The 101,857-nt window shown below is 68.4% G+C and carries 91 protein-coding genes, 10 pseudogenes and 1 riboswitch; of the genes and pseudogenes, 53 read left to right on the plus strand and 48 right to left on the minus strand.

All coding sequences use genetic code 11. The features are described 5' to 3' along the window. Positions 1-179: 179 nt before the first annotated feature. Complete coding sequence (locus AC067M_RS40815; protein WP_478702066.1) at positions 180-662, minus strand: aminotransferase class III-fold pyridoxal phosphate-dependent enzyme; 483 nt, start codon at positions 660-662, stop codon at positions 180-182. Positions 663-709: 47 nt separating this feature from the next. Here AC067M_RS40815 and AC067M_RS40820 point away from each other — a divergent pair. The 7 genes and pseudogenes from AC067M_RS40820 to AC067M_RS40850 all read left to right on the plus strand — a co-directional run. Next, positions 710-1,282, plus strand: a pseudogene (locus AC067M_RS40820) (IS630 family transposase); the annotation flags it as partial. Between the two features lie 69 nt (positions 1,283-1,351). Then, positions 1,352-1,807, plus strand: coding sequence for a VOC family protein (locus tag AC067M_RS40825; protein ID WP_478702067.1), 456 nt, complete (start codon positions 1,352-1,354; stop codon positions 1,805-1,807). A 290-nt stretch (positions 1,808-2,097) separates the two neighbouring features. Next, positions 2,098-2,232: a hypothetical protein gene (locus AC067M_RS40830; protein WP_478702068.1), complete on the plus strand. Its 135-nt coding sequence runs from the start codon at positions 2,098-2,100 to the stop codon at positions 2,230-2,232. Then, positions 2,229-2,882 carry a hypothetical protein gene (locus AC067M_RS40835; protein WP_478702069.1) on the plus strand — a complete coding sequence of 218 codons (654 nt, stop codon included), beginning with the start codon at positions 2,229-2,231 and terminating at the stop codon, positions 2,880-2,882. The genes AC067M_RS40830 and AC067M_RS40835 overlap by 4 nt, the downstream gene beginning before the upstream one ends. Positions 2,883-3,178: 296 nt before the next feature. Further along, positions 3,179-3,835, plus strand: a complete 657-nt coding sequence (locus AC067M_RS40840) for an MSMEG_1061 family FMN-dependent PPOX-type flavoprotein (protein WP_478702070.1) — start codon at positions 3,179-3,181, stop codon at positions 3,833-3,835. A gap of 398 nt (positions 3,836-4,233) precedes the next feature. Next, the gene (locus AC067M_RS40845; RefSeq protein WP_478702071.1) at positions 4,234-5,583 is read left to right on the plus strand and encodes a serine/threonine-protein kinase; all 1,350 of its coding nucleotides are present in this window, start codon (positions 4,234-4,236) and stop codon (positions 5,581-5,583) included. A 165-nt stretch (positions 5,584-5,748) separates the two neighbouring features. Beyond that, the gene (locus AC067M_RS40850) at positions 5,749-7,299 is read left to right on the plus strand and encodes an MFS transporter (RefSeq protein WP_478702143.1); all 1,551 of its coding nucleotides are present in this window, start codon (positions 5,749-5,751) and stop codon (positions 7,297-7,299) included. Here the strand turns inward: AC067M_RS40850 and AC067M_RS40855 are convergent. Then, positions 7,235-7,675 carry a 2-oxo acid dehydrogenase subunit E2 gene (locus AC067M_RS40855; protein WP_478702072.1) on the minus strand — a complete coding sequence of 147 codons (441 nt, stop codon included), beginning with the start codon at positions 7,673-7,675 and terminating at the stop codon, positions 7,235-7,237. The two genes, AC067M_RS40850 and AC067M_RS40855, sit on opposite strands and share 65 nt — an antisense overlap. A gap of 34 nt (positions 7,676-7,709) precedes the next feature. Between AC067M_RS40855 and AC067M_RS40860 the strand changes: the two genes are divergently transcribed. The 3 genes from AC067M_RS40860 (at position 7,710) to AC067M_RS40870 (ending at position 9,869) form a co-directional block, all read left to right on the plus strand. After that, on the plus strand, positions 7,710-7,997 hold the full coding sequence (locus AC067M_RS40860; protein ID WP_478702073.1) for a hypothetical protein: 288 nt from the start codon (positions 7,710-7,712) through the stop codon (positions 7,995-7,997). 47 nt (positions 7,998-8,044) lie between these two features. Beyond that, positions 8,045-8,500 (plus strand): RpiB/LacA/LacB family sugar-phosphate isomerase, encoded by a 456-nt coding sequence (locus tag AC067M_RS40865; RefSeq protein ID WP_478702074.1) that lies wholly within the window; start codon positions 8,045-8,047, stop codon positions 8,498-8,500. Positions 8,501-8,855: 355 nt separating this feature from the next. After that, a complete protein-coding gene (locus tag AC067M_RS40870; RefSeq protein WP_478702075.1) occupies positions 8,856-9,869 on the plus strand; it encodes an ATP-grasp domain-containing protein in 1,014 nt (337 codons plus the stop codon). Positions 9,870-10,241: 372 nt separating this feature from the next. On the opposite strand, the gene AC067M_RS40875 is transcribed toward AC067M_RS40870, so the two are convergent. Continuing rightward, positions 10,242-10,607, minus strand: coding sequence for a DUF6479 family protein (locus AC067M_RS40875; RefSeq protein WP_478702076.1), 366 nt, complete (start codon positions 10,605-10,607; stop codon positions 10,242-10,244). A gap of 127 nt (positions 10,608-10,734) precedes the next feature. Between AC067M_RS40875 and AC067M_RS40880 the strand changes: the two genes are divergently transcribed. After that, entirely contained in the window at positions 10,735-11,106 is a 372-nt protein-coding gene (locus AC067M_RS40880; RefSeq protein ID WP_393628188.1) for a four-helix bundle copper-binding protein, read from the plus strand. Between the two features lie 471 nt (positions 11,107-11,577). Here the strand turns inward: AC067M_RS40880 and AC067M_RS40885 are convergent, their stop codons facing one another. Next, the gene (locus AC067M_RS40885; RefSeq protein ID WP_478702077.1) at positions 11,578-12,144 is read right to left on the minus strand and encodes a histidine phosphatase family protein; all 567 of its coding nucleotides are present in this window, start codon (positions 12,142-12,144) and stop codon (positions 11,578-11,580) included. Positions 12,145-12,256: 112 nt separating this feature from the next. After that, a riboswitch (cobalamin riboswitch) is annotated at positions 12,257-12,405 on the plus strand. A gap of 37 nt (positions 12,406-12,442) precedes the next feature. Between AC067M_RS40885 and AC067M_RS40890 the strand changes: the two genes are divergently transcribed. The 3 genes from AC067M_RS40890 (at position 12,443) to AC067M_RS40900 (ending at position 14,778) form a co-directional block, all read left to right on the plus strand. After that, a complete protein-coding gene (locus AC067M_RS40890; protein WP_037679945.1) occupies positions 12,443-12,664 on the plus strand; it encodes a CbtB domain-containing protein in 222 nt (73 codons plus the stop codon). A 25-nt stretch (positions 12,665-12,689) separates the two neighbouring features. Continuing rightward, the gene (locus tag AC067M_RS40895; RefSeq protein ID WP_478702078.1) at positions 12,690-13,454 is read left to right on the plus strand and encodes a CbtA family protein; all 765 of its coding nucleotides are present in this window, start codon (positions 12,690-12,692) and stop codon (positions 13,452-13,454) included. A 145-nt stretch (positions 13,455-13,599) separates the two neighbouring features. Beyond that, positions 13,600-14,778 (plus strand): acyl-CoA dehydrogenase family protein, encoded by a 1,179-nt coding sequence (locus AC067M_RS40900; RefSeq protein ID WP_478702079.1) that lies wholly within the window; start codon positions 13,600-13,602, stop codon positions 14,776-14,778. Between the two features lie 319 nt (positions 14,779-15,097). Here the strand turns inward: AC067M_RS40900 and AC067M_RS40905 are convergent, their stop codons facing one another. Both AC067M_RS40905 and AC067M_RS40910 read right to left on the minus strand, forming a co-directional pair. Continuing rightward, on the minus strand, positions 15,098-16,993 hold the full coding sequence (locus AC067M_RS40905; RefSeq protein WP_478702080.1) for a TniQ family protein: 1,896 nt from the start codon (positions 16,991-16,993) through the stop codon (positions 15,098-15,100). Then, positions 16,990-17,256, minus strand: coding sequence for a hypothetical protein (locus tag AC067M_RS40910; protein WP_478702081.1), 267 nt, complete (start codon positions 17,254-17,256; stop codon positions 16,990-16,992). Before AC067M_RS40910 ends, AC067M_RS40905 begins: the two co-directional genes overlap by 4 nt. 6 nt (positions 17,257-17,262) lie before the next feature. On the opposite strand from AC067M_RS40910, the gene AC067M_RS40915 reads away from it, so the two are divergent. Genes AC067M_RS40915 through AC067M_RS40925 form a run of 3 tightly spaced genes read left to right on the plus strand, consistent with a single transcriptional unit; the run spans position 17,263 to position 20,982 of the window. Next, positions 17,263-17,577 carry a hypothetical protein gene (locus AC067M_RS40915; protein WP_478702082.1) on the plus strand — a complete coding sequence of 105 codons (315 nt, stop codon included), beginning with the start codon at positions 17,263-17,265 and terminating at the stop codon, positions 17,575-17,577. Further along, positions 17,574-20,477: an AAA domain-containing protein gene (locus AC067M_RS40920; RefSeq protein ID WP_478702083.1), complete on the plus strand. Its 2,904-nt coding sequence runs from the start codon at positions 17,574-17,576 to the stop codon at positions 20,475-20,477. The genes AC067M_RS40915 and AC067M_RS40920 overlap by 4 nt, the downstream gene beginning before the upstream one ends. Before the next feature lies 1 nt (position 20,478). Next, complete coding sequence (locus AC067M_RS40925; protein ID WP_478702084.1) at positions 20,479-20,982, plus strand: LuxR C-terminal-related transcriptional regulator; 504 nt, start codon at positions 20,479-20,481, stop codon at positions 20,980-20,982. Between the two features lie 177 nt (positions 20,983-21,159). Here AC067M_RS40925 and AC067M_RS40930 read toward each other — a convergent pair whose 3' ends face one another. Continuing rightward, a complete protein-coding gene (locus AC067M_RS40930; RefSeq protein ID WP_478702085.1) occupies positions 21,160-21,465 on the minus strand; it encodes a hypothetical protein in 306 nt (101 codons plus the stop codon). A 22-nt stretch (positions 21,466-21,487) separates the two neighbouring features. On the opposite strand from AC067M_RS40930, the gene AC067M_RS40935 reads away from it, so the two are divergent. Beyond that, positions 21,488-21,655, plus strand: coding sequence for a flavin reductase family protein (locus AC067M_RS40935; protein WP_478702086.1), 168 nt, complete (start codon positions 21,488-21,490; stop codon positions 21,653-21,655). A gap of 218 nt (positions 21,656-21,873) precedes the next feature. On the opposite strand, the gene AC067M_RS40940 is transcribed toward AC067M_RS40935, so the two are convergent. From AC067M_RS40940 to AC067M_RS40960, 5 genes are all read right to left on the minus strand, one after another. Continuing rightward, positions 21,874-23,352, minus strand: a complete 1,479-nt coding sequence (locus AC067M_RS40940; RefSeq protein WP_478702087.1) for an aldehyde dehydrogenase family protein — start codon at positions 23,350-23,352, stop codon at positions 21,874-21,876. Positions 23,353-23,392: 40 nt separating this feature from the next. Then, positions 23,393-24,919, minus strand: coding sequence for a carotenoid oxygenase family protein (locus AC067M_RS40945; RefSeq protein WP_478702088.1), 1,527 nt, complete (start codon positions 24,917-24,919; stop codon positions 23,393-23,395). A 202-nt stretch (positions 24,920-25,121) separates the two neighbouring features. Next, positions 25,122-26,453 (minus strand): PucR family transcriptional regulator, encoded by a 1,332-nt coding sequence (locus tag AC067M_RS40950; RefSeq protein ID WP_478702089.1) that lies wholly within the window; start codon positions 26,451-26,453, stop codon positions 25,122-25,124. Positions 26,454-26,501: 48 nt separating this feature from the next. Then, positions 26,502-27,107 carry a hypothetical protein gene (locus AC067M_RS40955; RefSeq protein ID WP_478702090.1) on the minus strand — a complete coding sequence of 202 codons (606 nt, stop codon included), beginning with the start codon at positions 27,105-27,107 and terminating at the stop codon, positions 26,502-26,504. A 25-nt stretch (positions 27,108-27,132) separates the two neighbouring features. Beyond that, the gene (locus AC067M_RS40960) at positions 27,133-27,918 is read right to left on the minus strand and encodes an SDR family NAD(P)-dependent oxidoreductase (protein WP_478702091.1); all 786 of its coding nucleotides are present in this window, start codon (positions 27,916-27,918) and stop codon (positions 27,133-27,135) included. 123 nt (positions 27,919-28,041) lie between these two features. On the opposite strand from AC067M_RS40960, the gene AC067M_RS40965 reads away from it, so the two are divergent. From AC067M_RS40965 to AC067M_RS41010, 10 genes are all read left to right on the plus strand, one after another. After that, positions 28,042-29,646: an ATP-binding cassette domain-containing protein gene (locus tag AC067M_RS40965; protein ID WP_478702092.1), complete on the plus strand. Its 1,605-nt coding sequence runs from the start codon at positions 28,042-28,044 to the stop codon at positions 29,644-29,646. Further along, complete coding sequence (locus AC067M_RS40970; protein WP_478702093.1) at positions 29,643-30,842, plus strand: ABC transporter substrate-binding protein; 1,200 nt, start codon at positions 29,643-29,645, stop codon at positions 30,840-30,842. The genes AC067M_RS40965 and AC067M_RS40970 overlap by 4 nt, the downstream gene beginning before the upstream one ends. A gap of 34 nt (positions 30,843-30,876) precedes the next feature. Beyond that, a complete protein-coding gene (locus AC067M_RS40975; RefSeq protein ID WP_478702094.1) occupies positions 30,877-31,740 on the plus strand; it encodes a branched-chain amino acid ABC transporter permease in 864 nt (287 codons plus the stop codon). Beyond that, complete coding sequence (locus AC067M_RS40980; protein WP_478702095.1) at positions 31,737-32,771, plus strand: branched-chain amino acid ABC transporter permease; 1,035 nt, start codon at positions 31,737-31,739, stop codon at positions 32,769-32,771. Before AC067M_RS40975 ends, AC067M_RS40980 begins: the two co-directional genes overlap by 4 nt. After that, positions 32,768-33,568: an SDR family NAD(P)-dependent oxidoreductase gene (locus AC067M_RS40985; protein WP_478702096.1), complete on the plus strand. Its 801-nt coding sequence runs from the start codon at positions 32,768-32,770 to the stop codon at positions 33,566-33,568. The genes AC067M_RS40980 and AC067M_RS40985 overlap by 4 nt, the downstream gene beginning before the upstream one ends. A gap of 37 nt (positions 33,569-33,605) precedes the next feature. Next, positions 33,606-34,097 (plus strand): VOC family protein, encoded by a 492-nt coding sequence (locus AC067M_RS40990; RefSeq protein ID WP_128378984.1) that lies wholly within the window; start codon positions 33,606-33,608, stop codon positions 34,095-34,097. A 41-nt stretch (positions 34,098-34,138) separates the two neighbouring features. After that, positions 34,139-35,821 (plus strand): FAD-dependent monooxygenase, encoded by a 1,683-nt coding sequence (locus AC067M_RS40995; protein ID WP_478702097.1) that lies wholly within the window; start codon positions 34,139-34,141, stop codon positions 35,819-35,821. Continuing rightward, on the plus strand, positions 35,818-36,660 hold the full coding sequence (locus AC067M_RS41000) for a fumarylacetoacetate hydrolase family protein (protein ID WP_478702098.1): 843 nt from the start codon (positions 35,818-35,820) through the stop codon (positions 36,658-36,660). Before AC067M_RS40995 ends, AC067M_RS41000 begins: the two co-directional genes overlap by 4 nt. Before the next feature lie 43 nt (positions 36,661-36,703). After that, complete coding sequence (locus AC067M_RS41005) at positions 36,704-37,492, plus strand: IclR family transcriptional regulator (RefSeq protein WP_478702099.1); 789 nt, start codon at positions 36,704-36,706, stop codon at positions 37,490-37,492. A 315-nt stretch (positions 37,493-37,807) separates the two neighbouring features. Beyond that, a complete protein-coding gene (locus tag AC067M_RS41010) occupies positions 37,808-38,164 on the plus strand; it encodes a S8 family serine peptidase (protein WP_478702100.1) in 357 nt (118 codons plus the stop codon). A gap of 134 nt (positions 38,165-38,298) precedes the next feature. Here the strand turns inward: AC067M_RS41010 and AC067M_RS41015 are convergent, their stop codons facing one another. The 5 genes from AC067M_RS41015 to AC067M_RS41035 form a co-directional block, all read right to left on the minus strand. After that, a complete protein-coding gene (locus AC067M_RS41015; protein ID WP_478702101.1) occupies positions 38,299-39,165 on the minus strand; it encodes a fumarylacetoacetate hydrolase family protein in 867 nt (288 codons plus the stop codon). Continuing rightward, positions 39,162-40,337 (minus strand): FAD-dependent monooxygenase, encoded by a 1,176-nt coding sequence (locus tag AC067M_RS41020; RefSeq protein WP_478702102.1) that lies wholly within the window; start codon positions 40,335-40,337, stop codon positions 39,162-39,164. The genes AC067M_RS41015 and AC067M_RS41020 overlap by 4 nt, the downstream gene beginning before the upstream one ends. After that, the gene (locus AC067M_RS41025; protein WP_478702103.1) at positions 40,334-41,155 is read right to left on the minus strand and encodes a cupin domain-containing protein; all 822 of its coding nucleotides are present in this window, start codon (positions 41,153-41,155) and stop codon (positions 40,334-40,336) included. Before AC067M_RS41025 ends, AC067M_RS41020 begins: the two co-directional genes overlap by 4 nt. A 333-nt stretch (positions 41,156-41,488) precedes the next feature. Next, positions 41,489-42,355 carry a MarR family winged helix-turn-helix transcriptional regulator gene (locus AC067M_RS41030; protein WP_478702104.1) on the minus strand — a complete coding sequence of 289 codons (867 nt, stop codon included), beginning with the start codon at positions 42,353-42,355 and terminating at the stop codon, positions 41,489-41,491. Between the two features lie 708 nt (positions 42,356-43,063). Further along, a complete protein-coding gene (locus tag AC067M_RS41035) occupies positions 43,064-44,311 on the minus strand; it encodes an MFS transporter (protein ID WP_478702105.1) in 1,248 nt (415 codons plus the stop codon). A gap of 204 nt (positions 44,312-44,515) precedes the next feature. Here AC067M_RS41035 and AC067M_RS41040 point away from each other — a divergent pair, with 204 nt between their 5' ends. Continuing rightward, on the plus strand, positions 44,516-45,598 hold the full coding sequence (locus AC067M_RS41040; RefSeq protein WP_478702106.1) for an AraC family transcriptional regulator: 1,083 nt from the start codon (positions 44,516-44,518) through the stop codon (positions 45,596-45,598). Between the two features lie 12 nt (positions 45,599-45,610). Here the strand turns inward: AC067M_RS41040 and AC067M_RS41045 are convergent, their stop codons facing one another. Genes AC067M_RS41045 through AC067M_RS41055 form a run of 3 tightly spaced genes read right to left on the minus strand, consistent with a single transcriptional unit; the run spans position 45,611 to position 49,247 of the window. Continuing rightward, entirely contained in the window at positions 45,611-47,023 is a 1,413-nt protein-coding gene (locus AC067M_RS41045) for an aldehyde dehydrogenase family protein (protein WP_478702107.1), read from the minus strand. Beyond that, the gene (locus tag AC067M_RS41050) at positions 47,020-47,898 is read right to left on the minus strand and encodes an SDR family NAD(P)-dependent oxidoreductase (protein ID WP_478702108.1); all 879 of its coding nucleotides are present in this window, start codon (positions 47,896-47,898) and stop codon (positions 47,020-47,022) included. The genes AC067M_RS41045 and AC067M_RS41050 overlap by 4 nt, the downstream gene beginning before the upstream one ends. After that, complete coding sequence (locus AC067M_RS41055; RefSeq protein WP_478702109.1) at positions 47,895-49,247, minus strand: flavin-containing monooxygenase; 1,353 nt, start codon at positions 49,245-49,247, stop codon at positions 47,895-47,897. The genes AC067M_RS41050 and AC067M_RS41055 overlap by 4 nt, the downstream gene beginning before the upstream one ends. 185 nt (positions 49,248-49,432) lie before the next feature. Here AC067M_RS41055 and AC067M_RS41060 point away from each other — a divergent pair, with 185 nt between their 5' ends. Next, positions 49,433-50,056, plus strand: coding sequence for a TetR/AcrR family transcriptional regulator (locus AC067M_RS41060; protein ID WP_478702110.1), 624 nt, complete (start codon positions 49,433-49,435; stop codon positions 50,054-50,056). A 25-nt stretch (positions 50,057-50,081) separates the two neighbouring features. Here the strand turns inward: AC067M_RS41060 and AC067M_RS41065 are convergent, their stop codons facing one another. From AC067M_RS41065 to AC067M_RS41075, 3 genes are all read right to left on the minus strand, one after another. Continuing rightward, positions 50,082-50,573: an SRPBCC family protein gene (locus AC067M_RS41065; RefSeq protein WP_478702144.1), complete on the minus strand. Its 492-nt coding sequence runs from the start codon at positions 50,571-50,573 to the stop codon at positions 50,082-50,084. A 40-nt stretch (positions 50,574-50,613) separates the two neighbouring features. Then, positions 50,614-50,991 (minus strand): FAD-dependent oxidoreductase, encoded by a 378-nt coding sequence (locus AC067M_RS41070; protein ID WP_478702111.1) that lies wholly within the window; start codon positions 50,989-50,991, stop codon positions 50,614-50,616. Between the two features lie 155 nt (positions 50,992-51,146). Then, positions 51,147-52,139, minus strand: a complete 993-nt coding sequence (locus AC067M_RS41075) for an IS481 family transposase (RefSeq protein WP_478702112.1) — start codon at positions 52,137-52,139, stop codon at positions 51,147-51,149. 649 nt (positions 52,140-52,788) lie between these two features. Between AC067M_RS41075 and AC067M_RS41080 the strand changes: the two genes are divergently transcribed. From AC067M_RS41080 to AC067M_RS41095, 4 genes and pseudogenes are all read left to right on the plus strand, one after another. Then, positions 52,789-55,125 carry an MMPL family transporter gene (locus tag AC067M_RS41080; protein WP_478702113.1) on the plus strand — a complete coding sequence of 779 codons (2,337 nt, stop codon included), beginning with the start codon at positions 52,789-52,791 and terminating at the stop codon, positions 55,123-55,125. Positions 55,126-55,970: 845 nt separating this feature from the next. Beyond that, positions 55,971-56,195 (plus strand): hypothetical protein, encoded by a 225-nt coding sequence (locus AC067M_RS41085; RefSeq protein ID WP_478702114.1) that lies wholly within the window; start codon positions 55,971-55,973, stop codon positions 56,193-56,195. Positions 56,196-56,451: 256 nt separating this feature from the next. Beyond that, the gene (locus tag AC067M_RS41090) at positions 56,452-56,850 is read left to right on the plus strand and encodes a hypothetical protein (protein WP_143688290.1); all 399 of its coding nucleotides are present in this window, start codon (positions 56,452-56,454) and stop codon (positions 56,848-56,850) included. Positions 56,851-57,065: 215 nt separating this feature from the next. Beyond that, a pseudogene (locus tag AC067M_RS41095) lies at positions 57,066-57,621 on the plus strand (GNAT family N-acetyltransferase); the annotation flags it as partial. A gap of 168 nt (positions 57,622-57,789) precedes the next feature. Here AC067M_RS41095 and AC067M_RS41100 read toward each other — a convergent pair. Both AC067M_RS41100 and AC067M_RS41105 read right to left on the minus strand, forming a co-directional pair. Continuing rightward, positions 57,790-58,227 (minus strand): OsmC family protein, encoded by a 438-nt coding sequence (locus tag AC067M_RS41100; protein WP_478702115.1) that lies wholly within the window; start codon positions 58,225-58,227, stop codon positions 57,790-57,792. A 256-nt stretch (positions 58,228-58,483) separates the two neighbouring features. Beyond that, positions 58,484-58,789, minus strand: a complete 306-nt coding sequence (locus AC067M_RS41105) for an SsgA family sporulation/cell division regulator (RefSeq protein WP_478702116.1) — start codon at positions 58,787-58,789, stop codon at positions 58,484-58,486. A 123-nt stretch (positions 58,790-58,912) separates the two neighbouring features. On the opposite strand from AC067M_RS41105, the gene AC067M_RS41110 reads away from it, so the two are divergent. Both AC067M_RS41110 and AC067M_RS41115 read left to right on the plus strand, forming a co-directional pair. Further along, positions 58,913-59,071 carry a hypothetical protein gene (locus tag AC067M_RS41110; protein WP_478702117.1) on the plus strand — a complete coding sequence of 53 codons (159 nt, stop codon included), beginning with the start codon at positions 58,913-58,915 and terminating at the stop codon, positions 59,069-59,071. A 253-nt stretch (positions 59,072-59,324) separates the two neighbouring features. Beyond that, positions 59,325-60,670, plus strand: a pseudogene (locus AC067M_RS41115) (NAD(P)/FAD-dependent oxidoreductase). A gap of 325 nt (positions 60,671-60,995) precedes the next feature. Here the strand turns inward: AC067M_RS41115 and AC067M_RS41120 are convergent. Next, the gene (locus AC067M_RS41120; RefSeq protein ID WP_478702118.1) at positions 60,996-61,631 is read right to left on the minus strand and encodes a hypothetical protein; all 636 of its coding nucleotides are present in this window, start codon (positions 61,629-61,631) and stop codon (positions 60,996-60,998) included. 274 nt (positions 61,632-61,905) lie between these two features. After that, complete coding sequence (locus AC067M_RS41125) at positions 61,906-62,772, minus strand: sigma-70 family RNA polymerase sigma factor family protein (RefSeq protein WP_478702119.1); 867 nt, start codon at positions 62,770-62,772, stop codon at positions 61,906-61,908. 473 nt (positions 62,773-63,245) lie between these two features. On the opposite strand from AC067M_RS41125, the gene AC067M_RS41130 reads away from it, so the two are divergent. Together AC067M_RS41130 and qcrB are read left to right on the plus strand one after the other, a co-directional pair. Continuing rightward, a complete protein-coding gene (locus AC067M_RS41130) occupies positions 63,246-63,518 on the plus strand; it encodes a WhiB family transcriptional regulator (protein ID WP_079664444.1) in 273 nt (90 codons plus the stop codon). 225 nt (positions 63,519-63,743) lie between these two features. Continuing rightward, positions 63,744-65,360 (plus strand): cytochrome bc1 complex cytochrome b subunit, encoded by a 1,617-nt coding sequence (qcrB, locus tag AC067M_RS41135; RefSeq protein ID WP_478702120.1) that lies wholly within the window; start codon positions 63,744-63,746, stop codon positions 65,358-65,360. 169 nt (positions 65,361-65,529) lie between these two features. Here qcrB and AC067M_RS41140 read toward each other — a convergent pair whose 3' ends face one another. The 3 genes from AC067M_RS41140 to AC067M_RS41150 all read right to left on the minus strand — a co-directional run bounded on the left by AC067M_RS41140 (position 65,530) and on the right by AC067M_RS41150 (position 68,041). Continuing rightward, positions 65,530-66,027, minus strand: a complete 498-nt coding sequence (locus AC067M_RS41140) for an Ohr family peroxiredoxin (protein WP_079664446.1) — start codon at positions 66,025-66,027, stop codon at positions 65,530-65,532. A gap of 230 nt (positions 66,028-66,257) precedes the next feature. Then, positions 66,258-67,154 carry an RNA polymerase sigma-70 factor gene (locus AC067M_RS41145; protein WP_099938060.1) on the minus strand — a complete coding sequence of 299 codons (897 nt, stop codon included), beginning with the start codon at positions 67,152-67,154 and terminating at the stop codon, positions 66,258-66,260. A gap of 101 nt (positions 67,155-67,255) precedes the next feature. Next, complete coding sequence (locus AC067M_RS41150; protein WP_478702121.1) at positions 67,256-68,041, minus strand: methyltransferase; 786 nt, start codon at positions 68,039-68,041, stop codon at positions 67,256-67,258. Between the two features lie 691 nt (positions 68,042-68,732). Between AC067M_RS41150 and AC067M_RS41155 the strand changes: the two genes are divergently transcribed. Then, on the plus strand, positions 68,733-69,362 hold the full coding sequence (locus AC067M_RS41155; protein ID WP_478702122.1) for a DUF5134 domain-containing protein: 630 nt from the start codon (positions 68,733-68,735) through the stop codon (positions 69,360-69,362). Between the two features lie 23 nt (positions 69,363-69,385). Here the strand turns inward: AC067M_RS41155 and AC067M_RS41160 are convergent, their stop codons facing one another. From AC067M_RS41160 to AC067M_RS41170, 3 genes are all read right to left on the minus strand, one after another. After that, entirely contained in the window at positions 69,386-70,777 is a 1,392-nt protein-coding gene (locus tag AC067M_RS41160) for an aldehyde dehydrogenase family protein (protein ID WP_478702123.1), read from the minus strand. Then, on the minus strand, positions 70,777-71,877 hold the full coding sequence (locus AC067M_RS41165; RefSeq protein ID WP_478702124.1) for a phenazine antibiotic biosynthesis protein: 1,101 nt from the start codon (positions 71,875-71,877) through the stop codon (positions 70,777-70,779). The genes AC067M_RS41160 and AC067M_RS41165 overlap by 1 nt, the downstream gene beginning before the upstream one ends. A gap of 383 nt (positions 71,878-72,260) precedes the next feature. Beyond that, positions 72,261-73,193, minus strand: a complete 933-nt coding sequence (locus AC067M_RS41170; RefSeq protein WP_478702125.1) for an SDR family oxidoreductase — start codon at positions 73,191-73,193, stop codon at positions 72,261-72,263. Between the two features lie 267 nt (positions 73,194-73,460). On the opposite strand from AC067M_RS41170, the gene AC067M_RS41175 reads away from it, so the two are divergent. Then, a complete protein-coding gene (locus tag AC067M_RS41175) occupies positions 73,461-74,195 on the plus strand; it encodes an alpha/beta fold hydrolase (protein WP_478702126.1) in 735 nt (244 codons plus the stop codon). Between the two features lie 216 nt (positions 74,196-74,411). Here the strand turns inward: AC067M_RS41175 and AC067M_RS41180 are convergent, their stop codons facing one another. Then, positions 74,412-74,699, minus strand: a complete 288-nt coding sequence (locus AC067M_RS41180; RefSeq protein WP_478702127.1) for a hypothetical protein — start codon at positions 74,697-74,699, stop codon at positions 74,412-74,414. A gap of 799 nt (positions 74,700-75,498) precedes the next feature. Here AC067M_RS41180 and AC067M_RS41185 point away from each other — a divergent pair. Continuing rightward, positions 75,499-76,167 (plus strand): ATP-binding protein, encoded by a 669-nt coding sequence (locus AC067M_RS41185; RefSeq protein ID WP_478702128.1) that lies wholly within the window; start codon positions 75,499-75,501, stop codon positions 76,165-76,167. Positions 76,168-76,366: 199 nt separating this feature from the next. Here AC067M_RS41185 and AC067M_RS41190 read toward each other — a convergent pair. Together AC067M_RS41190 and AC067M_RS41195 are read right to left on the minus strand one after the other, a co-directional pair. Next, positions 76,367-77,077 (minus strand): annotated as a pseudogene (locus AC067M_RS41190) (IS110 family transposase); the annotation flags it as partial. A gap of 624 nt (positions 77,078-77,701) precedes the next feature. Continuing rightward, positions 77,702-79,675, minus strand: a complete 1,974-nt coding sequence (locus tag AC067M_RS41195; protein ID WP_478702129.1) for a S9 family peptidase — start codon at positions 79,673-79,675, stop codon at positions 77,702-77,704. A 239-nt stretch (positions 79,676-79,914) separates the two neighbouring features. Here AC067M_RS41195 and ilvC point away from each other — a divergent pair, with 239 nt between their 5' ends. The 5 genes and pseudogenes from ilvC (at position 79,915) to AC067M_RS41220 (ending at position 84,228) form a co-directional block, all read left to right on the plus strand. Continuing rightward, positions 79,915-80,913 (plus strand): ketol-acid reductoisomerase, encoded by a 999-nt coding sequence (gene ilvC / locus AC067M_RS41200; RefSeq protein WP_478702130.1) that lies wholly within the window; start codon positions 79,915-79,917, stop codon positions 80,911-80,913. 55 nt (positions 80,914-80,968) lie between these two features. Continuing rightward, positions 80,969-81,712 (plus strand): annotated as a pseudogene (locus AC067M_RS41205) (PIG-L deacetylase family protein). Positions 81,713-81,881: 169 nt separating this feature from the next. After that, entirely contained in the window at positions 81,882-82,706 is an 825-nt protein-coding gene (locus AC067M_RS41210; protein WP_478702131.1) for a hypothetical protein, read from the plus strand. Between the two features lie 41 nt (positions 82,707-82,747). Further along, positions 82,748-83,734, plus strand: a complete 987-nt coding sequence (locus tag AC067M_RS41215; RefSeq protein ID WP_478702132.1) for a Dyp-type peroxidase — start codon at positions 82,748-82,750, stop codon at positions 83,732-83,734. A 65-nt stretch (positions 83,735-83,799) separates the two neighbouring features. Continuing rightward, on the plus strand, positions 83,800-84,228 hold the full coding sequence (locus AC067M_RS41220) for a VOC family protein (RefSeq protein WP_478702145.1): 429 nt from the start codon (positions 83,800-83,802) through the stop codon (positions 84,226-84,228). 220 nt (positions 84,229-84,448) lie between these two features. Here AC067M_RS41220 and AC067M_RS41225 read toward each other — a convergent pair whose 3' ends face one another. The 6 genes and pseudogenes from AC067M_RS41225 to AC067M_RS41250 form a co-directional block, all read right to left on the minus strand. Further along, the gene (locus AC067M_RS41225) at positions 84,449-84,667 is read right to left on the minus strand and encodes a hypothetical protein (RefSeq protein ID WP_478702133.1); all 219 of its coding nucleotides are present in this window, start codon (positions 84,665-84,667) and stop codon (positions 84,449-84,451) included. Positions 84,668-84,905: 238 nt separating this feature from the next. Then, positions 84,906-85,340, minus strand: coding sequence for a cupin domain-containing protein (locus tag AC067M_RS41230; RefSeq protein WP_478702134.1), 435 nt, complete (start codon positions 85,338-85,340; stop codon positions 84,906-84,908). A gap of 120 nt (positions 85,341-85,460) precedes the next feature. After that, the gene (locus AC067M_RS41235; protein WP_478702146.1) at positions 85,461-86,594 is read right to left on the minus strand and encodes a low temperature requirement protein A; all 1,134 of its coding nucleotides are present in this window, start codon (positions 86,592-86,594) and stop codon (positions 85,461-85,463) included. Between the two features lie 68 nt (positions 86,595-86,662). Then, the gene (locus AC067M_RS41240) at positions 86,663-87,262 is read right to left on the minus strand and encodes a YceI family protein (RefSeq protein WP_478702135.1); all 600 of its coding nucleotides are present in this window, start codon (positions 87,260-87,262) and stop codon (positions 86,663-86,665) included. Between the two features lie 82 nt (positions 87,263-87,344). Continuing rightward, positions 87,345-89,045: an L-aspartate oxidase gene (locus AC067M_RS41245; RefSeq protein ID WP_478702147.1), complete on the minus strand. Its 1,701-nt coding sequence runs from the start codon at positions 89,043-89,045 to the stop codon at positions 87,345-87,347. Positions 89,046-89,251: 206 nt separating this feature from the next. After that, positions 89,252-89,881: pseudogene (locus tag AC067M_RS41250) on the minus strand (sigma-70 family RNA polymerase sigma factor); the annotation flags it as partial. A gap of 429 nt (positions 89,882-90,310) precedes the next feature. Here AC067M_RS41250 and AC067M_RS41255 point away from each other — a divergent pair. After that, positions 90,311-90,583: a hypothetical protein gene (locus tag AC067M_RS41255; protein ID WP_478702136.1), complete on the plus strand. Its 273-nt coding sequence runs from the start codon at positions 90,311-90,313 to the stop codon at positions 90,581-90,583. Positions 90,584-90,793: 210 nt separating this feature from the next. Here the strand turns inward: AC067M_RS41255 and AC067M_RS41260 are convergent. After that, positions 90,794-91,105: pseudogene (locus tag AC067M_RS41260) on the minus strand (transposase); the annotation flags it as partial. Here AC067M_RS41260 and AC067M_RS41265 point away from each other — a divergent pair. The 3 genes and pseudogenes from AC067M_RS41265 to AC067M_RS41275 all read left to right on the plus strand — a co-directional run. Then, positions 91,102-91,839 (plus strand): annotated as a pseudogene (locus AC067M_RS41265) (FAD-binding protein); the annotation flags it as partial. The pseudogenes AC067M_RS41260 and AC067M_RS41265 overlap by 4 nt on opposite strands. A 74-nt stretch (positions 91,840-91,913) precedes the next feature. Beyond that, positions 91,914-92,660 carry an SDR family oxidoreductase gene (locus AC067M_RS41270; RefSeq protein WP_478702137.1) on the plus strand — a complete coding sequence of 249 codons (747 nt, stop codon included), beginning with the start codon at positions 91,914-91,916 and terminating at the stop codon, positions 92,658-92,660. Between the two features lie 118 nt (positions 92,661-92,778). Beyond that, positions 92,779-92,952, plus strand: a complete 174-nt coding sequence (locus tag AC067M_RS41275; RefSeq protein ID WP_307679627.1) for a hypothetical protein — start codon at positions 92,779-92,781, stop codon at positions 92,950-92,952. Positions 92,953-93,463: 511 nt separating this feature from the next. Here AC067M_RS41275 and AC067M_RS41280 read toward each other — a convergent pair. Beyond that, positions 93,464-94,132 (minus strand): sigma-70 family RNA polymerase sigma factor, encoded by a 669-nt coding sequence (locus tag AC067M_RS41280; RefSeq protein WP_478702138.1) that lies wholly within the window; start codon positions 94,130-94,132, stop codon positions 93,464-93,466. A gap of 349 nt (positions 94,133-94,481) precedes the next feature. On the opposite strand from AC067M_RS41280, the pseudogene AC067M_RS41285 reads away from it, so the two are divergent. After that, positions 94,482-94,910 (plus strand): annotated as a pseudogene (locus tag AC067M_RS41285) (ATP-binding protein); the annotation flags it as partial. A 599-nt stretch (positions 94,911-95,509) separates the two neighbouring features. Here the strand turns inward: AC067M_RS41285 and AC067M_RS41290 are convergent. Then, a pseudogene (locus AC067M_RS41290) lies at positions 95,510-95,611 on the minus strand (sigma factor); the annotation flags it as partial. A 157-nt stretch (positions 95,612-95,768) separates the two neighbouring features. Between AC067M_RS41290 and AC067M_RS41295 the strand changes: the two are divergent. Next, entirely contained in the window at positions 95,769-96,188 is a 420-nt protein-coding gene (locus AC067M_RS41295; RefSeq protein WP_307679629.1) for a hypothetical protein, read from the plus strand. Between the two features lie 10 nt (positions 96,189-96,198). On the opposite strand, the gene AC067M_RS41300 is transcribed toward AC067M_RS41295, so the two are convergent. From AC067M_RS41300 to AC067M_RS41310, 3 genes are all read right to left on the minus strand, one after another. Next, the gene (locus AC067M_RS41300) at positions 96,199-96,450 is read right to left on the minus strand and encodes a hypothetical protein (RefSeq protein WP_478702139.1); all 252 of its coding nucleotides are present in this window, start codon (positions 96,448-96,450) and stop codon (positions 96,199-96,201) included. Positions 96,451-96,575: 125 nt separating this feature from the next. Then, the gene (locus tag AC067M_RS41305; protein WP_478702140.1) at positions 96,576-97,931 is read right to left on the minus strand and encodes an NAD(P)/FAD-dependent oxidoreductase; all 1,356 of its coding nucleotides are present in this window, start codon (positions 97,929-97,931) and stop codon (positions 96,576-96,578) included. Between the two features lie 374 nt (positions 97,932-98,305). After that, positions 98,306-98,755, minus strand: coding sequence for an SsgA family sporulation/cell division regulator (locus AC067M_RS41310; RefSeq protein ID WP_478702141.1), 450 nt, complete (start codon positions 98,753-98,755; stop codon positions 98,306-98,308). 254 nt (positions 98,756-99,009) lie between these two features. Between AC067M_RS41310 and AC067M_RS41315 the strand changes: the two genes are divergently transcribed. After that, positions 99,010-101,766 (plus strand): AAA family ATPase, encoded by a 2,757-nt coding sequence (locus AC067M_RS41315; protein ID WP_478702142.1) that lies wholly within the window; start codon positions 99,010-99,012, stop codon positions 101,764-101,766. Positions 101,767-101,857: the final 91 nt, after the last annotated feature.

The following is a 101,857-nucleotide window of genomic DNA, read 5'->3' on the forward strand; positions in this document are numbered from 1 at the left end:
TGGAAGGCGGGGACACCGCTCCGCCTGTCGATGCGGTACTCCACGGCCACCACTCCCCTCCACCATCATTCCACTACTCGATTAGTGGAATGATGATGAGAGGAAGTGGTGGCCGTTGTCAACGGGATCCGGGAATTGGTGCTGTCGAGGCCGTCTCAGGACTGAACGGCCGAGCTCAGCTAGGGCAGGGACAGGACCTCGTCCAGCACCTCGACGTAGAGGTCCACGTGCTCGCGGCGGAAGGTCATGGGCGGTTTGATCTTCAGCACGTTGTCGTGCACTCCGTTGGGGAAGACGATGACGCCTCGCTCCTTCATGAGTTCGGTGACCATGAAGGCCTGCGCAGTGGCCGGCATCTTGGTGGTGCGGTTGCGGACCAGTTCGACGCCGAGGTGGAGCCCTTCTGCCCGCACGTCACCGATGAGCGGTTGGCGCTGCTGGAGCTCGCGCAGCGACTGGGCGAAGTACCCGCCCACGCTCACGGCGTTCTCCCTCAGCCCATCCCGCTCGACGATGTCGAGCACGGCCTCGCCGATCGCGCAGGAGACGGGGTTGCCGCCGAAGGTGTTGAAGTACTTCATGCCGGTGTCGAACGCGTCGGCGATCTCCCGAGTCGTGACCACCGCCGCGAGGGGATGCCCGTTCCCGAGCGGCTTGCCCATCGTGACGATGTCCGGGACCACCCCCTGGAGCTCGAAACCCCACCAGGGCCCGACTCTGCTTCGAGGACGAAGCCGGGTTCACCCGACGGCCGCCGAAAGGACGCACCTGGGGCCGGCGCGGCCGCACCCCGGTCGTGACCGTCAGCGGCCGCCGCTCGGGGCGCCTGTCAGTGGCCGGGCTGATCGCGATGCGGCCAGGCTCCCGCACCCGGCTGTGCCACCGCCTGCGCACTCACCCCGCGGGCAAGGGCAAGCGCCGCAGCATGGGCGAGCGCGACTTCACCGCGCTGATCGACGGCGTCCACCACCTCGTCAAGGCACCGATCGTGCTGGTGTGGGACCGGCTGAACACCCACGTCTCCCACGCCATGCGTGAACTGATCGCCGAGCGTGAATGGCTGACGGTGTTCCTGCTGCCCGCGTACTCGCCCGACCTCAATCCCGTCGAGGGGGTATGGGCGCACGTCAAGCGCAGCCTGGCCAACCTCGCCGTAGTCGCCCTGGACCGACTCGAAGCCCTCGTACGCAACCGGCTCAAGCGCCTGCAGTACCGGCCCGACACCCTCGACGGCTTCATAGCCGGCACCGGCCTGGCCCTCGACGATCCAGAGTCACCCTGACGAGCCGAAGTCAGTAAAGCGTGTTGCGAAAGTGGATCGCCTGTCAGACCTGCCTGGGATGCTCCGAGCATGGAGATGACAGTGCAGCTGACGATCGACTGCTCCGATCCGCAGAGAATGGTGACTTTCTGGGCCGAGGCCCTGGGTTACGTGCCTGAGCCTCCGCCGGGCGGGCACGCCACGTGGCGTGCTTACTGGGTGGCGATGGGGGTGCCCGAGGCAGAGTTGCCGGCCGGTGCTGGGGATATTCCGGAGTCGATCATCGATCCCGCAGGACGTGGACCGAGGGTGTGGTTCCAGCAGGTTCCGGAGTCGAAGGTCGCCAAGAACCGGTGGCACTTCGACCTGAAGGTCGGTGGGGGCCGTGACGTCCCACTGGACGTCCGCACACAGCTGGTCAAGGCTACGGTGGAACGGCTGGTCAAAGCTGGTGCCACCGTGCTGCGGATCAAGGATGAGCCGGACATGGGGTTCTACGCCGCCGCCATGCAGGACCCCGAGGGCAACGAATTCGACGTCGTCTGAGGGCCGTTGCGACGGTGCTGGTCCACTCGTTCACGGCTGCGACCCGCACAGTCGCCTCGTAGCGGACGGAGAGCTTGTCGTACCTTGTGGCCACCGCCTTGTGCCCTTTGAGTCGGTTGATCCCGCACTCGACCGCATGGCGCTCGCGGTGATCCACCGCATCGAAACGCGGCGGTCGGCCACCACGGGAGCCGAGCTTCCTGCGGTTTCGGGCCTGGTCAGCCTTGTATGGGATGGTGCAGTGGATGCCACGGCGGCGCAGGTAGGCGCGATTCCAGCTCGCCACCGACATGCCCGCCGCGATCCTCGCCCGAACGCTCGGCATCCACACCGACGTCGCCGTTGCCTGGCAACGTCTCTGCGCGGGCGACTGGACCACCTACGCCAACGAAGTCAGCCGCCGCACCGCAACGGAGAACAGATGAAGCTGCCGGTCGCAATCCACCAGGCCCGCTTGGGAGCGGACGAGTTCAGAGTCATCCGACCTGCCCAGCCTCTGAACCATGCAGTACTCATCGACCACGATCGGCACCTGGATGTCTATCTCGACCAAGACGCCGCCCGCCGAATCGCCGGATTGTGGATGCTCGCGGCACGCTCACCGCGTTCGCTGATTCACCTGCCGATGCGGGCAAACCGCCCGCCGGCCCGGGAAGTACCGTACGACGTCGGCTTCCAGCTGGACCTGGTGCTGTTGCACCATTCGCTGCAGTTCACCCCCTCCCGCTGGAAACAGGTGAGGAGTCGCCTCGGCGCCGGTCGTCCCCAGACCGTGAACTTGCCCGACACAGATTCTGTCGACAGCGCCGCAGTCGACTGGGCAGCACGTCACTACCGAGAGAACCGCGACCTGTTTCACCAGCACCTTCATGCCGAGACGCTGTTCATGACCGGCAGCGCGAAGGTGTTCCGGGAGACCGCTCGACACTTCCTCGATGTCGCCCGCAACGGACCGGGCTACGTGCCGGTCCACCCCAGCTATCCGTACTTCTGCACCGAGCTCCACTCGAACGACGGCATCCTCGGTGACGCCCGCGAGATCCACATCGAGTACTGCGACCAGTGGAACCCGTGATCGACAGCTGCCGAGCACGTGCTGGCTATGGCTGGCGAGGCAGGCATTCGGACAGTTCCAATACCCCACGTCACCATTAGTCGGCGCCGAACGCCGTCGCGAGGCCGTCGACCGGGTGACCGCCTTGCAGTTCGGGCTGACCCGGGATTGATCTCGGGGCGTGTTCGCCCGGATGTTCGGCTGGGTCGTGGTTCGGCAGGCTTCACACACCAGACAACTCGCGCGGGTGTCTCTATGTCGTCGCCGCACTCGCCGACCAAGATCAAAACTGCAGGTCGGCCCATTAAGGTCGGGGCATGACACCCTTTGCCAGCAGTGCCTTCGACTCGCTCCGCCTCGACGCCGTGCCCGACCAGGAGGCGCTGCGCCGGGTCTACGAACTCCCCAAAGACACGGCCGTGCGCAAGCAGATGACCGAACTCACCGAACAGGCCCGGCGGTTGATCGGCTGCTCATCGCTGGTCCTGGTCGCCAGCGCGGACGCCGAGGGCAACTGTGACGTCTCCCCGCGCGGCGGCCCCGCCGGGTTCGTCGCCGTCCTGGACGCACGGACGGTGGCGATACCGGACGCGACCGGCAACAAGCGTCTGGACACCCTGCAGAACGTCGTCGCCACCGGACGGGCCGGGCTGCTGTTCGTCATCCCGGGGCGCACCACGACGCTCAGGGTGAACGGCCGGGCCTGTGTCTCCACCCGCCCGGAGCTGTTGTCGCAGCTGACCGCCGTGGGCAAGCCGCCGGCCAGTGCGCTGGTGGTGGGGATCGAGGAGGTCTACCCGCACTGCCCCAAGTCGCTGCTGCGCAGCGGTGCGTGGAAGCCGGAGCAGTGGCTGCCGGCGGACGCCCAGCCGACCTCGGCCGAGGTGACGCTGGCCCAGCTGCGGATGCCGGAGCTGACGATCGCTGACATCGAGCAGGCGGAGGCGGATTCGCTGAAGTACCGGTACGAGTAACGGGCCGACCGGCGATTGCTGAACCGCCAGCCCGCCGAACCCTCAGACCAGGACGCCCCGAGATCAATCGCTGGGCATCCCGTAAGGCAGTCGGCAGCACTGTCTTCCGCCTGCTTGCTGCTGGTCGGGAAGACGTCCCCCCCCACGGCAAGGCGCCATCGCTCGATTCAGCGATGGCGCCGCACCTGTGGTGCCGGATACCGTCAGCGACACCGGCGTTGAGCTGCAGGAGTCATCTAACTCCACCTCGCGCCACACCTTTTGCCCCAGAGAACCCTCTGTGTCAGTGGTGCATGGCACCGGTGATGGAGCAGAGGGACCCGACGGTGCGCTACGTCAGCACCCGCGTCTGACCGTTCACTCAGCCTGCCCGCCGCATACCCGCTCGGCTGAACGTGGTGACGGTCCATCACATCGTCGACGGGGGTGAGGGCGCCTTCCCGTGGATCGTCATGGAGTTGGTCGACGGCGGTTCGCTCGCCGACCGTCTCGCCCGCGGACCGATGACCCCGGCGGCAGCCGCCGAGCTGGGCCGCGGAGTGCTGGACGCCCTGCGTGCCGCGCACGGCGCCGGCGTCGAGCACCGTGACGTGAAACCGGCCAACGTCCTGCTGCGCGCCGACGGCCGGCCGGTGCTCACGGACTTCGGGATCGCCGCGATCCGCGAGGCCACGACCCTGACCGCGACGGGGTCGATCATCGGAACCCCCGGCTACATGGCTCCCGAGCGGGTCTCCGGCCACCCGGGCGGGCCCGCGGCGGACCTGTGGTCCCTGGCGATGATGCTGTATGTGGCCGTAGAAGGGCGCCACCCCCTGCGCCGGGGAACCACCCTCGCCACCCTGGCCGCCGTCCTGCACGACGACGTGGACCCACCGACCAGGGCCGGCGCTCTGACGCCCCTGCTCACAGCGGTGCTGGTACGGGATCCCGCGGCACGTCCGGATGCCGGGACGGCGGCCCGGATGCTGGCAGCGGCGCAGCACGACACGGACCCGCAGGCGGCGTGTCTCAGGCTGCCGCGGACCAGGAGCCCACGTCCTACCCGCTCGCGCCACCGGCGTGGGCGCCCCCACGGCAGGCACCGGTATGGTCCGCCCCTCACCCAGGGCCCAACGACGCCCGGCAGCGGCAACCGGCGTGGTCCGCCCCGACGCACGCCCGCGGGCGCCCTCCGGGAAACCAGGAGCAACTCGCCCACGCCCTCGGACGGGAGGGGGACGCCCCTCAGAGAAGGGCACCGCGAGCCCGTCCGGGAAGAACACCAAAACGCCCTCACCGGACAGCGCCAAACCGGTCACCAACCTGCTGACCCCGCCGGAATCCGGAAGGTCGTCGAAGCCTTCGACAAGGAGACGGGGAGCAGCAACTACGGCTATCTCAGCGTCTACCCGGAGCACGCCACGGCCAAGGTGATGGTCAGTGGCAGTCAGACTCGCTACGACCCCTTCGCCTACTGGATCGATCGGGGCGTGGAGGCGAGCATCATCAAGGGCACCCTGATCGGCGGTGACAAGCCGATGCGCGCGGAGGACTTCGACTGGGACGCCGTCCCCGCCCTGCTGGCGCGGGCCGAGAAGGAGTTGAAAGTCGACAAGCCGTCAAGTCGTTACCTGTTGTTGCAGTCGGCGAACGATCGACGGGACGCGACAGAGGGCATGGCTGTGTACATCAGCAACGACTACGGCGAAGGTGGCTACCTGTTGGCCGACCCGCAGGGAAACGTGATCAGGGTCGTTTCCGGCTGATGCGAGTCGGCTGATGTGAGTCGGCTTACAGCCGAGAGTGTGAGTGCTGAGACCCGTATGTCCCGAGTAAACCCGGGCAGGAGCTTGGGGTGCGCGGGTCGATCGAGCCTGTGGAGGATTCGCGTAGGCGAAGATCGAGAGAAGGGGTTGACAGTGGTGAACGCCATGCCCGGCGGACAGCCCAGGTCCGGAGTGGCGAAGGCGATCGTGGACATGCCTCGTCAGGTCCGGGACGACCTGACCCGGAGGCTGCGCCGCAGCAAGCGGGCCTTCCGCGAGGAGGACGTCCAGGTCGTCGAACCGCCGCTGCTGAAACGCGCGGTGGGAGCCTCGGCGCTCGGGAACTGTATGGAGTGGTTCGACTTCGGGGTCTACAGCTATCTCGCCGCGACCATCGGCAAGGTCTTCTTCCCGGGCGCCTCCCCGGCCGCCCAGGTGATCTCCTCCTTCGCGACCTTCGCCGCGGCCTTCGTCGTACGCCCGCTCGGCGGTCTCGTGTTCGGACCGCTCGGTGACCGGCTCGGCCGGCAGAAGGTGCTGGCCACCACCATGATCATGATGGCGGCGGGCACGTTCGCCATCGGCCTGATCCCCAGCTACGCCACCATCGGCATCGCCGCCCCGATCCTGCTGCTCCTCGCCCGTATGGTCCAGGGCTTCTCGACGGGCGGCGAGTACGGCGGCGCCACCACCTTCGTCGCCGAGTACTCACCGGACCGCCGCCGGGGCTTCCTGTCCAGCTGGCTCGACTTCGGCACCTTCGTGGGCTACGCGCTCGGCTCGGCCCTGGTCACGCTGCTGAACCTGCTCCTCACCGACGCCGAGATGCTCTCCTGGGGCTGGCGTGTGCCGTTCCTGATCGCCGGGCCGCTCGGCGTGATCGGTCTGTACATGCGGCTGAAGCTGGAGGAGTCCCCGGCCTTCCAACAGCAGCTCGACGAGCACGAGAAGAGCCTCGCCCAGGAGTCGGCGGGCAGCGAGCTCAAGAGCATCGTCAGGAACCATTGGAAGCCGCTGCTCATCTGCATGGGCCTGGTGCTGCTCTACAACGTCACCAACTACATGGTGACCGGCTTCCTGCCGACCTACCAGACGGAGAACCTGAACCGCTCCAGCAGCTCTGCCGACGTGCTGGTGCTCATCGGCATGCTGTGGATCGTGGTGCTGATCACGTTCATCGGACGGCTCAGCGACCGGGTCGGCAGGCGCCCGGTCTACGGCTTCGCCGCGGCTGCGATGATCCTCCTCGCCGTGCCCTCCTTCATGCTGATCAAGATGCAGGGCACCTGGCCGCCGATTTTCGGCGTGCTGATCCTTTCCACCCTGCTGGCCTGCTTCGCCGCGCCGAGCGCAGCCACCCTGCCCGCGCTCTTCCCGACCGCTGTCCGGTACGCGGCCATGGGCATCGGCTTCAACTTCGCGGTCGCCGCGTTCGGCGGGACCACGCCGCTGGTCACCGAGGCGCTGATCAGCGTCACCGGGGACGACATGATGCCCGCGTACTACCTGATCCTGGCCGGTGTCATCGGCCTGGTCACCGTGCGGTTCCTGCCGGAGAGCGCCCAGGTGCCGCTCCGCGGGTCGCAGCCCATGGTCGGCTCGCAGGAGGAGCAGCGGGAACTGATCAGCACGTCCCAGGAGTTGTACCGCGTCACTCGGAAGCCGTCCGGGGACCGGGAAGAGTCGTCCTCGGGTCCGGCCCGCCGGGAGCGGTGACGCGGGCGACGACGTGACGGAGGAAGCCCGCCGCGGTCGCGCCGGCGCAGACGCGGTGGTCGAAGGTCAGGGAGAGGTGCACGACCTTGCGCACCTCCACCCTGCCGCCCACCGCCCCGGGGCGGTCGGTGACACGGCCGACGCCGAGCATCGCCGTCTGAGGGTGGTTCATGATCGGCGTGGCGCCGTCGGCGTCGAAGACCCCGTAGTTGTTCAGGGTGAACGTGCCGCCGGTGCGCAGGCCCGACGGGAGCGCGTCCCGGCGGGCCAGGTCGGTCAGGGGGCGCAACTCCTTCGCCAGGGCGTCGAGGGGGAGCCGGTCGGCGTCCCGCACGACCGGGACGACGAGACCGGTCAGCGCCGGTGACGTCGTCACCGTCTGGAACGCCTCCGCCAACGGCGACGAGCGCGTGTTCGACGAGCTCGATCGACTGCGCCTGGACCGGACCCCCAACCAACACGTCACCTTCGCCTACGGGCCCCGCTTCCGCCTCGGTGCCTACTTGGCCCGGGCCGAGATCGGGGCCGTCCTGGCGGGGCTGCGCGACACGGTGGCGGGGCTGGAGCGGACGGGGCCGGCGCGGCCGGTGTACTCCGACTTCCTCAGTGGCCTCAGTGCACTGCCGCTGGCACTGAGGGGAGAGCGAGACGAGGGGAGCGGGGGGAGCGGCAGGGGAGAGAGGCGGGAGGGAGCGTGAGACGGAAGGGAGCGTGAGAGGGGGTTCGCCCGAGTAGGCTCCGAGGCATGCGCATCTCCGTTTCCTCCGACATGGACGAACCCGTCGCCCGTTCCCTCGTCGAGCAACTGCGGGCCCGGGGCCACGAGGTGCGTGAGCACGGGGCGCTGCGGGACGGCGACGACCCGCAGTGGGCGGTGTGCTCGGAGGCCGCCGCCCGTGAGGTGACCGCCGGGACGGCGGACCAGGCGGTGGTGTGCTGCTGGACCGGAACGGGCGCGTCCATCGCCGCGAACAAGGTGCCCGGGGTACGGGCGGCGCTGTGCACGGACGCGTACACCGCGGACGGCGCCCGCCGCTGGAACGACGCCAACGTACTCGCGCTGAGCCTGCGACTGACCTCCGAGCCGCTGCTCAAGGAGATCCTGGACGCCTGGTTCGCCGCCGACGCCAGCGAGGACGCCGAGGACCGGGAGAACGTGGCCCGCGTCGGGCGGCTGGATCGCGTCCGCGCCGACTCCTGACCCATTCCCCGTCCCACGGCCTGCCGCAGGGCGCACACATCGGGGCGAACGGCGCAGAGGCGGGAGCAGGAGACCGGCGTGCGTGCGCCCTGTTACGGGGTCCCGCCGGGCACTTACAGTGTGGCGCCCAGCCCTGCGCCGTCCGTCGGCAGGGCGAAGCCCCACCCTTGTGGTCACCGGCCGCCCCGCCCGGCCGTCGCGACCTCCCGACGCGCCCCGCACACGGACGCGGCGGCCGGAGCGACGTGTCCCGAGGACCACTGGCGCGACAGGCACCACCCCCGTGAAACCGCTCGGACCCCGCAGCCGAGTGTCCGCGGTCCGAGCGCGTGTCCTTGAGCCCTTGGAGGCCGCTGTGTCCCGACCGTGCATCGCCCTCATCGCCGACCCCACCTCTTCCGAAGGCTGCCGCGAGTACCTGGCCACAGCCGTCGAACTGCTCACCGGCGCACCCCCCGTCCGTATCGACGCCCGGCACTTCGCCCCCGACGGATCCGGCCGCGCAGTCGGCGACGGCGAGCGCTTACGGCTGCGGGTCCCCGAGGAGGGGCTGGACTTCGTGCCCGACGTCGTCGTGGTCTACGAGATCCAGCCGCACCACCGCCGGGAACTCGCCGCCTTCCAGCAGCTCCTCGAACACCATCAGGCGATCACCCTCGCCACCGGCACGGACGCCTGGCGCACGGCGACCGAGAAGAATCTCACCGTGGAACGCTTCGCCCGGGACGGCGTCGCCCAGATGGAGACCGTCGTCCTGTCCCGGCCCGGCCCACGCGAGGCGGAGGCCGCCTTCGACCGGCTCGGCGGGGACACCTGGGCCCGGCCCGTGATCGGCACGGGAGGCAACGACACCTTCCACGTCACCACGCCGGACCGACTCAAGGACGCCGCGGCCTTCTACGCGGAGCGCGAGACCGACTGGCTGCTCTCCCGGGACGCGGAGAACATCCTGCCCGACGGCGCCCGTCACCAGTTCCGCGTCTTCGTCCTCGGGGGCCGGGTCATCCACGCCCGGGAGCACATCCAGCCCCGGACCGACATCCCGTGCAACACCTGCCAGGGCGCCACCGCCGTCCACATCGCCCCGAAGGACCTGCCCGCGCGCCTCACCGAACTCGCCGTCGCGGCCACCGCCTCCGTCGGCCTGCCCTTCGCGGGCGTCGACCTGGCCGTCGAGAACGGTGGGGTGGTGTTCGAGGTCAACGTCCACCCGGCCTTCGTGGACGGGAAGCTCGAACTGGAGAGGGTGGCCATGCCGTACATCCAGGCCCATCTGGACGCCCTCACCCTCGCCCGGGGCGACCGGCCCATGGTCGCGCCCCGGACGAGGGCGCCTCTCGGCCGGGGCGGCCGCCTGTCATCACGCTGAGCGATGACGCACCGGGACCGGGCGGGCGCGCCGGGCATCCCATCAGATCCGGTCGCCCTTCGGCCTGCCCCGCTGGTCCGGGATGCCGTGCGGGGTGGGCTGAAGGGCGCTGGAGGGCTGGGACGAGGTCGCGGGTCGCAGGGGGACTGGGGGGGAGCACGGACGTCGGTTCCGCGCCCGCGTGCAGCTGCTCCAGGCGGGCGGCCGGCACCGTCGTCACCGGGCGGCGGTCGGCGTGCTGGTGCTCGTACGCGCGATCAGAACCTCACCTCGACTTCGCCGCCCGTCAGCGACCGTACGCGGCTCTCCCCAGGCTGCCGATCGACAGATGGGGGAACCGCGACGGCGGCCCGTCTCACGGGACGGCCCCTCTCAGTGGGCTCCCAGGCCGCCCCCGCCGAAGGAACCGCTGCTGCCGCGGCCCCAGCGCGGCCGCTGTTTGGAGGAGCTCGGGCGGGTCTGCATGTTGGTCAGCTCGTACGGGGTGAGCGCACGGCCGTCCTTGGAGATCTGGGGGATCTCGTCGGGTTCCCGGTTCTGCTGGACCTCGTGGACGGGTCCCTCCGGGGGAAGGTGTGGCTGCTCGTCCGGCCGCGGTCGGGGCGACTCGTTGAGCTTGATGCGGTAGCCCAGCCAGAGGCCGCCGGCCAGTATGGCCACGACCGCCACCCCGACCACGAAGAGCGCGATGCTGAGCAGCCCGCTCGCTTGGGCCAGCTGCATGGTTGCGGTACTCATACCAGCCGAATACCCCTCGAAGGGGGAGTGAACCGGCCGATCCGGTTCCGTGAACGCGCGATGACCTTCTGTAGGGGGCTGCCGCACGGGTTTGACGGGCTCCGCACCGGCTACCCGCCCTTACGTGATACCGACGACATCCCAGCAGGAGCTCTTCCGGTTCCTGGAGGACCGTTTCGCATGTGCGCAGGCGTGTACCGAGTGCGCCCGCGCGTGTGCGCTGCGCGCGAGCCTCGTGGATCCGGACGGGACCGAACAGCAGGAACTCGTACGACGCAAGGGCATCATGTGCGCGGAGGTGTGTGACGCCACCTGCCGTGTGCTGTCCGAGCAGAACCATCTGGACGAGGCGGGCATCCGCGTCCAGCTGGAGTGGTGCCGGACCGTCTGCCTGGAGTCCGCACATGTCTTCGACGGACAACCGGGTGCCGAGGAGAGCGCGGAGGCGTGCCGCGCCTGTGCGAAGGCCTGCACGGAGTTCATCGCCACCCTGGTCTGACCGCTTCACCGCGACGCCCGGCACCCGGACCGCCGGGGCGCCACGGCAACTGTCGGCGAGGCGCCTTGCCACCAGCCGACATCCGTGGCTGCTGCTGCCAGGCCACCGGTACGCCCGGGCGCCCACCGTCCGCGCACTTCGGCGCGGGCCGTTGGCCTTCGCGAGGCCGCGCGACCGCTTTGGCCGCGGCCGGCCGGCAGACCCCGACGTGTCGACAGGCCCGGGCCGGTGTTCCGTGGCCGCTGCGAGGCTGGGCGGGTCAGTGGGCCTCCGCCGAGCCGGTGCCCGACCGTCCCGGCGCCCCGACCGTCCGGCACGGCAGCCGCCACCGGGACACCCGCGCGCCGCAGGGCCGCTTTGAGCCTGATCGCCTGCTTGCGATCGGCCGCTGGGGGTGGGCCCCGAAGCGTCGACAGGCCCGCGAAACCGTGATCCGCGGTGCCCTCCGCGCTGAGCGGCTCATCGCCGTGCTCAGCCGAGCGGGTGCCCGACCGTGACGTTCCAGCGGCCCGATCTGCCGCTGAGCTCGACGGCTGTCAGGGGTGGGACGTCTGTGCGCCACAGGGCCTGGTCCGGTGCGCCGAGGGTGCGGACGATCGCGGCGCGGGACACCTCCGGCTCGACGACGGCGACGGTCCGGCCCGATCTGTCGGCGGCCGTTTCCAGCCAGGCGGCCACTCGGTCGCACAGGGCTCGCACCGACTCCCCGCCGTGCGGGGCGGAGCCGGGATCCGCCAGCCACTCGGCAAGAGCCGCGGGTTCGGTCGCGCTCACCTCCGCCAGCGTCGCCCCGCGCCAGCGGCCCGCGTCCAGTCCCGCGAGTTCCGGCACGGCCACGGCGTCGAGTCCCAGTGCCTCGGCCGTCTCGCGGCACCGCACGGTGGGGGAGGACCAAGCCGCCTCCCAGGCAGGCAGGGTGCCCGCGACGGCCCGGGCCCGGCGCAGGCCTGCCGGGTCGAGGGGGCAGCCGTCGTCGAAGCGGGCCTCCCGCAGCGCCACGCTGATCGCCGGTGAGATCAACATCACTCGGCTTGTCATGCCCACTCCGCCACGCTCGTCACTCCCGCCCTCAACGCCCCTACCAGTACAGTGACTTGACGGGTGACCAGGCCCGTCCGGGCGCACGCGGCTGAGCACGCGCCCTTGGCCGATTCCCTGCGTCGCGGTACGGTCACGTCGAAATCGACGACGGTACGTGGAAGCCGGTGGGATTCCGGCACGGTCGCGCCACTGTATGCCGGGCACGCACTTCGGTGCGGGCCGGGTGAGTCAGACCCGCGTCCGTCGTCATGTGCACCACCGATACGGGACGCGAGTTCCCCAGGGAGGTCCTGCCATGGCGCAGTCCGCCGTCCAGCCGAGCGCTGCCCCCACTGCCGTACCCGAGAAGCTGCCGATCGGCGCGATCGTCCCCTGGGCGGTCTTCTTCGGCATCCTGATGTTGGTCCTGCTCTACTTCGTCGGCGCCGAACAGGGTGCCACCTCCGTGATGTCCGGCGAGGACGTCCACGAGTGGGTGCACGACGCGCGCCACCTGCTCGGTTTCCCCTGCCACTGACAGCCGGGGAAGGACGTACCCGCCCATGAACTCCACCACCGTCCGCACCCTCCTGGTGCGGGGCATGCTCGCGGGACTCGCCGCGGGCCTGCTCGCCCTCGTCGTCGCCTACTTCCTGGGCGAGTCGCGGGTCGACGCCGCCATCGCCTTCGAGGAGGCGCACGCCCACCACCACGCGGGAGGCGCCGAACCCGTCAGCCGTACGATGCAGTCCACCGCGGGCCTGTCCACCGGTGTCCTCGTCTACGGCGTCGCGTTCGGCGGCATCGCCGCCCTCGCGTACTGCTTCGCCCTCGGCCGGATCGGCCGCTTCGGGCCGCGCGCGAGGGCGCTGCTCCTGGCGACGGCCGGTCTGGTCGCCGTGTACGTCGTGCCGTTCCTGAAGTACCCCGCCAACCCGCCCGCCGTCGGCGACCCCGACACGATCGGACAACGCACGACCCTCTATTTCCTGATGGTGGTGCTGAGCGTCCTGCTCGCCGTCGCCACCGTCATCCTGGGCCGGCGCCTCGCGCCACGCCTGGGCAACTGGAACGCGACCCTCGTCGCGGGCGCGTTCTTCGTCCTGGCCGTCGGGCTGGCGTACGCCTTCCTGCCGTCCTTCAACGAGGTCCCCGAGCACTTCCCGGCCACCCTGCTGTGGCAGTTCCGCCTGGCGGCACTCGCCGTGCAGGCCACCCTGTGGACCACCTTCGGGCTGGTCTTCGGGCTGCTCGCGGAACGCGTGCTCGCGCCACGGACCGCGGCGCAGGAGGTCGCCGCCGCACGGCCGACTCCCGTGGCCTCGTGACCGGTTCCCGGTAGGAGAGGCCCTCGGCACGCGTGCCGAGGGCCTCTTCACATCCCCATTTCGCGTCTCCCCGCCATTCCCAATTATTGGAACACGTTCTACCGTGTGGGCCGTCAGGACCGGCCCAGGGGAGCCAGGAGGCGCCGTGCATCTCGACCACACGCCCGAGCAGCAGCGGCTGCGCAGCGAACTGCGTGTCTACTTCGCCGAGTTGGTGCCCGACAACGCCTCCACCCGGCACGCCGACCCGGTCGCCCAGAAACGCTTCTACCGCGAGACGATCCGACGGCTCGGCACGGACGGCTGGCTCGGCGTCGGCTGGCCCACGGAGTACGGCGGGCGCGGCCTGACCGCGATGGAACAGTTCATCTTCTTCGACGAGGCCGCCCAGGCGGGTGTCCCGCTGCCCCTGATGGCGCTCAACACCGTCGGCCCCACGATCATGCGGTACGGCACGGAGGAGCAGAAGGCGTACTTCCTGCCGAGGATCCTCTCCGGCGAGATCGACTTCGCCATCGGCTACAGCGAGCCCGGCGCGGGCACCGACCTGGCGTCCCTCAAGACCCGCGCGGTGCGCGACGGCGACCAGTACGTCGTCAACGGCCAGAAGATCTGGACCACCAACGGCGACACTGCCGACTGGGTGTGGCTCGCCGTCCGCACCGACCCCGAGGCCCCGCCCCACAAGGGCATCACCATGCTCCTCGTCCCGACCACCGACCCCGGCTACTCCTGCACCCTCATCAACACCCTCGCCGGTCACGACACCACGGCCAGCTACTACGAGGACATCCGCGTCCCCGTCTCCCGCCGCGTCGGCGCCGAGAACCAGGGCTGGCGACTGATCACCAATCAGCTCAACCACGAGCGTGTCACCCTCGCCGCCCACGGCACCATGGCCATCCGCGCCCTGCACGACGTGCAGCGCTGGGCCATGGAGACCAAGCTCGCCGACGGCCGCCGTGTTGTCGACCTGCCCTGGGTGCGCCGCCTCCTCGCCCGCACCCACTCCCGGCTCGACGCCCTCAAGCTCCTCAACTGGCAGATGGTGACCGCGGTCCAGAACGGCACCCTCACCCCGCAGGACGCCTCCGCCGTCAAGGTCTACGGCTCCGAGGCACGCCGGGACGCCTACGCGGCACTCCTGGAGATCGTCGCCGCCCCGGGCGCGCTGCGGGAAGGCTCGGCGGGCGCGGTGCTCCGCGGCGAACTGGAGCGCGGCTACCGCTCGGCGGTGATCTTCACCTTCGGCGGCGGCAACAACGAGATCCAGCGCGAGATCATCTCGTGGATCGGTCTGGGGATGCCGAGGGTACGGCGTTAGTTTGATGTGACGAGGCTTTTTAGTTGGCACAAAAGCGGGACAGTTGGCACCGTAGCGAGGTGCGGACCGGAGGGTAGCGGACCTGGCTTGCAGACTGCCTGAGGCGGCTGACCTGATGCTTCCTCAGGGCTGGTGAGGTTCGGGCGTGCTGCGCGTTCGTGTCATCTACTAGATGATCGTGCGTACTGAGACACGGAGGCGCAGATTCTGGTCGCAGGGAGTCCCGAGTCGTGTCTAATCTCAGGCGTCCGCGCCAGCGGAACTGCTCGCTGCTTCGTCCCCCAGGAGGGTGAAGCCTGACGTGATCCTCACGCTAAGGTCAGCCCCGGATCAGGATGTCGTCAATGTGGACCTGGAGGCTGGCCCCACGGTCGCAGGCGCTCGCCAGATGCGCCGCGTAGACGTCGAGACGTCTACGGAGATGGAGCCGGGCACCGCGCAAGTCGTCTCCCTGGAGAACGGAGAGTTCCCTGGTGAGTAAGGTGACGTCACCGCCGTTGCGCTCGGATTCACGGATGACGGGGCTGTGGACAGGTTCGCCCTGAGTAGCTCCGCTCCATGCGAGGGCGGCCCCAATCTCAGGGTCGCCCTGCTCATGAAGTCTGCGGAGGCGAGGGATGCCGGCAGTCAGAAGGTGCCACTCTTCACTCGCCATGCGCCACTCGGCCAGGCGCTGGCGGCGGTTCGCGTAGTTGATCCTGTTTTGGGTGACGTCGAGGTGATCTGCGATTTGGTCGACTCGTCGGTCGAACTCAGACCACAGGTTAATAGGATCGAAGCGCTTGGCGAGGCTGAATATGAGCTTGGCGGCCATCTTCGGAGTCAGGTCGAGGACCTCGGCGCATCGGGGCCAGGAGGCGCCGGTGATGAGTCTCACGAGCCGGATAGAGGCGGCGCGGCGCAGCGCGCGCACCCTGGGGCGTTGGTCTTCTGGCATGTGATCGAGGAAGCCATCGAAGTAGGTGTCGAACCAAGGTTTCGGTAGGTAGGCCGGGACCTCCTCGACCGAAAACCGGTGCTTGCGGGCCGGTGTTCGCGGGCTGCGGTGCCCGTGAGTGCCGTAGCTCTTGGTGGCCAGGGCCTGGGCGAAACGAGGGGAGATGTTGAGCGACCGGGCGATCTGGCCGTAGAACATCGGGGCATGGGACCGGACGGTTTGGACCAACGGCCGGACCTGTTCGCGGAGGGATGTCTGGTCGTGCCCGCCGAGCAGAGTGTCGGCCGCCAGCAGCAGCGCTGCTCGTTGCGTGGTGCCCGCGGGGGCCGCACGGGTACCGGAGCGCCGCGAGGGTAGGCCCGTGACTTGGCTGGCCTGGATCAGTTCGGTGATCGGTGCCGCGTGCTCGTCGAGACGTGCCTGCAGGGAGCGAGAGGGGATGAGATCGGCAGCGGTCGGCCAGCTGAGAGTGATCAAGTGTGCGGCAAGGAGCAGGTCTTCGAAGTACGAGTTGCCGTCTGGCTCTTGTTGGTCTCCGAAGAGGCGCCGGTCGATGCGGTGTTGGAGGGCGAGCAGCCGGTCGAGGTCGGAGGCCATCAGGCCAGGCGGTGAGCCTGAGACATGGCCGAGGCGGTCCAGCCGGGTGCCGCAGCGGCGATTTCCTCGGGCCTCGGGTTCCGCGTCCTCGGTGCGATTGCGGCATTGCAATGCGTGCAGTCGCGTGCCGGGGCTGGTGACTAGGTTGAAGCGTCCCGAGCTGGAGGTGTTGAGCTGCCGTCGGCAGCCTGGGCAGGCCGATTCCAGCAGACGGTGGTGCTGAGGGCAGGCGAAGACCACGGGTAGATGCCACTGCAGTTTCCAGGGTCCGCCCCATGCCTGTTGGATCGCGCTCCCGTTGCCGCGCAGGCATGGGGGGAAATAGCGCGGTGAGAACTCCATGGCCCAGCGAGCGCTGAGCGTGGTGGTCGTACGGTGCGGGGTGTGATACGCGGTCCGTAGGGGCGAGTAATGAGGTTGGAACCGTCTCAATGTCAGCGCGCTGACTTCGGCGAGGTCCAGCCCCGTGGCCAGGGCGAAGTTCTGGGCCATAGCGCCTGGGAGATCCTGCAGGAGCAAGGTTGGAATGCGGGCGTTGTGTACTGAGTGTTCAATAAGACCGCATCGGACCGCGAGCCAACGGGGAGGGATCTCGAGTCGGCTGGAGAGCCGTAGCAGGAAGCCAGGCAGAGATTCTTCCGGCAACGGGGCCAGGCTCCGTGCCAAGGGACGGAAGGTCACAGAGATGCTCCCGTGAGTGCTCGGGCGACGGGACCGAGCATCCGGCCCGCCTCGTTGGTACCGGCGGGAGTGGAAAGGGTGGTTGCGATCGCAGCAGTGTCAGTGCGCTGGTCGCAGGCGGTAGCGAGGACGGCGGAGTACGTTTCGAGGCGGCGCAGGAGCTCGCGTTTGCCGCCCTTGCGGTTGGCTGGAGTACGGAGCTGGTTGATCGACGCGACCAGGCGCTGGGTGCTGCAGCCCGACGCCCTCAGGGCGCCGAGCATGGGGCTGTGAAGGTGATCGCCCTGAGTGATCTGCGCCAGTCGCTCGGTGCTCTGGCCCACCTGAGCGCGACCGCGAATCCCGACAGGCTGCAGCAGCGTATTGAGGACCAGCAGACCCAGCGGCACCAGCTCATGGCGGAACAGGCCAAGCTGCGGGAGCGCCTGCGGGCGGTGCGAGAAGTCGAGTGGTACGAGCACCCTGAGATCGCGCCGGGATATCGTGGCCGGCTCGACGAGATTGTGCAGGCAGTCGAGCGCGGCACAGTGAATACCAGTGGTTGCCGTCCCTGCCCGCGCAGCCGGAGCCGCTGCCGCCTTTGACCACGGATGAGGCTCAGCGATTGTGGCTGTTGGTTACCATGCACGGTCCGGGAATCCTCGACGCGCACATCCATCATTGCCCCGATCCCGCCACCCTGCCGAACCCCACAGATGTCGCCGCCCGCATCAGGGAACTGGAAGCGGCCGAGGAAGCTCTCGGGCCGGAGCCCTTCACGCCACTGGCCCAGACGCTGGCCGACCACGGCGACGCGGAACTCACGGTGCTGGAAACGCTGCTCGACCAAGCCCAACAGGCCCTGCAGAGTGTGGGCCTGTCTGCGGATCCTGCGTCATGGCACGAAGAGATGTGGTCCACTCGTGCACTTCAAGACGGCATCGCACGCCGATGGCAGCAAATGTGGGACAGCGTCCGAAACGCCTCACGGCGTGCCCAGCAGACCCAGCAGGAGATAGCGGCCGCCGCCTTCCTCGAGGTGGAAATACCGCAGCTTTCCGAAAGCGAGGAGAAAGAGCTCCTGATCAGCGGCCGCAACGTGGAGCAGTACGTCCTGCAAGGCGGGCAGTTGAACAAGCGCTGGCCACGGCCGGCCGTTCTCAAACAAGCCCGTGTCCTGCTGGAACAGTGCCGTGTCGAAGGCACGGCTCCCGACGGCCGAGAGCGGATCGCCGCGGTGGTTCGCCATCTGGAAATGCGCGCCCATGCCCGTACCCGGCACGGCCGATGGGCAGGCGTCGGATCGACCGTCGGACAGGACACGGCCGAGTTGCTGGTATCCGAACTCCTGGACAGAGCAGCTGCCTTGCAGGCCGTCGACACGTGTGTTGAGGTCATCCGCCAAGTCCACGCAACCCTGCTGGCCAGCGGCATCCCGGCATCGGTCACCACCCCTGACCAATGGCAGGACATTCGCCACGCCACGGCACGGGCCCGGCAGCTGCTGCAGGTCAGGACGGCAGGCCGACAGCTCGACGAGCTCCTCGCCAGCCTTCCCCAGCCACAATCACACAGTGTCGAGGAGCTCCAGCACGCGGCTGATGCGGCAGCTGCCCGCGACGCGCAGGCCTACGCACTGGCCGTGGAGGCACTGGCAGCGGCGTACCAGCGCGAGGCGGACCGGCGCGAGACCGGCAAACTCTTCCAGCGCCTGAGCGAAGCCCACCCCGAGCTGGCACAGGCATTCGCTGCGGATCCCCACACGGCGCACTGGCGCGCCCGATTCACCGCCTTGCCCCAGGCCTGGGCATGGCGGCAGGCACAGGATTTCCTTGACACCTATCTGTTTCCTGGACGTGAAGAGCAGGTGGAGGGGGAGCTGGCCCAGGTCGAAGCCCGGCTCGATGATCTGGTGGAACAACTCGTCTGTGACCGTGCGGCCTTCCACTGCATTAGCCGTATGACCACGAAGCACAAGCAAGCCCTGGCCGCCTACGCCAGCGCCATCGCCAACGCCGGCCAGGGGACAACCGAGTACGGCAAACGCCATCAACGCCACGCACGCTCAGCCATGCAAACAGCCCAGGGCGCGGTACCCGCGTGGATCATGCCGCTGAGGCAGGTAGCCGAAACGATCAGCCCGGAACCGGACTCCTTCGACGTCGTGATCGTCGACGAAGCAAGCCAGGTCGGTCTGAACGGACTGCTGCTGCTCTGGCTCGCCCCGCGGATCATCGTCGTCGGAGACGACCGCCAGTGCGCGCCCTACTACACCGGCAGCAAGCACGACCGGATCACCCAGATCTTCGACGAACGCATGGCCGCGCTCGAACCCTGGCAGCGCGAAGGCTTCGACCCCAAGTCCAACCTGTATGAACTGCTGTTATCTCGCTTCACCGAGGTGATCCGCCTCACCGAGCACTTCCGCTGCATGCCCGAGATCATCAAGTGGTCCTCGATGCAGTTCTATCCCGACAACCAGCTCGTCCTGCTGCGTCAGCACGGCTCGGACCGGCTTCCCCCGCTGAAAGTGGTCCACGTGTCCGAGGGTCACTGCGAGGGACGCAGGGACAAGCTGATCAACCGGCCAGAAGCAGAAGCTGTCGTCGACCAGCTCCACCGCCTCACTCAGGACCCCGCCTACGCCGACCGCAGCATGGGCGTCATCATCCTGCGCCAAGGCGCCCAGACCCGGCTCGTACAAGATCTCGTTGACCAGCGCATCGACATGCCTGCCCGAGAACGCCACAACATCCGGATCGGCACCCCCGAAGAATTCCAAGGTGACCAACGCGATGTCATCCTGCTGTCGATGGTCATCGACGGGGCCAACGTCATCGCCGCGACCGGCCGCCACCACGAACGACGCTTCAACGTGGCCGCCAGCCGGGCCCGCGACCAGATGTGGCTCTTCCACTCCATGACCGCCGACCAGCTCAGCAGCAAAGACCTGCGACACTCCCTGCTCACCTACATGCAAAGCCCGCCCCCGCCCTACACCCACGCCCACCAGCCGACCAACGTCAGCGCAGACCAACGCTGCAAACCCTTCGACTCGCTCTTCGAACAGCGAGTCTTACTGCACATCAAGGGACGCGGCTACGACGTGGTGCCGCAGTGGGAAGTCAACGGCAAAAAGATCGACCTCGTCGTCACCGGAGACCACGGGCGCCTCGCTGTCGAATGCGACGGAAGCCCCTACCACTCCACCAGGCAGCAGATTCACGACGACGCCGAGCGAGAACGCGAACTGCGCCGCGCCGGCTGGACATTCTGGCGCATACGCAGCAGCGCATTCGCGCTCTCACCGGAAGAGGCCCTGGCCCCTTTGTGGAAACGCCTGACCGACCTGGGCATCCACCCGCGCACCACGCCAGCCGCATTCTCGGATGACACCGAACCTCATGCGGCATGGACACCGGCCGGACTGGCCGAGGGCGAGCCCGACGACGAAGACCTGGACCCCTACGACGGCGAGCTCGACGACGACAGTGAGGCAGCCTGATATGGAGAACCGCCCGGACGTCGTCCTGATGGACCTGCGGATGCCGGGTACCGACGGCGCCACCGCCACGGCGCGCATCCGCCAGGAGCACCCCGGCATTCGCGTGCTCGTGCTGACCACCTACGAAGGTGACGCCGACATCCTGCCCGCGATCGAAGCCGGCGCCACCGGGTACCTGCTCAAGGACACCCCGATCGGTACCCTGACTGACGCGATCCGGGCGGCCGCCCGCGGCGAAACCGTCCTCGCCCCCCCGGTGGCCGCCCGCTTGGTGACCCACGTGCCGGCGCCAACCGGGGAGCAGTTGACCCCCCGCGAGGTGCAGGTACTCGGCCTCGTCGCGCGCGGTCTGTCCAACAGCGAGATCGGACGAGAGCTGTACATCAGCGAAGCGACGGTCAAGACGCACCTGCTGCGAGCATTCGTCAAGCTGGGCGTCAACGACCGCACCGCAGCCGTCACCGTCGCCCTCTCCCGCGGCATCCTCGCCTCACCGCACCAGTGAGCCATGCTCCGACCTCGCTGGGGCATCTATATGGCACTCCCTGCCCAGACCCTCGCCGACGGCACCGCAGCAGCATCATCTGTTGGCGACGACTGAAGGCACTCACACTTTGTTAGGAGTTCTTACTGCGTGTTGCACAAGGCTCTGAGCTGGGCATCTCCGTTGTATGCCGGGGTTTTACGTGCTGAGCAGCTGCTGTCGCTGCCAGGCGCCGAGATGGCGGATCGGGTCGTGGTCCTCTTGGGCCGCGTCCATGGCGACCACGGCCTCCGTGAGCGGCCGTAGGGACTCCGGCAGATCGGCCGGGCGGTGGAAGGCGAAGCTGGTGGGGAGCGCCCAGCGGGTGGCGGTGACCAGTCGGGCGCCTTTGTGGATCATCGTCGTCGCCAGACCGAAGGACTCGGTGAAGCGCTGATCGCCGCCGCTCTCGCGGGCGATCAGCGCGACGCGCGGCGGTGCGGGCCAGAGCTGAGCGCCAGGCACGCCGTCCGCGTGCAGCGGGAGCGTGCCGAGGAGAAGGTCCTCCGGTCTGGGGCTGGAGTGCCCGATCGAGCACACGTGTCCGGCGGGCGACCACGACATCATCGTGCTGCGCGTGCTCGCCGTGAGGGCCGACGAGGACGGCAGCTCGGTGGTCTGGCATCGTCGGCCGATCAAGTCGCTGACCGGGTGACCGCACGGCTTTGCGCCGGCTGGGTCACCCGCACTGGTCGGCGCATGACAGCCCGTCGACTCCAGGGCTGTTGAGTCCGGCACCGCTGATGAAGAAGAGTGTGTCGCCCAGCAGGGAAGAGTCTGCGGTCCGGCCAGTACTCCTGGCCGGACCGCAGAGGCCGCAGAAGCGTCATGGCCCAAGTCGCCGTTCTTGACGGCGGCTCCGACCGGCTCTGGTCAGAACGGGTACCGCTCGATCTTCGCCTGCGCGGTCACCCACTGCACCTCGGTGAAGGTGTCGAGGTTGGCTCCGCCGCCGAGGCGACCGCCGGCCGCGGACGCCTTGGCGCCGCCGAAGGGTGCCACGGCCTCGTCGTCCACGGTCTGGTCGTTGATGTGGACGGCGCCGGACTCGATGCGTTCGGCGAGTTCCAACGCGCCGAACACGTCCTCGGTGAGGATGGCGACCGACAGGCCGTACTCGGAGCGGTTGATCAGCTCGATGGCCTCCTCGACGGTTTCGTAGACGGAGACGGGGGCGACCGGGCCGAAGACCTCGTCGGTGTACGCGGGCGCGTCGTGAGGAACGTCGGCCAGGACGGTGGGCCGGTAGAACAGCCCGTCGTAGGTTCCGCCCGCAGCCAGACGCGCACCCTGGGACACGCTGCGGGTGACGATGTCGTGGACCCTGTCACGCTGGCGCTCGTCGATGATCGGGCCGAGCACGTTCTGAGGATCGGTCGGGTCGCCGACAGTGATGGCCCCGGCCTTCTCCGCGAGTTTGGCCACGTACTGCTCGGCGACGGAGGTGTGCACCAGGTGACGCCCCGTGGTCATGCAGATCTGTCCCTGGTGCAGGAAGGATCCCCAGGCTCCAGCCGACGCGGCCGCGTCGAGGTCGGCGTCGGGGAGTACGAGGAGGGCGTTGTTCCCGCCGAGTTCCAGGTGCACCTTCTTCAGCAGGGGCCCGGCGGCGGCACCGATCGCGCGGCCTGCGGCCGTCGAGCCGGTGAAGGATATGCAGGGCACGCCGGGATGGGTCACCAGCGTCTCACCGACATCGGCGCCGCCTGGCAGTACGTGCAGGAGCCCTTCGGGTAGCCCTGCCTCGGCCAGGAGTTGGGCGAGAGCCAGTCCTCCCGAGACCGGGGTGCGCGGGTCGGGCTTGAGGATGACGGCGTTGCCCAGGGCGAGCGCGGGTGCCACCGATCGGATGGAGAGGATGGCGGGAAAGTTGAAGGGCGATATGACCCCGACCACCCCGAGGGCGACCCGGCGGGCGAGCGACATCCGTGGCCGTGTACTGCGGAGCAGCTCGCCGTAGGGCTCCGCGGCGAGGGCGGCGGCCTGGAAGAGCTCGGAGACCACCAGACCTGTCTCGAAGGCGGCCTTGCCCGTTCCCGACCCGGCCTCGGGAACGAGCCAGCGCACCAGACGGTCGGGGTCGCTCTCCAGGGCGAACGCCGCCCTGCGGAACACCTCCGCCCGCTGGTCGTAGGGCAACCGGGCCCAGTCCCGCTGGGCCTTCGCTGCGCGTTCGACGGCTCGGTCGACGTCGGCGGGAGAGGCGGCGCCGACGGTGGTGAGCGGCCTGCCGGTGGCCGGTGCCGTCACTTCGAGGGTCCCGCCGTGGCCCTGGATCCAGGTGCCGTCGAAGATCCTTCCGTTCCATGGCAGGCGGTCGGGGGCTGACGAGGTTTCAATTGTCGTGGTCAAGGTGGTCTCCGGGGTCGGTGGGCGGCTCAAGAGGGGCGGCTCAGTGCCTGTCGCTGAGGGCGGACACGCTCTGGTCGAGGACGGCCTGGTCGGCCCAGCTGCCGTGGAAGCCGAACGGCACCCGCACGGGCAGCCGGACCTGGGCCAGCGGCTCCGCGACGAGGTCGGAGGCGTCGTGGATCAGCAACTCGCTCAGACCCGTCTCGGGGTTCCACCACAGGGTCAGCAGATAGCCGTCGTTCTCACTGCCCGGGTGGGCACGGGGGACGAACACCGGCTCGCTGGGGCTGGTGAGCGGGTGCGGTCCCTCGACGACGGTCGTGGAGTCCTTGAGGTAGTCGTGTACGGCCAGGCCGTCGGTCATGGTCTCCGGCGCCAGGTCGCGGGTGGTGACGAAGTAGCCGTAGCGGTGCCGGCGGCCGACGTAAGCGTCGTTGATCTTCGGGAATTCGCCGGCGACGCCGGAGACGCGTCGGTCACTGACCTTTCCGGTCGTCGTGTCGATCCGCCACTGCCATGAGTAGCCCGGGGGGAACCACTCGTGGGAGCCGAGAGGGGTGAGCGCGTCTGCGGGGCTGCCGATGCGGGAGATCCGGTGCATGTCGATGACGACCTCGTCACCGATCTCGTAGGCGTTGTAGAAGTGTGTGGGCGCGAACATGCCGCCGGCCTCGTACCACTTCACCTCGTGGGTACGACGGTCCATGAGCACGATCTGGGTGCCGTGCGGCAGCACCGACTCGTCCCAGACCACGCCGGGGCGGCCCTGAGCGATCAGGTCGAGACGGAACAGGTTGGGCGCGACGAAGAAGATCGCGTAGTTCTCGCTCACGACGAAGTCGTGCATGAGTGCCGGGATGCCGATGTCGATGGTGTGGGAGTCGATGACCTGTCCGGTCCGGACATCGGCGCGGTACCAGGTGATGACGGGGCTGGTGGCGGCGAAGAACAGCAGGTCGCCGGTGGCCGGGTCGGTCTTGTAGTGAGCGGTGCACAGGACGTCGATGCCCCCGTGGAAGTCGTAGGCGCCGTATGTCTCCAGCGTCTGCGGGTGCATCGCCGTCGGCAGACCGCCCTCGAAGTAGACGAGCAGGTGGTCGTCGAAGATACCCACATTGGTGTTGGCCACGTTCTTCGCGGGCGGGGCGCCCTTGGGCAGTCGCCCGGGCGTGCCGCCGTTGACGAAGCCGCTGTAGACGGCCTCGCCTTGCTCGACCTCGAACTTCATCGAGTCCGTCGCCACCCAGCCGGTACGGAAGGCCGCTTTGCCGTCCCGCAGGTAGAGCGCGGCCACCATCCCGTCGCCCTCCCACCAGTGGTAGCGGTCCAGGTTGCGGGGCTGGAGACGGGGGTTGGAGGAGATGCGGAACAGCGCGCCCGCGAGATCGTCCGGGATGGTGCCCTTCACGGGCAGGTCGTAGCCGTGGCTCTCCTCCGCCCACGGGGAGAAGGGGCCGTGCAGCCACTTGTTCTCCGTCGGCCAGTTCTGGGTGGGGCCGGCAGGCTGAGCCTGCGGCACAACGGACATCGGTGTGGTCGCGACCACGGGGACGGACGGGGTGCTCATGAAGTCCCTTTCATGAAGTCCCCCTCGGCGGGGAACAGCCTCTGCGCCGGGGCTCTTCGGCTCATGGGCCGCTCCGCTGCCCGGTGGACACCACTTCGTGCCCGGCCCGGTCATCCTCGGATGTCGTCCTGCGCGTGTCTTCGGCGCCGTACGACAGATTCGCGCCCCGGCTTTGTCGTCGCGGAGCAGTCGGGGCCTGCGGTCAGGGGGTGATGACCCGGCTGATCTCGAGCGCCAGGAGCAACGGCAGATGGTCCTGCGGCAGGGGTTGGCCCATCAGCTCCTCGGCCCGCTTGACCCGGTAGGCGACGGTGGTGGGCGCCACGAAGAGGTCCTCGGCGGCCAGGCTGCGGCTCCGCCCGTGCGCCAGGTACAGACGCAGCGTCTCCCGGATCGCGGCAACCTTCGGGTCGGGGACGGCCAGCGGTCCCAGGACATCGCGCATATAGCGCTCGGCGTGCTCCGCGTTGGCGGTCAGCAGGGACAGCACAGCGATGTCGGCGTAGGCGTATGTGCCCGGGTTGTCGAGTGCCTGTGCCACCCGCTGGGTCTCCCGGGCCGCCAGGTGGCTGGCCCGGAAACCCTGGTTGCCCCTGGCCGACGGCCCCAGCGCCGTGTAGACACCGCCGGCGCAGCGTGCTGTCGGCGCCGTACCTTCGCGGATCAAGACGGCGAGATCCGTCGACGGTTGCCCGGGCCAGCTCAGCCATACCCATACCTCGGACGTGCCGGTAGGCAGGACGAGGGAGCGTACGGCCCGTGACGCGCCGACTAGATCGGTGGCGAGCCGGTGCAGCGGCGCGGACGAGACCTGCGCCTCCTCCCCGTCGGCCGTCCACAGGATGGCGGCCATATGGTGGTGGCCGAGGTCGAGGCCCAGGGTGTTCTCCACGGCGGTGGGGTCGGCGGGTCGGCCCGCGAGCAGGTCCTCCACGAGCTTGCGGCGGGCCGCCGTGCGACTGCCCGCCCAGTGCTCCCGCACCGCCGCGTACTGCGTGGTGAACGCCGTGGTCAGTTCTTCCACGTAGGCGAAGGACAGGCGTGCGACGCGCTCGCTCTCGTCGGGCCGGCGGTCGGCTTCGACGAGGAGCCGCAGAGCGGCGAGCAGACGTTCGTAGGTGTGCACGTGGGACGTCCACACGGCCCGCAGGATCCGGTCCAGCGATACGCCCCGGTGCACGAGATCACGGTTGCCGTCGACCGCCTCGGGCGGGACGGCGATGAGGCCTGGGGGGGTGTCGTGGAGCAGCCCCCGCAGGATCGCGATGCAGCACGCCTCCACCGACCGGCGTGCCGTCCGCAGCCCCACCGGTCCGTCGGCGATCTCGGGAGACTGACGGACGCACTTCTCGGCGGCCCCGGCGGCCGTCTCCACCGCCCAGGCCATGGGCCCGGGGCCCAGGTCGGCTTCGGCCTCGGCGACGGTCGCGGGGGAGGAGGCCGGTGCCGGGCCGGCCCTGTTGCCGTCCGGCCGCAATCCCAGCAGCCACTCACCCGCGCTCGTCATGACGGCCACCTCGCTCGCCTCGCTCATCCGCAGTCCATCATCCTCTGGCCACGGCACCCCGCGAGATCCTGCTGGTCATCCGTGTGCGGCCGGGTCGGGTCCGAGCGGGGCGCGGTCGAACAAGGGGGCCAGCAGCTCGCGTGCCCGTTCCGGGGTGATGACGTCCGCCGGGTCCATCTTCTCGATGCGGCGGCTGCCGGTGTCCTCGTAGATGTGCTCGCCGATCAGGCGGCAGTCCGCGTCGTACGGCCAGAACGACGCCATGTAGTGGGTGAGTTGATAGTAGGCGTCCGGGTCGTCGATGTCCTCGCCCTGCTCGGCCAGGACACGGCCGGGGAGGTGGTGGCCGAAGAAGGACTCGATGGCCAGGCCCCAGTCCGCTACGGCCACGTGGTCGGTGATCGGCCCGAAGACGTTGGCGCGCGCGTCGGTGATGCCCGCGTAGAACGCGCCGATCTCGGCCCTGCCGCGTAGATGGAGCGATGTGCCCTTCTCGTTGATGCGGTAGACGGGCTCGTCGACGATCATGTCCGGCTGGAGGATCTCCCGCCAGCGCCCGGAGACCTCCAGCAGCGCGTGCCTGCGGAAGTTCAGCAGGATCGCCCTGTGCCGCGGGTTCTCAGTGACCGCGAGGAGAGCGTCGGGCTCCTTGACGACGTCGCGTACGTCGAAAACGTTCATGCCAGTGCCTTTCGAGCCGAGTGGTTCAGGGGCGGATCTGCATGGGGTCGCTGGTGTCGACGCCGCCGTCGATGACGTGGACGGCGCCGGTGATGTACGGCGCCTCGTCGCTCAGCAGGAAGGCGACCAGGGCGGCGACCTCGTCGGTCGTGCCCATGCGCCCGAGCGGGCTGTGCTTGTGCAGTGCGGTGAGCGCCGGCTCACCACCCAGTGCTTCCGTGAGGGGCTGCTGCATCGGTGTCTCGATCAGACCCGGTGCGATGACGTTCACCCGTACCCCGAGCGGGGCACCCTCGATCGCGGCGCTGCGGGCCAGGCCGATCACGGCGTGTTTGCTCGCCGTGTACGCCACGATCGCGGCGCTCGCCCGCAGCCCGGCCAGGGAACTGGTGACCACCACGGCGCCGGGCCGGGCGGTGGCACGGAAGTGACGCAGTGCGTCGCGCAGACCGAGGAAGACACCGCGCTGGTTGACCGCGACGACCCGGTCGTAGTCCGCCGCGTCAAGGTCGGCGAACGACCCGAAGGGGCCGGAGACCCCCGCGTTGAGGTGGAACAGATCGACACCGCCGAAGTGGTCCACGGCGGCCCGGAGGTAGACCGCAGCGTCGGGCTCCTGCGACACGTCGGCCGTGATGGCCAGTGCCTGCGGCCCGCACTGTGCGGCGACGGCGGACACGGCGTCCTCGTCACGGTCGACGAGGGCGACCGAGCAGCCCTCGTCGGCGAGGCGCCGCGCGGTGGCCGCCCCGATCCCGCTGCCGGCGCCGGTCACCAGCGCCACGCGTCCGGTCAGCCCTGAGAAGGACATATCGGCCGCTCCTCAACTCTTAGTAGTCTCGTAAAAGTCCCGTTATTTAGGACTGGTATTTCGATTGGGGGGACATTAGCCTGCGTCCACACGTCGGTCAACGACATCGAAGGAGTCGCGCAGGTGAGTACTTCGGACACCGCCCTGACCGTGCGGGGACTGGGAAAGAACTTCGGCGGTGTGACGGCGCTCGAAGGTGTCGACCTCACCGTGCGCCGTGCCGAGGCCGTGGCGGTCATCGGGCCGAACGGGGCCGGAAAGAGCACCCTCCTCAAGCTGATCGCCGGGGTGCACCGGCGGGATTCGGGAAGCATCCATCTCGGAGATCACCGGCTGGACCGGTTGCCGCCGCACCGCATCACCAGACTGGGCGTGGCTCTGGCTCACCAGGTCCCCAGGCCCTTCCATGGCCTGTCCGTCCGCGACAACGTGCGGATCGGGGCCATGGCTGCAGGGCCGCCTATGCGCGGGCCGGAAATCGCTGACCTGCTGGCCCTGTGCCGTCTGGACACCAAAGCCGCCCGTTCCGCGGACTCGCTGCGCGTCCTGGATCTGAAACGACTGGAGGTCGCGCGGGCGCTGGCCACCCGGCCGCGGGTGCTCATGCTCGACGAGGTGGCCGCGGGGCTGGTGGGCCGCGAACTCGACGAGGCGATCGACCTGATTCGCCAGGTCCATGAGCGAGGCACCACCGTGATCCTCGTAGAGCACATCGAACGGGTCGTCCGCGAGATCGTCGACCGCGTTCTGGTGCTCAACTGGGGGCGTCCGATAGCGCACGGCACTCCGGCGCAGATTGCTGTCGACGAGCAGGTGCGCGCGGTCTACCTCGGCGACAGCTCTGCGCCGGGCGGCAGCCCTACCGCCCGTTCTCATAGCGCTAATCAGGACATGCAGAGCGTAGAGCAGGACACTGCGGTCACCGCCTCTCAGCGCGGCACCGACGACGTGCTGGTCCTGGACGGAGTCACCTCCGGATACGGCGACATGGTGGCCCTACGGGACTTCTCACTGCGCCTGGGGCGCGGACAGATCGTCACCGTGCTCGGGGCGAACGGCGCGGGGAAGTCCACGCTCTGCGGCACCCTCATGGGCACCGTGGCCACCCGTACCGGCCGCATCACGGCGTTCGGCCGGGACATCACCCGCCTGCCGGCGCACGAGCGGGCCCGCCTGGGCATCGCGTACTGCCAGGAGGGCCGCCGCGTCTTCGGCGATCTGACCGTCGCCGAGAACCTGCGACTCGGCGCCCCGCTCTCGCTGGCCAGGGGCGAGGTGCAAGGCCGGATGGAGCGGGTGCATACCGTGTTCCCCGTGCTCGCCGAACGCGCGGGGCAGCGCGCGGGCACGATGTCCGGCGGGCAGCAGCAGATGCTCGCCGTGGGACGCGCCCTCATGGCGGATCCGTCCGTACTGATCTGTGACGAGATCTCGCTGGGCCTGGCCCCGGTCGCCATCGACGCGTTGTACCGGGCACTCGCCGAGATCAACGCCCAGGGCGTGGCGATCCTGCTCGTCGAGCAGAACGTCAAGCGGGCCCTGGGCATCTGCGACCACGCGGTCGTCCTCTCTCGGGGACGCGTCTCCTACCAGGGCGGATCGGCCGGCCTGCTGGACGACGCGGACCTGGACGCCGCCTACTTCGGCACCGACACCACGGATGCCTCTGTCTCCACCGAAGCTTCGCACTCCGGCTCACCCGCACGCACCACTGGAGAACCCTCATGAGAGCAGTCAGACCCTCCCTGCGCCTGGCATGCGCCACCGCCTGCGCCGCGTTGCTCGTCGCCGGCTGCGCCGGCAACGACACATCGAGCGCGAGCAGCGCCAGCAGCAGCGGCCCCATCGTGATCGGCACCAGCATCTCCCTGTCCGGCACCACGGTGCTGACCTCGATCAAGGACGGCTACCAGCTCGCCGTCGACAAGGTGAACGCTGCCGGCGGAGTCAAGGTGGGCGGGGTCAAGCGCAAGATCAAGCTGGTCGTGCTGGACAACCGGAGCGACACCAACACGATGGTGCAGCAGGTCCGCTCCCTGGTGCTCAGCAACCACGCTGTCGCCCTGCTGGGCTCCTGCTGTCAGCAGAACATCGACATGCAGGGTCAGGCCGACGCGCTGAAGACCCCCCTGATCATGGGCGCCCTCCCGGTGGAACTGCTGCCCGCGGGCAACGGCTACGCCTGGGACTCCTTCCAGTCCCTGGCTGACGGCGCCGACAAGTTCTACGAACTCGCTGCCACAGCGTCCACCAATAAGAAGATCCTCATGGTCGGCACCAATGACGCCCAGGGCAAGGCCACCGCGCAGCTGTGGGGCGGGCTGGGCAAGAAGGCCGGTTTCACCGTCGCCTCCAGCAAGGCGGTGCCGGGCGGCACCACGGATTTCTCCGACGTCATCCAGTCCGGCAAGTCAACCGGTGCTCAGATACTCATCGCGAACATGACACCACCGGACTGCTTCGCCATGTGGAAGCAGATGAAGGCGCTGGCGTACAAGCCGAAGCTCGCCATCGGCCTGCAGTGCGCCCAGACCCCTGGCTGGAGTTCCCTGGGCTCGCTGGGCGACGGCACCCTCGTCCAGCTGAACTGGACGGAGTCCGCGGGACTGCCGGACACCCGGATGATCGTCGACAAGTTCGCCGCGAAGTACCCCGCCCTCAACGATCTGGGCTCGGTCGCGCTCGGCTACCACGAGGCCGAACTCCTGATGAGCGCCATATCCCGGTCCGGCACCGCCACCCCCGCCGCCATCAACAAGGCCCTCGCCACCACCGACATGTCGTCCGCTCTGGGCCCCGTGAAGTTCACGGACAACAAGAGCACCACACCGTCCTTCATCGGGCAGTGGGAGAACGGCAAGATCCAGCAGGTCTGGCCGGCCAAGGGTGCCATCCCCCTGAAGCCCCTCTCCGGCCTGCGCTGAACCGTCCGCCGAAACGGCAGAAGGGAATCGAGACATGAGCCCAGACGTGCTGGCCGCCGGCATTCTGGCCGGCGGTCTGTACGCCCTGATCGGCCTGGGGATCTCCCTGGTCTTCGGGGTGCTCGGACTGATGAACCTCGCCCACGGCGAACTCGTCATCGGCGGCGCCTACCTGGCCTCGCTGCTCGTGGTCGAGGCCGGCTGGGATCCGCTCGCCGCGCTGCCGCTCGCCATGGCCACCATGGCGCTGATCGCCTACCCGCTGCAGCGCTATCTGCTCACGCCCCTGCTCAGGGACAGCAAGAGCGCCCCGCTGGTGGCCACCTTCGGCCTCTCACTGCTCGGGCAGGCGCTCTTCCAGGCCGCCTTCGGTACCCACCCCAAGGCGCTGCCCGCCTCCTACGCCGACACCGGCCTGTCCATGCTCGGCGTACGGGTCCAGACCGTCTACGTCATCGCCTTCGGGCTCACCGTCGTGCTGTGCGCCGCGACCCACCTGGTGCTCACCAGGACACGGGCCGGCAGCGCGGTGCGGGCGGCCTCAGCCGATCCAGGCACCGCGGCGGTACTCGGAATCGACGTCAACCGCGTCTACGCCATGACCTTCGCCGGTGCGGCGGCGCTCGCCGCGGCCGGCGGAGTGCTCACCGGCGTCGCGCAGAGCTTCACCCCCAGCAGCGGCCTGCCGCTGCTGCTCACCGGCTTCGCCGTGATGGCCCTCGCGGGCATCGGCAGCGTGGGCGGCGTACTGGCCGCGGGCGTGGCGCTGGGCGTTCTCCAGTCCGTCAGCGTCAGCCTCTTCGGCGGCGGCTGGCGCGACGTGGTCGTCTACCTGGCCTTCTTCCTCGTCCTCGCGGTCCGCCCGCAGGGCCTGTTCCGAAAGGCGCATGCCGCATGACACCCACACCCACCCTGCGGCGCTGGTGGCCCGCGCTCGCCCTGCTTCTCGCCACCCTGGTCTGCTTCGCGCTCGGAGGCGTGCTCGACCACGGGACCCTCGACCTCGGCGTCACCCTGCTGTGCTACCTGGCCATCGCCCAGGCGTGGAACGTACTCGCCGGCTTCGGCGGCCTGGTCTCGCTGGGCGCCGCGGCCTTCGTCGCGACCGGCGGCTACGCAGCCGCGCTGCTGCTCGTCCACACCGGCCTGAGCTGGCCCCTGGCCGTAGTGGCGGCGCCGGTCGCCGCCATGCTGCTCGCCCTTCTGCTGTCCGCCGCGCTGCTGCGCCTGCGCGGCGACTACTTCTCCATCGGCACCCTGGCCATCGCCATCGCTCTCCAGGCACTGATCCGCAACTGGGACTGGGCGGGCGGTGCCAGTGGTGTCACCCTGCCCGTCGACTCCGTGCCCAGCGGCGGCAACCTGTTCCAAATCGCCGTGATCGTCGCGGCGCTGGCCATGGCCCTCACCCTGCACGCGCGGCACAGCGACTTCGGGCTCCGGCTGGCCGCGATCCGCGACAACGAACCGGCCGCCGCCGGACTCGGTGTCGCCGTCCGCCGCCACCAGCTCGCCGCGCTGCTCCCCTCCAGCGCGATCACCGGACTGGCCGGGGCGGTGATCGCCTCCCAGTTCGTCGTCATCTCCCCGGACGGTGTGGCCGGCGTGTCCTGGAGCCTCAACGCCGTGCTGATGGCTGTGGTCGGCGGAACCGGCACCGTGCTGGGCCCGCTCCTGGGCGTGGCCGTCGTCTATTACGGCCTCACCCGCGAACTGCAGAATGAGCAGACGCTTTCCCTGGTGATCGAGGGCGTCCTGCTCATCCTCATCGTTCGTTTCGCCCCGCAGGGCGTGTGGCCGATGTTGTGCAGGGTCGCCCGACGCCTGCTCGGCCGACGCTACCCGAGCGGTCGGCCGACGGCCGACCGCGGTGACGAGGAAGAAACCGTCCCTTCGGGGACCGAGCCTCTCGCCGTGGACCTCGCATGAGTACCGGGGAGTTCACCGGTCGTACCGTCTTGATCACCGGGGGCGGCGGCGGTATCGGGTACGCCACCGCGGAGCTGCTGACCGAGCGCGGGGCCACCGTGGTCGCCTTGGGGCCGGACGATCCGGGTCTCGGGAAGGTCGCCGGTCTGCCCCGGACGACAGCCGTTCCGGGCGACGCCGCCGACGAGAACGACGTACGGCGCGCGGTCGACACCGCGCTCCTGGACGGGGGGCGACTCGACGCCGTGGTGTGCTGCGCCGGCCTCGGTACCTTCGGGACAGTCCTGGACTCGGAGCCCGGCTGGCGGGACACGCTGCGGGCCAACCTGGACACCGCCTACGTGACGACCCGCAGCGCGCTGCCCGCGCTGATCGACACCGGCGGTGCCGTGGTGCTCGTGTCCTCGCTCGCGGGGACGCTCGCCGTGCCCGCCGCCGCCGCGTACACCACCTCCAAACACGCCCTCATCGGACTCACTCGGTCGTTGGCCGCCGACTTCGGACCCCTCGGGGTCCGCGCAAACGTGATCTGTCCCGGTGCCGTGCGCACCCCGATGCTCGACCGCGTGATGGACGAGGTCGGCTCCCGGTCCGGCCAGGACCGGGATACCGCCTACCGACGTGCCGGATCGCTGGTTCCGCTGCGCCGTGCAGCGGAGCCGTCGGAGATCGCCGAGGTCATCGCGTTCCTCGCCGGGCCGCGCTCGGCGGTCGTCACCGGCGCCGTGCTCATGGCGGACTGCGGTGTCTCCGCGGTGGACCTGAGCCTGTCACCACTCGACCAGAACATGTCCTGACAACAGACAAGCCAGTCCTGAAAGGGAGATGCCGAAGATGATCACTGGCCTAGGGCACACCGGTTTCTGGGTGTACGACCTGGAGCTGATGCGCGACTTCTACAGCCGCGTGATGGGGTTGACCGTCACCGACGAGGACGAGGAACGGGGGATCGTCTTCCTGTCCGCCCGCCCCGATGAGGAGCATCACGAGTTCGTGCTCCAGCGCGGTCGCACGGCACCCGACGGAGCGAAACTCACGCACCAGGTCTCCTGGCGAGTGGACTCCCTGGAGTCGGTCATCGACTTCCACCACCGCTTTCGTGCCGAGGGCATCGAGGTCCAGCAGGAGGTCACCCACGGCAACGCGATCGGGATCTACTTCTTCGATCCGGAGGGCAACCGCAACGAGGTCTACCTGCGGCTGGAGCGGGACGTGCGCCAGCCCTTCCGTAAAACGATCGACCTCGACCTGCCGCCCGAGGAGATCCTCGCCGAGTCCGAGCGGCTGCTGACCGAAGGAGGGCCCGCTTATCAGCCCGTCCAGTGAGTTCGCCGCCCCGTCCCGACGACCACAACGGAGCCCATTTGATGAGTGAACCGACATCGGGAACCAGCCCTCCACCGGGTCAGGCGCAGACCACCGCCGACCCCGCCGTGCTGATCGTCGGCGCGGGCCCCGTCGGCCTGACCGCGGCCCACCTGCTCGGTTCGCTGGGTGTACGGGTCCTGTTGGTCGAGCGCAACACCACCACCAGCGACGCGGCCAAGGCGATCAGTCTGGACGACGAGTCGCTGCGCACCCTGCAGTCCGCGGGCCTGTCCGCCGCGGTGTATCCGATCATCGTGCCCGGTACCGGCACGAGGTACTTCGGCGTGGGCGGCCGCCCTCTGGTGCACGCCCGAGGCAGCGGTGATCGGCGCTTCGGCCACCCCTTCAAGAACCCGTTCGCCCAGCCGGACCTGGAGCGGGTGCTCCAGGCAGAACTGGCCCGTCACCCGCACGTCGAGGCCCGCTTCGGTACCCGGCTGGTGGGGCTGGCACAGCACGCCACCCATGTCCGCGTCTCCCTCAGCACCGGCGGTGCCGCCGAGGACCTGGAGGTCTCCTACGTACTCGGGTGCGACGGTGGACGCAGCACCGTGCGTCGGCTGCTGTCCGTTCCCATGCGGGGGCGCAGCTTCCCCGACGAGGTGTGGCTCGTGCTGGACACCCTGGACGACCCGCACCGCGAGCGGTACGGCATGCACATCGGTGACCCGTCTCGCCCCACAGTGATCGTGCCCGGCCGCGACGGCCGCTGCCGCTACGAGTTCCTGCTGCGGCCCGGCGAGAGTGCGGCCGGTCAGGAGCCGCCGTTCGATCTCGTGCGTCGGCTCCTCCGGCCCTTTCGGGAGATCACTCCGAGGCAGATGGAGCGGGCCGTCGCCTACAGCTTCCACGCGCTGCTCGCCGAGCGACTGCGGGTGGGCCGTTGCTTCCTGGTGGGCGACGCCGCGCACATGATGCCGCCGTTCGCCGGACAGGGCCTCAACTCCGGCATCCGGGACGCTGCCAATCTGTGCTGGAAGCTGACGGAGGTTCTGAATGAGCGGGCTGACGACGTCCTCCTCGACACCTACGACGTGGAACGCCGACCGCACGCCCAAGCGGTGATCGACCTGTCCGTCCGGCTCGGCCGGACCGTCATGACCACCAGCCGTCCGCGTGCACACCTGCGGGATCTGTTGGTGCGCGCCGCACTGCTGACCGGCCCTGGGCGCCGCTACCTCACCGAGATGCGCTACCGTCCGGACACCCGGGCACGGAGCGGAGCCGTCGTCCGGCCCGGCAAACGAGTTCACCCGCTCGTCGGCACGGTGCTTCCGCAGCCGCGCGTACTGCTCGGTCCCAGCTACCGACTCGTCCTCCTCGACGATGTCCTCGGCACTGGCTGGAGTCTCCTGGGCGTGGGCCTCACCGAAGCCGACTGGACCTCGGTCAGAGAAGTCGGCCTCCCGCCTGGCACCGAGGTTGATGTGGTCATCGGTGACCTGGCCCTCGGCCGCGCCACCGAACGGCCCGCGATCACGGATGCTGACGGTGGCCCCCGGTCCTTTCTCCAGGACCTGGCCGGGCACTTCGTACTCGTACGTCCCGACCGGATGGTGGCCGCCGTCTTCCCTCCCGACCAGGCGGGCCAGGTCGAGGTGGAGCTACGGAGTTCGACCGGCGCCCGCGCCTCCCGCCCAGCCACCCCCGAGACACCGCCATTCCAAGGAGTACGCCGATGAGGCTCAGCACGGTCCGTCTCGACGACGGGAACCGCACCACGACCGCCGCTCGTCAGGACGGCGACGAATTCGTCCTGCTTCCCTACACCGACGTTGGCACGCTGCTCGCCGCCGGAGCCAACTGGCGGGAACGAGCCGCCCGGAACGGGGACCGGGTCCCGCGGGACAGCGTCTCCCTCGCTCCGACCGTCCCGCACCCGAACAAGATCGTCTGCCTGGGACTGAACTACGCCACCCATATCAAGGAGATGGGTCGCCCGACCCCGGCGCACCCCACCCTCTTCGCCAAGTACGACGGCTCCCTGATCGGCGCCCGGGACGACGTTCATATGCCGCCGGTCAGCGACGACCTCGACTGGGAGGCCGAACTCGGCGTCGTCATCGGCCTGGCAGGCCGCCATCTGTCGCGCGAGGAAGCACTGGAGCACGTCGCCGGGTACACGGTCGCCAATGACGTCACGGTCCGGGACTGGCAGCACCGCACCAGGGAGTTCCTCGCCGGCAAGACCTTCGAAGGCACCACTCCGGTAGGGCCCGTCCTCGTCACGCCGGACGAACTCCCGTCCGGCGCCTCCGGGCTGGCCATCGAGTGCGCCGTCGACGGCCAGACCATGCAGAAGTCCAACACCGCAGACCTGCTCTTCGACGTCGCCGACGTCATCGCCTACGTCAGCACCATCATCACGCTGCTGCCCGGCGACCTCATCCTCACCGGCACCCCCGGCGGCGTGGGCGCGGGCCGGGACCCCAAGGTGTTCCTGCGCCCCGGGCAGGAACTCGTGACGACCGTCGAGGACATCGGGGAACTGCGCAACACCATCGTCAAGGACCACCGGTGACATGACCCCCACCGACCCGTCCCCAGCCGCTAGAGTGTCCGGCATGTCAGGAACAGTGTCCCCCAGCTACCGCGAGCGTAACTCCACGGCCGACCGGGCCCTCGACATCCTGACCATGTTCGACGACAACCAACTCGTCGTCTCCGGAACGGCCGTGGCGGAGCGGCTGGGTGTGGCCCGCTCTACCGCGTACCGCTACCTCCAGAGCCTGGTCGCCGGGCGTTTCCTCGAAGAGGCGCCCGGCGGCGGCTTCCGGCTCGGCCTGCGGGTCCTGGAGATCGCCCGGCTGGCCCGCCGCAGCTACGGCCTCTCCGAGGTCGCCCTGCCCTTGATGGAGGAACTCGCGGCCGAGGTGCAGGAGACCGTCCTGCTCACCCGCCGCGCCGGCGATCTCGTCGTCTGCGTCGACCGCGCGGAGAGCGAGTCCCGCGCGGTCCGCATCTCCTACGAACGCGGCAGCACCCTCCCCCTCAACGCCGGAGCTGCGGCTCTCGTTCTGCTGGCCTGGAGCCCCGAGGACGAGGTTCGCCGGCTGTTGGGGGCTGCCGAGCTGCGCCGTTTCACTCCATCCACCCTCACCGATGTCGATGCGTTGGTCGAACGTATGGGCCGCATCCGCAGACTCGGCTACTCCGTCACCCGCGGCGAACTCGACCTCGACGTCGTGGGTATCTCCGCGCCGATCCGGAGTCAAGGTGGACAGGTCGTGGCGGCGGTGAGTGTGGCGGCCTTGGCTTCCCGCCTCTACCCCGAGGCGGAGGCCGAGGTCGCCCAGAAGCTGCTGACCGCAGCGGCGGAAATCAGCGAGCGCCTGGCCCTGGCGGCTGCCTGAGGCCGCATCGGTCGGCGCCGACGGCTCCGGCGGAATTGCTTAACTCCGTTGATTTTACTGTGCCTTGAGAAACCCAGGTAATGAGGTGGTGCTGCCCCCGCGAGTGGCACCACCGCCTCCTCCCTCGGCCGCCGCCGAGGGCGCTCTCGCGGTCGGCGCGGCCGGCGGCGACGATCGGGTGACGACCTTCTCCTCCAGCCGGGGCCCGCTCTTCGGCGGCTACACAGTCAAGCCCAATATCAAGACCCCGGGCGTCGCCGAGACCGCCGCCCGCGCCAAGGGCACCCCGATCGGCGATGTCGAGCGCGAGGGCCGGTGGGACCGGTTGACGACCACTACACCCGCCTGTCCGGTACGTCGATGGCGGCACCCGCCGTCGACGGCGCCGCCGCCCTGGTCATGCAGGCCCACCCCGACTGGACGCCCCGGCAGGTGGCCCAGGCCCTGGTCTCCAGCGCCGACCCCACCGCCGGTGAGTCGGTGTACGACCAGGGCTCCGGCCTGGTCGACGCGGAGCGCGCCGTCGACCAGCCGGTGTCGGTCACCGCGACCGCCGCGGACTTCGGCCGCCTCACCTGGCCTCGCGGCCCCGGCATCGCCCGCGAGGTGGCCTTCTCCAACGCCTCGGACACCCCCGTCACCCTCGACCTCGCCCTCAAGGACGCGCGGTGACCTGCCCTGCTGTGAAGAACGCCTCGAACTGACGCTTCGGATCCCAGATGACCCTGCCGCGGGGGCGTCGTATACGCACCGGGCCACGGCGATGGCGGGCTTCCCATGTGTCGTGGCCTTGGAGAGCGCACCGATCACCTGCTGCGTGTAGGCGTCACCGTCTTCGGTGGTACGGGGCCGCGGTGTGCGCCCTTGGTGGGGCAGGGGACGGCGCCTTGCGTGCTCACCGTGGCTTCGAGGCGGCCGACGTGGCCGATATCGACCGTGATGCGGTCGCCCTCGGTGATGGTGCCGACGCCGGCCGGCGTTCCGGTGGTGATGATGTCGCCCGTGCGGAGGGTCATGACCGAGGACGCGTAGGCGATCAGTCGGGGAACGCTCCAGATGAGGTCCTTGATGTCGGCGTCCTGCCGCAGTTCGTCGCCGACCCAGGTGCGCAGGGTCAGTGACTCCAACGGGCCGACCTCGTCCGGGGTGACCAGGTAGGGGCCGACCGGGGTGAAGGTGTCGAAGGACTTGCGGGTGGAGCGGTCCTCGCCGCCGCGCATGGTGATGTCGAGCAGGCAGGTGTATCCGGCGACGTGCTTCAGGGCGTCGGTTACGGTGATGTCGCGTCCGGGTCGGCCGATGACGAGTGCGAGCTCGCCCTCCTGGTCGAAGCGCCGGTCGGTGTACGGCAGTCGGATTGTGCCCTGGTGGGCGAGGACCGACGACGGGGCCGTGAGGAAGATGCCGAGAGCGTCGATGTGGTAGGCCTCGTTCATCTCGGCTTGGTGGTCGCGGTAGTTGACCGGCGCAGCGATGATTTTCGACGGCTCGGGAACGACCGGCTGGAGAGTGACCTCTCCAAGGTGGAAAACGTCCGCACCACGCGGCGTTCCTTCCGGTATGGGATCGCCGAGCAGCGTCCGCAACGGCCTGCCGAGGTCCACGACGCGGTCGTCGTCGAGCCGTCCGGCGGTGGCGATGCCGTCCGGCCTGATGAAGCTGAGCAGTTTCATGCGGTGTCCTCAGAGGAAGCGGTGTAGAGCCAGTCGAGATCGGAGTAGTCGTCGGGCTGGCGCAACCGGAACACGCGGTTGCGCAGGGCGAGCAGTGTCGGGTCCTGGGTGTGCCAGAGGTTGCCCCACGGCCGGGCCACGGTCTGGCAGCGGGAGGCTCGGGCGATACGCCGTTCCTCGTACTGCTTCAGCGCCCGGTCCTGGGAGTGCTGATGGTCCGAGACGGCGTCGCCCAGCGCGACCGCGTCCTCCAGGGCCTGGCACGCGCCCTGCCCGAGGTACTGGAGCATGGCGTGTGCGGCGTCGCCGACCAGCGCCGTGTGTGCCGTCGTCCAGGTCGGCAGCGGGTCCCGGTCGTACACAGGCCAGTCCCGGTGGGGATCGAGGAGCGCGACGTACTCGCGGACACTCGGGTGCGCGATGGCGAAGGCGGCGCGGAACTCCTCCGCATCGCCACGCGGCTCCCGTGCACCTGCGGGGCGCTCGTAGACGGCGACCTGGTTGTACAGCTCGCCGCGTCGCACGGGGTACTGCATCAGGTGGATGCCTGGACCGATCCAGAGTGTCACGTCGTCGGGCGCCAGGCCCCTGCCGAGTTCTGACCGGTCGCTCGCGCCCCGGTAGGCGACATGACCGCTGAACCGGGGTGGGCTCGTGTTGATGAGGCGGCGCACCTGGGACCGGAGGCCGTCCGCCCCGACCAGGAGCTGTGTGGTCAACACCTCGCCGTCGGAGAAGGTGACGTCGGCGTGCTCGTCCCGTTCACGCACGCTGGCGGCGGTGCGGCCGGTCCGCAGCTCGATGCCGGGTTCGGCCCGGCAGGCGTCGAGCAGGACGGACAGCACGTCGTGGCGGTGCGCGACGACGTACGGGTAGCCGTACCGGGCACGGAACGGGTGCCCGAGGTCGAGCACGGTGAGCTCATCGCCCGTGACGGCGTCGCGGATCACCGCGCGGGCGGGCAGTACGGCGGTTTCGAGAACCGGCCCGAGCATGCCGAGCCGGTCGAAGGCCCGCATCGCGTTCGGCCCCAGCTGGAGTCCGGCACCGATCTCGGCGAACTGCGGGGCCTGTTCCGTCAGCAGAGTCCGACGGCCGGCGCGGGCCAGGGCCAGTGCCGCCGCGAGCCCCCCGATGCCGCCGCCGACGACCAGTGTGTCGTGCCCGCTCATGAGTCAACCTCCTCGGACCGGTGCAGGTGCAGGGCTTCCAGTACCGGGCTGTCGCTGGTGGTGAACAGGTCAAGGCGGGTACGCGCGTGCAGTTGGTGGGTGCACCAGGACGGCACGACGAACACGTCACCGGGAGACAGGTCGAACGACTCGCCGCCGAGCACGACCGTGCCGGACCCGTCGAGCACCGCCGTGACGCGGGTTCCGGTCTGGCGTTCCCGGCGCGTCGTCGTGCCCGGATTCACCCGCCGCATCTCACAGCGCATTGTTGGCATGACGTCGCGGCCGCGGGAGGGATCCTGGAACCGGACGGTGACGTCGTTTGTGTCCTCGACCTCCAGCAGGTCGTCCAACGCTGCATCGGTGTCCTGCCAGCGGTAGACCAACAGGGGGGAGTGCGGGGGCAGATCGGGTGTTCCGGCGGGGGAGAGACCGGCTCCGGCACCCCAGCGGCGCTCGGCGGTCGAACGAGGGATGCCGGTCCGGTCCGCTTCGGAGTCGCCGCCCGGTTCGAAGAAGACCGCGTCGAGCGCCGCGACCACCGGAAGGTCGAGCACGTCCAGCCACATCATCGGCATGTCGCCGGGGTTGTGGTGTTCGTGGAAGGTCCATGACGGTGTCAGGACGAGATCTCCGCGGGCCATCGCGATCGGGTCGCCGTTCACGAGGGTGTACACGCCCTCCCCGTCGAGGACGAACCGTAGCGCGGCCGGTGTGTGCCGGTGCGCGGGTGCCGACTCGTGGGGCTGAAGGTACTGAACCGCCGCCCATAGCGTCGACGAGATGAACGGCGCGCCGCCCAAGCCTGGGTTGGCCATCGCCAGCACCCGCCGGTCGCCGCCCCGGTCGATCGGGACCAGATCACCGGCCCGGCGGCCGAGCTTGGCAAGGTCATCCGCAGACCAACGATAGGGGATCGCCCGCACACGAGGTGTCGGAGTGAGCAGTCCGTGTAGTTCCCAGAGTGGCTGAAGTTGCTTGTCAGATAGCTCAGTGTAGAAGGCGTCGAGTGATGGCTCGTCTGATCTGAACCGGGAAGTGGGCATCGTTCACCTCGCTAATCTTCCGTACACGTAGTATTAGCTTGCTGCGAATGGTCGAGGTGTGTCAACGGGTCCGAATCAGACCGTCCAAATGTGGGGGGCGAAGCTCTACATGTGCCGCCTGGCGAACGCCACTTGCTGGAGGTGGCTGATGAACACCGCTTGCTCGTCGGGTGCGAGCGGAGCCAGGACGTCGGACTGGACTGTTTTAACCGGCTCCGCGAGGGCGTGCAGCGCTGTCCTCGCCGGAGCGGTGAGTCGGACCTGGGTTCTTCGCCGGTCGTTCGCTGCGGTCTCCTTGGTAACCCATCCCTGGGTGCTGAGCCGGGCCACGATGTCGGCGGTGCTCGACGTGTCCAGAGAGGCGGCCTCGCCGATTCGGGACTGGTCGGCGGCGCCCAGCTGTGCGACCGCGGCGAGCAGGGCGTACTGCGGCCCGGTCACGTCGGGGACGGCGGCGCTCCAGAGTGCGGTGTGCACCTGCTGGGCGCGGCGGATCAGGTATCCGGGGGTGGTGCGCATGAGCAGTACGCCGTCCTCGTACTGCTGTCCGGCGACGTCGGCCTCCTCGATGCGTGCGACCCGGCCCAGTCGTTCGATGAACTCCCGGCGGTCGGAGTGGCGAAGCGGGCTCAGGATGTCTTGTTGAACCGAGCGTGCAACCTCGGTGACCTCGGCCAGCCGATCCCATGATCCGCTGGTGAGGGTCAACAGACGGCGCCGACCGTCATCCGGATGGCGCACCCGCCGCACCCACCCTTTCCCGACAAGTCGGCTCACCACTGCGGCGACGGTCGACTTGTCCAGCGAGGCCAGCTGCCCGGCGCGCCGCTGGTCGACGTCGTCCCATCCGGCGATCGCCACCAGCGTCGCGTACTGCGGTCCCGTGAGGCTGTCGATTCGTGAGCCCCACAGCTCGGTGTGTACCTGCTGCGCCAGGCGCAGCAGGTGCCCTGGGGCGGTCGTAGGCGACACGACGGGTACCGGCGCGGGCGCTCGCCGGACGGCGCGTCCAGGGTCGCGGAATCTCACCGCTCCCGCTGAAACCGACTCGACCACGTCCTCAGCTCCGTCCTGGTGGAATACGTACACGGAGTATGTCGGATTGGAAATCGAGTTCTGTCCATTGCGGACCGCTGGCGCGTAGCTTGCACCTCGATACTCCGTAAACATACTAATGGCCATGGGGCCTGTTGGGCAGCGATGTAGGCCGCTGGTGCGGGACCCGAAGGGTTGACGAACCTGCTGCCAGCCGGAGTCGCCGTGACATCGCCACCAGTCCACGGCCTCCACGAAGCCTTACGACGATCCGGCCGGCGGCCCGTCCATGCTGGGTACCATGCCCTGCGGCCTGACGACACCGCGTCCTCGTCACCTAACGTAACGTCGCTGCACTGGTCGCTCATGAGGCCGCGTCGAGCAGCTCGGCGCTCCCCTTGATTTTGCTGGCCGGGCTGGGTGGGTGCGCCACGTCTCCGTGCCTCCGTTTTGTCGGTCTTTTCCTATCCTGGCGTCCCAAACACGTCCCCAACGAGCCCGGAATGGACGCGCTGAAGGGGCAGGACCCGAATCCCGCCAGCTGAGGAAGGGGCCTCGAACCCTCGCAGAGCGGATTCGCATGCCAACGCGCAGAGGCTCCGTCCCGGGCGACATCCACGCCCCGAAGCCCGCGATGCGGGAACCTCAGCCGAGGCGTGGAGGAGTCTGCCCGGACGGCGGGAGAGTCGCTCTCCGCACGGGCCGGGCCGACGGCTGGGTGAAGTGGCGGGCGGCGGCCAGGAGAAGGAGCGCCAGGGCGGCCGGTACCGCGTAGGCGAGACGGAACTGGCCGGTGGAGCCGAGGAGGCCGCCCACTGCGCCACCGGTGATGACGCCGACGTAGTTGAAGAGGTTCAGGCGCGCCAGGACCACCTCCGAGGCAGCGGGGCGCAACCGTGCGGCGGAGGCCAGACACAGCGGAGCCAGGACGGACGCGCCCAGGCCCACCGTCCCGGCCGCAAGGACGGCGACCGGCCAGCTCGGAGCGGCGGCCATGCCTGTCAGGGCGCCCGCGACCAGCAGGGCCGCGGCGCGGACGACGGCGACTGCTCCGAACCGTTGCACCAGCCGATCGGTGGAGGCGCGACCGACGACCGTACCTGCCTGGTAGGCCGCGTACGCCAGCGGCGCGACCGTGAGGGACGCGGCGAGGCCCTGGCGCAGATAGACGGCCGACCAGGCCGAGACGGTGGAGTCGACGACGTAGACGACGAGGAGGACCAGGCCGAACGGGACGAGCCGGATCCACAGACGACGCCCCAGCGGCTGCTGCGCGACGGCGTCCGGCGACCCCGCGGAGGAGGCGGGCAGGGCGTACGTGCGCATGCGGACGGCGAGGAGCAACACGATCCCTGCCTGAACGCTCAGGCCGGCGGCTACGGGCCAGTCCAGCCGGGCGGCCCCGGCAGTGAGCAGGGCCGCGACCACACCGCCCACGCTCCATGCCGTGTAGAAGGAGCCGAAGATACTGCGGCCGTAGGCGCGTTCGATCGCCGCCGCCTGGGTGTTGACCCCGACATCGAGGGCACCGACAGCGAGCCCGAAGAGGATGTACGCGCAAATGGCGGTCGCCTCGTCGGGGGCCCACCCGATCAGCACCAGGGCGGCGGCGGCCGTCAGCACGGCACCGCGCATCGTGGCGAAAGGTCCGGCGCGGCGGATCGCGGCCAGGCCCAGGAAGCTGCCGCCCCCTGCCATCAGCGCCACCGCGACCATCAGGGTGGTCGTCAGGAGCGGAGTCAGTTTCAGGTGTTCGGTGACCGCGGGGACGGTCGTGTACACGGCGGCGACGGACAGACCTTGTACGGCGAACGCGAGGGTCGCGCCCCTGCGGGCGCCGGTCTTGGAAACCGGGTGCCCGGCCCCCGCCCGGGTTGGAGCGTTGAAGGACATGATGCTGTCGCGCCTTCATTCCTGTGTGCGCTGGGTGACCAGTCGAGGTCCAGCGAGTCGAATGGGTGCAGGTTCCGGAAACCGTAGCCAGACGCGGAAGGCAGGCTCAGGGCGCCAGGGGCCGTGGAGGGGACTTCGGCGGCCAGAGGCGTGCGCCGGACGTGCCGACTGCCTACGGTGGTCGTTGAGGAGAAGGTGAGTGCGATGCCCCTTGCCCCCGGCCCGGCGGACTCTCCCGGGACCAGCCGCAGCACGTCGGCGACGATCCAGCCGAACATCCTGCGCTGCCTGGTCGTGGTCGCCGACGAGCGCGGCATCGACCTGCGGCCCGTGTTGAAGCAGGTCGGGCTGGACGAGACAGTCATACGTTCCGCCGCGCTGCGGGTGTCGTACCGGCAGGGCAGCGCGGTGATCCGCCGCGCGGTGGAGCTCACCGGGGACGAGCGCCTGGGGCTGAAGGTCGGCGCGGCGCAGCACCTGACCGCGTGGGGCCTGCTCGGCTTCGCCCTGATGGCCGACGACACCTTGCGGCACGCCATCGGGACGGGGGTGAGGTACCAGAACCTGTCCGGGGCGATGGTCGTGTGGTCGGCCGGTGCGGGTGAGGACGACGGCGCCTTCGTGCTGCGCGCCGATCTTCCCGATCCCGCCATGGACCCGGTCGTGGCCTGCTTCCTGCTCGAGGAGGCCTTCGCCTCCGTGGTCACCCTGTCCAGGCTGGCCGTCAGTTTGGACTTCGCACCGAAGGTCGTGGAGTTCTCCTTTCCGTCACCCCGCCGACACGACCCGTTTGTCGCCCTGTTCGACTGTCCGGTCCGGTTCGACGCCCCCGCCAACCGCCTGGTCATCGACCCCGCGTGGGCCCGCACCCGGATGCCCGGCCGGGATCCGGTGAGCTACGCGTCGACTCTGGAGATACTCGACGCGCAGATGGCTTCCCGCCGTGACCAGCAGGATCTGCTGGAGGTGCTGGAGATCTCCGTTGCGCAGAGCCTCCCCTTGGCGCCTTCCTTCGGTGAGCAGGCGCGGCGGCATGCGACGAGCGAGCGGACGCTGCGCCGTCGGCTGGCCGAGTGCGGCACGACGTACGAGGCACTCGTCGAGGGAGTGCGCCGGGAGCGTGTGGAGCACTTGTTGCTCCGTCCGGAACTGACACTGCGCGACATCGCCCGCCAGGCCGGATTCTCCGACGAACGGGCGCTGCGCCGCGCGGTGCGCCGCTGGCACGGCACCTCACCGGTCCGTCTGCGGGAGCGGATGCTCAGGGACACGGGACGGTCGGAATGACGTATCGCCGTGTCAGCGGGTGCGGATCCAGACCGTCTTCTCCCGCGTCCACTGGTCGAAGGCATTGGTGGACTTCTCCACGCCACCGAATCCGGACTGCTTCCAACCGCCGAAAGGTGTGGTGATGTCGCCCTCGCTGTACGCGTTGACGGAGACCACGCCGGCCTCGATGCCGCGGGCCAGCCGCAGCGCGGTGTCGAGGTCGCGGGTCCACACCGAGGCGGCGAGTCCGTACTCGGTGGCGTTCGCCCTGCGTACTGCCTCGTCCTCGGAGGTGAAGGTCTCGACGGTGACGACGGGGCCGAAGAGCTCCTTGGTGAGAACGTCGCTGCCGGCGGGGGCGCGGGTGATCACGGTGGGCGGGTAGTAGGCGCCGCGCGGAGGCAGCCCGTGCGGGAGTCCCCCGGTGTGGATCTGGGCTCCGCCTGCCCGTGCGGCCTCCACGGCCCCCGCGACCCGTTCGAAGGCAGCGTGGTCGATGAGCGGCCCCATCTGCGTGCGCGGGTCGGCCGGATCACCGATGACCAGCTCTCTCGCCGCGGCCGTGAACCGCTCGACGACCTCCTCGGCGATACCGCGGTGCACCAGCACCCGGGAACCGGCCGTGCAGTTCTGCCCCATGGTCAGGAACGCGGCTTCGATCATGTTGTCGATGAGCTCGTCGCCGTAGGAGAGCGCGTCGGACATGAGCACCTGGGGGCTCTTGCCGCCCATCTCCAGTGATACGCGCTTGAAGTTGCTGTCGGCGGCGGCCGTGAGGATGCGGCGGCCGGTCGCGGTGGACCCGGTGAAGGAGAGCGCCCCCACCAGGGGGTCGCGGGCCAGGGCCGCTCCGGCTGTCCGGCCGTACCCCGGCAGCACCGTGAGCACTCCGTCGGGCAGGCCGGCCTCGGTCGCGAGTTCGGCCAGGTGCAGGGCCGAGCGCGGGGTCGCCTCGGCGGGCTTGACGAGCAGGCAGTTGCCCGCGGCCAGGGCCGGTCCGACCTTCCAGGCGGTCATGGCGAGCGGGTAGTTCCACGGCAGAATCGCCGCGACGACCCCGACCGGTTCGCGGCTCATGAGACCGAGAGCATCCGGCCCGCTCGGCGCGAGGCGGCCGAACACCTTGTCTGCAGCCTCGGCGAACCAGCGGATCGACCCGATCGCCCCCGGCACGTCGCCCGTACGGCACTCCGTGATCGGCTTGCCCGCGTCCTCGCTGTCCAGCCGGGCGAGGATCTCGGCGTCGCGTTCCATCAGGTCGGCCAGCCGCAGCAGCACCGCGCCGCGCTCCCGGGCCGGCAGCCGCGACCACACCCCCGCCTCGTGGACCTGCCGGGCCTGCTCGGCCGCCTTGGCGACGTCTTCGGCGCTCGCTGCGGCCAGGAAGGTGATCGGCTCGCCGGTGGCGGGGTTGACGACCTGCAGCATCTCGTTCGTGGTCATGCTTCCTCCACCAGCTCCCAGCGCCCGTCGGTCCGGCGGGCCAGTCCGCGTCGGCGGAGATCTTCGAGATAACGGGCCATACCGCGGTCACCGCGCTTGCGGAACAGCGGGAAAACCTTGGGCAGCAGGTTCGGCATGAGCATCGCGAACCGCACCAGACGGGACTCGCCGGGCCGGGGGTAGGCCTCCAGGCGGGGCTTGTCCAGCAGGCTCACCACGGCCGCGACGACGTCGGCGGGCTGCTGCGGTGAGTCCTGGAACTGCAGGGAGTTCCCGCCGTCCACGGCCTCCTGACGCAGCATCCGGGTGTCGGTCGCCGACGGCAGCACCGACCCGGCCAGAATGCCCTTGCTCGGCAGGTCGAGACCGATGGCGAGCATCGCGCCCCGCAGCCCGAACTTGGACGCCGTGTAGATCGGGGTCTCGCCCAGCGGGAAGATCCCGCCGAGCGAGACTGTCGTGACCACCCGGGCGTCCCGGGAGGCCCGCAGGAGGGGGATCGCGATCCGGGTGGTGACCAGTGGGGAGGTCAGGTTGAGGCCGATCTCCCGCTCGATGCTCTCGACGCTACGGACATCGAAGCGTTCCGCGCTGGTCATGCCCACGTTGTTGACGAGCACGTCGAGGCGGCCGTAGACCTCGGCGACCAGCTCGAACACCCGCTCCACCTGGGCGCGGTCCATCAGGTCACAGCCGAGGCCGGTGTGCCCGGCACCGGGAAGCTCCGCGGCCACGGTCTTGGCACGGGTCTCGTCGATGTCGACGACGACGCACCGGGCACCGCCGGAGGCGAAGCGGCGGCACAGCGCGCTGCCGATGCCGCCCGCGCCGCCGGTCACCAGCATGACCTTGTCGGTGTAGTCGAACCCGCTCATGCCGCGCTGCCTTCCTTGACAGCGCGCAGGGACCGCACCGGCGGCGGCTGGCCCTCGGTACGCCAGCCCATGTCGCGCGCGACCTTGCCCAGGTACTTCACGAGCGCCCCGCTGTCGACGTAGCCGGTGTGGCGGGGCGAATCGACGAACTTCAGCCCGCCGGACAGATCCGGGCGGTCGGCGCGGATCATCTGGGTGAACCGTTCAGCGTTCCGCAGCCGGTGCCGCGCGTCGTGGATATACCCGGCGATCAGCTGCGCCTGGGTGTCGAAGAGTCGGTACGCACCGGAGTTGGTCTCCACGAAGCCGATGCCGAACAGGCCCAGGTGCTCGCGTGAGAACGACGACAAGTACAGGTCGGGGTGCTGCTCGTCGCCGAAATACTGCTGCGCGACCGGCACTTTGTGGACGTAGCCCGTGGCCAGCAGGATGAGATCGAAGTCGTCGCTCGTGCCGTCGGTGAAGTGCACGGTTCTGCCCTCGGCACGGGCGATCCCGGGCCTGGCGGTGATGTCGCCGTGCTGGAGGTGGTGGATCAGCATCGAGTTGATGGCCGGGTGGGTCTCGAACAGCTTGTGGTCCGGCTTCGGCAGCCCCAGCCGCGTCGGGTCGCCGTTGATGATGCGCAGGACGGCACCGAAGATCCGCTGCGCCAGCCACATCGGCAGGTGCGGCCCGCTGCCGGCGATGGTGTCCACCGGCCGGCCGAAGAGGTGCTTGGGGATGAACCAGTAGCCGCGCCGCATGCTGATCACCGCGTGGTCGGCACTCCGGGCGGCGTCGCAGGCGATGTCGCAGCCGGAGTTCCCCGCGCCCACGACCAGGACGCGCTTGCCGCGCAGCTCCTCCGCGTTGCGGTAGCCGACGGTGTGCCGGACCTCACCATTGAACTCCCCAGGAAGCTCGGGGATGTTGGGGTGCCACTGCGAGCCCGTACACACGACGACCTGCCCGTGCACGCTTTCGCGGCCGTCGGCCCGGGTGACCGTCCAGGTGCCGTCCGCGTTCTTCTCGACGCTCTCGACCTCGACGCCGAACTCGATCCGGTCCGTCAGCCCGTAGGCGTCGGCGAAGGAGCGCAGGTACGACAGGATCTGCCGGTGCGGCGGGTAGTCGGCGAAGTCGTCGGGCATCGGAAAGCCGCTGAAGCCCGACAGGGTCCTGCTGGAGATGAAGTGGGCCGATTCGTACATCGGGCTGCCGGGATTGTCGATGTCCCAGATGCCGCCGGGCCCGGTGTGCCGCTCAAGATGCGTGTACGGCAGATTCCGCTCCGCCAGTGCCCTGGCGACCGCCAGCCCGGCAGGCCCCGCCCCGATCACGCACGTATCAAACTGGCTTTCCTTCACGGGCCTGCCTCCTCGTTCGTCCCGCTTCACGGGTGTTCAAGGAAACGTATTCACCCGCCGTTCAGCGGGAACTGACCCGCGCGGCCACGGACCGGACCTCAGCGGCCGCGCCACGACATCCGGCTGCGAGCAACCTGACTTGTTCGGGTGACTTCATCGTGCGACTCAGTCGGTATGATGCGGTCATGGCTCACGTTCCCGCGGCCGAGCGCCGCCCTCAACTGATCAAAGCGGCCATCGACTTCATGACGAGGGAAGGAGTCGCGGCCGGAAGCACCCGTGCCATCGCCGCCGAGCTGGGGGTTGCTCAGGCCACGGTGCATTACACCTTCGGCACGAAGGAAGGGCTGTACCGCGCCGTCATGGAGCAGCTCACGCAGGACCTGATCACTCAGGTCGAGCAGGCCGCACCGGCCGACGTCGGCTTCGAGGAAACGGCCAGTACGCTTGCCGCCGCCCTGTGGCGGACGGTGCGCGAGCAGCCCGCCAGTCATCAGCTGCTCACGGAACTGACCATGTTCGCGCTCCGCTCACCCGCCCTGAGCGAGGCACTGGAGAGCCACTATCGGGGCGTGAGCGAGGTGACGGCGAGGCTGGTGACCGAAGCGGCCGAGCGCACCGGCCTGATCCTTGCCCAGCCTGCGGAAACGATTGCGCGGTTCTTCCTCGCCGGCTTCGACGGGCTCACGATGCAACGTCTCTCCCACCCCGACGAGGAGGCCGAGCACACCTGCCTGCAGGCCTTCGTATCCGCCGTGGTGGCCATGGCCGGCGGTCGGCTGGACCTGGTGCCCGCTCCTGCGAGCTGACATGGTTTGCGAGGAACTTTGCCGGTCACCGCACTGGTCGCGCGTGTTGGGCGCCTCGGAACGGATCAGGGTGTTCAGGTTGGCGATCGAGGTACGCATGTTCGCGCGCATGCCCGGTTGCTGTATCCAGTCGAGCTCCAGCCCCAGGGGGCCGAGGCCGGTGGCGTATTCCACCTTGTAGGTCATCCGCGCGGCCTCCCTGCCGTCCGCGCCCGGGGCTCGGCTGGAACTCGAAGTTGCTGGTCACGTTCTTCGGCGGAGCGAACCTGACGCCGGTGTCGACGCGGCACCTCATGGGGTCGATCTCCACCACGGTCCACACCTCGGTGCGCAGCGGGCCGAGGGCGCGGTTGCGTTCGGCGTAGGTCCTGCCCACGGCGGCGATGCCGTGGTGGTCGGTGGCCTCGATGGCGTCGGCGACCCATCCGGCGTACCGGTCGGTGCGGGAGATGACCTCCCGGACCCGCTCGACGGGAGCCTCGATGACAGAGCGTTCGCTGACCTGGTGGGTAGTGATCTTTCTTCATCGCTCGGCTCTGGTGTTCTGTCGTTCAGCTCTAGTGCAGGAGTTCGGTAGCGGCGTGCTTGCCGGAGCGGACCGCGTTGTCCATGAGGCCGTTCCGGTAGGGGGAGGAACTCGGACCCCGCCCAGTGCACGCGACCGAACTTCCGGCCCATCCACTCCCCGTACTCGGTAAGCACCCCGGGGCGGCGACGGACGTCGGGCCGCCCTGGGTCCATTGCTCGGCGGCCCAGTCCTGCTCGACGTAGTCGACGGTGTCGAAGGCACGCTCGCCGACGACGTGGACGAAGGAGCGCAGCACCGCTTCGCGGCGCTCGCCCACCGGGCGGTGCGCCCACCTGCGCCATTCCCTGCCGCCGAGGAAACCCATGAGCACGCCCGGTCCACCGTCGGGCGGGTTGTTGTCCAACATATGGGAGAACCGACACGCAGCAGACCCATGCCGGAATGGCCCTCCGCCCGCCAGAACGGTGTGTCGTGGACGGCCACGCGCTTGTGGGTCACACCGACCTTCTTTGCCAGCGCCAAGATGTGGTCCTGGGTAGGGCCGACGAACTGCCTGCTGATCTAGGTGTACTGCCCGGGGACGTTGGTCAACCTGGTGATGGGTGGTTTGCCGCCGGTCGCGGTGTGGGGGCGGTGGTGATTGTAGTGATGGAGCCAGGCCGGCAGGGCTTTACGGCGGGCTGACTCGCTGGTGTAGAAGCGTCCCAGTGCCCAGCCGTCCGCGAGGGTGCGGTGGAAGCGTTCGACCTTGCCGTTCGTCTGCGGCCGGTAGGGCCGGGTCTTCTTCGGCGTGATCCCGAGCTCGTCGCAGGCCCGGGACCAGTGCCGGGAGCGGTAGGCCGAGCCGTTGTCGGTCAGGACCCGCTCGATGCTCACCCCGCGGGCGGCGAACCAGCTGACCGCACGGCGCAGGACGTCGACTGCGGTGGCGGCCGTCTCGTCATCGCAGATCTCGGCGTGGGCGACGCGGGAGTGGTCGTCGACGACGGTGTGGACGAATGCGGTCCCCAGCAACGGTCCGCGGTACTTGTTCCGGGGCCTGTCGGGTGTTGCGGCACGGTTCCTTCGGCCCTGGACGCGTCCGACATAACGCCAGCCTCCGCCGTCGGGGACGTTCCCGAGCTTCTTGACGTCGATGTGGAGCATTGCGCCGGGGTGATCGTGTTCATAGCGGCGGACCGGCTCGCCGGTGACGCGGTCGACGTGGGACAGCCGGTTGATTCGGCACCGGGTCAGGACTGCGTGGACGGTCGAGGCGGGCATGCCCAGCCGCCCGGCGATCTGGACCGGGCCCAGCCGCTGTTTCCAGCGCAGATGCACGATCCGGCGGCCCTGCGGCTGTGTGGTCCGGGCCGGGCTGTGGTGAGGCCGTGAGGACCGGTCGAGCATTGCGGCCGGACCGGACTCGGCGTAACGGTCGGCCCACCGCTTGGCGGTGGGCCAGGACACGTCATAGCGCTCGGCTGCACGGGCGACCGGCCACCCGTCATCGACGATCAGGCGTGCCAGGCGCAAACGGGCACGAGGCGTCAAAGCAGCGTTAGCGTGAGACACGAAGGCCTCCTGGTTGGCGGAGCGGTTCCTCGACAGCTCCACTCCACAACCGGAGGCCTTCACCCGTCACCCGATTCAGACGATGTCAGAGCACAAACTCGACCAACCTGCCTGGGCAGTACATCTAGGTCACTTGACCGTCACGCAGGTCGTGGTTGAGCAGCCGCCCGCCGACCCGGTCGCGGGCCTCCGGAGCAGCCACGGAGTTGCCTGCCGCGACGAGCTCTCACGCTGCGGTGAGCCCGGCCAGTCCCGCACCGATCACGACGGGGTCGGCCTGTCGGCTCCATTGGCCGTTGGCGGCTCGCGTGCCGCGCGTACTGGTCATGATCACTCCTTGACTCACAGCGGGGAAGCGGTCGGCAAACCACATGCGGATGACATGGTCAAGTGACGATGTCGCCAGATCCAATCACACGAAAACGCCATCTGACCTGGCGTGGCAATAGTGACGCAGGTTATAGGCGATTGACTCGGTCGTTTGACTTGAGCGGGTGATAAAGTCGGTCGCACCGAGCGAGGCACCCATCGGCTCCGACAGGTCGCGCGGCTGCCGTCACGTGGCCGGAGTCCGACCCTGTGCCCTCCGCTTCCCCCGCCCACGTCCGCTGCCCGGGTGCGGGGATCGCCACCGTTTAGGGAGTTCGTCATGGCCGTCCTGCTCCACCGGCTGGGTCACAGCGCCTACCGGCACCGAAAGCTCGTCCTGGGACTGTGGCTCTTCGTCCTGGCCGCGCTCATCACCTGCGTCAGCGTCTTCAGCGGCAAGCTCGACGACCGCTTCTCGGTGCCCGGCACCGAGTCGCAGCGTGCGCTGGACAGCCTGAGCAAGACCCTCCCGGATGCCTCGGGTGCCAACGCGCAGATCGTCATCACGGCCCCCACGGGCCACCAGGTCACCGAAGCCCCCTACGCCGCGGCCATCGCCCGGACCGTGGCGGAGGCCAAGAAGGCTCCCCAGGTCAGCGAGGTCGTCGGCCCCCGGGACTCCGGCGCCGTCTCGGCCGACCGGACCACGGCGATCGTCCAGGTCCAGTACCCCGTCCAGAACGCTCAGGTCCGCACCTCATCCGTGGACGCGATCGAGAAGACGGCCGAAGCGGCGGAGAAGGACGGGCTGAAGACCTCGGTGGGCGGCTCCGTCTACAGCAGCCAAGGCCTCCACGTCGGCCCGTCGGAGATCATCGGCGTGGCCGTGGCCCTGCTGGTCCTCGTCGTGACGTTCGGCTCACTGCTGGCCGCGGGCATGGCACTGGTGCCCGCGCTCATCGGTGTGGCAGTCGGACTGGCCGGGCTACTCGCCCTGGCGCCCGCGGTCAGCATCTCCTCGACCGCCGTCACACTCGCCCTCATGCTGGGCCTGGCCGTCGGCATCGACTACGTGCTGTTCATCCTGTCGCGCCACCGACAGCAACTGGCCCGCGGAACCGACCCGAAGGAATCCATCGCGCTGGCCACCGGCACGGCCGGAAGCGCCGTGGTCTTCGCCGGCACCACCGTGATCATCGCGCTCGCCGCGCTGAGCATCATCGGCATCCCGTTCCTGACGGTCATGGGTCTCGGGGCCGCCGGAGCCGTACTCATCGCCGTACTGGCGGCGGTCACCCTCGTGCCCGCCGTCGCGGGATTCGCCGGCTCCCGGCTCACTCCCCAGCCCAACAGCCGCGCCGCCCGGCGTGCCGCCGACACCGAGGGGTCCACCGGCCACGCCACCATGGGCACCCGCTGGACCAAGTGGGTCATCGCCAAGCCGCTGCTGACGGTGCTCGCGGTGGCGGGCATCCTGGCGACCCTCGCCTTGCCCGCCATGGACATGCGCCTCTCCCTTCCCGACAACGGCTCCGCCCCGCACTCCTCCACCGAGCGCAAGGCCTACGACACGATTAGCGACAAGTTCGGTTCCGGCTTCAACGGCCCGCTCCTCGTCCTGGCCGAGACCGAGAACGGCACGACTGCCGCGAGCGCATCGGCCGGCGCGCGGGTGGCCCAGAAGCTCCAGACCCTAGAGAACGTCAAGGCCGTCCTCCCGCCTCAGCCCACCAGCGACCCGGCACAGAGCGTCATCACCGTCCTGCCCGCCTCCGGTCCGGACAGCGTCCGCACCGACCAACTCGTCCGTGACATCCGCAAGGCCGCGCCCGACATCCGTGACACGACCGGCGCCTCCGTCTCGGTCACCGGCACCACCGCCGTCAACATCGACGTCTCCAACCGGCTCAGCGACTCCCTGCTGCCCTTCGTCGCCATCGTCGTCGGCCTCAGCCTGCTCCTGCTGATGATCGTCTTCCGGTCGCTGGTCATCCCCGTCAAGGCCGCTGTCGGCTTCCTGCTCTCGGTCGGCGCCTCGCTCGGTCTGGTCGTTGCCGTCTTCCAGTGGGGCTGGCTGGCCGACATCCTCGGGGTGCCCCACAGCGGCCCGGTCGTCAGCTTCCTGCCGATCATTCTGATCGGTGTGCTGTTCGGACTGGCCATGGACTACGAGGTGTTCCTCGTATCCGGTATGCGCGAGGAATGGGCTCACACGGGCCGAGCACGCCAATCGGTCGTCGACGGCGCACGCCACAGTGTGCGGGTCGTCACCGCCGCCGCCCTGATCATGTTCACCGTCTTCGCCGGGTTCTTCCCTCTCGACGACTCCCTGATCAAACCCATCGCGTTCGCCCTCGCCGTGGGCGTGGTCATCGATGCCTTCGCCGTCCGCATGACGCTCGTACCGGCAGTACTCGCTCTCGCCGGCCGGGGCGCCTGGTGGCTACCGGGCTGGCTGGACAGGGGCCTGCCCGACCTCGACGTCGAAGGAACCAGCCTCCAGAAGGCTCCGGCTCATGCTTCGGCGACAGACCGCAAGGAACCAGAGCGTCTCCTGAGGAACCCTGCCCTCAGATCATCCGGGGGCTCGCGACACACCGGACGCCGTGAGCCCACTCCCGGCCGGCATGACCCCCAGGGCGCCCCGAAGGACAAACGATGCACCGGGCACTGCTGACAGACGGCCCCGCACTGGAGGAGGCCCTGGCCGACGGCGACCGCCTCGCCCCCTACCATCCGCCACCGCCGTCAGGCAGCAGCCTTGAAACGTTGGGTTTCCCTGCGTCCTGCGAGCGTCCCGGATGGGCCACTTCAGCTGCCACAGCCTTCGTCCTTCGAGCTTGTGTGTACGTTCCCCTGTTGCGGAAGGTCGTGTTGCGCACGGAGCGGGCTGACTTATGGATGAGTGGCGTCTGTTCCGGACGCGGGTCGGTGGTGACCCAGATGGTGGTCGAAACGATGTGCGGGCTCCTGGGGCGACTTGGCCGAGCGGGAGCGCGGGCTCGGGATCCGGTCCGGACAGCCGATCCTCCTAGCCCCGGACGGCCGCGTTGATCCCCGGTTGAGCACCGTCTTCCGACATCGGGACTTCGCCCGGAAGGCCGAGGGCACCAAGGAGACGTACGCGCCGGACTACCGGCTGTTTTTCACCTACTTGTAGCGCCGCGGACTTCGTTGGGAGGAGGCGACGACGGAAGCGCTGGAGAACTGGCGGCTGCGTGGCGAGGGGCACCCGTCTCCGAACGGTGGGGCGAAGTGGGCGCGGGAGTTGGCCGCGCTCGGGTTGTTCTACAAGATCGCCGTCAGGCTGGGCTTCATGCAGGCATCCCCCGTGCTCACGCACACGGTGACCACGCCGGACGGCGGCACGGTCGAGCTCCCGGACCTGGCGCGACGGATGTCCGCAGCTCCCAGGTGAAGTGGCTCTCCCCACGGGGATATGGCGGGACGTGGGCCTGGGCGGGATGCTGCCGAGCGGCATGGAAAACGAGAGCTGGTGGTCCCGGTCGTGCCGTCGTCGGCGTGGGCGTCGTCTACTACGGGTTGACCCGTCTGCTTCAGGACCAGCAGACACTGTCCATGGTCATCGAAGGCATCCTGCTCATCGTGGTCGTGCGCTTCGCCCCGCAGGGAGCCTGGCCCCTGATCTGCCGAGCGGTCCGGCTTCCGGCCGCGCGCCGCCGGGTCCCGCCCGCCGCGGCGGACACCGGCTCCGATGCCAGCACCCGGACTCTGGAACACGCATGACAGCGTCCGAGACTGTGTGAAGGATAGGTCGCTCACATCCGCAGGCAGCAACGGCCGGACCATGTGAACCCGGGCCTGGTCCACTGGGTCCGGAAAGCGAGCCCCCGCTGGGCGGGACGGGCGGGACGCGGGCGAAGTCGGCGGGCAGGTTCAGCCGCAGGACGCCCTCGGCGTCGACGTCGGCCAGGCCGCACGCGCCGCGGGCAATCCGGTAGGTGAACGAGACAAAGTTGGGCGGGCAGTCATCCTCGTGGGTGTGCCGGGCGGCGGGCCCGAACAGGGCCGGCTGAAGCACCCCGGCCCGCATGTGGCTTCCCACGGCCGTGACCGGCACCGGGCACTTCCAGCAGATCAACTCGCCGTTGAACTCCTGCGGCGGCCCGACCTGACCGGCCTCGACCTGTTCACTGCCCGCGATCCGGGCCCGGTGCATCCCCGCCCCTTCCCGCCGACGGCACCGCCCCGGCACCGCGTGCACGTCCCCGCCCGCGGCGCCCTGGCACTCCAAACGCCGGGCCTGGGCAATGTCGGTACGGAGAGCATCTGCGTCGCGGACGGCAGTGATGACGCCGCCGACGGTTGGGGCGATGCCGGCCGCGGCCGAGACGAGGACTGCTCGCTGGTCGACGCCATGCCTGTCCCAACGGCCAAGTGATCCATTGGAACGCCCCGGCACCCCTGTGACCTGCGGTGTACCAAAGTGCCAACTAAATCTCTGAACCCGGGCGTAGAGCTGAGGAAGGTAGTTGGCATCAGTGCAGGTCGCGAACGTTGCCTGATGCCAACTACCGATCCTGGTCACATTTGATGTGAGTGAGCCGCATCGGATATCTGATTGATCGGCCACCGGTCACGGGATGGAACACGAGTATGTCGCTGCCCACCCCCTCGTTGCAGACCTCTCGCTTTCGACTGCGTGCCTTCGAAGACGCGGACGCGAACGACCTGTTCGCGCTGCAGAGCAACGCCTACGTGTTGCGCTACTGGGACGATCCACCGTGGACCGAACGCGCGCGCCGAGAAGTTCATCACCCGTTGCCGAGAGATGGAAAAGGAAGGCACCGGGGCGCGGCTGGCCGTGGATCGTGTCTCCGACGGGGCGTTCATCGGCTGGTGCACCCTGAACAGGTGGAATCCGGACTTCCGCAGCGCGTCGCTGGGCTACTGCTTCGATGATGCAGCGTGGGACCACGGTTATGCGACCGAGGCCGCGCGCGCTTTGCTGCGGTGGGCATTCGACACGCTGGACCTGAATCGCGTCCAGGCTGAGGCCGATACGCGCAACGTGGCTTCTGCTCGCGTGCTGGAGAAGCTCGGCTTCGTGCGTGAGGGGACGTTGCGGGAAGACTGCGTTGTCAACGGCGAGGTCTCTGACTCGTGGGTCTACGGGCTGCTCAGGCGAGAGTGGCGGCCGTCGTCCGAGCCGGCTCCCGCCCGGCTGAGTCCCATCGCCCGGCACCTGGTATCGACCACTCCCCGAACCACTGATCACTGCGCCTCATCCAAACTCAACGACGAACCGGGTAAAGGCTCACATCTCGCCCTCTCACATCTAGGACCTGGGTACGGGCCACTGTGAGAACCATGTTCCGAATCACTCTTCCGGCACAGCTTGTCTACTCGCCAGTCCGGGCTGACCGGTTGATCCCTGCCACACGGTGGAGAGGGTCACCACCGAGACACTGTTTGTCAGCAGTCGGTGCACCGGGCAGCGGCCGGCCACTGCCAGTAGCCGTTCCGACTGGGAAGGTTCAAGTTCGCCGGAGAGATGGATCTCTTTGATGATCTCTGCGTCCGAACCGAACGTGAGGTCTACGTCGACCTGATGCAACGGCCAGCTGTGCCGGTCGGCATAGGCGCGTACGGCCATTGAGGTACAAGACCCAAGCGCCGCCAGGAGCAGCTCTCCTGGGGTGGGACCTGTGTCGGAACTGACGGGCTCCGATTCATCGGATCTCAGAAGGTGGGTGCCGATCACAACGGTGCGGGCGAGGCGTCTGCCCTCGCTGACAGAAACGGTGCGCGTGGACATCAGTAAACCTCTCTGGGGAGGACAAACAATTTGCAACCTCCGCGCCCCTGGCACGGGCACGAACCTCGGCGCTACCAGTAAGACAACGCTCACCGTGCGGGTGTGACACAGATCCCCGGCAACGGGGGATCTCCTTCGCAGCGGCCGCGTCCTGTCGGTGAAAGACAGAACCGGCGGGACGTGTGGGAGCGGTCGACACCCGCGCCCGCCGGACGTCACCCGTCGGTACCGGGATGAGTGTGGGCGGTGAGCCGGGTCATGTCTCGTTCAGGAGTGGGGCGGTGGCGCTTTGCATGTCCAGATAGCGCGTCTCTTCTCCCAGAGGTACAACCGCCAAGGTGCGTTCAAGGAAGGCCTTGATCACTATCGCCGGTGCGGCGACCAGGTCTGTTGAGTCACCCGAGTGCAGAGAAATGAATACAAGCTCGGCACCTCGGATCCTGGAGGGCCAGATCTGCACGTCGCCGAAACCACTGAGCCGCCGCAGACCGGACACCAGGAGTTCGCGGCCGAATGTCCACTCGACGGACCTATCGGAGCCCACATTGAACTCCAGGCCCACTCAGAAAGGTTCGGCGCTGTCATACCGAAGATCTGTTGTCGCCTGCGGGTATTCTTGATCTTGAACTAGTCGTACGAGCGTGCGACAGGTCACCGTCTCGCATCCGACGCCCGTGCGCTCCGTGTGGACACCTTCGTGGCGGTGGCTTTCCGCATCAGCACACCCGCGATCGTCGTCGGCGTCGAAGGCGTTCCCGCTCATCAGTGTCATCCCTTCCTGTTCTTCCCGGACCGACGGGTGCTCAGCACACCCGCCCAGCGCGGCGAAGTGCGCGTCGAATGAATCGAAGAGTTCGCACCTCTGCACCGGGTCGATCGGGGTACTGCGAGTCTCGGTGCGGTCAAGCTCTGAGACATCAGTCATCCGACTATCGGAAGAGGGCGGGACGGTCGGACGCCGAAGCCTCTTGCGCCCGTGGTACCGAGCTCCGAGCCCGCAGTAGGGGCCCGCACGCCGCTGGGCCAGCCGAAGACATGTCACAACGAGCAGTATCGGCTTGTCTTCATAGGTGAAACCGAGAGGAACAGGGGACACCGTGCGTGAGATCTTGATCATCGGCGGCGGTTACGCGGGCTTCTACACTGCGTGGGGCCTGGAAAAGAAGCTACGTCGGGGCGAAGCTCGCGTCACTGTCGTGGACCCGCGTCCGTACATGACGTACCAACCCTTTCTGCCGGAGGTCGTGGTCGGCTCGATCGAGGCCCGCCACGCGGCGGTGTCACTGCGGCGGCACCTGCACCGCAGCGACTGGTAGCCGGTGCGGTGACAGAAATCCGCAACAGTGACCGCACGGTCACCGTTCGGCCGGCGAGCGGAGCGGACTACCAGTTGACGTACGACATTCTCGTCGTCACCGCGGGAGCGGTCACCCGAACGTTTCCCATACCCGGACTCAGCAACCAGGCGTTCGGCCTGAAGCATGTCGAGGAAGCCGTCGCCATCCGTGACCGGCTACTGACCTCGTTCGACCGCGCAGCAACGCTGCCTCGTGGTTTCGAACGTCGCAAACTCCTCACCGTCACCTTCGTCGGTGGCGGCTTTTCCGGTGTGGAGGGCTTCGGAGAGTTGCTCTCCCTTGCGGGCGGGCTACTGAAGCACTACCCGGAAATCGACGCGGAAGAGCTGTCCTTTCACCTGGTCGAGGCGCGCGGTCGCATTCTTCCCGAGGTCAGTGACCGGCCCGGCGCCTGGGTGGTCCGGTCCCTGGAGGAGAGAGGCGCGTCGGTTCACCTGAACTCCCAGCTTGTCTCCGCCGAGGACGGACACGTCGTCCTGTCGAACGGCGCGGAGTTCGATTCGGGACTCATCGTGTGGGCTGCCGGCAACGCGTCGAACCCGACCGTGCACAATCACACGGACCTCGCCCTCGACGACCGGGGTCTCCTCCTCGTACGTCCCGACCTCCGCGTCGGCACAGAGGCGGACACAGTGTCAGACGTGTGGGCCGCGGGCGACGACGCGGCTGTCCCCGACCTGGCGGTAGGACGATCGGGAGCGTACACCGTCCCGAACGCCCAGCACGCGGTAAGACAAGGAAAGCGCCTGGCGAAGAACATTCTGGCTACGCTGCGGGGGAAACCCACCACGAATTACGTCCACCACAGCCTCGGAGTGGTAGCGACCTTGGGATTGGGCCGCGGGGTCTTCCAGTATCGGCGTCTGGTCAGCAAGGGCTTCCCGGCATGGCTCATGCACCGCGGCTATCACGTGCTCGCCGTACCGTCATGGGAGCGCAAGGTCCGCGTGCTGGCTGTCTGGATGACCGCCGCGCTCTACGGACGTGACATCGTCTCCCTGGCCTCGGTCCAGCATCCCCGGGAGGCCTTCGTGGCTCGGGGCAACCCACGCCGGAGTGAGCAGCCCGAGGCCGCCGCCCCGTGAGCCAGCCGTTTGGGCTCCCTGGTGCGGTGACCGACGGGAGGGGGACGCGGTCTGCTCCTCCGAAACGGAGGCCGACAGCGCAAATCGACGGTGCCCTCAGCCTGTCGGCCAACCAGTCCGACAACATCGCACGGTGTTAGTGGGTATACTGATCACAACGTTCGCGACATCATGTTCGACACGGTCATCGTGAAGATGTCGCACGTTGGCACCGAGGTCTCAGAGCCGACCTGGTGCCGTGCTCCGGGTGCCGTCCTCCCCCCCCGTGGACGGTGCCCGGAGTCACGCTGACCAGGTGAGCGGCAAGGCTTGGTCGCCGGCGGTCTCAGGCCAGCTTGGCGTAGAGGCCACGCCCCGTCCGCTGGATACGAGAAGTGCCTACCAGCCGGTCCAGGGTGCTGCGGACCGCGTTGATGCTCCCGCTGTCCTTGTCGCGGCCGAGAGCCGCCGCGACATCCCGGGCCCGCACGTCGGTGTCGCCGGCCCCCTCGAAATACTCCAAAATCTGTTCGGTGAGTTTGCCGTACTTCTTGTCATCGTCACCGTCATCGTTGGCGTGAGGCCTGGGGGTACGGCTGACCGCGTTGGCTCCGGCCGGGGAGGCGGAGTCCCGCGGACCCTGCCGACTCACCGCCGGCTGCTGTTTCTGGACACCACGTGTGATGGTGGCGTCGTCCGCAGATTCCGAGGAGGGGGCTCCCTCCTGCGGGGGCACGGGTGCTGAGGGGCGACGCCGTTTCGTGGACACCGCGGCCGCCGCGTCGGCTGCCTGCGGCTGGGCACCTCCGTGCATGAGGGCTTCGAGGGCTTCGAGAGCCCGCTGTACGGAGCCGAGATGAGCGACGACCGCAGCGAGCTCCCGCTCCAGCGCCTGCTTCTGAATCTCCAGGCGGGCCAGATCCTCTTGAAGGCTCTCGGCGGTGATCTCGATATTGTGCGCCGTGTGGCTTACGGAGACCATGTGTCCTCTTGTCCTCAATACTTTTGCGTGCTCGTCAGGCACACCTCTGGTGCCGCTCGCTCGCCCCATACGATGAGACGGGTGCCCCTGAACATCATAGGCGGATCGCGTACACAGCGTCACCACCATGTACGGGACAGCCCGCAGTGGTCACTCAAACGAAAGGCGGGAACGGGGGCCGACAGCACGGTCAGTCCGGGTGGCCCGTCCGAGACAGTGGCAGTCGGTGACTGTCGGACGCCCAAGACCGTGCCTGCTCCCGGGCCGTGCGGCACTACCGAGCGGCACTGGACCGGTTCCATGAACGGAGCTTGTCCGGGTTCAGGGTGACCCAGACCTGTACGACGTGAGGTCCGGCGACGTCCAGGCTGATGACCCCGGCGACCTGGCGGTCGTAACGAACGACAAGACCGGTACGTCCATTGACGGGATGGGTGTCCAGGGTGGTGCGAGGGTGCCGGGCAAGCAGCGTCAGCAGGCTGCGGGCGACCTGCTGTCTGCCGTGGACGGGCCGGACCAGGGCCCGTATCTTGCCACCGCCGTCGAAGTAGACGGTCACGTCCGGTACCAGCAGGGACGCCAATAGCCCGACTTCCTCCGCCACGCAGGCGTCATGAACCGCGCCGGTCACCGCGTTGTGCTGCTGCGGCGTCGTGGGCCGTGCGCGCCGGTCCTGCAGACTGCGGCGTGCACGGTCGGTGAGCTGCCTGCATTCCGGCTGTGGCTGACCGCCGATGTCGGCGACTGTACTCCGCGCCGTCCCGAAAGCGTCGTTCAGTACGAGCGCCGCCTGCTCGGTCGGAGACAGAGACTCCAGCGTGTTCAGCATCACCTGATGAATTTCCTGTGACAGCATCTCGTACCGCTCCGACGCCAACTCGCCGACCGTAGGTGAATGCTCCTCGTCCGGTTGGGCAAGCCGGTCCACGCATATACCGCCGACGGTCTTCACGAGCCAAGCGCGCGGCTGCACGATCCGCGCCAGCTCATGATCGGACAGCCCGTACCACAGCCGATAGGCCTCATCGACGACGTTCTCAGGCCCTGGACCGTTGCCGAGCATCCAGTGCGCGACATCCAACAGGTGGTGCCGTTCCTCCGTCAGCTCCGCGATCGGCACCACCTGACCGACGGACTTCATGCGCATCCTTCCTCTCGGATACCACTTCAGCGGCTCCGCCGTCCCGTCGGCGGATACCTACTGTGACGAGTCCGCACCAGAGGAAGTTGAACGGCAAACAGACGGCGAGGCCCCGGTACGCGACAGAGACAGGACAGCCACAGACATTGTGACATCGGCATAACAGGCAGTGGAAGCATTGTTCACGGTAAATAATGGCTACAGTGCGCCACCGAGCCGCTCCTATGCGGCTGTCGATCGGTGGCCGACAGGCCCCCGGTGTCACATATACGCCGACCGCTCGGTCTCATCTGTCAGAGACCTGACGGGCGTCTACGACCGCAGCGGGAAACGTCTTCCAAGTGCTCAGGGCGCTTCGGAACACTGCGGTCCCGACGCAGGACAAGGCATTCGGCTCCCTTGTCCGAGAGGCTCCCGCCGTACGACGAGTGAGCCGTTGAACCCTACGCATCTCGCACCGCAGGAGGTTCTTCGTGGACTGGCATGAATCGGCGATCTGCCAAGGCACTGATCCTGATCTGTTTTTCCCTGTCGGCAATGCGAGCAGTGGCCCCACGCTCATCCAGATCGCTGAGGCGAAGGCAGTGTGCCACCGATGCCCCGTGATCGACCAGTGCCTGAGCTGGGCCCTCGACGCCGATCCGGTGGAGGGAATCTGGGGCGGCACCACAGAAGCGGAACGCCGGGCCATGAGGCGGGGCAGTGCGTCACGTGCCGGCCGGGCCGCGGCGAAGCCCGCAGCGTAATCGCGCGCGAACCGAGACGCCGTACGAGCCTGCAGACAGTGTGATCGGGCTGTCGCTCCTGGTCACCACGTCGGTTTGGGCACGGGTGTGTCACACCATCACTGGCCAACCGGTCGTAATGAGAACAGAGCATCAAAATCCGGCCAGGGACAGCGGTGGGCGAGACCCGTGACCCGTTGCCTGGGACGAGAGTCGCTGCGGGTGATCAGGAATGAGTGATGAACGATGAGCAACGAGAGCAGGCAGGCCGCACCACAGCAACGGCGAAAAGGTGAGAGCATCGCCCGTTGGGTCGGCACCCGGCTGGGCACCCGTGGCGTGACCAGGGCTGCAGCGCGAAGGGTTTTCCCTGACCACTGGTCCTTCATGTTGGGGGAAATCTGTCTCTACAGCTTCCTCGTCCTCATCGTCACAGGCGTCTACCTTTCCTTCTACTTCCATCCCTCATCAGCACCGGTGCAGTACCAGGGAAGTTACGTCCCCCTCCAGGGTCAACTGGTGTCGGAAGCGTTCAACTCGACCATGCACATCTCCTTCGATGTCCGTGGCGGGCTGCTGATCCGGCAGGCCCACCACTGGGCGGCGCTGGTGTTCGTCGCCAGCATGTTCGTGCACATGATGCGGGTCTTCTTCACCGGGGCGTTTCGCAAGCCGCGCGAGCTCAACTGGGTGTTCGGCTTTCTGCTCCTGATCCTGGGCATGTTCGGTGGCCTGACAGGCTACGACCTACCAGACGACCTCCTCTCCGGCACCGGGCTGGCAGTCGTGAACGGCACCCTCCTCTCCGTACCGATCATCGGCACCTACCTGTCGTGGTTCCTCTTCGGCGGTGAGTTCCCCGGCGATGACCTGGTGGCTCGCTTCAACATGATCCACGTCCTGGTGATCCCGGCCGCCATGCTGCTGCTGATCGTCGCCCACGTGGTCCTGACGCTGCGCCACAAGCACACCCAGTACCCCGGGCCAGGGCGTACGGAGAAGAACGTCGTCGGCCTGCCGTTCAAGGTGCACGCCGTGAAGACGGCGGCATTCGGCCTCATGGTGTGCGGATTCATCTTCGTCATCGCGGCGATCGCGCAGATCAACCCCATCTGGCAGTACGGCCCCTACCGGGCCGACCAGGTGTCGGCAGGATCGCAGCCAGACTGGTACATGGGCGTGGCCGACGGGTTGCTGCGCGTTATGCCTGGCTGGGAGATCGACGCCTGGGGCCACACCCTGGCCCTCGACAACGTCATCCCGCTGGGCGTGGGTGTCGGCCTCTTCCTCGCGCTCGGTGCCTATCCCTTCATCGAGTCGTGGGTTACCGGCGACGATCGAGAGCATCACCTCCTCGACCGCCCGCGGAACCGGCCTGTGCGTACGGCACTTGGTGCCGCGTGGCTGAGTGTTTATACCGTGGCCCTTCTCGGCGCCGCGAACGATCTGATTGCCACGCGCTTCCACGTCTCTGTCAACGCGGTGACGTGGGCCGTCCGTATCGGCCTTTTCGCCGTGCCCCTCGTCGTCTTCGCCGTGACGAAACGCTGGGCCCTCACCCTCCAGTGGCGCGACCGGGAGAAGGTGCTGCACGGTCGCGAGACCGGCGTCATCAAACGGCTTCCGCACGGCGAGTTCGTCGAGGTGCATGAACCGCTCAGCCAGGAACAGCTGCACATCCTCACGGCGCATGAGCAGGACGAACCTCTTACTGCCGCCCAGGCGGGAAGCGTGAACGGCAGCCCCACCCGGGCGCAACGGCTGCGGGTCAGGCTCAGCCGGAGCTTCTACGGGGACGGAGCCCAGATACCTAAACCCACGGTGCAGGAATACAAGGAGATCACCAGCGGTCACCGGAGCTGACATATGGAGCGCCGGCTCACCCACAGGGTCCACGGTCAGCTCGCGATCAACACGTCTCCACCGACAGCCCCAGCCGCCAATGCGAAGACGCCGTATGCCGCCAACGGCGGCCTACGGCGTCGGCATGGACACCCCCGGCGCGGCACGGTTCACAGTCCGCGCTGGTCCGCTACGGGGCCAGTGTGATGGTTGTCGGGGTTCCCTGCCACGCCATCCTTGCGTAGGGGCACAACGAGTCGGCTGTCTCGAGCAGGGGAGCCGCAATCTCGCGGTCGATGCCAGGCCACTTCACCACCAGATCAACCTGGAGCAGGTAGCCACCGTCTGCCGGATCCCGCCCGAAGGCGACTGTTGCTTCCACGGAGATCGTGGAGGGGTCGAGTTCCTCCTGCCGGGCCACCAGGCTCAGGGCTCCGTGGTAACAGGCCGCGAAGCCGGCCGCGAACAACTGCTCAGGGTTCGTGCCCTGTCCGTCCCCTCCGAGTTCGGCGGGCATGCGCAGATCGAGGTCCAAGGCTCCGTCCGACGAACGCGCCTTGCCCGAGGCCCGACCGTGTGAGACCACGCCGCCGTGGACAGTCACGGTCGTGGTGTAAATGGGAGAGAAGGACGCTCCGTCGTAGTCCTTCTCGATGGACAGATCGGGCAATCGGATCCGCTCGGTCACAGCATGACTCCGGCATCGTCGCGGTACGCGCCTACCGGTGGAATGTACTTGCGGCGGGCCGGGCTATGCGCCCAGCCGCAGGCACGGGCCGCCGTGCCGCTCATAACCATCGTCACGTTGTCACTTCCTCACGCTTCGTAGGATCCCGGATCCCGGACGACCTGTAGACCGATGAGTAACGACGCTTGTGACACGTGCCCAGCGACGATCGCCCGACTACGCGGAAGCGGTCAATCGTTCAGCGACGCCACGTAGGAAGACAGCTTGGCCGGGTTCATCACCCACATGATCCGGTCGATGCCTTCCACGGACACATCTACGGACAGCAGGGCCACAGCTGCTCCGCCGGCGGAGATGAGGACGGCCGGCCGACTGTTGGCCTCGACCCACCGGATCTCCGACTGGGGCCAGAACCGTGGCGCGAACGCGGCGAGGTACTTGGAAACGTGCACGCGTCCGAACACTGGGATCTTCGAGGCGCCGCGAGTGCCTCCACCATCGGAGTAGCTGACGACGTCTGCGGTGAGCACATCCTCGAGCACCGCGAGATCACCTGTCTGCGCAGCGGTGAGAAACACTCGCAGCAGGCGGCGGTGCTCGCTCGGGCTCACACGTTCCCGGCGCTCAGCGGCCAGGTGCTTGCGCGCACGGCTTACCAGCTGACGGGCGTTGGCCTCACTGATCTCCAAGATGCCCGCGATCTGCGGATAGGGGTAGCCGAAGGCCTCCCGCAGGACGTACGCGCCCCGCTCCACCGGGTTCAGCTTCTCCAGGAGGAACAGCACCGCCAGTTCGAGCGCCTCAGCGCGTTCCGCGCCCAGCTGAGGGTCCTGAACGGTATCGACCGGCTCGGGAAGCCACGGTCCGACGTAGGACTCCCGCCGTACCCTCGCGGACTGAGCGAGGTTGATGGCCAGACGTGTGGTGATCGTGGTGAGGAAGGCCGTCGGCTCCACCACCTTCGTGCGGTCCGTGTTCTGCCACCGCAACCACGTCTCTTGAAGAATGTCCTCCGCCTCCACTGTGCTGCCAAGCAGGCGGTAGGCGATACCGAAGAGCTGCGGACGTGCCGCGAGGAAGTTTTGTGTCGCCTGTTCGAGGGAGTTGGCGTCGTCCTCGGCGTGCATGGGTGTCCCTTCGGCTGCAACGCCACCATGTTACAAGTCGCAGAAGCCGAGTGTGTCCGCGGCTCGGGCGCACGCTTCCCGTCTTGCCGAGCGTAACGGAGTCATTGCGGGCGGGGACCGAGAGTCATCGCCAGCACGGCCGGATCCTCCCACGTCGGTTGCGGCACGAATCCGTGAGCTTCCAGATCGGTGATCATCTCCGTGCGAGATGTCGGCCACATCCAGAAGGTCTCAGTGTGCTCGCGCAGCAGGAGCCCACTCTCCCGTACCCAGTAATCGAAGCGTGTGCGGATTCGGTCCCCCTCCGCCGACAGCACCATGCGGCCTCCGTACTCGTGCCGCCCGATTCGTTGCTCCGGGAATCGACGCTCAGTCACCTCGTCGGGAAACAGCCCCGACGGCGGAAGCTGAAGGAGCAGTGAGCCACCCGGAACCAGGGCCTCGGCGAGAGCCGGCCACAGAACATGTCGGGCGGAGGGTGACAAACAGGCGATCATGTTGTGACAGATCGCGAGGTCCGCCACTTTTCGGAGCCCCGCCTCGCCGAGAGTCGTGGGATGGACGGTGACCCGAGCCCTCAGATCGGCGGGCAGCGAGGCCAGGCGCGTCATCAGCGGTGTCCGCATGGCGTGTGCGGGTTCGATGGCGTGTACGTCTACCTGAGAGGCGACAAGGCTCATCAAGGTCACACGTCCCGTGCCGGCTCCGACATCCAGTACACCGAGTCGGGCGTTTTCCACAGCGCGGCCGTAGAGACGACGCACCTGTACCGCGTCGTGCTCGGCCTGAAGGACGTCGTAGAACTCGGCGCTGACCGCGTAGTCGTCCTGGCGAACCCGGACCGGCCGTGAACTGTGTACAAGGGTGCGCATATCCAGCAAGACCAATCGTGTGCTGTACCTGTGACACTTTGCTGGAGCAGGTCAGAACCGCGTTGGGGTTTCCGGTGCAGGGGGGCACGCATGGGATCCCATGGACGTCGTGCGTCGACACGGGGTGGATCAGCACTGGCGCGACATGTACGCCGTCCGCATGGTCGGTCGGGCGCGACACGACGTCCACGGACTCGAAGAACGCACGCACGAGCGAATGGGGGATGGGGGAGCGCCGTGCCAACTCCTCCTGAGCCGCTTTCGCACGCAAGTAGCCCCCGTGCAAGGCCGGCCCCCACGACGAAGAGCGCCACGTAGTGACTTTTCCGCATGGGAAAGACGCATCGGTGAGGTCGACGACCATCTCGGCGCTGCCGTGATACGGGCACGACGTCCACCCCGCGGTCCCGGAGGCGGGCAGCAGTTCTGGAACCGGCCAGGCCGGTGGCCCCGGCAACAACTCAGCGCGCAGGGAGCACGGTGGAAGGAGAACGGGTGGCCACTCATGTCACAGATCCACGGCCTGCCCGGTCATCACTTGCACAGCGTTCATGAGCCGGGCAATGCCCCCTCTGCGACACCAGCACGACGACGCGTTGACGTGGGCGCAATCCGCTCGGTGGGGACGATCACGCGCACGCCCCGCCTGCAGTCGCCATCGCTCGCACACGCCGGTTCCTGAAGAACCGGTCGGTTCCCTAGGAGAGTGCGCCAAGGCATGAGTCCCTCCGATGTCGTGTACTGCTTGCTGACAGCGCTTTTCGTGGCCGCGGCTGTCCACGGACTGCGCCGCGGCCTGCTGTCCGGCAGAACGGGATGGCGCGCCCGTGTCGATCACCTGCTGCATGCCGCGATGGCCCTTGTCATGGCGGCGATGCCGTGGGGCTTGGCCCAAGCGGTGCCGGCGGCGGCACAGATGGGGTTCTTCGCCGCCGCCGCATTGTGGTTTCCGCTGACCGCTGTCCGCCGCCAGGAATCCGTACTCCGCGCACAGGTCAGGAGGCTGCCCCAGGCGGCGGGGATGGCGGCAATGGGCTGGATGGCATGGACGTCCCGCTCCATGGCGGGTCCGTCGCACGAGAACCTGGCCGACGGTCCTGCCCCGGCACGGCATCTCGCCCATTCCGCAGGGGATTCAGCCATCGGTGACGTGGTCGTCACGATGCTGGTGCTGTACCTCCTGGGCTGTGCGCTGCAGTCGCTGACCCGCGAGATGCCCGCGCTGCGCTCCACCGCCGACAGGAGAGACGCCGGAACTGAGAGGGATCCCTACGGCCGCTTCTGGGACGGGTCGATGGCCCTGGGGACGGTCATCATGCTGCTCATGCACCACTGAACGGACACGACGGCCGACCCGTCTCACCACGCGTCGAAGACGGCTTTGCTGCGCATCAGGAAATCCGAGAGGTAGCTGTCGTGGGGCACTCCCGGAGCCATCCAGTAGGTCGGCTGATCACCGATGTACAGGTTGGCGATGGTGGGTTCCGAGAGCAGGGCGTCCAGCAGTTCCCCGTCGCGCGTCAGAGCCGACAGCACGAGCGTGTCCCTCAGCGGAACAATGCCGTCCGACCGGCTCCAGGGTGCGACCCACACGCAGGGGAAGGGCAGTTCGCTGCGCAGCTGGACGGCGTCGGCGCTCGCGGTTTGGTGGACGGCGGGGCGCAGTACGGCGCTGCCGTCGCCGAGATCGTCTGCGATCCCTTCTCCGCCGAGCCAGGCGCGCGTTCCCGCGGCCACGGTTCCCAGGTATGTGCTGAGGGCGTGCGCCCGCTCCCGCGCACAGACCGGCAGAACCGCCCTCTCGTCCTGCGGAGGGAGGCTGGGCAGTGCTGACAGGCGCGCCGCGATGGCCTGGGCAAGAGGTGCTGGATCGCCTTCGAGGAGGACTGCGGTGGCGTTGACACACGCGGTTCCGCCTTCGTCGGCGACAGACGCCACGATCGTGTCCAAATGGTCCCGCCAGTCCGTGTCCGCGGTGATGAGGATCTTCGATCGGCCCGGTCCTTGCGGCAGGACTCCGGGATCGTTCGCGTACTTGGCGACGACGTCGTCGCCGCCGTACACCACGGCCCGGTCGGCGTCGCGGACCACCGTGTCGGCGGTCCGGTGGTCGGTGGGCAGCAACACGAGCTGGTCGTCTCGTACCCCGGCCTGACGCAGCGCCCCGACCAACCGGTACGGGGTGAACGGCTCACGCCTCGACGGGCGGACGGCGACGCGGTAACCCAGCGCCAGCGCCTCCAGCCACAGACGGTGAACGCCGGGATGGTTACCGGAGGCGTTCACGGCGAACACGTCGCCCTGACGCACCCAGACCGCGTGTCCCTCGCGGACAGCAGAGTCACGCAGACCGCCGGCCGCGCCCACCGGCCTGCCCCGCCAGGCGGACGAGCGGGCCTGCCGTACGAAGCGAGCCGTGCCATCGGTCGCGGCGTGCACCACCGACAGGGGGGTGCCCGACGTCCGGCTCACGAGTCGCTCGTACTCCCGCACGTTCAGACCGCCTATCGTGCCGGAGGCGAACGCGTCGGCCGCCGCCGCGAGCAGACCGTCGAGGTCGGCCGCGGGTATCGGCCCGGCCTGCCGCAAGGCGGCCATCGCCCGCGTCACGAAGAGCGGCGGTACCAGGCTCAGCCGCGCGACCTCGGTGCCGGCCACGTCCGTCACCGAGCTCGGAACACGCGTCCGGTAAGCACCCCGCGGGCCCAAGGCGTCCAAGTGGATGGGGTCGGCCACGTTCACGGTCGTCATCAGTAGACGCCTTCGATCACCGTCTGGCCCTTGACCGTGGGTACGGGCGCGACGTCCGCTACGGCGTCGCCCGCGTGGCCTTCGTCCGGACGCACCCGCAGCGCGGTGTCCCGCTCCATGTTGTTCGGGATCAGCATGGACTTGCTGACGTGGCTGACCACCACCTGACCGCGTTCGCCGACCTCCACCCGTTCCCCGGTGCCGGGATCCACTACTGACAGGAAGACGTACGGCGACACCGGGTCGAACACGCACGGCTCCGAGGCGGTGAGACCGACCCTCTCCATCAGCGCGGTGAGCATCAGGGTGTTGCCGTACATGCCGATGACCGGCACATCGGGGAAGACCTCGGTGCTCAACAGCTCTCGCGTGTCGGGGTCCATGTGCGTACCGCCCCAGATGATCGCCTTGGCACTGCCGTTGATCATCTCGACGAGACCGTCCTCCCGGGCGAACCGCTCCAGGAGCGGGGTGGTGGCCGCGATGACGCCGATGTCCTGGCTGAGCAGGATGCGCCGGCACTGATCGACGAGGTGGTCGGTGTAGGCGTCGACGTCGTCGGCCCGGCCCGCGGCGACCAACTTCCTCACCCACCGGGGGTCCATGTCGACGCTCAGGCCCACGCTGCCGAGACCCGCCGCCGCCCGCTGCAGCACGTCTCCCACGAGGTGCGGCCCCGTCGGCGCCACAGTCAGCCACAGGCCGCCGTCGGGCAGCCCATGGGCCCTGAGACGTCGGTTCACCTGCTCAGTACTGTGCCGCATCCAGTCGTCCAGCTGGATGACGCGTTTGGGCGCTCCGGTCGTCCCGCCGCTGTCGAACACGTTCAGCAGCCTGGCCCCGGATCCGTAGCCCCTGGGGATGAGATCCGCCACCCATACCCCCCGCAGTTCGTCCGCCAGGTCGGGAAACAGGACCAGGTCCGCCACGCCCTTGACGTCGTGCCGGGGGTCGAAGTCGAGCCGTTCGGCCCGGTCGAGCCAGTACCGGGAACCGGTCGCGGGGTCGAAGTGCCATCGCATGGCCGCCCGGACGAATTCGTCCGGGTCCACGCGGTCGAAGGGACCGGTATCCAGAATGGTCAATGACTCGTCCACCATCGCAACGTCCTTTCTCGAAGCCCGTGGGGCCGGTGCCGGAGTGCGGGACAGGACCGGCGCGTCCGGCACCCACGGGACAGGCTCATGTCTGTGCCACGCCGCAGCGGTGATGCGCCGGCGCACCACCCCGATCACCAAGTCCGTACACCCGTGCCGGGTACGGCATGTTCCGTACTCCCTTGGTGCACCAGGCCTGACGGCCACGTCCCCACATACAAGACCGAGGTCCTCGGGTTTGTGTGACACCCGCCGTACGGGCGAGGAAAGGTGCGAACTCAGCCCGGGCCGGGCTGCCTTACGGCCCGTCAGGCATGCTTCCGTTTCCTGGGCCGGTCGATGTGGCCGCCGAGGCAATCACGCTGCCTCTGGTCCGTCGGATGCCTTCAGACCGCCGTGAAGGTGACTCCGGTGAGACGCTCGGACAGCTGCCAGAGCCGAGACGCGTCCGCCTCGCTCCGGGCCGATTTGTAGAGCGCCAGTTCCGTGGGACTGCCCGTGAACTGGCCCCAGCCGTCGGGGCCGTACAGACGCCCGCCCTCGGCTTCCGGGCTCGTCGCCGCGTACAGCAGCGGACGCAGGCCGGCGTCGACGGACTGCACGAGGACACCCCAGCGTGCGAGCCGCCTCATGATCGCCGCGTGGGGCGCGGGACGGGCCCGGCCGAGGTTGGGCCCGGCTGCGTAGAGATTGGTCAGAGTCGTACCGGGATGGGCCGCGTTGCTGACGAGGCCCCAGCCGCCCGATGCGCTGCGCCGCTCCAGTTCGAGAGCGAACAGCAGGTTGGCCAGCTTGGACTGTCCGTACGCACGCACCGGGGAGTACCGCTTCACACCCTGCGGGTCGGCCCAGTCGATCCGGCTGTTACGCGCGGCGCTGCTGGTCACCGTGGTCACACGAGCCCGGCCGGCCCGCAGTGACGGCATCAGCCGCCCGGTGAGAGCCACATGACCGAGGTAGTTGGTTCCGAACTGCAGCTCGTATCCGTCCTGGGTCGTGTGCCGCAGGGGCGGCGCCATCACGCCCGCGTTGTTGACGAGCAGGTGGATCGGCCTGCCTTCCTCATTGAGAGTGTCGGCTAGGTCCTCCACCGAAGCCAAGGAAGCCAGGTCGAGGACGCGAAGGGAGATCCGCGCATCCGGCACGCTCGTCCGGATCTGTTCGAGGGCGGTGGTTCCCTTGGCCATGTTGCGTACCGGCAGGATCAGCTCGGCGCCGGCATGAGCGAGGCGTGTGGCCAGCCCAAGGCCGACGCCGTCGCTCGCCCCGGTGACCACGGCCAGCTTTCCTCGCAGGTCGGGCTCCGTCATTTCGTTCATCACACACTCCTGGTCGGGCGGTACGTCCGGGTCACCAGCGTCCACTCGGCGCGCGGCCCGATCCATGTGCTGATTGACCATGGATCAATCGGACAAGACATGAACCACCGGGCATCATCTGAAGAAACGACCCGAAGTCGATGAGGGCGACAACACCGTGTGACACGATGTTGTTCCTGGCAATATGGTTGCCGGGCACCTTACGCGAGGTACGGCTGCTCGTCCCACGGCAGTCGACCCATCTCCGATCGACGAAGGGCACTCCCCATGCCTGCCATCCTGATCCACGGCGTCCCCGATACCCACCACGTGTGGGACGACGTACGTCGGCACCTCTCCCGGACCGACGTGGAAGCCTGGGACCTGCCCGGGTTCGCCGCCGCCCGGCCGGACGACTTCGGATCCACCAAGGAGGAGTACGTCAGTTGGCTCATCGACCGCCTGGAGCGGATCGGTGAGCCGGTCGACCTGGTCGGTCATGACTGGGGCTGCATATTCACCGCCCGTGTCGCATCCCTCCGACCCGATCTCGTGCGTACCTGGGCCGGGGGCAACGGTCCGATCAGCTCCGACTACGTCTGGCATCCGCTTGCCGTGACATGGCAGGACCCGGTCGACGGCGACCGCTTCATGAGCGAGCTGCAAGCGGAGTCCTTCGCCGACGACTTGGTCAAGGGCTTCGACGTCCCCGTCGAACCGGCCAGGGAGATGGTCAGCCGCGTGGACGGGGTGATGAAGGACAGCATCCTCAAGCTCTACCGCTCCGCCGTGACCATGGGGGCGGAATGGGAACCGGCACTGGCGAACGTGTCCGCGCCGTCTCTCGTGTTCTGGGGAGCGCTCGACCCCGCCTGCCAGATCGAGTTCGGTGAGAGGCTCGGCGCGTCCCTGCGCGCCTCCACGGTCGCCAAGCTTGATTGCAACCACTGGACGGTGCTCGAGCGGCCGGCAGAGGTCGCCGCACTCCTGGAGGCTCATTGGGCGGCCTTCCCCAACGGCTGACGCGTACGGGGACGGGACCGCCCGTGGGCGCCTGGAGCGGAGGGAGCAGGCTCATCCCCTCGACGCCGCACGGGGATCTTGTACTGGACCCGACCCGCGCCCGAGCACGCCGTTCAACGTGAGTGTCGTGCCCGGCGAGGACGCCCGGCCTTACGCCTTCGGCCAGGCGGGCGCGGGCCGCTTCTCAGCCGCTTCGCGAGCAGAGTGCCAGGATCGTCAAGGGCGACATGTCGTAGGGCCGTCGAGCCAGGTGAGACATACGTCGTCGGAGTCGGCGACGCTGTGCCGGAGGCCGTCGCCCGGGGCAGCCCGCTTCTGAGCCTCGGCGGAGGCCGCCGAACGGCGTAGGTGCCGTAAGGCCGCGGAGACGGCCTCGATACGCGCGTCCACCGCATCGAGGGCCTCTCGGAGCACACGCTCGTGGGCTTCCAGCAGGGCGGCTTCTGCCGCCAGCGTGGCGCCGATCGCGGCATGGCCCGAGCCGGGGTCAGTGTTTCGCGGCATCTTCTGTCTTCCTCTGGCTGGAGCTGGGGGTCCGGCAAGTCCCAAGTGATGCGGGGACGTGGAGACTGCGGGGCGCGGCTGCGCCGGTTGACGCGCCGACATGGATCTGGGTCGCCGGCCACACTCGCTCCCTTCCTCGCTGAGGGGCTTTCCAGGCCGCCGGCGCAGGCCCTCACAGCTCATGACCGAGTAGCTGGGGAGGCTGTGACGGGTACATCAGCTGCCGGGTGCCGACCCCTGATTCAGCGGAGCCGGGTGGGGCATGGCCAAGAAGCCCGTAATGGCGGAACCCGGCTGTTCCTCGCGGTCCCGCTTCCGGCCACAGGCAGTCCAGGACCGAGGCGGACGGTGGGAAGAGCGCGGAAGGGACCGCTGCACGGGCGAACCAGTCCCGGCGCACGATCTTGTTCGGCTCGGTCACCCGAGGCAGCGACATTGCCGGCGTCCTCTTCCCGCGGCGGGGAAGACTCTGTCGGCCGGTTCGTGCGGGGCGTCGTTGAGCGTCGGTGGCGACTGCGCGCCCGCGGAGTGACGCCCATGTGTCGTCGCGACACCGTGTGAACTCAACCAGTGTGACCTGCGACTACTGTCAGGTTGAATAGGCTGAAAAGCGTTGCTTGTGCCGTCGACATCTCTTCGAGGAAGAAACTGTGTGGGTTACCCTCACAGCAAGGTTCAAACGACACAAGTTCGGCACACGATCGGTGGCCATTGGCGGGGAAGAGATGTGCGTGCCTCACCGCCCCGCGGACACGGCTGGACGCGTCGTCGGCCTGACGTGGGCTGGGAGGGGTGTCCGGTGAGAGTCACCAACCCGCTGCTGCTGGGCGTCACCAGCCCTTTGGTGGGGCGCGACCGGGACCTGGAATGGGTTTTCGGCTTCCTGACGCACACGGACTCCGGCGGCGCCCTGCTGTTGTCCGGAGAGCCGGGCGTCGGAAAGACAGCGCTCCTGGACGCCGTCGCGAAGTCGGCGGTGGACGCCGGCACTCGCGTGCTGCGTGCCGCGGGCGTCCAGTTCGAGGCGGACGTCAGCTATTCGGCACTGAACCAGGCGCTCCTGCCGCTGCAGGACGCGTTCGACACCCTGGACGCCACTCATCGGGACGCCATACGCGTCGCTCTGGGTTTCGGCGTCGGTCAGCCGCCGGACCGCCTGGTCGTCTCCAACGCCGCCCTGGCCGTGCTGCAGGCCGCGTCCGAGGAGGCCGAGAGCGACGTGCTGGTCATCGTCGACGATCTTCCCTGGGTGGACCGGTCGAGCGCCGCCGTCTTCGCCTTCATCGCCCGCAGGATCGCCGGCAGCCGACTGAGGTTCCTGGCCGCCATGCGCTCCGGAACGGCGGGCTTCTTCGAGAGCGGCGGCCTCCCGACGTACGAGCTTCCTCCCTTGGACACGGAATCGGCCACCCGCCTGGTCGACGAACGTTCCCGAACCTGGCCCGTCAGGTCCGTCACCGCCCGCTGACCACCGCGCAGGGCAACCCCCTGGCCCTGCCCAACGGGCTGCGGGCCAAGCAGCGCAGGGCGCTGGAGACCCTGCCGGCCGTCCTGCCGCTCAGCCAGCGCCTGCAGTCCATGTTCGTCTCCCGCATCCAAAGCCTCCCCGCGGCGACGCAGGACCTGCTCCTGCTGGCCACCCTGGAAGGGAGCGGCGACCTCGGCGTCAAGGCTGGCTGGCGAAGCCGGGTCCGGTGAAGCACTTGGAGGAGCCGGTCGGTCTCGGCCTCGACCCGGCGCTGGCGGCCGGCCCGTGTGACGGCGGCTCTGAGCCTGCTTCGGGTGAGCCGGGCGGCCTGGTCGGGAGTGGGCGCGATCGCCAGGATCGCGCGGGCTTCACGTGCCAGCAGCCGTTCCCGCTTGTCGGCGAACGCCTCGAGGATCGCCGGGTAGTACTCACGCAGGTGCGAGCGGAGCCGGTTGTGGGCTCGGGTGCGGTCCCAGACCGCGTCCTGCTGGGCTCTGGCGGGGACGGCAATTGCCCTGGCCAGGTCGGAGTCGTCCGGGAGCGGCCGATGCAGCCCGGCGTCGGTCCGCAGGACGTTCGCCAGGACAACGGCGTCCTGGTGGTCGGACTTCTTGCCGGACACGACGTGCCGGTCGCGGTAGCGCGCGACAGCCATCGGGTTGATCGCGTACACCCGGCGGCCGGAGGCCCGCAGACAGGCCACGAGAAGTCCGCGAGTTGTCTCGGTCGCGATCGCGATCGCGACCGGATCGTCCGGGTTGTCGCCATGCTCCGCGAGCAACCGAAGCAGGTCCTGGAAGCCCGCTGCGTCGTCGTCGATCCTGAGCTTGCCGAGCAGTCGAGCGTCCCGGTCGACCACGGCAACGTCGTGGTGATCCTCAGCCCAGTCGATTCCGCAGGTCACATCCACCGCGCGCTCCTTTCGGGCTTTCCCGTCCGTCGGTGTCGGGCCGTGGCAGGACCACCCGGCGACCTAATAGAAGCGCTCGCGGGCGCACCACCCCATCAGCCGTCCGTGGCCCCAGCAGCGTCCAGGGTCCTCGCTCTCGTGAAGAGCTCCACGGCTCCGGCTGATCGGGAGGTGTTCCTGGGAACGGCTCGAACCACGGCACGGTATGACCACCGAGCTCGAATCGGCAGAGGCCGTGCACGCGTCCCTCTTGTCGAAGCACTCCCAGGCGCCGCATACAGCCCAGACGTCTCGCGCGGCCCCTGCCAGGACTGGCAACTGCCAACCCACAGTGCCTATTAGGCCTACGGGGCCGGTGCCGGCGATGTGGTAGCGCCGGTCTGTGACAGAAGTTCCGTGCCTGACCGAGATGATGTGAGTGGCGGGAGAGAGGCGAGTCCGGGTCAACGGTTGGACGAGGAAGGGCCGTTGGCCCCTGTACGGCGTTCACATCTCCCAGATGCTGCGGCATCCGGGCACCCGGTTCAATACGCTGTGCCTCGCATCACACACTGTCTCGCCATGTATTCACACTGTGCGGCTGAACGGAGAGGGAATCGCTCAGTGAAACCGGTCTCGTCGGCGCTAGGACACAGCGAAGTGGAACACGTCCGAGTACAGCCGCAGTTCCTCTTCGAGGCACGTCATGAGCGTTGACTGTCGGCGAAAACCATGTCCCTCGCCTTCGAAAGTAAGGTACTTGTACGGCACCCTGTGCCGGGACAGAGCATCGGTGAAGGCTTCCGCCCGGGAGGGCGGGCACACGACGTCGTCCAGCCCTTGGAAGAGCAGCAGCGGTACGTCTATCCGGTCCGCTTGATGGATCGGGGACCGCGCGCGGTAGAGGTCCGCGCACTCTTTCGGGCCGACCAGCGAGTCCAGGTAGTGCGACTCGAAGTCGTGTGTCCCTCCGGCGGACAGAGCGAGGAGATCCAGAACGGGACAGTAAAGCGTGGCACAGGCGTACAGGTGGCGATCGTGTGCCGCGACCGACAGCGCCGCGGTGAAACCGCCCGCGCTGACGCCCCGGATCGCCACTCGCCCCGCGGCGGCCGTGCCCTCGGCGATCAACTCCTGTGCGACCACGGCACAGTCCTCGACGTCCACCACGCCCCACTGCTCGCGCAGTCTCTCGCGGTAGGCGCGTCCGAATCCCGGCGTGCCACCGTAGTTGACCTCCGCCACGGTGATGCCCCGAGAGGTGAAGTAGGCGATCTCCGGATTGAGAGCGAGAGGAGCCCTCAGACCGGGCCCACCGTGCGCCCAGATCACCAACGGGGACACTTCGCCGGACGGACCCGAGAAGGCGGCGTTGCGCGGGGAATGAACCTGCGCGTGAATGGCATGTCCCGCACGGCCCTTGAACACCCGAGGGACGGGTACCGGCAGGTACTCGGTGGCCACCGCCATCCTGGGCGTACGACTTATGGCGCGGGTGGCCAGGGAGTCCGCGTTCACCTCCATCACCTCGTAGGGAGTGAAGCGTCCCGCCGCGACCCCGACGATGCGGTTCCCGACGGCATCGATATGGGGCAGCCACTCGTCCATCGGTCCGGGCACGTCGACGTACTGCCCGTGCGTGGGGTCCAGGACGGCGAGCCGCTGGCCTCCCACGCCATGGAGGACGGCGAGACGTCCGTCGGCAAGCGGCCGGAACCACCGGAGCCCCAGGCGTTGCAGACCGGCGAACTCCTCCTCGGCCCGGTGCAGCGAACGCTTGTCACCCGTGTCCGGGTCCACCTCGTACAGGTTCCACCACCCGGTGTCCTCACAAGCCACGATCAACGTGCCGGCGGCAGACCACTCCGCCTGCGCCACCGGGTCGTCCGGCCCTCCAGTCAGCGTCCTCGCACGCCGCAAGGAGCCGTCGTCGGTCACCTCGGCGATACGCAGTTCAGCCGCGTCCCACGGCATGTGGGGGTGGTTCCAGGCGAGCCACACGGCACGTCGTCCGTCAGGCGAGAGGTGTGCTTGAGAGACGAAACGATGGTCTGTCGCCGACAACTCCCGGACGGCAGACCGGTTGGCGGCGGCCGCGCCACTGAGCGGTACGGCAGCATGAACCCTCCGTACATCGCTGGGGCCGTTCCCTGTGAACTCCTCCATGACACAACGGACTTCGCCGCGCACCGGATCGATCACCGGCTCGGCCCAACGGATGCCTCCGCCCACCGGCGAAACCGGGGTCAGCGCGAAGGGCTCGGTGCTGCGCCCCTCGTGCAGACGAAATGTGCACAGCCGCTGGTCGGCATGGTTGACGAAGACGACGAGCGTGTCCGCGCCGTCCCTGGCGGCGGCCCAGGGCCGGCCGCCGTACTCGATGACCCGACTGCGCACGTCCCACAGGGCGGGCAGAAGCGATTCCGTTGTACCGTCGGATCGACCGCGCACGAGCGCCGACCGGCCTTCCTCCTGGGGGCGCGGCTCCACCCACCACGCCTCGCCGTCGACCAGGCCGACGTACGACGGTGCCGCGATCTGTCCTGCGGCAAGACCTGCCGTCGCGGCCGCGCTGTCGATGGGGGATCCCCATGACCCGAAGGGCGCCAGTGTCGTCACGGCATCACCTTCACTGGCACCGGGGGCGTCGCGTTCACAGACACCATGTTTTCCTTCATCCTCAAGCCGGGTGGTGGGCTTCTTCGACGGCATGTCTTCCCTCTTGACATGTGAAGACGAGCCTCGAACCTACACGAGCTGTGACAACACAAGGTGCGATAGTGTTTCGCTGCCTCAAGGAGGGCACGCTTCTGCCTCCTTGTCCTCGAGGCTCCTACCCCAAGTGAAAGGTGATTGCCGTGGCCGAGCTGTTTTATGACGCCGACGCCGACCTGTCCGTCATCCAGGGCCGCAAGGTCGCGGTCATTGGTTACGGCAGCCAGGGCCACGCCCACGCGCTGTCGCTGCGTGACTCGGGTGTCGACGTGCGGGTGGGGCTGCACGAGGGCTCCAAGTCCAAGGCGAAGGCCGAGGAGCAGGGCCTGCGCGTGGTGACGCCGTCCGAGGCCGCCGCCGAGGCCGACGTCATCATGATCCTGGTGCCGGACCCCGTCCAGGGCCAGGTCTACGAGGAGTCCATCGCCCCGAACCTGAAGGACGGCGACGCGCTGTTCTTCGGCCACGGCTTCAACATCCGCTTCGGCTTCGTCCAGGCCCCGGCCGACGTGGACGTGTGCATGGTGGCACCCAAGGGCCCGGGCCACCTGGTGCGCCGTCAGTACGAGGAGGGCCGCGGCGTCCCCTGTCTCGTCGCGGTGGAGCAGGACGCCTCCGGCAACGCCTTCGCGCTGGCCCTGTCGTACGCGAAGGGCATCGGTGGCACCCGCGCCGGCGTCATCAGGACGACCTTCACCGAGGAGACCGAGACCGACCTGTTCGGTGAGCAGGCCGTCCTCGCGGGCGGCGTCTCCGCCTTGGTCAAGGCGGGCTTCGAGACGCTGACCGAGGCCGGATACCAGCCGGAGATCGCGTACTTCGAGTGCCTGCACGAGCTGAAGCTCATCGTTGACCTCATGTACGAGGGTGGCCTGGAGAAGATGCGCTGGTCGATCTCCGAGACCGCCGAGTGGGGCGACTACGTCACCGGCCCGCGGATCATCACGGATGCCACCAAGGCCGAGATGAAGAAGATCCTCGCCGAGATCCAGGACGGCACGTTCGCCAAGAACTGGATGGACGAGTACCACGGCGGTCTGAAGAAGTACAACGAGTACAAGACCGCTGACTCCAAACACCTGCTGGAGACCACCGGCAAGGAACTGCGCAAGCTGATGTCATGGGTGAACGACGAGGCGTGAGCATCCTGTGGCTCGGGCGAAGCAGCCGGCACGCTTCGAAACAAGGGAACGAACGATGATCGACTCGAGGCCCGGTCAACTGCAGCCGATGCCGACCGACTGGCAGCGTGCCCTCGCCGTGGTGGCCCATCCCGACGACCTCGAATACGGCTGCGCGGCAGCCGTCGCCGCCTGGACCGATGCCGACCGCGAGGTGTCCTATCTCCTGGCCACTCGTGGCGAGGCCGGCATCGACACCATGGCTCCGACCGAGTGCGGACCGCTGCGGGAACGGGAGCAGCGTGCCAGTGCGGCGGTGGTCGGCGTGTCAGCCGTGGAGTTTCTCGACCATCGCAACGGCATGATCGAATAGGGCCTCCCGCTGCGCCGCGACATCGCTGCGGCCATGCGGCGCTACCGGCCCGAACTGGTCATCACGCTCAACCATCACACGACCTGGAGTGCCGGCGCCTGGAACACCCCGGACCACGTGGCCGTAGCGCACGCCGCTCTCGACGCGGCAGCGGATGCCGGTAATCGCTGGATCTTCCCCGAACTGATCGAGGCGAGTCTCCAGCCATGGAACGGGGTCCGATGGGTGGCCGTCGCCAATTCCCCGAACCCCACGCACGCGGTGCGTGCTGATCACGGCTTGGAGCGTGCGGTGCTGTCGCTTCGCGAGCACCGCACATACCTTGAGGCATTGACCGACGAGGACCCCGAATCGTATGCACGACGATTCCTGACCGAGAGCACCAGTGCCCTGAGCCCACGTTTCGGTGGGGTGCCGGCTGTTGTCTTCGAACTGTTCAGCCGGTGAGGCGTGGGCTGCCGGGGCATTGATCTCTGCCGCGTGCTGGGGACAGGTTGACACTTGCCATGCAGTGATAGTGTGGAAACCACTGTTGTGTTCCGAGCGGATCGTGTGACTGCGGCCGTCCGAGACGTCGAGCAGAGTCCCTTGAGACCGGCATGGAAGAGAATCGGCAATGACGACACTGCATCTCACTCTGCTCGGCGCGGTCCGCGAACTCGCGGCCGCGGAGCTGCCTGCCGTCGTCTCCGTCCACAATGGCCGTTCTTTGCGCCGCTTCGCGCTGGAGCTCCATGTGCCGGACGAACGGCACGAGGAACTGGACGCCGACCTCCAGGCGGCCTCCACGGCCGATGGACCGCACATTCAGGGGACGGACGCGACCTGGCGCGTGTCGGAGGGCTGGACCGCGGTCTCCCAAGGACGCAGACCCGAGATCTACATCTACAAGGCGGAGATCCAGGAGGTGGAGGAGCTCCACGTCTCCGCTCTCGAGATCGAAGGACTCACGCTCGTTCCGATCAGGTACAGAGAGGACGTCAGCGAGGAGACGATCACGGCGACGTTCGTCACCGAGGTGTCCGACGAAAACGATGAGCGGCTGGAGGAGCTTCTCAGGAAGCCGCATGAGTTCTTCGACGTCATCCGCCGAGGCATCAGTGACGAACCTCTGCGTATGCGCTTCGGGCGCCGCGTGTGGCAGCGGGCCGGGGAAGGAGCCCGCCGTCACAACCTGGTGCTGATCGCCGATGAGGACACGTCACAAGCGGCGCCCGATCCTCTTGCTCTGGTGAACCAACCGCAACTCGACCGGACCATGGAGAAGGCGTGCGCGAACACCGACGCGCTGGCCCTGCTACTGGAAGAGCTGCGATTCAAAGGTGTCTTGGACAAGGACGCCTTCGACGCGATCAAGCATGCCGCTACCGCGCATCCGTTGACTCACCAGGAGAAACGCGAGTTGTCCCGGACCGATCGTCTGGACGACTACTGGCGTTGATGACACATCTGCCGCTGCCGGCGGGTGGAAGGGAAACGCTCATGACCGGAGACGTCGCGGAACCGGTGCCTCAGATGGTTCTGTCCCCGCTGACCAGTGCTGCGATCTTTCTCGTCGTGACGATCGACAGCGGCGGCGAGACCACCGTCCGTGAACTGCTGTCGGACATCGGCTCGCTGGAACGGGCCGTGGGATTCCGTGCCCAGCCCGACGGCAGATTGAGTTGCGTCACCGGCATCGGTTCGCACGCCTGGGACCGCCTGTTCTCCGGGACGCGTCCGGCACGACTCCATCCCTTCCGGGAAGTGAACGGCCCGGTGCACCGAGCCGTCGCCACCCCGGGCGACCTGCTCTTCCACATCCGCGCCTCCCGACTGGACCTGTGCTTCGCGCTTGCCACGGAGATCATGAGCCGACTGCGCCAGGCAGTGACAGTCCAGGACGAGGTGCACGGCTTCAAGTACTTCGACGAACGCGACCTGCTCGGCTTCGTCGACGGAACGGAGAATCCGACGGGCCCCGCGGCGCACGCGGCGGTGGTCGTCGGCGACGAGGATCCGTCCTTCTCGGGCGGGAGTTACGTCGTCGTGCAGAAGTACCTGCACGACCTCGACGCGTGGGAGGAACTGTCCGTCGAGGCGCAGGAGAGAGCGATTGGCCGACGGAAGCTGTCCGACGTGGAGCTCGCCGACAACGTCAAACCCGCGGATTCACACGTCGCCCTCACCAGCCTCACCGACGCGGACGGCAGAGACCTCGAGATCCTCCGCGACAACATGCCCTTCGGCGCCGTGGGCCGTGCGGAGTTCGGCACGTATTTCATCGGCTACGCCCGCACCCCCGAGGTGACGGAGACGATGCTGGAGCGGATGTTCCTGGGCACGGAGTCGGCGCCGTACGACCGCATACTGGACTTCTCCGTCCCGGTGACAGGCTCCATGTTCTTCGCGCCGGCAGCGGACTTCCTGGAGGACCTTCCCGAGCCGCCGACGTCCCGATCGCCTTCCCTTGTCCGTCATCCGAGATGACCACACCGTTTCTGACCGTGATACCCGGTGGTGCCAAGCCTCCGTCCGTGAAAGTGATGACGACAGTGGATTTCAAGCTGGAAGTTGTGGTTCTGCCCGTCTCCGACGTCGACCGGGCCAGAGCGTTCTACGAGGCGGTGGGGTTCCGCCTGGATGCCGATCACGTCACCGATGACACCTACCGGGTGGTGCACATGACACCCCCCGGCTCGCCGTGCTCGATTCTCTTCGGCGTCGGGGTCACCACTGCCACTCCCGGTTCGGCGCAGGGGCTCCACCTCGTCGTTTCCGACATCGTGAAGGCCCACGAAGAGCTCCTCGGCAGGGGGATAGAGATGGGCGGGATCTTCCACGACACGAGTGAGATATTCCACCGCTGCACGGATGAGAGGCGGATCAGCGGCCCTGATCCGCAACGTCGCAGCTATTGCTCGTATGCGGCATTCAGCGACCCGGACGGCAACGGATGGGTGCTTCAGGAGGCAACGAACTGAACCCGGCCGTTCCGTTCCTGGTGCCGGCTGTCCGAGACCGAGCCGGCGCGGTTTCGACCCGCGCCTGCTCAGGTGCTCGGCGATCCAGCTCGGCTCGGCAACGTCCGGGTGCGCATCCCCTCATGGGCGCCGGTCGGGGACGAAAGCGGGGGGACCCGTCAGCTCGCCTGCCGTGCCACGACGACCCGGGACGATACGCTCCGTCTGTTTGCTCGGTCCGTCAGTGGTGGTGCGTCGCCGAGTGAGACTCGCCGTCGTCGGACCCGGACGCCGTGTGGCGCAGCCTCTGGAGGGTCTTCGAGATCGACTCGATGCGTGCGTCCACCGTGTGGATGGCCTCTCGGAGCTGGCTCAGCCGCCCCTCGAGCAGGGCGGCCTCTGCCGCCAGCGACGCGGTGGCGGCGGCGGGATCGGCTTGCCGGTCGGTCCCTCGGAGCATCTTCCCGTCCTCCCTCGGTTCGTGCCGGAGCTCTGTCGGCGGGCTTACAGCGATCGCCCGAGTGCGTCGACCGACCTGGGTCCCTGCCATGCTGCCTCCTCCTCGCTGCGGGGCTCGGGTGGATGCCACCGCAAGCTGCTGACACCCGATTGACCGGGCAGCGGGAGGAGCTGTGACAGCTGCCGGCGATCGGCCGCGTCCGTACGAAGGACGCGGCCGTAGTGCGGCGCGCGCTGGATTACTGGAACGTGCAGCCGGGGTTGGGGGCGTCCTCGGCGAACGGGGCGCCGTGCGGCAGCACGTAGAGGACTTCCAGGACGACGTCCGTCGTGCCGCGGTTCTGGCCCAGGTGCACGTGGTCCGCGCCTGACGGTTCCTTCAGGGAGCTGCCCTTGTCGTAGACGCCGTCGGATGCGCACGTGGCATCGAAGTGGCTCAGCGTTCCCTGCTTGACGTATGCGTACAGGGTGCCGTCGTGGTAGTGCCAGCCCGTTCCCTGGCCGGGCGGAATGGTGACCTCTCGGAGGATGTAGTTCCGGTCCCCGATGGTCTTCTGGGCAAGGACCTTGCCGGTCACGCCGGGACCTCCGGGAGTCGCCTGGGCGACCGCGGAGGTGAGGGAAAGCGCGGTGCACGCTGCACCCACAGCTGCTGCACGCAGCATATTGCGCATGATGATGCCTTTCGGGGCGCGAGGATGTGGTGACCGCCCAGGGGTGGGAGGTCACTTGGGAGTGTGTTTGACAGAACACACTGTAATGCCACTAAGTGTGAAGTCGTGCGGCGGCACAGTTCAGGGCGCGTGGGCTTCGCGATGGGCTACGACGAGGGACGCACCGATCAGAAGCGACGCGATGACGCCGGTGCACAGTACGGCGATCGTCGTGAAGGTGGTGGCGAGGATGGCAAGTGCCGCGACCGGGGGAAGGACGGTGGCCTTGGTGGGCAGTTGCACGGTCCGCCGGTGCAGCAGCCACACGCAGGCGATGAAGACGGCGACGGGCACCGTGTACGTGGCCGCGGCCTGGACGTCGGTGAGAGTGCCATGGTCGGTGAGGTGGGCGACGTTGACGGCTAGTCCTGCCCCCACGGCCGCTGCTGCGGCGAACACCGCGTAGTGCCCGTAGCCCCACAGCATGGCCGTGTTCTGGGTTCTGAGGCGACGCGGCGCGTCCTGGGCGAAGTACAGCCACCACAGGGCGAAGACGGTCAGGATGCCACCCAGTGCGATGAGCAGGACGGAGCCGACTTCCGCATGGGTGCCCAGGGCGGTGCGGACGGCAAGGGCAGCGGCGGTGATGGACTCGCCGAGCACAATCAGGGTGAACAGCCCGTAGCGCTCGGCTATGTGGTGCGGGTGCCACGTGGTGCCCTCGGCACGTTCGGCCCAGACCGGCACCGCGAGTTCACCAGCTGCGAGGACGGCGAACGAGGCGATACCGCCGTCGTGGGGCAGGGCCAGGCGGACCAGCCAGCCGATCTCCAGGACTGAGATTCCCAGGGCATACCGCAGTGCCGACCGCCGGCGTTCCTGGTCCGTGTACGCGGCGCGCAGCCACTGGCTGACCATGGCGAGCCGCATGACGACATAACCCCACGTGATGATCTGGAAGTCCCCGTGCTCCAGGGCCTTGGTGGCCCCTGCGGCCATGACCAGGGCTCCGGTGATCTGGACCAGGGTGAGGAGGCGATACGGCACGTCGTCCGTGTCGTAGGCGGAGGCGAACCAGGTGAAGTTCATCCAGGCCCACCAGATCGCGAAGAACACGAGTGCGTAACCGAGAAGGCCGTGACCAGGACGGCCCGAAGTGATCTCGTGCTCGAACGCCGAGGCCGCCTGGGCGACGGCGGCGACGAAACACAGGTCGAAGAACAACTCCAGCGCGGTGGCGGTGCGGTGTTCCTCACCGGCATGGCGGGCGAGCATCGGCCGGTGCCAGGCACTGGAGGGCGGCGAGGACACAGGAACCGTCACCCTCGACGACCTCACCGCCTTCACGCCGCCGCGTCCTGATCGATCCGTACCGCCGAGATGTCCAGGGCCAGAGTCACCTTGTCACTGACGAGCACGCCTCCTGCCTCCAGAGTCGTGTTCCAGGTGAGCCCCCAGTCCGAACGGCGCAGGGTGGCCCTGCCCTCGAAGCCGACCCGGAGCTGTCCGTCGACGTCGTCGGCGGCTCCACCGAAGACGAGATCGATGTCCAGCGGCAGCTCGACGTCCTTGATGCGCAAGCTGCCGGTGAGACGGAACTCGTCGTCGCCGCGCTGGACGATTCCCGTGGAGCGGAAGGCCATCAGGGGAAACGTCGCGGAGTCGAAGAACTCGGGTCCTCTCAGATGCGCGTCGCGTTCCTGGATCCCCGTGTCGATGCTGTCGGTCTGGACACTCACGTAGGCCGTCGACCGGGAGGGGTCGGAGCCGTCCAGCAGGAGGAGGCCCTCGAAACGGTCGAACCTGCCGCGAATGTTGGAGATCATGGCGTGCCGGACGGAGAATCCGACCGTCGTGTGGGCCGGATCGATGGTGTAGCCACCGGTGACTGCCGCGTAAGTGCCGGATCCGGGAGAAGTGGTTCGGTCGCGTCCTGTGAGCATGGTGAATGGCTTTCTCTACGGTTACTGCGGTGACAAGGCGCGCGCGTCTGGGGCGGGAAGCCGCGTGGTCTCCCGCTGTGCGTTACTCGACGAGCTTTCCGTCGGTGGAGACGTCCTCCATGAGTGAGGTGATCTCCTTCGGGATGGAGGGGATGCTTTCGTGGGTGATTCCCGTGGTCGGGGACCACACGAGGTTGACGCGGAGGGCGGGATCCATGACGGGGTAGTCGCTGCGGTTGTGGCAGCCGCGGGTTTCCCGGCGTTCGAGCGCCGCTTCGAGGGTGGCGCGGGCCGCCAGGGCGGCCGATTTGAGGTCGAAGGCATGCGCGAGGTCCTGGAACCCGGCGATGTCGGGGTGGACGCCGACGTTCTCCATACGCTTCTCGATGGTGTCCAGTTCCGCCAAACCGGTGCGCAGGCCCTCTTCGTCGCGGACGACGCCCGCGTGTTCGGTCATGGTGTTGCGGATGGCGCGCTGCAGGGCGCGGACGTTCTCGGGTCCGTCGGCGGCGAGGAATTCGTCGACCTCGCCACGGGCCTGAGCGATGGCTGCCGCGGAGCGGGGCTGGGCGGTGAGTGACTCGGAGTAGGCGGCAGCGGCCTGGCCGGTGATGCGGCCGTAGACGAGAAGCTCGATGAGACTGTTGCCACCGAGACGGTTGGCGCCGTGCAGGCCGCTCGACGCCTCGCCGATGGCGTACAGGCCGCGGACGTCCGTGCTGTGGTCCTCGGGACGGACCCAGACACCACCCATCGAGTAGTGCGCCGTGGGGGCGACCTCGATGGGCTCGCGCGTGATGTCGAGCATCTGGAGGTCCAGAAGCGTCTGGTAGACCCGGGGCAGTCGATTCATGATCGTCTGCCGGGGCAGGTGGGAGACGTCGAGCCACACGCCGCCGTTGGGAGTGCCGCGTCCTTCCTTGATCTCGGTGTAGGAGGCGAGGGCCACGCGGTCGCGGGTGGACAGTTCCATGCGCTGCGGGTCGTAGCGGGTCATGAAGCGCTCGCCGAGGGCGTTGCGCAGGATGCCGCCCTCGCCGCGGGCGGCCTCGCTGACGAGGGTGCCCGCGGCGTTCTCCGGCTCGATGATTCCGGACGGGTGGAACTGGACCAACTCGGGGTCGCGCAGCCGGGCACCGGCCTCGACGGCCAAGCGGAAGGAGTCGCCGGTGTTTTCGTCACGGCGCGAAGAAGTGCGTCGCCAGATGCGGGTGTGGCCGCCGGCCGCGAGGATCACGGCGTCGGCGTGGATGAGGTAACGCTGTCCGTTGGTGAGGTCGAAGCCGTAAGCACCGAAGACGGCACCGTCGTGCACGAGGAGGCGGGTGATGTAGACGCTGTCGAGCATGGGTATGTTCAACTGGCTCGCGCGCCGGATGAGGGTGCGCTGGATCTCCAGGCCCGTGTAGTCGCCGGCGAAGGCGGTCCTGCGGAACTTGTGCGCGCCGAAGAAGCGCTGCGAGATACGGCCGTCCTCCTCCCTGGCGAAGGCCATGCCGTAGCGCTCCAGGTCGTCGATGCCCAGGGCGGCGCCCCGGGTGACGATCTCGGCGGTGCGGGGATCGCCGAGCAGGTAGCTCTCCTTGAGCGTGTCCGCGGCGTGCTGCTGCCAGCTGTCCTCGGGGTCCATCGTGGCCAGGGCCGCGTTGATCCCACCGGCGGCCAGGGATGTGTGGGTGTCCTCTTTGGGGCGCTTGCCGACGGCCATGACATCGACACCGGCCTCGGCCAGCTCGATCGACGCCCTGAGGCCGGCCCCGCCGGTACCGATCACCAGCACCATGGTGGAAAGACGTTGTTCGGTGATAGCCACGATTGCTCCCATCGCTCCGGGTGGTCACTGACTAGGACCAGGTCCGGCGGTGGTTTGTGACACCGCGAGCGCAGCCTCAGCGCTCGACACGCGGTTACTCATGCGTGTGAGGACGGTGAGCGCGCGTTGGGGAAGCAGGGGGCTGAGCGACGCCTCGTTGGTCATCGTCAGCAGGGCAGAGAGACGGCGTCCGGTGTCAGAAGAGCCTCCAGGGACGCGATGTCCCCGGTACGCGCCGCCGAGACGAAGGTGTCGAGAAGCTGCCGGTGCTCGGCCGCGTCCACGGTCTCCTGGTGGTCGGCCGACAGGTGCTTACGGGCCCGGCTCACGATTTTGCGCACGTTGACGACGGTGAACCCGAGTATCTCCGCGATATCGGCGTAGGCGTAGTCGAATGCCTCACGCAGCACGTAGGCGGCCCGCTCGGTCGGATTCAGCTTGCCCAGCACGAGGAGCAGGGCCAGTTCGAGGGCCTCTGCCCGCTGCGCGCCCGCCTCCGGGTCGTTGCTCGTGTCTATGGGCTCGGGTAGCCATGGGCCGATGTAGGTCTCACGCCGCACGCGGGCGGACTGGGCCACGTTGATGGCCAGCCGGGTGGTTGCCTTGGACAGGAACGCCACGGGATTCTCCACCGCCGAACGGTCTGTCCTCTGCCAGCGCAGCCACACCTCCTGGACCACGTCCTCGGACTCCACCGCGCTTCCCAGCAAGCGGTAGGCGATACCGAAAAGACGCGGACGGAGCCCCACGAAGACAGAAACGGCCTCGTCCATCGTGCTCGTAGTGGAGGGCCTGTCAAGATGCATGATCCTCTGTCTCCGTTCCTCTCAGGACCCGTGCTGTCGATGGCGCACTCGTTGGTTCACCGTGTGACGGTCCGGCCCGTAGGCGCCTGGACACGGTTGCTTTGGCTGCACGCACAGGGGATGGGCCGGCCGCCACAGTGTCCGGTGTCACCACAAGGCGGGCACCAGGTCGATCGCGTCTTCTCTTCGACCGGGCACACCCTCATTCCGTTACAGGTCTGCATGGTCGTTGTCTCCGGCGAGCATCACACTGTCACCTTCGACAGAGTGGTCACACTGTGGCGATGCTCTTAGGCCCTGTTGCGAAAGTGCTGGTCGCGGCTCGAAGGCGTGATGAGCCAACCGGGACAAGTGTCTGAGCCGATCAGCCATGATTAGGGCTGGAAGCGTCGGCTGGGGGGAGGAGTTCGGTTGAGCAGGACTGTGCCAGTGATCTCCGGTGAAGCGGTGTTCTGGGCCTATGACGTGGCGCTCGGGGTTCTCTTTATCGAGGCGGCGCGCGTTGGTGCGGAGATGCCGGCGGATCTGCGGCCCTCGGGTTGGCCGGAGTTGGAGCAGGGGCTCCACACCCAGGCGTTGGGGGGCAGCAGTTCCGCTGTCCTGCTTGACGACTTCGCTGTCGAGCAGCGGGAGGTACTCCTGAGTTGCATTCTGGAGGCGGCACGCCGGATCGAGGCCCGCGGCGGCGTGAGCCGTGAGTAAGTTTCGACCTGGCCCGATTTGGAGGAGAGTGCGACCAGCTTCCTGCGCGGTGCAGAACACATCGCTGCTGCTCCGCTTGTTGAACTGGCGCAGGCTCTGGTCGATCTGGCAGCCGGCACGCTGTCCCCAGCTCCAGCTGAGCGCTACTGGTACTACGGAACCCCAAAGGGGCGGATCGTGCGGGGCGGATAGGGCTGCTGAGACGTTGCGTCATAGCCACTCGTTGATCGCTGCGACGAGCACGGTCGCTTCGTAGCGGACCGCCAGCTTGTCGTACCTCGTGGCCACGGACCTGTGACGTTTCAGCCGGTTGATCCCGCACTCCACCGCGTGACGCTCCTTGTACTCATCCTTGTCGAACTTCGGTGGACGCCCTCCGCGGGAACTGAGTTTCCTGCGGTTGCGGACTTGGTCGGTCTTCTCTGGGATGGTGCATCGGATCCCGCGTCTGCGCAGGTAGGCGCGGTTCGCGCGGGACCCGTAGGCCTTGTCAGCCCTTACCTTGTCCGGCCGGGTACCTGGACCTGCAGATGCTCGACATCACCCGCGAGCCGATCGAGATCGCGCCCACCGCGCACTACTCGATGGGCGGGGTGTGGGTGCGCCCGGAGGACCACAGCACGGACGGCCGCGGCCTGTACGCCATCGGCGAGGCGTCGAGCGGCCTGCACGGCGCCAACCGCCTCGGTGGCAACAGCCTCATCGAACTGCTTGTCTTCGGCCGCCTCACCGGCCGGGCGGCGGCCGCCTATTCAGAGTCCCTGACCGCGCAGCCGCGGTCGGCGTCGGCCATCGCGGAGGCCCGGGAGGAGATCGACGATCTCCTCGCCGCCGACGGGCCGGAGAACGTTCGTGCTCGGCAACGCGCCATCCGCAACACCATGACCGAGCACGCGGGCGTCGTCCGCGATGAAGACGGCCTGCGCGCGGGACTGGCGGAACTCGCGGCGATCGAGAAGAGGATGCAGGATGTAGGCATCCACCCGGACATCGCCGGCTATCAGGACCTCGCGCACGCTTTCGACCTCAAGTCCGCCGCGCTGGCGGCCCGGGCCACCCTCGAAGCGGCACTGGAGCGCCGGGAGACGCGTGGCTGTCACAACCGCAGCGACTATCCCGACATGGATCCTGCTCTGCAGGTCAACCTCGTGTGGTCCCCGACGACGGGCGTCACCCGCGAGAGCGTTCCGGCCGTCCCCGAAGAGATTTCCGCCCTGATGGAGGAAGTCTCGACCACGGGCAAACTCGTCGAATAAGAGGTGTCACAAACAGAACCGGTGGCCGGTCTCTACTGGTAGAGGCATCAGGGAAACTCGAAAGGAATGCCGTCATGAAGGTCGTAGTGATCGGTGGGACCGGGCTCATCGGCTCGAAGGTGGTCGCCGGGCTTGGCGAGCACGGGCACGAGGCGGTCGCGGCGTCCCCCAACACCGGCGTCAACACGCTGACAGGTGAGGGCCTTGCCGAGGTCCTGCAGGGTGCGTCGGTGGTGGTCGACGTGTCGAACTCGCCCTCGTTCGAGGACGAGGCCGTCATGGAGTTCTTCCGCACCTCGACGACCAATCTGCTGAAGGCGGAGACCCAGGCCGGCGTGGCGCATCACGTGGCGCTGTCCGTGGTCGGCACCGACCGTCTCCAGGGGAGCGGGTACTTCCGCGCCAAGCAGGTCCAGGAAGACCTGATCAAGGCGTCCGGCAACCCCTACTCCATCGTCCACGCCACCCAGTTCTTCGAGTTCGCGAAGGGACTCGCCGACGGGGTCACCGAGGGTGACACCGTGCACCTCCCCGACGCCAAGATCCAGCCCATCGTCTCCGACGACGTGGCCGTGGCCGTCGCCCGCACCGCGGTCGGCGCACCGGTGGGAGGCGTGGTGGAGGTCGCCGGTCCTGAGGCGTTCCAGCTGGAGGAGTTCATCCGCATGGGACTGACCGCTCAGAACGACCCCCGCAAGATCGCCACGGATCCGCAGGCGACGTACTGGGGCGCCCCGCTGCAGGAGAACACACTCCTGCCCGGCCCGGACGCGCACATCGCGGAGACCCGCTTCGCCGACTGGCTGTCACGGCAGAAGTAATTTCTCGAGGTGGCCCTCACCGAAGGGAGAGGGCCACCGATGTCCTTTGCCGACGGGCCGACTTCATTCCTCCGGGAGGGCGGCTCGCGCTGCTCGAACGCAAAGTCATGGAGCCACGATGTCCCTGATCCATGAGGACCGCATCGACCTCGCTGCCACATTCGAGTCGCTGACCGCCGAAGCCGCCGAGCTTCGTGACCGGGTCACGGAACTGCGCCAGGAACTCGCGGCCCTCGGCGAGCGCATGATCGTCATTTCAACCGCTCTGAACCGGCATACGCCCTGCCCCTGACCTCCTCGTCCGGGCCAGGGTCGCCGCCCTGCCTGAAGGCCAATGCAGGAGGCTGCGAAGGCGACCGTCGGGCAGTTTGGTGGCGCTGGACATCCTGGTGAACGACGCGCGTCATGCCGAGCGGACCGGTCCCCCTGCCGACGCGGGGGAGTGGACGCGCATGTCCGCCACCGAACGGCTCCGATCCATGTGCGCCGACCTGCTCACCTGCCGCGCTGCAAGGGTGCCGCGGTGGAGATCTCCTTGACCTGGGGGCGTAGGGGCACGGCCGTCGTCGTGCAGCGGCCACCAGGTTCCAGGATCGGGATCACTGCCTTCTCAGAGGCGTTGCGGCAGGAGGCGACGGCGCGTGGGTACGCGTCGTCCCCGTCGAGCCTGGATTAGCCGCGAGAGGCTGAGCCCGAGGAAAATCGCCGACGACGTCCAGTACGCCGTCACCCGGCCCGGGCACGTCTGCGTCGACGACATTCCGCCCGCCCGCCCGGAGGCCCGCTGACACCTGCCGCAGCGGTCACCGCCGACCGCCCGCATCACTCGACAGCACCCTCTCCAGATGCCCGAGGTCACCCGTCTGGGCCGCCGAGAGGAACGCCTGAACAAGACGCCGGTGCGCGACGGCGTCGACCTGCTGCCTGCGGCGGTCCCCGTTGAGACGCCGCTGGGCGCGTGCAACCTGCTGCCTCGTGTTGACGACGCTGAGATGCAGGATCTCGGCGATCCGGTCGTACGGGCAGCCGAAGCCCTCCCGCAGGACGTACGCGGCGCGTTGCCTCGGAGTCAGGGTTTCCATCAGCAGGAGGACCGCTCGCTCGACGGCGTCCTGCCGCTCTGCCACCTCTTCAGGGCCCGCGTGGTGGTCCACCCGCTCCGGGAGCGAGGGGCTGTCACAGGACTCCCGGCGCTTCCAGGCGGACTGGACGACGTTGATGGCCAGCCGGACGGCGGTCGTCCTGAGCAGTGCCGGCGGATTGGAGACGGCCGTGCGGTCGGCATCCTGCCACCGCAGCCACGTCTCCTGGATGACGTCCTCGGCTTCGTTCGCGTTTCCGACGATGTGCCTGGCGAGGGTGAGCAGCCCGGGTCTGGCCTGCACGAACACCCAGGTCGCGTCGTCCAGCGCGATGACGGATGTGCCCGCCGTCTCCCGGCTCTGCCCGGTCTCGGTCAGCTGTGTGTCCATGTCCGGCTCCTCTGCTCCGTGGGTCAGCAGCTCGAAGAGCAGCCGGCACCAATGTCGCGCCCGAGGGCAGCCCGGCGCGCCCTTGGAAGGCCGTAGGGGATTGCGTGGTCGTGCCGTGGGAGATCCGTGGCCGACCCGTCGGACCGTCGTTCCGGACGGCACTCGACCACCACGTTCGCTCAAAGTCGGAAGTTCTCCACCTTCGCAGCCGTTTACGATGGAACCGGCTCGCCTCGGTTGCGCCACGGCCGCAGTCATCCAGCTACGCACCAGCCGACGCGCCGCCATGAGGATCTGACGTGGGAGGCTGCCATGACGAGCCGCGGTTCCGGAGCCGGAACTCCTCGGCAGGCGGAGCGAGCGTCGGGCCCTCGATGACCTGCTGGCGGGCGCCAGGGACGGGCGCAGCGGAGTCCTGGTCCTTCGAGGTGAGGCGGGGATCGGGAAAACCGAGCTGCTGAAATACCTGCTGGGTCGTGCCACCGGATGCCGTACCGTCGGCGTGGCCGGCGTCCAGTCCGAGATGGAGCTCTCCTACGCCGACCTGCACCAGCTCTGCGCACCGCTGCTGTCGGGAGTCGACAACCTTCCGGAGCCGCAGCGCGACGCACTGCGCACGGCGTTCGGGCTGCACGGCGGAGCCGCGCCCGTCCGGTTCCTGGTGGGGCTGGCCACGCTGAGCCTCCTCGCCAACGCCGCCGGGAGCGAGCCGCTGGTCTGCGTCATCGACGACGCGCAATGGCTGGACCGCGTCTCTTCACAGACCCTGGCGTTCGTCGCCCGCAGGCTGCTCGCGGAATCGGTGGTGCTCGCCGTCGCCGTGCGCGAGCCGACCACCGGTGAGGTGTTCACCGGCCTCCCCGAGCTGCCCGTGACCGGGTTGTTCGCGGAGGACTCCCGAAAGCTTCTCGCCTCGGTCGTCACCGGCCCGCTCGACCGTAGGGTGCGTGATCGCATCGTCGCGGAGACCCGCGGCAACCCACTCGCCCTGCTCGAACTGCCCCACGCGCTCACGGCGTTGGACCTGACCGGCGACTTCGGGCGCACCGGGGCGGGGCCTATGTCGAACCGGCTGGAGCAGGACTTCCTCCGCCGCGTCCAGGCGCTGCCGACCGAGACGCAGCGCCTGCTGTTCCTCGCCGCTGCCGAGCCGGTCGGCGACGTGACGCTGCTCAGGCGTGCAGCCGAGCGGCTGGGAATCGCCGTGGACGCGGCCGCGGCGGACTCCGAGGCGTCGGGATTGATCACCCTCGGCGCCAGGGCGCGATTCCGTCACCCGCTGGTGCGTTCGGCGGCCTATCGTGCGGCAGGCCCGGACGACCTGCGCGAGGTGCACAGGGCCCTGGCGGACGTGACCGACGTGGGCTTTCCGACGCAGCGCAGCCATACCTCCTGGACCACGTCCTCAGCCTCGACCGTGCTGCCGAGTATGCGGTAGTCGATCCCGAAGAGCTGCCCGCCTCCGTTGCTACGGTCCATCCGCTGCAGGGACCGCCACCGACGGGAACGTGTGACAGAAACGGACGATGCTTTTTCACGGGCCTGCAAAATCCCACTGTTCGAGACACTGAGATGACCTGCCTGACACTCGAACCACTGCATATGATGTCGACAAGGGTTGAGGAGGGGAGAACTCATGGTCTCCGCGAGCCGTACGGCACACAGCATCGAGGTCACCGCCGAGGGGCTCCAGGAGGAACTGGCCCGGCTGCATTTCCAGAAGCAGGCGCTGGAAAGGGAGTTGGCGGCGATCGTGGCACATCTCGGCTCCGTACAGCGGGCCCTCGGCGCTCTCGAGAGCGCGCTGGTCACTCCGCGCGCCGCTGACCAGGTGGACGCGCACGGCAAGCAGTACGGCAAGCTCACCGAGCAGATCGTGGCGTACTTCGCCAAGGTCGGTGACGCGGAGGTGCGAGCCCGTGAGGTCGCGGCGGCGCTCGGCCGTGACGCCGACAGCGGAAGCATCAACGCGGTCCGCAGCACACTCGATCGCCTCGTCGCCTCCTCCCGCATTGAGCGCGCCGGCCGGGGCTTGTATCGCACCGGGCGTTCCTAGCGCTCGGCGGTCACCGCGACGAGCCAAGAATCACCACGACGCAGGCGATGATCGTCAGGGTGATCAGCACCATTCCGGTGAGTGTTCCCCGCAGCCATTGCCGGATCCTGACGTGGTGCTGCGCCTCCATCGCGCCGACGCGTTCGGCGATGTGATCGGTCACCATGCGGGCTACGTGTATCTGCTCGTCGACGTACCACTGCTCGATGTCCCGCTTCTGCTCGGGGGTGAGCCCCTCCACGCGCGCGGTGAATGCCGCCACGCGGCGGTGCGTCGCTCCCCTGTGAGCCTCCCGGTACAAGAAACCTTCGATGTCGGGCAGGCCGCGGGCGGCCTCCTCGCGTGCGGACACGGCGTACCCCCAATGAAAACGAGAACCCCACATGGTCATGGTGCGCTGCCTTCCTTCGCACGGCCGGCGCTCGGGTCCTGCGGCTGCCCACCCGTGACGAAGGCGTCCCGCGGACGCTGGACGGAGGCGAGAGACACGAGATCCCGGCCTGTCAGGGCCGCGGTGAGCCAGACCGCCAGAACGCGGATCTTGCGTTCCCAGCTGGGCACCGCGAGCACGTGATAACCCCGGTGCATCAGCCACGCCGGGAATCCCCTGATGACGATGCCCTTGTACTGGAAGATGCCCCGCCCCAGCCCCAGCGTCGCCACCACGCCCAGGCTGCCGTGCCGGTAGTTCCGGACTCGCTGCCCGCGCAGGTCGGCCACGAGGTTCTTGGCGAGACGTCTGCCCTGTCGCACGGCGTGCTGGGCGTTCGGCACCGTGCGCGCGCCCGGCACCGGCGAGGCCAGGTCGGGGATGGACGCGTCGTCGCCGGCGGCCCACACGTTCGGCACGGGCTCGGCGTCCGTGCCCACGCGTAGATCGGCGCGGGCCAGCAGCAGACCGCGCTCGTCGAGGGGCAGGTCCGTGTGGTTGTGCACGACCGGGTTCGCGGCGTTGCCGGCGGCCCAGACGATCAGCTCGGAGTCGTACTCCGCTCCGTCGGAGAGGACGACGTGGCCGTCCTCGGCGGACAGCAGCTGCGTGTTGAGATGGACATGTGCGCCGCGGCGTTCCAGGTGGCGTACCACCCAGGCACCCGGCCGGTCGCTCACCTCGGGCAGGATGCGGCCCCGGGCCTCGACCAGGTGGAAGGACAGGTCGTGGATGCTCAGTTCCGGATAGGACCTGAGCATCGCGGTCGCCAGTGACAGCAGTTCACCGAAGCCCTCGACGCCGGAGAACCCGCCTCCCACGAACGTGACGGTGAGCAGCTTTTGCCGCTCGGGGCCGGCCGGCAGCGACGCGGCCTGGTCGAACGCGGTCATCAGCCGGTCACGGATCGCCACGGCCTCCTCCACGTGCTTGAGGCCGATGGCCTGCTGCGCGAGTCCGGGAATGGGGAAGGTGCGGGTCACCGCGCCGGCGGTGACCACGAGGATGTCATACCGAAGCTCGTAGGCGTCGCCGCGCACCGGGCGGACGGTCACCGTACGGTCCGCGTTGCTGATCCCGGTCACGGTGCCAGAGATCAGCCGGGTGCCCCGCAGGTGCCGCCGCAGTGACACGACGGCGTGACGTGCCTCCACCGAACCGGCCGCCACCTCGGGCAGGAAGGGCTGATAGGTCATGTACGGGCGCGGGTCGACGACCGTGACCCGCGCCTCGCCCGAACGCAGCTTCTTCTGCAGACCCCAGGCGGTGTAGAAGCCCGCGTATCCGCCGCCGACAATCAGAATCTCTCGCATGACTCCCTCTGCTTCTTGTCCGTCACCATGTAGACCGCTCAGGCCGGGCCGGTGTGACATGCGACGGCGGCTCAGGCCGTGGCGGTGTGTACCTGCTCGGCGTTCTCGCCTGTGTCCGTTTCACCCGCGGCCTCGGCGTTCACCGCTTTGTGGATCTCGACGGTGAGCCTGTGGACGAGTTCCGTGAGTGGCGTGCTGTGCCGCCACGTGGATGTAGACGAACCACATCGATCCGGCGAACCGGGTGATCCAGTCGGCGATCCGCAACTGGACGTCCTCGGCGCGCTCCTTCCGCACCTCGAGATGGGCGGGGTACCTGTGCGCCGGGGACGCTCGTCCCCGTACGGCGTCGGTCCGTCCGGCTCGGATGGCCCTTATCGAAGTGACTCACCGGGGCCGCTCAGGAGTTGGTGGACGGCTCCGTCCATGTCCAGGTGGCACTCCTCGGTACCGGGGGGCACCACCGCGAGGGTTCGCTGCAGAAAGCCCCCGAGGGCTCGCGCCGAGGCGGTCACCACGACCGCCTCCTGCTTCGGACACGGGCACAGTGCGATGTGTACATGGTCCGCCCCGGGGTCCCGGCAGGGCCAGACCTGGACGTCACCGACGCCGGTGAGCTTCACCAGCCCGTCCAGGAGGAGATCGCGACCGACCACCCAGCGCACGGTCGTGTCTGCGCGCATGTGGAACGTCAGGGACACCGCGTAGGGATCGGCTCTGTCGTAGGACAGATCAAGCATCACCGGCCGGTCCACTCCTTCGGCGACGACCAGACGGACAAGCATCCGGCACACCACCGGCGTACAACTGTCGGGTTCTCTCATCACATCACCGCTCGGTAGATCTTGGGATCACGGGAGATTCGGAGGGCACACGGTGTGATGCGTCCAGCGCCGCTCGTGTGATTCAGGGACATCACGATTCTGCGAGGCCCTCGTGTGCTCGCACCATCAGTCAAATGACCCGCAAGTCGCCACGCAGTCACGTGACTGATGTTTGTCCTCGCCGACCGGTGCACGGTGAGCCCAAGCCTTCCCGCCCTACAGCGGGAGGGACGGCGCAAACGTACGGAGTACCCATGTCACTCGGCTCGCGCGTCGAACGGTTGCCCAAGACCCCTGCCGCGGACGCCAGTCAGTCCCCTGAGGTGGTGGGGCGTGCGCGGCAACTCCGGGAGATCACGGCGCTGATCGGGCAGGGCTCGGCCGCGGGTCGTGCCCTGCTGCTCTCCGGGGAGCCGGGCGTGGGCAAGAGCGCCCTGCTCGGGGAGGTCGCCAGGGTCATGTCCGGGTCGGGTGCCCGGGTGCTGTCGGCCGTCGGCGTCCGGTTCGAGTCCGAGCTCGCCTACTCCGGCCTTCACCAGTTGCTGTTGCCGCTGAACGACCGGATCGAGCGCTTGGAGGACACCCACCGGAGGGTTCTGCGCAGTGCGCTGGGCTACGGGGGCGATCCGGTGCCCGACAGTCTTCACGTCTCCGACTCGGTGATCTTCCTGCTGCGCCGAGTGGCAACCGAACGCCCTGTGTTCATCGTCGTGGACGACCTCGGCTGTTTCGACCGGGCCAGTTCGGAGGTGCTGGGCTTCGTCGCCCGTCGGTCGGCGGGCAGCCGTATCGGATTCCTCGCCGCCTGCAGATCGGGAGACGAGACTTTCTTCGACCGAGCCGGGCTCACCGAGTACGAGCTGCCGCCGCTGGATCGCGACGCGGCCGTGGAACTGCTCGGAGTCCGCTTTCCGGGGCTGGCCGGACCGGCGCGGGACCGCGTCCTGGCGCAGGCGCAGGGCAACCCGCTGGCGCTCGTGGAGCTGCCCGCCGCGCTGAGCGGCCCGCAACGCGGCGCGCCGGCCGATCTGCACGACGTACTGCCCCTCTCCTCACGTCTTCGGATCCGCCTCGCTTCGCGCGTGGCCCGCCTTCCGGCCGAGTCGCGCCGGCTTCTGCTGCTGCTCGCCCTCGACGACACCGGAGATCCGGGAGTCCTCCGTGCCGGATCGGACGACTCGAAGGCTCTTACGGCGCTGTCAGCGGTGGAGTCGGACCGTCTGATCACCTTCGACGACACGAACCGACGGTTCGTCTTCCGGCATCCGCTGACGAGGGCCGCGGTCGTCGAGACCAGCACCCTGACCGAGCGATGCCAGGCCCACAAGACCCTGGCCGAGATCCGCGCGGAGACGCCTGAGCGGCGGGCCTGGCACCTGGGACGGGCAACGCTCGTTCCCGACGAGCGTGTCGCCGCCCTGCTGGAGGAGGCCGGGCATCGTGCCGCCACGCGAGGTGACGCTGCAGAGGCGGTCGCCACGTTCACCAGGGCCGCCGAGCTGAGCCCCCGTGCCGTGGACCGAGGACGCCGACTGACCCGGGCCGCATACCTCGGTGCCGACGCGACCGGTGAGCTGCGCGCGGCGTCGGAACTCCTCGACCGCGCCCGGCGCGCGGACCCGGGCCTCACCGGGTCTCCGCTGACCGCCGCCACGGCGGCTCTCCTCCTGCTCAACGGCGGTGACGGCGACATCGACATGGCCCACCGTCTCCTGGTGGAGGCCATCGAGACCGGCAGCCACGGATACGACGCCGAGGACGATGTTCTCATCGAGGCACTGCACCTGCTGCAGCTGGTGTGCTGGGCCGGTGGTCGCGATGCCCTGTGGGAACCCTTCCACGCGGCCCTCGACCGTCTGAAGCCGGCTACACCGCCGCTGCTCTCAGCCTGTGGCATTACGTGGAGGGACCCGGCCGGCACCGGCTCGGTCGGCCGTCACGGCATGGCCCCTGTCCGCCTCGACCGGCTCACGGAACTGCGGGGCGTCTTTTGGGAAGCGGTCCGTCGGGGACGCCGGGGCGGCCACGTGCGCCGGCACATCGACGCGCTCATGCACCTGTGCCTGCAGGATTTCCCGGCCGGCCGGTGGGAGGAGGCCGAAACGCTGGCCGCCGAGGGCCTGAGGATCTGCGAGGAGCGCCAATACCCGTTCTTCTCCTGGTATTTCGAGTACCACCAGGCCTTGCTCGCCGCAGTCCACGGGCACTTCGAAGAGAGCCGGAGTACGGCCGACCGAATCACGCAGTGGGCCGTGCCTCGTGGAGTTCTGGCGGCGGCGGCCTTCGCCGGCCATGCGCGAGTCCTCGCCGAACTCGGTGCCGGCGACTACGAATGCGCGTACCGGCACGCCGTGGCGATCAGCCCTGCGGGCCGACTCGCGCCCCACGCTCCGTACGCGCTGTGGGTCTGCATGGACCTGGTGGAAGCGGCGGTGCACACCCGGCGCACCGCTGAGGCGGAGGCACACGTGCGTGCGATGCGGGAAGCCGGTGTCGCGGCTCTCTCCCCGCGGCTGGCGCTGTTGGTGGCGGGCTCGGTCGCGCTGGCAGCACCCGATGACGGCGCGGTCGGGTGCTTCGAGCAGGCGCTGGACGTCCCGGGAGCGCAGGACTGGCCCTTCGATCTGGCGCGGATCCGGCTGGCCTACGGGGAGCGTCTGAGGCGCATGCGCTTCGTCACGGAGGCCCGAGCCCAGCTGGACTCGGCGGCCGAGGTGTTCGAGCACCTGGGCGCCCGGCCGTGGGCCGACCGGGCCACGGGCGAACTCCGCGCCACCCGCCGGTCCCGCACCGGAGCGAAGCACGGTTCCGTGACCCTCACCGCGCAGGAGCAGGAGATCGCCGTACTCGCCGCTTCCGGGTTGACCAACAAGCAGATCGGCGAACGTCTCCACCTCTCGCCCCGAACCGTTGGTTCGCACCTCTACCAGTTGTTCCCGAAACTTGGAATCGCCTCACGTGCGGCACTGAGGGACGCGCTCGCGTCCCTTGCAGGAAGCAACGCCTTCTAGTGTCCTGCGCCAGTAGTTGATCGTTAGTAGTTGCGTGACTTCTGCTGCTGGTGCGTCAGTTCCTCGTCGGGGCCCGAAGCTGGAGCCGTTG

Source organism: Streptomyces sp. NPDC043427, assembly GCF_056436655.1.

Excerpts from the sequence above, each read along its gene's own strand:
- AC067M_RS40815 (WP_478702066.1), bottom strand. The coding sequence starts at position 662 with ATGGGCAAGCCGCTCGGGAACGGGCATCCCCTCGCGGCGGTGGTCACG.
- AC067M_RS40825 (WP_478702067.1), top strand. The coding sequence starts at position 1,352 with ATGGAGATGACAGTGCAGCTGACGATCGACTGCTCCGATCCGCAGAGA.
- AC067M_RS40830 (WP_478702068.1), top strand. The coding sequence starts at position 2,098 with ATGCCCGCCGCGATCCTCGCCCGAACGCTCGGCATCCACACCGACGTC.
- AC067M_RS40835 (WP_478702069.1), top strand. The coding sequence starts at position 2,229 with ATGAAGCTGCCGGTCGCAATCCACCAGGCCCGCTTGGGAGCGGACGAG.
- AC067M_RS40840 (WP_478702070.1), top strand. The coding sequence starts at position 3,179 with ATGACACCCTTTGCCAGCAGTGCCTTCGACTCGCTCCGCCTCGACGCC.
- AC067M_RS40850 (WP_478702143.1), top strand. The coding sequence starts at position 5,749 with ATGCCCGGCGGACAGCCCAGGTCCGGAGTGGCGAAGGCGATCGTGGAC.
- AC067M_RS40865 (WP_478702074.1), top strand. The coding sequence starts at position 8,045 with ATGCGCATCTCCGTTTCCTCCGACATGGACGAACCCGTCGCCCGTTCC.
- AC067M_RS40875 (WP_478702076.1), bottom strand. The coding sequence starts at position 10,607 with ATGAGTACCGCAACCATGCAGCTGGCCCAAGCGAGCGGGCTGCTCAGC.
- AC067M_RS40885 (WP_478702077.1), bottom strand. The coding sequence starts at position 12,144 with ATGACAAGCCGAGTGATGTTGATCTCACCGGCGATCAGCGTGGCGCTG.
- AC067M_RS40890 (WP_037679945.1), top strand. The coding sequence starts at position 12,443 with ATGGCGCAGTCCGCCGTCCAGCCGAGCGCTGCCCCCACTGCCGTACCC.
- AC067M_RS40895 (WP_478702078.1), top strand. The coding sequence starts at position 12,690 with ATGAACTCCACCACCGTCCGCACCCTCCTGGTGCGGGGCATGCTCGCG.
- AC067M_RS40910 (WP_478702081.1), bottom strand. The coding sequence starts at position 17,256 with ATGCTCGGCGCCCTGAGGGCGTCGGGCTGCAGCACCCAGCGCCTGGTC.
- AC067M_RS40925 (WP_478702084.1), top strand. The coding sequence starts at position 20,479 with ATGGAGAACCGCCCGGACGTCGTCCTGATGGACCTGCGGATGCCGGGT.
- AC067M_RS40945 (WP_478702088.1), bottom strand. The coding sequence starts at position 24,919 with ATGAGCACCCCGTCCGTCCCCGTGGTCGCGACCACACCGATGTCCGTT.
- AC067M_RS40950 (WP_478702089.1), bottom strand. The coding sequence starts at position 26,453 with ATGAGCGAGGCGAGCGAGGTGGCCGTCATGACGAGCGCGGGTGAGTGG.
- AC067M_RS40955 (WP_478702090.1), bottom strand. The coding sequence starts at position 27,107 with ATGAACGTTTTCGACGTACGCGACGTCGTCAAGGAGCCCGACGCTCTC.
- AC067M_RS40960 (WP_478702091.1), bottom strand. The coding sequence starts at position 27,918 with ATGTCCTTCTCAGGGCTGACCGGACGCGTGGCGCTGGTGACCGGCGCC.
- AC067M_RS40970 (WP_478702093.1), top strand. The coding sequence starts at position 29,643 with ATGAGAGCAGTCAGACCCTCCCTGCGCCTGGCATGCGCCACCGCCTGC.
- AC067M_RS40975 (WP_478702094.1), top strand. The coding sequence starts at position 30,877 with ATGAGCCCAGACGTGCTGGCCGCCGGCATTCTGGCCGGCGGTCTGTAC.
- AC067M_RS40980 (WP_478702095.1), top strand. The coding sequence starts at position 31,737 with ATGACACCCACACCCACCCTGCGGCGCTGGTGGCCCGCGCTCGCCCTG.
- AC067M_RS40985 (WP_478702096.1), top strand. The coding sequence starts at position 32,768 with ATGAGTACCGGGGAGTTCACCGGTCGTACCGTCTTGATCACCGGGGGC.
- AC067M_RS40990 (WP_128378984.1), top strand. The coding sequence starts at position 33,606 with ATGATCACTGGCCTAGGGCACACCGGTTTCTGGGTGTACGACCTGGAG.
- AC067M_RS40995 (WP_478702097.1), top strand. The coding sequence starts at position 34,139 with ATGAGTGAACCGACATCGGGAACCAGCCCTCCACCGGGTCAGGCGCAG.
- AC067M_RS41000 (WP_478702098.1), top strand. The coding sequence starts at position 35,818 with ATGAGGCTCAGCACGGTCCGTCTCGACGACGGGAACCGCACCACGACC.
- AC067M_RS41005 (WP_478702099.1), top strand. The coding sequence starts at position 36,704 with ATGTCAGGAACAGTGTCCCCCAGCTACCGCGAGCGTAACTCCACGGCC.
- AC067M_RS41015 (WP_478702101.1), bottom strand. The coding sequence starts at position 39,165 with ATGAAACTGCTCAGCTTCATCAGGCCGGACGGCATCGCCACCGCCGGA.
- AC067M_RS41020 (WP_478702102.1), bottom strand. The coding sequence starts at position 40,337 with ATGAGCGGGCACGACACACTGGTCGTCGGCGGCGGCATCGGGGGGCTC.
- AC067M_RS41025 (WP_478702103.1), bottom strand. The coding sequence starts at position 41,155 with ATGGCCAACCCAGGCTTGGGCGGCGCGCCGTTCATCTCGTCGACGCTA.
- AC067M_RS41035 (WP_478702105.1), bottom strand. The coding sequence starts at position 44,311 with ATGTCCTTCAACGCTCCAACCCGGGCGGGGGCCGGGCACCCGGTTTCC.
- AC067M_RS41040 (WP_478702106.1), top strand. The coding sequence starts at position 44,516 with ATGCCCCTTGCCCCCGGCCCGGCGGACTCTCCCGGGACCAGCCGCAGC.
- AC067M_RS41045 (WP_478702107.1), bottom strand. The coding sequence starts at position 47,023 with ATGACCACGAACGAGATGCTGCAGGTCGTCAACCCCGCCACCGGCGAG.
- AC067M_RS41050 (WP_478702108.1), bottom strand. The coding sequence starts at position 47,898 with ATGAGCGGGTTCGACTACACCGACAAGGTCATGCTGGTGACCGGCGGC.
- AC067M_RS41060 (WP_478702110.1), top strand. The coding sequence starts at position 49,433 with ATGGCTCACGTTCCCGCGGCCGAGCGCCGCCCTCAACTGATCAAAGCG.
- AC067M_RS41070 (WP_478702111.1), bottom strand. The coding sequence starts at position 50,991 with ATGTTGGACAACAACCCGCCCGACGGTGGACCGGGCGTGCTCATGGGT.
- AC067M_RS41080 (WP_478702113.1), top strand. The coding sequence starts at position 52,789 with ATGGCCGTCCTGCTCCACCGGCTGGGTCACAGCGCCTACCGGCACCGA.
- AC067M_RS41100 (WP_478702115.1), bottom strand. The coding sequence starts at position 58,227 with ATGTCCACGCGCACCGTTTCTGTCAGCGAGGGCAGACGCCTCGCCCGC.
- AC067M_RS41120 (WP_478702118.1), bottom strand. The coding sequence starts at position 61,631 with ATGGTCTCCGTAAGCCACACGGCGCACAATATCGAGATCACCGCCGAG.
- AC067M_RS41125 (WP_478702119.1), bottom strand. The coding sequence starts at position 62,772 with ATGAAGTCCGTCGGTCAGGTGGTGCCGATCGCGGAGCTGACGGAGGAA.
- qcrB (WP_478702120.1), top strand. The coding sequence starts at position 63,744 with ATGAGCAACGAGAGCAGGCAGGCCGCACCACAGCAACGGCGAAAAGGT.
- AC067M_RS41145 (WP_099938060.1), bottom strand. The coding sequence starts at position 67,154 with ATGCACGCCGAGGACGACGCCAACTCCCTCGAACAGGCGACACAAAAC.
- AC067M_RS41160 (WP_478702123.1), bottom strand. The coding sequence starts at position 70,777 with ATGACGACCGTGAACGTGGCCGACCCCATCCACTTGGACGCCTTGGGC.
- AC067M_RS41165 (WP_478702124.1), bottom strand. The coding sequence starts at position 71,877 with ATGGTGGACGAGTCATTGACCATTCTGGATACCGGTCCCTTCGACCGC.
- AC067M_RS41170 (WP_478702125.1), bottom strand. The coding sequence starts at position 73,193 with ATGAACGAAATGACGGAGCCCGACCTGCGAGGAAAGCTGGCCGTGGTC.
- AC067M_RS41175 (WP_478702126.1), top strand. The coding sequence starts at position 73,461 with ATGCCTGCCATCCTGATCCACGGCGTCCCCGATACCCACCACGTGTGG.
- AC067M_RS41180 (WP_478702127.1), bottom strand. The coding sequence starts at position 74,699 with ATGCCGCGAAACACTGACCCCGGCTCGGGCCATGCCGCGATCGGCGCC.
- AC067M_RS41210 (WP_478702131.1), top strand. The coding sequence starts at position 81,882 with ATGACGACACTGCATCTCACTCTGCTCGGCGCGGTCCGCGAACTCGCG.
- AC067M_RS41215 (WP_478702132.1), top strand. The coding sequence starts at position 82,748 with ATGACCGGAGACGTCGCGGAACCGGTGCCTCAGATGGTTCTGTCCCCG.
- AC067M_RS41225 (WP_478702133.1), bottom strand. The coding sequence starts at position 84,667 with ATGCTCCGAGGGACCGACCGGCAAGCCGATCCCGCCGCCGCCACCGCG.
- AC067M_RS41230 (WP_478702134.1), bottom strand. The coding sequence starts at position 85,340 with ATGCGCAATATGCTGCGTGCAGCAGCTGTGGGTGCAGCGTGCACCGCG.
- AC067M_RS41235 (WP_478702146.1), bottom strand. The coding sequence starts at position 86,594 with ATGCTCGCCCGCCATGCCGGTGAGGAACACCGCACCGCCACCGCGCTG.
- AC067M_RS41240 (WP_478702135.1), bottom strand. The coding sequence starts at position 87,262 with ATGCTCACAGGACGCGACCGAACCACTTCTCCCGGATCCGGCACTTAC.
- AC067M_RS41245 (WP_478702147.1), bottom strand. The coding sequence starts at position 89,045 with ATGGTGCTGGTGATCGGTACCGGCGGGGCCGGCCTCAGGGCGTCGATC.
- AC067M_RS41270 (WP_478702137.1), top strand. The coding sequence starts at position 91,914 with ATGAAGGTCGTAGTGATCGGTGGGACCGGGCTCATCGGCTCGAAGGTG.
- AC067M_RS41275 (WP_307679627.1), top strand. The coding sequence starts at position 92,779 with ATGTCCCTGATCCATGAGGACCGCATCGACCTCGCTGCCACATTCGAG.
- AC067M_RS41280 (WP_478702138.1), bottom strand. The coding sequence starts at position 94,132 with ATGGACACACAGCTGACCGAGACCGGGCAGAGCCGGGAGACGGCGGGC.
- AC067M_RS41295 (WP_307679629.1), top strand. The coding sequence starts at position 95,769 with ATGGTCTCCGCGAGCCGTACGGCACACAGCATCGAGGTCACCGCCGAG.
- AC067M_RS41305 (WP_478702140.1), bottom strand. The coding sequence starts at position 97,931 with ATGCGAGAGATTCTGATTGTCGGCGGCGGATACGCGGGCTTCTACACC.
- AC067M_RS41310 (WP_478702141.1), bottom strand. The coding sequence starts at position 98,755 with ATGAGAGAACCCGACAGTTGTACGCCGGTGGTGTGCCGGATGCTTGTC.
- AC067M_RS41315 (WP_478702142.1), top strand. The coding sequence starts at position 99,010 with ATGTCACTCGGCTCGCGCGTCGAACGGTTGCCCAAGACCCCTGCCGCG.